Origin of the sequence: Streptomyces sp. NPDC051183 (assembly GCF_040682455.1) — a bacterium.
Taxonomy (GTDB): domain Bacteria; phylum Actinomycetota; class Actinomycetes; order Streptomycetales; family Streptomycetaceae; genus Streptomyces.
On record NZ_JBFBBA010000012.1, the window covers coordinates 1 to 115,343 of the forward strand.

The 115,343-nt window shown below is 71.6% G+C and carries 88 protein-coding genes, 5 pseudogenes and 1 riboswitch (1 of these 94 running past the window's edge); of the genes and pseudogenes, 27 read left to right on the forward strand and 66 right to left on the reverse strand.

Annotated elements, in window-relative coordinates:
• Positions 1–151: 151 nt before the first annotated feature.
• From AB0M99_RS12985 to AB0M99_RS13005, 5 genes and pseudogenes are all read left to right on the forward strand, one after another.
• Positions 152–481, forward strand: a pseudogene (locus AB0M99_RS12985) (putative immunity protein); the annotation flags it as partial.
• A 55-nt stretch (positions 482–536) separates the two neighbouring features.
• A pseudogene (locus AB0M99_RS12990) lies at positions 537–800 on the forward strand (FtsW/RodA/SpoVE family cell cycle protein); the annotation flags it as partial.
• Positions 799–1,325: pseudogene (locus AB0M99_RS12995) on the forward strand (IS3 family transposase); the annotation flags it as partial. The pseudogenes AB0M99_RS12990 and AB0M99_RS12995, both read left to right, overlap by 2 nt.
• A 171-nt stretch (positions 1,326–1,496) precedes the next feature.
• Positions 1,497–1,886: pseudogene (locus AB0M99_RS13000) on the forward strand (ATP nucleotide 3'-pyrophosphokinase); the annotation flags it as partial.
• A 270-nt stretch (positions 1,887–2,156) separates the two neighbouring features.
• Positions 2,157–2,336, forward strand: a complete 180-nt coding sequence (locus AB0M99_RS13005) for a hypothetical protein (RefSeq protein WP_365919552.1) — start codon at positions 2,157–2,159, stop codon at positions 2,334–2,336.
• A gap of 1,005 nt (positions 2,337–3,341) precedes the next feature.
• Here AB0M99_RS13005 and AB0M99_RS13010 read toward each other — a convergent pair.
• The 11 genes and pseudogenes from AB0M99_RS13010 to AB0M99_RS13060 all read right to left on the reverse strand — a co-directional run.
• Positions 3,342–4,103, reverse strand: a pseudogene (locus AB0M99_RS13010) (AMP-binding protein); the annotation flags it as partial.
• A gap of 151 nt (positions 4,104–4,254) precedes the next feature.
• Positions 4,255–4,815 (reverse strand): hypothetical protein, encoded by a 561-nt coding sequence (locus AB0M99_RS13015; protein ID WP_365919554.1) that lies wholly within the window; start codon positions 4,813–4,815, stop codon positions 4,255–4,257.
• 154 nt (positions 4,816–4,969) lie between these two features.
• Positions 4,970–7,780: a TIR domain-containing protein gene (locus AB0M99_RS13020; RefSeq protein WP_365919556.1), complete on the reverse strand. Its 2,811-nt coding sequence runs from the start codon at positions 7,778–7,780 to the stop codon at positions 4,970–4,972.
• A gap of 38 nt (positions 7,781–7,818) precedes the next feature.
• Entirely contained in the window at positions 7,819–8,601 is a 783-nt protein-coding gene (locus AB0M99_RS13025; protein WP_365919558.1) for a hypothetical protein, read from the reverse strand.
• Between the two features lie 57 nt (positions 8,602–8,658).
• Positions 8,659–11,409, reverse strand: coding sequence for a TIR domain-containing protein (locus AB0M99_RS13030; protein ID WP_365919560.1), 2,751 nt, complete (start codon positions 11,407–11,409; stop codon positions 8,659–8,661).
• A gap of 11 nt (positions 11,410–11,420) precedes the next feature.
• Positions 11,421–12,071 carry a hypothetical protein gene (locus tag AB0M99_RS13035; RefSeq protein WP_365919562.1) on the reverse strand — a complete coding sequence of 217 codons (651 nt, stop codon included), beginning with the start codon at positions 12,069–12,071 and terminating at the stop codon, positions 11,421–11,423.
• Positions 12,072–12,417: 346 nt separating this feature from the next.
• On the reverse strand, positions 12,418–13,050 hold the full coding sequence (locus AB0M99_RS13040; protein WP_365919805.1) for an IS3 family transposase: 633 nt from the start codon (positions 13,048–13,050) through the stop codon (positions 12,418–12,420).
• The gene (locus AB0M99_RS13045) at positions 12,993–13,286 is read right to left on the reverse strand and encodes a hypothetical protein (RefSeq protein WP_365919829.1); all 294 of its coding nucleotides are present in this window, start codon (positions 13,284–13,286) and stop codon (positions 12,993–12,995) included. Before AB0M99_RS13045 ends, AB0M99_RS13040 begins: the two co-directional genes overlap by 58 nt.
• Positions 13,274–13,561, reverse strand: a complete 288-nt coding sequence (locus AB0M99_RS13050) for a transposase (protein WP_365919564.1) — start codon at positions 13,559–13,561, stop codon at positions 13,274–13,276. Before AB0M99_RS13050 ends, AB0M99_RS13045 begins: the two co-directional genes overlap by 13 nt.
• A 401-nt stretch (positions 13,562–13,962) precedes the next feature.
• Entirely contained in the window at positions 13,963–15,294 is a 1,332-nt protein-coding gene (locus AB0M99_RS13055; RefSeq protein ID WP_365919566.1) for a class I SAM-dependent RNA methyltransferase, read from the reverse strand.
• 127 nt (positions 15,295–15,421) lie between these two features.
• Positions 15,422–17,470 carry an APC family permease gene (locus AB0M99_RS13060; RefSeq protein ID WP_365919568.1) on the reverse strand — a complete coding sequence of 683 codons (2,049 nt, stop codon included), beginning with the start codon at positions 17,468–17,470 and terminating at the stop codon, positions 15,422–15,424.
• 219 nt (positions 17,471–17,689) lie between these two features.
• On the opposite strand from AB0M99_RS13060, the gene AB0M99_RS13065 reads away from it, so the two are divergent.
• Positions 17,690–18,358: a TrkA family potassium uptake protein gene (locus AB0M99_RS13065; protein ID WP_365919570.1), complete on the forward strand. Its 669-nt coding sequence runs from the start codon at positions 17,690–17,692 to the stop codon at positions 18,356–18,358.
• Complete coding sequence (locus AB0M99_RS13070) at positions 18,355–19,017, forward strand: TrkA family potassium uptake protein (protein WP_266783666.1); 663 nt, start codon at positions 18,355–18,357, stop codon at positions 19,015–19,017. Before AB0M99_RS13065 ends, AB0M99_RS13070 begins: the two co-directional genes overlap by 4 nt.
• Positions 19,018–19,110: 93 nt before the next feature.
• On the opposite strand, the gene AB0M99_RS13075 is transcribed toward AB0M99_RS13070, so the two are convergent.
• From AB0M99_RS13075 to AB0M99_RS13105, 7 genes are all read right to left on the reverse strand, one after another.
• Positions 19,111–19,836 carry a DUF3159 domain-containing protein gene (locus AB0M99_RS13075; RefSeq protein WP_365919572.1) on the reverse strand — a complete coding sequence of 242 codons (726 nt, stop codon included), beginning with the start codon at positions 19,834–19,836 and terminating at the stop codon, positions 19,111–19,113.
• 4 nt (positions 19,837–19,840) lie between these two features.
• Positions 19,841–20,260: an OB-fold nucleic acid binding domain-containing protein gene (locus tag AB0M99_RS13080; protein ID WP_365919574.1), complete on the reverse strand. Its 420-nt coding sequence runs from the start codon at positions 20,258–20,260 to the stop codon at positions 19,841–19,843.
• Positions 20,261–20,284: 24 nt separating this feature from the next.
• Positions 20,285–20,971, reverse strand: coding sequence for a response regulator (locus tag AB0M99_RS13085; protein ID WP_365919576.1), 687 nt, complete (start codon positions 20,969–20,971; stop codon positions 20,285–20,287).
• Positions 20,968–23,580, reverse strand: coding sequence for a sensor histidine kinase KdpD (locus tag AB0M99_RS13090; RefSeq protein ID WP_365919578.1), 2,613 nt, complete (start codon positions 23,578–23,580; stop codon positions 20,968–20,970). Before AB0M99_RS13090 ends, AB0M99_RS13085 begins: the two co-directional genes overlap by 4 nt.
• Positions 23,581–23,754: 174 nt before the next feature.
• Entirely contained in the window at positions 23,755–24,534 is a 780-nt protein-coding gene (locus AB0M99_RS13095) for a DUF3710 domain-containing protein (RefSeq protein WP_365919580.1), read from the reverse strand.
• Position 24,535: 1 nt separating this feature from the next.
• Positions 24,536–25,069 carry a dUTP diphosphatase gene (gene dut / locus AB0M99_RS13100; RefSeq protein ID WP_365919582.1) on the reverse strand — a complete coding sequence of 178 codons (534 nt, stop codon included), beginning with the start codon at positions 25,067–25,069 and terminating at the stop codon, positions 24,536–24,538.
• Positions 25,069–25,653 carry a PaaI family thioesterase gene (locus AB0M99_RS13105; RefSeq protein ID WP_365919584.1) on the reverse strand — a complete coding sequence of 195 codons (585 nt, stop codon included), beginning with the start codon at positions 25,651–25,653 and terminating at the stop codon, positions 25,069–25,071. Before AB0M99_RS13105 ends, dut begins: the two co-directional genes overlap by 1 nt.
• 58 nt (positions 25,654–25,711) lie before the next feature.
• Here AB0M99_RS13105 and AB0M99_RS13110 point away from each other — a divergent pair, with 58 nt between their 5' ends.
• On the forward strand, positions 25,712–26,167 hold the full coding sequence (locus AB0M99_RS13110; RefSeq protein WP_365919586.1) for a DUF3093 domain-containing protein: 456 nt from the start codon (positions 25,712–25,714) through the stop codon (positions 26,165–26,167).
• Here the strand turns inward: AB0M99_RS13110 and AB0M99_RS13115 are convergent.
• The 4 genes from AB0M99_RS13115 to AB0M99_RS13130 form a co-directional block, all read right to left on the reverse strand.
• A complete protein-coding gene (locus AB0M99_RS13115) occupies positions 26,164–27,096 on the reverse strand; it encodes a hypothetical protein (RefSeq protein WP_365919588.1) in 933 nt (310 codons plus the stop codon). The genes AB0M99_RS13110 and AB0M99_RS13115 overlap by 4 nt on opposite strands.
• Before the next feature lie 12 nt (positions 27,097–27,108).
• Entirely contained in the window at positions 27,109–27,405 is a 297-nt protein-coding gene (locus AB0M99_RS13120) for a DUF4193 domain-containing protein (RefSeq protein WP_365919590.1), read from the reverse strand.
• 384 nt (positions 27,406–27,789) lie between these two features.
• Complete coding sequence (locus AB0M99_RS13125; protein WP_365919592.1) at positions 27,790–29,034, reverse strand: ATP-binding protein; 1,245 nt, start codon at positions 29,032–29,034, stop codon at positions 27,790–27,792.
• Positions 29,035–29,039: 5 nt separating this feature from the next.
• On the reverse strand, positions 29,040–29,693 hold the full coding sequence (locus AB0M99_RS13130) for a response regulator transcription factor (RefSeq protein ID WP_030008767.1): 654 nt from the start codon (positions 29,691–29,693) through the stop codon (positions 29,040–29,042).
• Between the two features lie 246 nt (positions 29,694–29,939).
• On the opposite strand from AB0M99_RS13130, the gene AB0M99_RS13135 reads away from it, so the two are divergent.
• Positions 29,940–30,107 (forward strand): hypothetical protein, encoded by a 168-nt coding sequence (locus AB0M99_RS13135; RefSeq protein WP_365919594.1) that lies wholly within the window; start codon positions 29,940–29,942, stop codon positions 30,105–30,107.
• A gap of 102 nt (positions 30,108–30,209) precedes the next feature.
• Here AB0M99_RS13135 and AB0M99_RS13140 read toward each other — a convergent pair whose 3' ends face one another.
• Positions 30,210–31,010 carry an inositol monophosphatase family protein gene (locus AB0M99_RS13140; protein WP_365919807.1) on the reverse strand — a complete coding sequence of 267 codons (801 nt, stop codon included), beginning with the start codon at positions 31,008–31,010 and terminating at the stop codon, positions 30,210–30,212.
• A 22-nt stretch (positions 31,011–31,032) separates the two neighbouring features.
• Positions 31,033–32,202, reverse strand: a complete 1,170-nt coding sequence (locus tag AB0M99_RS13145) for a ferrochelatase (RefSeq protein WP_365919596.1) — start codon at positions 32,200–32,202, stop codon at positions 31,033–31,035.
• Between the two features lie 182 nt (positions 32,203–32,384).
• Between AB0M99_RS13145 and AB0M99_RS13150 the strand changes: the two genes are divergently transcribed.
• Together AB0M99_RS13150 and AB0M99_RS13155 are read left to right on the forward strand one after the other, a co-directional pair.
• Positions 32,385–33,641 carry an MFS transporter gene (locus AB0M99_RS13150; RefSeq protein ID WP_365919598.1) on the forward strand — a complete coding sequence of 419 codons (1,257 nt, stop codon included), beginning with the start codon at positions 32,385–32,387 and terminating at the stop codon, positions 33,639–33,641.
• Complete coding sequence (locus tag AB0M99_RS13155) at positions 33,589–34,920, forward strand: D-arabinono-1,4-lactone oxidase (RefSeq protein WP_365919600.1); 1,332 nt, start codon at positions 33,589–33,591, stop codon at positions 34,918–34,920. Before AB0M99_RS13150 ends, AB0M99_RS13155 begins: the two co-directional genes overlap by 53 nt.
• Positions 34,921–34,945: 25 nt before the next feature.
• On the opposite strand, the gene AB0M99_RS13160 is transcribed toward AB0M99_RS13155, so the two are convergent.
• Positions 34,946–35,752: a hypothetical protein gene (locus AB0M99_RS13160; RefSeq protein WP_365919601.1), complete on the reverse strand. Its 807-nt coding sequence runs from the start codon at positions 35,750–35,752 to the stop codon at positions 34,946–34,948.
• Between the two features lie 540 nt (positions 35,753–36,292).
• On the opposite strand from AB0M99_RS13160, the gene sepH reads away from it, so the two are divergent.
• Positions 36,293–37,306: a septation protein SepH gene (gene sepH, locus AB0M99_RS13165; protein WP_365919603.1), complete on the forward strand. Its 1,014-nt coding sequence runs from the start codon at positions 36,293–36,295 to the stop codon at positions 37,304–37,306.
• Positions 37,307–37,458: 152 nt separating this feature from the next.
• Here the strand turns inward: sepH and AB0M99_RS13170 are convergent, their stop codons facing one another.
• Positions 37,459–38,331 carry a sulfurtransferase gene (locus tag AB0M99_RS13170; RefSeq protein ID WP_365919605.1) on the reverse strand — a complete coding sequence of 291 codons (873 nt, stop codon included), beginning with the start codon at positions 38,329–38,331 and terminating at the stop codon, positions 37,459–37,461.
• A gap of 176 nt (positions 38,332–38,507) precedes the next feature.
• Here AB0M99_RS13170 and AB0M99_RS13175 point away from each other — a divergent pair, with 176 nt between their 5' ends.
• The 4 genes from AB0M99_RS13175 (at position 38,508) to AB0M99_RS13190 (ending at position 45,035) form a co-directional block, all read left to right on the forward strand.
• Positions 38,508–39,293 (forward strand): VOC family protein, encoded by a 786-nt coding sequence (locus AB0M99_RS13175; RefSeq protein ID WP_365919607.1) that lies wholly within the window; start codon positions 38,508–38,510, stop codon positions 39,291–39,293.
• Positions 39,294–39,448: 155 nt separating this feature from the next.
• A complete protein-coding gene (locus tag AB0M99_RS13180; protein WP_365919609.1) occupies positions 39,449–40,729 on the forward strand; it encodes a DUF11 domain-containing protein in 1,281 nt (426 codons plus the stop codon).
• A gap of 45 nt (positions 40,730–40,774) precedes the next feature.
• The gene (locus tag AB0M99_RS13185; RefSeq protein ID WP_365919611.1) at positions 40,775–42,877 is read left to right on the forward strand and encodes a hypothetical protein; all 2,103 of its coding nucleotides are present in this window, start codon (positions 40,775–40,777) and stop codon (positions 42,875–42,877) included.
• Positions 42,878–42,947: 70 nt separating this feature from the next.
• Positions 42,948–45,035 carry a DUF11 domain-containing protein gene (locus AB0M99_RS13190; RefSeq protein ID WP_365919613.1) on the forward strand — a complete coding sequence of 696 codons (2,088 nt, stop codon included), beginning with the start codon at positions 42,948–42,950 and terminating at the stop codon, positions 45,033–45,035.
• Between the two features lie 101 nt (positions 45,036–45,136).
• Here the strand turns inward: AB0M99_RS13190 and AB0M99_RS13195 are convergent, their stop codons facing one another.
• The 4 genes from AB0M99_RS13195 to AB0M99_RS13210 are packed head-to-tail and all read right to left on the reverse strand — an operon-like array spanning position 45,137 to position 50,531.
• Positions 45,137–45,787, reverse strand: coding sequence for a thymidine kinase (locus AB0M99_RS13195; RefSeq protein ID WP_365919615.1), 651 nt, complete (start codon positions 45,785–45,787; stop codon positions 45,137–45,139).
• A gap of 51 nt (positions 45,788–45,838) precedes the next feature.
• Complete coding sequence (locus AB0M99_RS13200) at positions 45,839–47,044, reverse strand: nucleotide pyrophosphatase/phosphodiesterase family protein (protein WP_365919617.1); 1,206 nt, start codon at positions 47,042–47,044, stop codon at positions 45,839–45,841.
• Entirely contained in the window at positions 47,044–47,643 is a 600-nt protein-coding gene (locus tag AB0M99_RS13205) for a DUF5998 family protein (RefSeq protein ID WP_266940626.1), read from the reverse strand. Before AB0M99_RS13205 ends, AB0M99_RS13200 begins: the two co-directional genes overlap by 1 nt.
• A 47-nt stretch (positions 47,644–47,690) precedes the next feature.
• A complete protein-coding gene (locus AB0M99_RS13210; protein WP_365919619.1) occupies positions 47,691–50,531 on the reverse strand; it encodes a GNAT family N-acetyltransferase in 2,841 nt (946 codons plus the stop codon).
• A gap of 185 nt (positions 50,532–50,716) precedes the next feature.
• Between AB0M99_RS13210 and AB0M99_RS13215 the strand changes: the two genes are divergently transcribed.
• Positions 50,717–50,998, forward strand: a complete 282-nt coding sequence (locus AB0M99_RS13215) for an HPr family phosphocarrier protein (protein WP_266783732.1) — start codon at positions 50,717–50,719, stop codon at positions 50,996–50,998.
• 244 nt (positions 50,999–51,242) lie between these two features.
• On the opposite strand, the gene AB0M99_RS13220 is transcribed toward AB0M99_RS13215, so the two are convergent.
• The 4 genes from AB0M99_RS13220 to AB0M99_RS13235 all read right to left on the reverse strand — a co-directional run bounded on the left by AB0M99_RS13220 (position 51,243) and on the right by AB0M99_RS13235 (position 56,013).
• Entirely contained in the window at positions 51,243–51,908 is a 666-nt protein-coding gene (locus AB0M99_RS13220; RefSeq protein WP_365919621.1) for a GntR family transcriptional regulator, read from the reverse strand.
• Between the two features lie 193 nt (positions 51,909–52,101).
• Complete coding sequence (locus tag AB0M99_RS13225) at positions 52,102–52,893, reverse strand: M23 family metallopeptidase (RefSeq protein WP_365919623.1); 792 nt, start codon at positions 52,891–52,893, stop codon at positions 52,102–52,104.
• 12 nt (positions 52,894–52,905) lie between these two features.
• Positions 52,906–53,065: riboswitch (cyclic di-AMP (ydaO/yuaA leader) on the reverse strand.
• A 207-nt stretch (positions 53,066–53,272) separates the two neighbouring features.
• A complete protein-coding gene (locus AB0M99_RS13230; protein ID WP_365919809.1) occupies positions 53,273–54,640 on the reverse strand; it encodes a pitrilysin family protein in 1,368 nt (455 codons plus the stop codon).
• Between the two features lie 20 nt (positions 54,641–54,660).
• Entirely contained in the window at positions 54,661–56,013 is a 1,353-nt protein-coding gene (locus tag AB0M99_RS13235) for a pitrilysin family protein (RefSeq protein WP_365919625.1), read from the reverse strand.
• A gap of 279 nt (positions 56,014–56,292) precedes the next feature.
• On the opposite strand from AB0M99_RS13235, the gene AB0M99_RS13240 reads away from it, so the two are divergent.
• Complete coding sequence (locus tag AB0M99_RS13240; protein ID WP_365919627.1) at positions 56,293–58,749, forward strand: DNA topoisomerase IV subunit A; 2,457 nt, start codon at positions 56,293–56,295, stop codon at positions 58,747–58,749.
• Positions 58,750–58,867: 118 nt separating this feature from the next.
• The gene (locus AB0M99_RS13245) at positions 58,868–61,015 is read left to right on the forward strand and encodes a restriction endonuclease (RefSeq protein ID WP_365919629.1); all 2,148 of its coding nucleotides are present in this window, start codon (positions 58,868–58,870) and stop codon (positions 61,013–61,015) included.
• On the opposite strand, the gene AB0M99_RS13250 is transcribed toward AB0M99_RS13245, so the two are convergent.
• Complete coding sequence (locus tag AB0M99_RS13250; protein ID WP_365919631.1) at positions 61,012–62,160, reverse strand: GTP-binding protein; 1,149 nt, start codon at positions 62,158–62,160, stop codon at positions 61,012–61,014. The genes AB0M99_RS13245 and AB0M99_RS13250 overlap by 4 nt on opposite strands.
• Positions 62,161–62,195: 35 nt before the next feature.
• Positions 62,196–63,356, reverse strand: coding sequence for a citrate synthase/methylcitrate synthase (locus AB0M99_RS13255; RefSeq protein ID WP_365919633.1), 1,161 nt, complete (start codon positions 63,354–63,356; stop codon positions 62,196–62,198).
• Positions 63,357–63,426: 70 nt separating this feature from the next.
• On the opposite strand from AB0M99_RS13255, the gene AB0M99_RS13260 reads away from it, so the two are divergent.
• Entirely contained in the window at positions 63,427–64,650 is a 1,224-nt protein-coding gene (locus AB0M99_RS13260) for a citrate synthase (protein WP_365919635.1), read from the forward strand.
• 39 nt (positions 64,651–64,689) lie between these two features.
• Here AB0M99_RS13260 and AB0M99_RS13265 read toward each other — a convergent pair whose 3' ends face one another.
• The 6 genes from AB0M99_RS13265 to AB0M99_RS13290 form a co-directional block, all read right to left on the reverse strand.
• A complete protein-coding gene (locus AB0M99_RS13265; RefSeq protein ID WP_365919637.1) occupies positions 64,690–66,297 on the reverse strand; it encodes a glycoside hydrolase family 13 protein in 1,608 nt (535 codons plus the stop codon).
• Between the two features lie 89 nt (positions 66,298–66,386).
• A complete protein-coding gene (locus AB0M99_RS13270) occupies positions 66,387–67,262 on the reverse strand; it encodes a carbohydrate ABC transporter permease (RefSeq protein ID WP_365919639.1) in 876 nt (291 codons plus the stop codon).
• Between the two features lie 14 nt (positions 67,263–67,276).
• Positions 67,277–68,185, reverse strand: a complete 909-nt coding sequence (locus AB0M99_RS13275; RefSeq protein ID WP_365919641.1) for a sugar ABC transporter permease — start codon at positions 68,183–68,185, stop codon at positions 67,277–67,279.
• A 96-nt stretch (positions 68,186–68,281) separates the two neighbouring features.
• Positions 68,282–69,682: an extracellular solute-binding protein gene (locus AB0M99_RS13280; protein WP_365919643.1), complete on the reverse strand. Its 1,401-nt coding sequence runs from the start codon at positions 69,680–69,682 to the stop codon at positions 68,282–68,284.
• Positions 69,683–69,910: 228 nt separating this feature from the next.
• The gene (locus tag AB0M99_RS13285; protein WP_365919645.1) at positions 69,911–70,930 is read right to left on the reverse strand and encodes a LacI family DNA-binding transcriptional regulator; all 1,020 of its coding nucleotides are present in this window, start codon (positions 70,928–70,930) and stop codon (positions 69,911–69,913) included.
• A gap of 125 nt (positions 70,931–71,055) precedes the next feature.
• Positions 71,056–75,282 carry a discoidin domain-containing protein gene (locus tag AB0M99_RS13290; protein WP_365919647.1) on the reverse strand — a complete coding sequence of 1,409 codons (4,227 nt, stop codon included), beginning with the start codon at positions 75,280–75,282 and terminating at the stop codon, positions 71,056–71,058.
• A gap of 278 nt (positions 75,283–75,560) precedes the next feature.
• Here AB0M99_RS13290 and AB0M99_RS13295 point away from each other — a divergent pair, with 278 nt between their 5' ends.
• Positions 75,561–77,186, forward strand: coding sequence for a sensor histidine kinase (locus AB0M99_RS13295; protein ID WP_365919649.1), 1,626 nt, complete (start codon positions 75,561–75,563; stop codon positions 77,184–77,186).
• Positions 77,183–77,881: a response regulator gene (locus AB0M99_RS13300; RefSeq protein WP_365919651.1), complete on the forward strand. Its 699-nt coding sequence runs from the start codon at positions 77,183–77,185 to the stop codon at positions 77,879–77,881. Before AB0M99_RS13295 ends, AB0M99_RS13300 begins: the two co-directional genes overlap by 4 nt.
• A gap of 40 nt (positions 77,882–77,921) precedes the next feature.
• Here the strand turns inward: AB0M99_RS13300 and AB0M99_RS13305 are convergent, their stop codons facing one another.
• From AB0M99_RS13305 to AB0M99_RS13315, 3 genes are all read right to left on the reverse strand, one after another.
• Positions 77,922–79,514, reverse strand: coding sequence for a cation acetate symporter (locus tag AB0M99_RS13305; protein WP_365919653.1), 1,593 nt, complete (start codon positions 79,512–79,514; stop codon positions 77,922–77,924).
• Complete coding sequence (locus AB0M99_RS13310) at positions 79,511–80,017, reverse strand: DUF485 domain-containing protein (protein ID WP_365919655.1); 507 nt, start codon at positions 80,015–80,017, stop codon at positions 79,511–79,513. The genes AB0M99_RS13305 and AB0M99_RS13310 overlap by 4 nt, the downstream gene beginning before the upstream one ends.
• Positions 80,018–80,157: 140 nt before the next feature.
• The gene (locus tag AB0M99_RS13315; RefSeq protein ID WP_365919657.1) at positions 80,158–82,278 is read right to left on the reverse strand and encodes a DNA topoisomerase IV subunit B; all 2,121 of its coding nucleotides are present in this window, start codon (positions 82,276–82,278) and stop codon (positions 80,158–80,160) included.
• A 444-nt stretch (positions 82,279–82,722) separates the two neighbouring features.
• Here AB0M99_RS13315 and AB0M99_RS13320 point away from each other — a divergent pair, with 444 nt between their 5' ends.
• Positions 82,723–82,959, forward strand: a complete 237-nt coding sequence (locus AB0M99_RS13320; protein ID WP_365919659.1) for a hypothetical protein — start codon at positions 82,723–82,725, stop codon at positions 82,957–82,959.
• Between the two features lie 152 nt (positions 82,960–83,111).
• Here the strand turns inward: AB0M99_RS13320 and AB0M99_RS13325 are convergent, their stop codons facing one another.
• From AB0M99_RS13325 to AB0M99_RS13355, 7 genes are all read right to left on the reverse strand, one after another.
• A complete protein-coding gene (locus AB0M99_RS13325; protein ID WP_365919661.1) occupies positions 83,112–84,059 on the reverse strand; it encodes a serine protease in 948 nt (315 codons plus the stop codon).
• A 110-nt stretch (positions 84,060–84,169) separates the two neighbouring features.
• The gene (locus tag AB0M99_RS13330; RefSeq protein WP_365919663.1) at positions 84,170–85,765 is read right to left on the reverse strand and encodes an RNA polymerase sigma factor; all 1,596 of its coding nucleotides are present in this window, start codon (positions 85,763–85,765) and stop codon (positions 84,170–84,172) included.
• A 447-nt stretch (positions 85,766–86,212) separates the two neighbouring features.
• Positions 86,213–87,154, reverse strand: coding sequence for a FadR/GntR family transcriptional regulator (locus tag AB0M99_RS13335; RefSeq protein WP_365919665.1), 942 nt, complete (start codon positions 87,152–87,154; stop codon positions 86,213–86,215).
• A 137-nt stretch (positions 87,155–87,291) separates the two neighbouring features.
• On the reverse strand, positions 87,292–89,058 hold the full coding sequence (locus AB0M99_RS13340) for an ABC transporter ATP-binding protein (RefSeq protein WP_365919667.1): 1,767 nt from the start codon (positions 89,056–89,058) through the stop codon (positions 87,292–87,294).
• A gap of 107 nt (positions 89,059–89,165) precedes the next feature.
• Positions 89,166–89,912: an NUDIX domain-containing protein gene (locus AB0M99_RS13345; RefSeq protein ID WP_365919669.1), complete on the reverse strand. Its 747-nt coding sequence runs from the start codon at positions 89,910–89,912 to the stop codon at positions 89,166–89,168.
• 270 nt (positions 89,913–90,182) lie between these two features.
• On the reverse strand, positions 90,183–92,165 hold the full coding sequence (locus AB0M99_RS13350; protein ID WP_365919671.1) for a glycogen debranching N-terminal domain-containing protein: 1,983 nt from the start codon (positions 92,163–92,165) through the stop codon (positions 90,183–90,185).
• 200 nt (positions 92,166–92,365) lie between these two features.
• Positions 92,366–93,628 carry a DUF4192 domain-containing protein gene (locus AB0M99_RS13355; RefSeq protein ID WP_365919673.1) on the reverse strand — a complete coding sequence of 421 codons (1,263 nt, stop codon included), beginning with the start codon at positions 93,626–93,628 and terminating at the stop codon, positions 92,366–92,368.
• Positions 93,629–93,759: 131 nt separating this feature from the next.
• On the opposite strand from AB0M99_RS13355, the gene AB0M99_RS13360 reads away from it, so the two are divergent.
• Positions 93,760–95,919 (forward strand): RecQ family ATP-dependent DNA helicase, encoded by a 2,160-nt coding sequence (locus tag AB0M99_RS13360; protein ID WP_365919675.1) that lies wholly within the window; start codon positions 93,760–93,762, stop codon positions 95,917–95,919.
• 215 nt (positions 95,920–96,134) lie between these two features.
• Positions 96,135–96,764 carry a hypothetical protein gene (locus AB0M99_RS13365; protein WP_365919677.1) on the forward strand — a complete coding sequence of 210 codons (630 nt, stop codon included), beginning with the start codon at positions 96,135–96,137 and terminating at the stop codon, positions 96,762–96,764.
• Positions 96,765–96,969: 205 nt separating this feature from the next.
• On the opposite strand, the gene AB0M99_RS13370 is transcribed toward AB0M99_RS13365, so the two are convergent.
• The 3 genes from AB0M99_RS13370 to AB0M99_RS13380 all read right to left on the reverse strand — a co-directional run bounded on the left by AB0M99_RS13370 (position 96,970) and on the right by AB0M99_RS13380 (position 99,068).
• Complete coding sequence (locus AB0M99_RS13370) at positions 96,970–97,602, reverse strand: hypothetical protein (protein WP_365919679.1); 633 nt, start codon at positions 97,600–97,602, stop codon at positions 96,970–96,972.
• Positions 97,603–97,661: 59 nt separating this feature from the next.
• The gene (locus tag AB0M99_RS13375) at positions 97,662–98,372 is read right to left on the reverse strand and encodes a ribonuclease HII (RefSeq protein ID WP_365919681.1); all 711 of its coding nucleotides are present in this window, start codon (positions 98,370–98,372) and stop codon (positions 97,662–97,664) included.
• 93 nt (positions 98,373–98,465) lie between these two features.
• Positions 98,466–99,068, reverse strand: coding sequence for a TetR/AcrR family transcriptional regulator (locus tag AB0M99_RS13380; protein WP_365919811.1), 603 nt, complete (start codon positions 99,066–99,068; stop codon positions 98,466–98,468).
• Positions 99,069–99,208: 140 nt separating this feature from the next.
• On the opposite strand from AB0M99_RS13380, the gene AB0M99_RS13385 reads away from it, so the two are divergent.
• The gene (locus AB0M99_RS13385; RefSeq protein ID WP_365919683.1) at positions 99,209–100,762 is read left to right on the forward strand and encodes an MFS transporter; all 1,554 of its coding nucleotides are present in this window, start codon (positions 99,209–99,211) and stop codon (positions 100,760–100,762) included.
• A gap of 108 nt (positions 100,763–100,870) precedes the next feature.
• On the opposite strand, the gene AB0M99_RS13390 is transcribed toward AB0M99_RS13385, so the two are convergent.
• The 10 genes from AB0M99_RS13390 to nrdR all read right to left on the reverse strand — a co-directional run bounded on the left by AB0M99_RS13390 (position 100,871) and on the right by nrdR (position 112,137).
• Positions 100,871–102,652, reverse strand: coding sequence for a DUF4173 domain-containing protein (locus AB0M99_RS13390; RefSeq protein ID WP_365919685.1), 1,782 nt, complete (start codon positions 102,650–102,652; stop codon positions 100,871–100,873).
• A gap of 153 nt (positions 102,653–102,805) precedes the next feature.
• Positions 102,806–103,720 (reverse strand): ADP-ribosylglycohydrolase family protein, encoded by a 915-nt coding sequence (locus AB0M99_RS13395; RefSeq protein WP_365919687.1) that lies wholly within the window; start codon positions 103,718–103,720, stop codon positions 102,806–102,808.
• A gap of 11 nt (positions 103,721–103,731) precedes the next feature.
• Positions 103,732–104,391, reverse strand: coding sequence for a histidine phosphatase family protein (locus AB0M99_RS13400; protein WP_365919689.1), 660 nt, complete (start codon positions 104,389–104,391; stop codon positions 103,732–103,734).
• A 72-nt stretch (positions 104,392–104,463) separates the two neighbouring features.
• Positions 104,464–105,069, reverse strand: coding sequence for a YdbC family protein (locus tag AB0M99_RS13405; RefSeq protein WP_365919691.1), 606 nt, complete (start codon positions 105,067–105,069; stop codon positions 104,464–104,466).
• 32 nt (positions 105,070–105,101) lie between these two features.
• On the reverse strand, positions 105,102–105,926 hold the full coding sequence (locus AB0M99_RS13410; protein WP_365919693.1) for an arylamine N-acetyltransferase: 825 nt from the start codon (positions 105,924–105,926) through the stop codon (positions 105,102–105,104).
• 101 nt (positions 105,927–106,027) lie between these two features.
• Positions 106,028–106,774, reverse strand: a complete 747-nt coding sequence (locus AB0M99_RS13415) for a DUF2071 domain-containing protein (RefSeq protein WP_365919695.1) — start codon at positions 106,772–106,774, stop codon at positions 106,028–106,030.
• Positions 106,771–107,112, reverse strand: a complete 342-nt coding sequence (locus AB0M99_RS13420) for a metalloregulator ArsR/SmtB family transcription factor (RefSeq protein WP_365919697.1) — start codon at positions 107,110–107,112, stop codon at positions 106,771–106,773. Before AB0M99_RS13420 ends, AB0M99_RS13415 begins: the two co-directional genes overlap by 4 nt.
• A gap of 98 nt (positions 107,113–107,210) precedes the next feature.
• Positions 107,211–108,128, reverse strand: coding sequence for a hypothetical protein (locus AB0M99_RS13425; protein WP_365919699.1), 918 nt, complete (start codon positions 108,126–108,128; stop codon positions 107,211–107,213).
• Positions 108,129–108,587: 459 nt separating this feature from the next.
• Positions 108,588–111,485, reverse strand: coding sequence for a vitamin B12-dependent ribonucleotide reductase (locus tag AB0M99_RS13430; RefSeq protein WP_365919701.1), 2,898 nt, complete (start codon positions 111,483–111,485; stop codon positions 108,588–108,590).
• Between the two features lie 139 nt (positions 111,486–111,624).
• Positions 111,625–112,137, reverse strand: coding sequence for a transcriptional regulator NrdR (nrdR, locus tag AB0M99_RS13435; RefSeq protein WP_365919703.1), 513 nt, complete (start codon positions 112,135–112,137; stop codon positions 111,625–111,627).
• Positions 112,138–112,605: 468 nt separating this feature from the next.
• Between nrdR and lexA the strand changes: the two genes are divergently transcribed.
• The gene (gene lexA, locus AB0M99_RS13440; protein ID WP_356874260.1) at positions 112,606–113,397 is read left to right on the forward strand and encodes a transcriptional repressor LexA; all 792 of its coding nucleotides are present in this window, start codon (positions 112,606–112,608) and stop codon (positions 113,395–113,397) included.
• 101 nt (positions 113,398–113,498) lie between these two features.
• Here lexA and AB0M99_RS13445 read toward each other — a convergent pair whose 3' ends face one another.
• Positions 113,499–115,343, reverse strand: partial view of an ATP-dependent DNA helicase gene (locus AB0M99_RS13445; RefSeq protein ID WP_365919705.1) — the 3' portion only. 126 nt of this gene lie beyond the right edge of the window; the window shows 1,845 of its 1,971 coding nt (coding positions 127–1,971); its start codon lies off the right edge, out of view; its stop codon occupies positions 113,499–113,501.

The window sequence follows — 115,343 nt, forward strand, 5'->3', positions numbered from 1 at the left end:
CGGCCGGCCGCCATGGCACGAGATGCGGAGACGCCTTCAGCAGATCATCGGTCTTGACATAGAGTGCGGTCGCGAGGGTGTCCAACTCTGTCTTCACACACTGACGTTGGACGCCCTCGCCCTATGCGCGCAGTCGATCCCTGGGAATACCATGATCCTCCCCAAAGATCGTGACCCCCGCTTCATCACCATCCGCCGCGGGGGGACGCTTACGGACTCCGACCATCGGCTCCTGGCCTTGTGGGCTGCCGCGTGCGCGGAGCACGTTCTGCACCTCTTCGAGTCGGTGCAGCCGTCGGACCCGCGCCCCCGCGAGGCAATCGAGCAGGTTCGGGCATGGACATGCGGTGAGATCAGGATGTCCCAGTCCCGAGCGGCGGGTGGCCATGCCATGGCTGCGGCCAGGGAGTTGAGCGGAGCCGCTTGGCACGCCGCATTTGCTGCCGGCCAGGCGGCAGTGGTGGCGCATGTCGCCGCACACGAGCTTGGCGCTGCGGCTTACGCGATCAAGGCCGTGCGTGCGACGGCCCCCGGGCGGCAAGCTGCTCGCGGTCGGCCTGTCCGCGGCACTGGCGCTCCAGGTCTTCGTGGTGGCGGGCGGCGTGACGGGGCTGATCCCGCTGACGGGCAAGGCGCTGCCGTTCCTGGCGAGCGGAGGCTCGTCGCTCCTGGCCAACTGGATCATGATCGCCCTGCTGATCCGGATCTCCGACAGCGCGGAACGCCAGCGCGAGGCGGACGCCCGCGGCCCGGTGGAGACCACGATCACCCCCGTGGTGAGGGAGGCCACGCTCGGCTAGTAGGGCGGGTCCGCCGGTCCATGACGACCGCGTGCGGCGCAACTTCACCGCCCCGGCGCCCAACCGGCTGTGGCTGACCGACATTACCGAGCACGCCACCGGCGAGGGCAAGCTCTATCTGTATGCTCGAGGACGCGTACTCGGGCCGAATCGCGGGCTACTCCACCGGCACGAGCATGTAGTCCCCGCCTGGCGGTGACCGCGCTGGAATCCGCCGTCGCCCGCCCCTGCCAGGTCGCCGGATGCATCGTCCATTCCGACCGCGGATCTCAGCTTCGCGCGCGGAAGTACGCGGCCGTTCTCGCACGTCACAACATGATCGGTTCGATGGGAAGAGTCGGCGCGGCCGGCGACAACGCAGCCATGAAGAGCTTCTTCGCACTGCTGCAGAAGAACCTCCTCGACCGCCCACACTGGCGGACCCGGAACGAACTCCGGATCGCCATCGTGACCTGGATCGAGCGCACCTACCACCGCAGACGGCGCCAGGTCCGCCTGGGCCGATTAACGCCCGTCGAGTACGAAAATCATGGCCCTCACACAGCAGACCCGATTCCTGTGCGGGCACGTCGGGTGGTCCCTGTAGGGAGGAAGGGCGGTGGGTCCTGGTATGGCTTCGGTCATGATGACGTAACCGGATGGGCAGTGGCGGGCTATGCCTTGCGCGAGATCAACCCCATGTGTGAAGGCGAGCCCATGACCATCGGTACGACCACTACCCCCACGATCGGCCGGAACATTCTTACGGCGGCGTTCGCCCTCGGTGCCGGGCCCTCCGCGGCCGCGACGTCCGCCGATGACGGCTGGAAGGGAGAGGGCGGGCTCACCCTGAGCGCCGCCGACAACGCCAAGGTCGACGCCTACGCCGACCATTCGCAGCGGGCCGAGCGGGCGATCAGCGTCGATGTGCGCGTCGCCGCGCTGGCGTCGGGCGCGGAGCTTGTCGGCTTCGACCACCGACTCAAGACTCCGGATTCCCTCAAGCGGAAGGTTGCGACCTCCCTGAAGGAGCACCCCGAACAGAACGTGGACGCCGTCCTTCGGAGCCTGGGCGACGCCGTCCGCTACACCCTCCAGTGGCCGGACGGCCCAGCAGGATGCCGTGTTCGCCGCAGTACCCGTGCCGCCGGGTGCGGACCGGCTGACCAGGCCGGCCCCGCTCCCCGTCCCGGCGATGGGCTGAGCTCCGAGTCCGCGGCCCGAAGGTGGGAAGACCGTTTGCCCGCATCGAGCGTGGGGCTTCCAAGGCTGAGGGCGCCCCGGCCGGGACAGGGTGTGGAACATGCGCGGTCAGCCGAGGTCTCCGACAAGCAGCTCCCCAACGCCGAACCGAAACTGCGGTAGGTCTTCACCAGGGTGAAGACCAGGCTCGGCCTGACCCGCAGGTGCGTGGTGGAGCGCACGCTGAGCTGGCTGTCGCGCTCACGCCGCCTCAACCGCGACCACGAGCGACGCCTCGACCACCACGCCCAGATGGTGTGGTGGGCCGCCGTGATCAGGCTGTCCCGGCGCCTGGCCGGGGATGCTCCGCGCTGACCGGAGAAGCGTCGCGGCCGACTGCTCCGGGCAACGGGGGCTTCCTTTGCCACAACGCACTCAGCCGAGCCAACGGGGTATGTCGAACCGTGCCCGCCCCATGTGATGGACCTTCAGGACGAGCGTCACACGAGCGTCGAGAATTTGAGGGGCGTGCAGCCACGGCTCGCGCCACCGCTGACGCCCCTTAACGAATCCGCAGGTCAGGCGCGTGTAGCCGACCAATCGCGCGCTTCACCCGTTGGACGGGCAGAACAGGTGCAGCGGACAGCGACCCGCACAAAACCACAGGTCAGGCGCCTTCCCGCACCGGTTCAAGGATCGCGACGCACTCCACGTGGTGGGTCATCGAAATAAGATCTATCAAAAACACGTCAAAGAAACCCGCAGGTCAGAGGCATGTAAGGCGCAAATTGGACATGCTGCCCGTGTGCGTTACGTGCAGAGTGGGCGCTATGTGCGGCGCGCTGACGCTCTGCGCCGCCTCTTGTTGCCCGGCAAAGAGGGCCTCAAGCCGCCCAGGAACGGACTCGGGCGCGAATGGGGACACCGCGCGGAGAGCCACGCCGGCTTGACCAGGACTCTGGCCGAGACGCTCACTCCGCCTCACGCGTGTGGCTGCCGCGCCCATCCAGCAGGGGATGGGATCTTGATCGCCAGCGCTCGCGGGAGGCGAAACGCCCCGGGCCCAGCCAGGTCAGATGCTGGGAACGCGGAGGCGGGCGTGCCACGTGCCCTGCCTCGGCGGGCTCCTGGGGGCGCCGCCCTCGCGGGTATGCGTACCGCAGGGCCCCGGTTTCGGGCATGCCGGTGAGTATGAGCAGCAGGTACGCACAGCTTCGGCCGTACACCCTGCCTGGCCCGCTCGCGGAGCAGAGCGGGCCGGCGGACGGCCTCGTGGTCCTGCCCCGGCACCTGGACTGGGGCCCGCACTACGAATACGACCTGGCCGACGACGCCGATGTACTGCTGATGTACGAGCGGGTCATCCGCGAGGCGCAGACGCCCGAGCTTGACCCGCGCCCGAACGGCCGCCACCTCCACCATCCGCCCGAAGACGTGGGCGAGCGGCAGGAACAGCAGCGTGGAGGGCTGCTCCCCCGGCCCGGCCTGGAAGACGGACTCCCAGCGGGCCACCATCGTGTCGGCCTCGTACATGAAATTGCCGTGGGTGAGCACGCAGCCCTTGGGGCGCCCGGTGGTCCCCGAGGTGTATATCACGGTGGCGACGGCGTCGGGCGTGACAGCGGCGCGGTGCCGGTGCACCAGGTCCTCGGCGACCCCGTGGCCGTCCGCGACGAGCGCCTCGACGGCCCCGGCGTCGAGCTGCCACAGCCGCCGCAGGTGCGGGAGCCGCTCGATGACGGACCCGACGGTCATGGCCTGGTCCTCGTCCTCGACGACGCAGGCGGTGCAGTCGGAGTCCTGCAGGATCCAGTGCACCTGCTCGACGGAGGAGGTCGGGTAGACGGGGACCGGCTGGGCGCCGATCGCCCACAGGGCGAAGTCGAACAGGGTCCACTCGTACCGGGTCCGGGACATGACGGCGACCCGCTCCCCGAACCGGACCCCCTGGGCCAGCAACCCCTTCGCCAGCGCGAGCACCTCGGCGGCGAACTCCGCGGACGTCACGTCCCGCCAGACCCCGTCGGTCTTGCGCCCGAGCACCACCCGGCCGGGATCCTCGAGGGCATGCCGGAAGACGGCGTCGGCGAGCCCGCCGACGGGCGCCGCCATGACGACTGGTGGGACGGTGATCTCGCGCATGCCCCGCTCCTCTCCGCGCAGCGCGGCGACGCTACCCCACGCCTCCCCGCGGTTGATCACCGTGCGAAGACCTCCACAAGACCTCCCCAGGGAGGTGCGCCAGGACCCGGCGGAGGAGGGGCCCCGACCGGGGCCGCCTGCGGAGGCCCGATCAGACGACACGGGGTGCTCCCGGCGTCAGGCGGTCCCCTTCCCGTGTCCAGACGGTATCGGCGTTTCCGCTGGGACAGCAGTGGGCGTCGGTCTGGCGGTACCAACGCTCGTGCGCGGTGATACGGCCGGGCGCGAATTCCAGTCCGACGAGCGCGGTGATGTACAGGGCCGACTTCTGCTGCGGCGTGATCGCACCCAGCGCGGCGAGGCCGTTCCCCTGATGCGTGAACACGACGTATGCGGCGACGAGTTGTCCGTTCATCGTCGACCCGTTGTCATCACACCCCATGTAGACGGCCGCCTCGTCGCGCTGGTCACCGTCCGTGTCGCCGTACGCGACCCTGGTCCCCCGTCGGATGCGCACGGTGCCCCACGTTCGGGACGTCGCGGTGGCGTTGCCCTCGGCGTCGAGCGTGACGAGTCCCGGGACGCCGCAGAACTCGCCCGGAACAGGGGTCTTCGACCAATCCACATCATGGAGATCGGCCGGCGCCGGGCCGACGAGCACCGGGCCCTGAGCCGGCGAGGATGAAGGGGAGGGCGAGGGGGAGTCGGGCACCGGGGCGACGGACGAGGGAGTGAGGGGTGGGACGGGCGGAGCCGGGCGGGGTGAGCCGCACGCGCCGATGAGCAGGAGAAGCGTGAGCAGCGCGAGGGACGAGGTGGTTCCGCGCCGTAAGCCGCTTGTCATCGTGTCCTCCGTTCTCGTGCGCTCAGGCGCACGGCGGGTCGTACCGCTGGTCGGGGAGGTACTGGTTCCACTGGTCGCGGGTGATGCGGGAGGACTCCGAGCACAACCGCCGCAGGATCGCGGCCGGGTCCACGCTCCACAGCCGCGTGCCCCGGTCGCCGCTGGCCGCGAGGAGACTGCCGTCCGGGCTGAACGCGAGGGACGCCTGCGGGTACAGGCCGCCGGTGGCGAGCGAGGCGATCTCCACGAGGTGGTCCGGGTCGCTCGTGTCCCACAGCCGGATGCGCCCGTCCTCCGCGGCGCCGGCTGCGAGCGCGCCGTCAGGGTGATGGGCGAGTCCGCTGATCTGGCCGGCGTGCGGGGCGGCACTGCCCCTGCGTAACGGCCGCGCGGGACGTGAGACGTCCCAGGTGGTGATCGCCCCGCTGTCGTCGCCAACGAGCAGGGTGCGGTTGTCGGGGGCGAAGGCCAATGCGGTGGCCTGCGCCCCCGCCACGTCGATGATTCCCGCGGCCGTGGGTCGGGTGTTCTCGGCGATGTTCCACAGCCGTACGCCTCCTTCGTCGGTCGGCGCCGCCAGGAGTCCGCCGTCCGGACTGAACGAGATGCTCTGGCGGCCGACCGCGGCACCCCCGAGGGTGTCGACGAGCACGGGCCGTGTCCGGTCGCCTACGTCCCACAGCTGCACGGTTCCCAAGGGCACGGGTGAACGGGAATGCGGCCCTGTCCCCGTCGCCAGCAGCGGAAGCACGGGGTTCACGCCGATGCCCGTACCACCGTCCGCACGCGTGGCCTGTGGGGTCACCTTCCGCGGAGCCGCCGGGTCGGTCATGTCCCACGCGACCACGGGCAGACCGGAGAACAGGGTGCGGCCGTCCCGGCCGAACGCCGCAGCCTGACCGCCGGCATTGAAGGATTCGACGGTGGCGGCGAGGCGGGGTCCCGGCTTGTCGTCCATCCTCCACACGGTGGTCGGCTCTCCGCCCGCGGCCAGCAGCCGGCTGTCAGGACTGAAGGAGGGAAGGAACGTTCCCTCCGTCGGCAGGATCGTGAGGGTGGAGGTCCTGTCGTAGCCCGACACGGCCCACACCCTTGCCGACGTCCGCCGCTCCCGGTCGCTCGCGATGGATGCCAGGGTCTGCCCGTCAGGGCCGAAGGCGATGCCGGAAACGGACGCAAATCCGGGGTAGCCGGTCAGGCGCGCACCGGAGTGGGGGCGGAAGGGGTCGGCAACATCCCACAGGGTGATCACTCCGTCGCGGCCGCCCAGGGCCAGGACGGTCCCGTCCGAGGAGAACTCCAGGCTGCTGACGCCGTCGCGCCCCTGCGTGTGCAGATCCGAGCGGTGCGCCGGCCGGGTGGGGTCGGCGACGTCCCACAGTCGCACCCGGTTGTCCGCACCGCCGACCGCCAGAAGATGGCCGTTCGCGCTGAACGCGGCGCGGGCGTTGGTGACGAGCGCACGGTCGGACGGAGGGGCGAGGGTGGCGACCCGGCTCGCTCGGGCCGAGCCGGACAGGGTCCACAGTCCGAGCGAGAGGTCTTCATGCGACTCCGTGAGGACCAGCGAGCCCATGGGGCCGGCCGCGATCGTCTCGGGGGGCAGGGACCCCAGGGAACGGGGGCGGGCTGGGTCCTCGATGTCGAGTACGGACCCGCCCGTGGCGGTCAGGACGAGGAGCCTGCCGGCGGGGGTGAACACGAGTTCCTTCGTGCTGCCCTCCGCCGCAGCCACGACCGCCACAGTCCTGGGCTTGTCCGCTGACGTCACGTCAAGCAGTCGGACCCCGCCGTCGGCGTCGCCGATCGCCAGGAGTCGTCCGTCCGGGCTGAACGCGACGGCGGCGACGCTGCTGTCCAGCTCCTCCAGTGAGGCGCGGAGTGCGCCAGTGGCCAGATCGTAGAGCCGTACCCGGTCATCGGCCACGGCGAGGAGCCCCCCGCTGCTGCACGCGACCCCGCGAGGAGCGCCGATCCCGTCGATCACGCGGGGAAGGCTGCGGCTGCCGATGAGAGCCCCGACCGCCTCGACGGTCGGAGCGAGCCGGTAGGCTTGGACCAGCAGTTGGCGGGCCAGGTCGGGCTGGGTGTCGCTGATCGACGAAGCCTCCGCGACGAGCTGGCGGGACTGCGCGATCAAGGCCTGGGACCGAGCGGCGTTGCGCTGCTGGTACGCCGTGACGCCCCCGGCGATCGCGACCAGGAGCAGAGCGGTGAGCACGGCGACGGTCGACCACACCAGGCGCACCGTCCGGCGGTGCTGGCGTACGTGGTCGCCGATCACCTCGTCCTTGGACCTGCCCATGATCGGCGCCGCGAACTCCGCCAGACACTCGATCAACCGCGGATCGGCCGCACCGGTCTGCTCCGGACCGTGCAGCCAGCGCAGGTCGACCCAGCGGGGCTGCTGGCCGAAGACGCCGTCCATCTCCTCGCGCGGGAAGGCGTCGGTCCTCGACCAGTCGAACGACGTCCGTGAGTCGTCCCAGACGAGTGTTCCGTCGGTCCAGGCGATGAGTAGCGTGTCCGCCGACCGGTGGGTGAGCCACCAGCGGATCTCCTTGCGGACCCAGGGGGAAGCTGCGGCGGCCGGGCTGGCCATCAGTACGAGCCACCGGGACCCGGTGAGTCCCCGCTCGATCTCGCGCCACAGATGGGGGCTTGCCGCCAGGTTGGTCTCGTCGCGGAACAGCTTGAGGCTTCTCGACCTGTACCAGGGCCGGTTGAAGGTCTGTAATCGGCTCTGGAAGGCCTTGGTGAGCTTCCTGTCCCAACTGTGGCTGTAGGAGATGAAGGCGTCGTATCCGGTCGGCTCCCCGGCCTCACGCTCCACGCCCGTGGCGGTGCCGCCGCCCGTGGCCTCCGGGGCGTTCAGCGCGGGCGCCGGGTGCTGTCCGCCGAGGGACTGGCGCTCCTCTCGGACCGGTCGTCTGGGGCGCGAGGTGCGGGAACCTGGCCGATCATCGACTCGGCGTCCCGTACACCGGCCAGGCGGGCGAAGCCCACCGCGTAGGCGTGGATGTCACGCTGCACCCGCTGCAACTCCGCCCGGCAGGCGGCGTTGTCGGCCCAGCCGGACTCCGGGCCGTCAGGATGGGCCTGCTCGAACTCCCGTAGCCGGGGGTGCCATTGGGATAGAAACGGCCTCAACTCGCGGTTCAGCATGGTGATCGCCAGGTACTCGACCGTCTGCCCGCCGGGAACGGGGGCCGAGGGGCGGGCGGTCTTGAGGGTCTCGCGCGTCGTCGCGAACAGCCCGTACATGGAGGTGAGCGCTTCCCGGACGACTCCCTCGTCGCTTGCCAGGGGCTGCGTGGACACGCGGGTCACCGTTTCGACGAACATCTGCCAGGCGACCTGGCGGGAGTCGTTGTTGACGGCGAACGTGAGCTCGCTCAGCTGGGGGACGGAGACCTTGACCTCGGTGAGGCGTGCCGTGCGCTGATACCACTGCACGACCAGGACGGCCATCGCACCCGCGACGGCACCCGTGATGACGAAGAGGCTGCGGTTGGTCACCTGGGTGAGGCTGAAGAGGACGAGTCCCGTGAGCGCGCCGACGGCCGTGGCCGCGACGAGCCGGAGCAGGGTGCTGTCGAGGATGCGCCTCCCACCCGCGAACCGGGTCCTGGATTGCGCTAATTGGTCGCTCATCGTCTCGTCCGTTCCCCAGTCGTGCTCCGCTGTAGGAAGAACATAGCCCCCGAGGGGTCAACGCGGACAGAGCGGCCGGAAAGCGGGGCCCGCGGGTACATATTCGCGCCACCGGCCGGCATCGAAGGCGCCCCTCGCCCACCGGCACAGCGAGTCCACCGGGTCCACCGTCGGCTCGGCGTCCCACAGCCGTAGCGTGTCCTCCTTGCCCCAAGCGGCGATCGTCTTGCCGGCGGGACCGAATCCCACACCGGTGACGTCGGCGCTGTGCCCTTCGAGCGGGGCGCCGATCTGCTGCCTGGTGGTGACGTCCCAGAGCCTGACCGTGTGATCCATGCTGCCGGTGACCAGCGTCCTCCCGTTCGGACTGAAGGCGACGGACGTCACGCCGCCGCGGTGCCCGGTCAGCGACTCCCCGATCTGTTCGCGCGTGGCCACGTTCCAGAGCCGGACGGTACTGTCGCGGCTCGCGGTCGCCAGGATCGTGCCGTCAGGGCTGAAGGTGACCGCGTTGATCTGTGCCGTGTGGCTCGGGGGCGTCTCGCCGATCCGGCGCTGCGTGGCGACGTCCCAGAGGGCCACGGTGTCGTCATCGGTGTTGGTGGCGAGGGTGCGGCCGTCAGGGCTGAAGTCGAGTCTCCACGAGCTGACGGCGAGTTCCTTGCCGATCTGGCCGTGCGTCGCCAGATCCCAGAGGCGCACCGAGATCCCGCCGGACGTGGCGAAGCTCTTGCCGTCGGGACTGAAAGCCATCGCACGGATGTTGCCGTCGCCGCCGGGCAGTGGCTCGCCGATGCGGCGGTGCGTCGTGATGTCCCAGAGCGTCACGTCGTAGTTGCTTGCGAACGAGGTGGTCGCAAGCACGGTGCCATCGGGGCTGAGGGCGAAGGGAGAACCCGTGTCCACGTCGCGGGAGACCAGCGGCTCACCGATTTGGCGACGTGAGGCGATGTCCCAGAAGCGCACCGTGGAGGCGGATCCCCCCAGGGCGAGGACATGCCCACGAGGGCTGAACTCCGTCGCCCCCTGGGCCCCGGTACCGATCGATGTGCCGATCTGCCGTTGTGCGCGGACGTCCCACAGCCGGACCGTGGTGTCCTCGCTCGCACTGGCCAGGGTCGAACCGTCCGGGCTGAAGGCCACGGCCCGGGCGTTGCTGATGTGGCCGGTGAGCGGAGCTCCCACCTGGGTGTGCCCCGCGATGTCCCAGAGCCGCACGCTGCCGTCGGCGTACGAGGCGGCGAACACCGCATCGTCGGGGCTGAAGGCCACCGAGTCGACCCATCGGACATCGGCGGTGAACGGCTTCCCGATCGGGGCCCGGGTGGCGGTCTCCCAGAGCTGGACGTTGCCGTCGGTGTCGGAGGCGGCGATGGTACGGCCGTCACCGCTGAAGGAGACGGACGAGATCCCGTAGTCGCCCATCGTCAGTGCCTTGCCGGCGGGCGCACGGGAGTCGGTGTCCCAGAGCTGTACCTCATGGCCGATGCCGGTCGCGAAGGTCTTTCCGTCGGGGCTGAAAGCCACTGGGCCAGTGCCATAGGAGCGACCTCCCAGCGGACCGCCGATCCGGCGGTGCGTCGCCACGTCCCACACCTGTACGGCCCCGGAGGCGCCGTCGCCCACCAGGACGAGGGTCTTTCCGTCCGGGCTGAGGGCGGCCGAAGAGAGCATCCCGGCCCGGGCATCGAAAGCGTCACCGATCTGCTTGTGGTCGGCGATGCTCCAGAGCCGGGCCGTGCCGTCGGCGCCCGAGCTGATCAGGGTCTCGCCACCCGGTCCGAAGGCCACCGAGGTGACGGCCAGGTGGTGCCCGATGTAGGCGTCCCCGATCTTCCGCTGCGTGGCCGCGTCCCAGAGCCGTACGAGGCCGTCGTCGCTCCCGGTGGCGATGGTCTTGCCGTCCGGGCTGAAAGCCACCGATTCCACGGGCCAGGAATGGGCGAGCAGTCCGGATGCCGGGTTGGCGGCGGCGTTGAGCATGGCGAGGCGGGATTCCGGGGTGGGATCGATGCGCCATGCCGCCAACGCCTTCAGCCGGGCGCCGAACGGGTCACGGGTCGCGAGGAAGGAACTCTGGCCGATCAACTGCTGGGCCACGGCGTGGTCCCGCTGGCGGGCCGCCTCGGCCCGCGCGATCAGCGCGACGACGGACACCGTACTGGCGACCAGGAGGAGCAAGCCGAGTACGGCCGCGGTGATCCTGGCCGTCCGCAGGTTGCGCCGGGTGTCGCGGATGCCCTCCGACCTGAGGTCCTCCTCCGCGAGGCCGCGTACGACGGATGCAATACCGAGTGCGACGCCGTCCACGTCCGGCACGGGACCGGTGCCGTTCCCGTTCCCGGGTGGGCGCAGGGCCAGGGATTTCCAGACGGGTTGCTGCGTGAACCGTCCCAACAGGCGGGCGGGCAGCGCCGTCGAGAGTTCCGGATCCCAGTCGCCGCGCTGCTCGTCCCATACCAACAGCCCCGCGGTCACGAGGAGCAGGATGGTGTCAACCGACTTGTGCCTCAACCACCATTCGATTTCCCGGTCGACCCACTCGGAGGCCTTCGCCTCCGGTGACGCCATGACCACGAGCCAGTCCGAGCGGGCGAGGCCGGCCTCGATCTTTCCCCCGAGGTCGGGCCCGATCGAAATGCTGCTGTCATCGAGGAACACCCTGATCCGAGGCGGCTTGTACCAGGGGCGGGACTGCTTTTCGATCGCCCGCCGCAGATGCGGCAGCCATCCCCGGTCGCGCTCCCCGCTGTAGGAGAGAAAGGCGCCGTACCCGAGTTCGGTCCTGAGCCGCCGGCGGCGGGCCATGTGCCACGTCCTCATCCGGTCGGCAGGTATTCGTGGCCGTTCCAGTGCAGCGTGATGTCCGAGGTGGCGCCTTCGGCACAGCTGGGGTTGCACGAGTTCTGGGACTGGACGATCGTGTACCGGCCGTCTGCGCCGGGGCCGGCGAGCCGTGCGTGGTAGAAGGCGTGCCTGCCGCCGCGGTAGTGGATGTCCGGGTCGGTCCACCTGACGTCCTCGAACCCGTCCTTGGCGGGTACGAGCACCAGTACCCCGTCATAGCGTCCGGGGTTGTAGATCACGAAGGTGTTCTTGGTGGCGTCGGATTCCGGCGAGGCGAAATGCAGGTCGTTCTCGTAGATGTCCACGTCGATGGATGCCAGTGCGTTGCCCCTGCCGGTGACGGACGCGACGCATCCGGTGGGAGCGCCGGAACCGGTCCGCCGGATCAGGAATACGCGGACCGCCCCGAGGTCGGGATGGCTGATGTCCCGGTGATCGAGGACCGTACCCGGGCAGTGAGCGGCTTCCGGCGGAACGGAGGGGAACGAGGCGGGGGAGGGCGTTGCCGACCGGGTCGATCCGTTCGTGCCGCGTGTGCTCTTGCCGTCCGCGTCCGTGCCGTCCGTGCACCCGCTGACGAACACCAGCACCAGAGCCGGGACCAGCACCGCGATCCGCTGCACGGCCGAGCCGCGCGTGCACCGCGGTAACCGCCGACGTAAAGGCCGTTGCGTACTGGGAGGCATGGCATTCCCCCTGTGCCGGAACAAGACTGATCGACTGGGAAGCAGGGCCGAATGGTATCCAGGCGCATGCCTTGCACGGGACGGCTTCCGCGAAACCCGACCATCCGGAACCGGAACCACCGCGTCGTGATCCTGGGCCCTCGAACTGCAGGGGCCGGCATCCACGTGCCCTGCCCGCCTCGCAGCCCCGGAAACGCAGAAGAACCCCACCGAAGTGGGGTTCCTGCTGGTGTCCGAGGAGGGACTTGAACTCTGTCAATCCCCTCCAAACGTGGATGCCTTCCTATGCAGCCACTTCCTCGGTGAGGCCGGCTTTGTAGTCGTGTTCGTAGTCGATCGGGCTCTTCCAGCCGCACACGCTGTGTAGCCGTCTTGCGTTGTAGAAGTCGGTGATCCAGGTCGCGATCCTGATCCGGGCCTCGGTGCGGGTGGTGAAGGTGCGCCGGTGGACGCACTCGACCTTCAGGACGCTGTTGAAGGCCTCGCTGACGGCGTTGTCGAAGCATGATCCGACGCGGCCCATGGACTGGGTGACGCCCAGCTTGCGGTAGGCACGATGGAACTTCCGCGAGCTGTACTCGCTGCCGCGGTCGCTGTGGAAGAGCACGCCGCGAACGTCGCCTCCCCGGGTGGCCGCGGCCATGTTGAGGGCGGCGACGACCAGGTCGGCGTCGTGGCGGGCTCCCATCGCGTAGCCGAGCAGGCGGCGGGAGAACAGGTCGATGACCGTGGCCAGGTAGAGGTTTCCCTCACCGGTGACGATCTCAGTCATGTCCCCGCACCACACCAGGTCCGGCTCCTCGGCGGTGAAGTCGCGGTGCACGAAGTCCAGGCTCACCAGCCGTTTCCCGGGCCGGGTCAGCCCTCGCCGGCGGCGGACGTTCCGAGCGATGAGGCCGAGCTCGGCGTGATCCAGATCTTCGGAGAGCCGTAGGTGCCGCCGGACTTGGCGAACTCCTCCGTGACCGCCTCCGTCAGCTGCTGACGGCGTACCTCCCGCCGGGTGGGGGTGCGGTTGCGATGCTTGTAGAACCACGACTCGCTCATGCCCAGGGCATGGCAGGCGATGCGGTGCGGTATGCCGTGCTCGGTCCTGAAGTCGCTGATCACCCCGACGACGGCCGCCGGGCCCGCCACGGCTACTTCACCCACAGGACCATGCAGCGTTTGAGGACTTCACGCTCCATCGCCAGTTCCTTGTTGTCCCGCCTGAGCTGGACATTCTCCCGCCGCAGCCGTTCCAGTTCATCGCTCGCGCCCGTCGGCGCGGTCCCCGCCCGGCGGGCTCGGGACACCCAGCTGGCCAGCGTGGTCTCGTTGATCCCCAAGTCCTCCGCGACCTCAGGGATCGACTTGCCGGTCTCCGTCACGATCCGTACAGCCCCCTCACGGAACTCCGGCTCGAACTTTCGTCGCTTCTCCGCCATGACTCTCAACATCCCCTGCAGTCACGGTCTCCACGCTACGAGGGGAGAGACACCCGACACCTCCCCCTCCGTACCGACCTACCGCCAACACACAGCCAGCTAGATCTATTTCCGGCACGCAGGATGCCCTGGAGTCCGGTCACGGCCGTCACCGTACGTAGTCGGACCCAAGTCCGTGAACTCGGGCCGGGTTGGAGCCTCGCCGAGTACGACGAGCATGAAGAGGCCGCCTCCCGCACCAGGACTTCACCCTGGTGCGGAAGGCGGCTTCTTCGTGCTGACGCCTCATCAGGAAAAACGCTGGGCGTGCGTCAAACGTGCGTCACGAGCGTCAAATCAGCGTCAAGATATCGCCCGTAGCGCCCGCAGCGCGCATAACGCACACTGGCATAACCTGCAGGTCAGAGGCCCTTTCCAGTCGGCTCAAGGATCGCGACGCACTCGACATGATGGGTCATCGGGAAGAGGTCGAAGACGCGCAGCGTGCGGACCTTGTAGCCGTGGTCCTTGAAGTAGCCCAGGTCTCGGGCCAGGGCCGCCGGGTCGCAGGCCACGTAGGCGATGCGGCGGGCGGAGAGGCCGGCGATGTGGCGGACCGTCTGCTTGCCGGCGCCCGCGCGGGGCGGGTCGAGGACGACGAGGTCGCACTCGGTGATGCCGGTCTTCGGGAGGATCGCCTCGACCTTGCCCTGCTCCACGCGGACCCGCGGGAAGTCCGCCAGGTTGTGGCGGGCGTCCTCCACCGCGCGCTTCGTGGACTCGATGCCGAGCACCGCGCCCGTGTCGCCGAGGCGTTCCGCCAGGGCGCCCGCGAAGATGCCGACGCCGCAGTAGAGGTCGAGGGCCATCTCGCCCTTGCGCGGCATCAGGCCCTGCATGACGGCCTTGATCAGGGTGTCGGCGGCCTGCGGGTGGACCTGCCAGAAGCCGCCCATGCCGACGCGGTACGTACGGCCGTCCGCGCGCTCGCGCACGAAGGGGCGGCCGTGGACGCGGTGGACTCCGCCGTCCTTCTCCTCGACGCGCAGGACCGAGACCGGCTTGTCCAGCTCGACCAGCGGCAGGCGGCCGCCGGGACGGGGGGTGAGGACGACCTGGCGGTCGTTCGAGCCCGAGGCGGCGATGGCCTCGACGGTGGCCATCTGGGGCCAGTCCTGCTTCTCGATGCCCAGCTCGCTGACGCCGGGCGCCGCGATCATGCAGTGGTCGATCAGCTCGATGTCGTGCGAGCGGTGCTTGCGCAGGCCGGCGTTGCCGTCCTCATCGATGGCGAACTGCACGCGGGTGCGCCACTGCGGGACCTGCCCGGCGGGGAGCTTGTCGCCCTCGGCGGGCATGACCGTGCCGTCCCAGCCGGCCTCCTCCGGGGTGAGCCCGGCGAGCCGCTTGAGCTGCTCGGCGACGACCTCGCCCTTGAGCCGGCGCTGGGCGCCCGGCTTGGCGTGCTGCCAGTCGCAGCCGCCGCACTTGCCGGGGCCGGCGTACGGGCAGGGCGCCTCGACGCGGTCCTTGGAGGCCTCCAGCACGGTGATCGCGTCGGCGCGCAGGAAGCGGGAGTCGACGTCGCCCTCGGTGACCTTCGCGACGATCTTCTCGCCGGGCAGGGTGTGGCGGACGAACAGGACCCGTCCGTCGGAGGTCCGGGCGATGCAGTGCCCGCCGTGCGCGACGGGGCCGACCTCGACTTCGTACTCCTCCCCGACCAGTGACTGCTTCTCGTTCTGCTCGGTCATGGTGGGGAAGCTCCAAGGCTAAGGAAGGTGCGAAAGGAAGGCTGAGGGGGCTGAAGGGGCGGACGCGAAGAACGGCCGGACAGCCGACCCACCAGTTTACGTGGATCTCGTCCGGCCGTTCACCACGCTACTTCGCGGCGGGGTCCCTGGGCCGCGGGGTGTCGACGGGGCCGCGGCGGACGGCGCCCGGGGCGCTCCACTCGGCCCGCTTCTTCGCCCGCCGCTTCGCGAGCTCGGAGGACTCCAGCTGGTAGGGCACGGAGGTGACCATCACGCCGGGGGTGAACAGCAGCCGGCCCTTGAGCCGCAGCGCGCTCTGGTTGTGCAGGAGGTGCTCGTACCAGCGGCCGACGACGTACTCGGGGATGTACACGCTGACGGCGTCGCGCGGGTTCTCGCTGCGCAGGCCCTTCACGTACTCCACGACCGGCCGGGTGATCTCGCGGTACGGGGAGTCGAGGATCTTCAGCGGGACGTTGATGCCGCGCCGCTCCCACTCCGCGCGCAGCGCCTTGGTCTCGGCCGGGTCGACGCTGATGCTGAGCGCCTCCAGGGTGTCCGAGCGGGTCAGCTTGGCGAAGGCCAGGGCGCGCAGGGTGGGCTTGTGGACCTTGGAGACCAGGACGATCGAGTGGACCCGGGAGGGGCGCACGCTGTCGTCGCTCGGGCCCTCGGCCGCGGCGATCTCCTCGGAGACCCGGTCGTAGTGCTTCCGGATCGCGCTCATCGTGCCGTAGAAGATCAGCATGCCGAGCAGGGCGACCCAGGCGCCGTGCGTGAACTTGGTCGCGAGGACGACGACCAGCACCATGCCGGTGAAGAAGGCGCCGAAGGTGTTGATCGCCCGCGAGCGGTGCATCCGGCGGCGGGCGGCGGGGTCGCGCTCGGACGCCAGGTGGCGGTTCCAGTGCCGGACCATGCCGATCTGGCTCAGCGTGAAGGAGACGAAGACGCCGACGATGTAGAGCTGGATCAGCTTCGTCGAGTCGGCGTCGTAGATCCACACCAGCAGCATCGCCGCGCCCGCGAGGAGCACGATGCCGTTGGAGAAGGCGAGCCGGTCGCCGCGGGTGTGCAGCTGGCGCGGCAGGTAGCGGTCCTGGGCGAGGATCGAGCCGAGCAGCGGGAAGCCGTTGTACGCGGTGTTGGCGGCGAGGAACAGGACCAGCGCGGTGGCGGCGGCGAGCACGATGAAGAGGAAGCTGCCGTTGCCGAAGACGGCCTCGGCCACCTGGGAGATCACCGGGTGCTGGACGTATTCGGGGCCGACGGGAACGCCGTTCTCCAGCAGGTCGGTGGCGGGCTTCTCCGCCATCTTGACGTCGGTGGCCATGGCCAGGCCGATGATCCCGCAGAACATGGTGACGGCCAGGCCGCCCATGAGGGCGAGGGTGGTGGCCGCGTTCTTGCTCTTGGGCTTGCGGAATGCGGGGACGCCGTTGCTGATGGCCTCGACGCCGGTCAGGGCCGCGCAGCCGGAGGAGAAGGCCCGCAGGAGCAGGAAGACCAGCGCGAAGCCGGCCAGCCCTTGGTGCTCGGCCTTGATCTCCAGGTCGGCGGTGGGAGCCTTCATGGTGTCGCCCACGACGATGCCGCGCCAGGCGCCCCAGGCGATCATGACGAATACGGCGCCCACGAAAATGTAGGTGGGGATGGCGAAGAGGTTTCCGGATTCCTTCACGCCGCGCAGATTCATCAGCGTGAGCAGCAGAATCATGACGATCGCCGAGAGCACCTTGTGCTCGATGACGAAATCGACGGCGGAGCCCAGGTTCTCCACGCCGGAGGAGATCGACACCGCGACGGTCAGGACGTAGTCGACCAGCAGGGCGCTGGCGACCGTGAGACCGGCCTTGGGGCCGAGGTTGGTGTTGGCGACCTCGTAGTCACCGCCGCCGCTCGGGTACGCGTGGACGTTCTGGCGGTAGGAGGCGACCACGGTGAACATGAGCACCACGACCGCGACGGCGATCCAGGGGCTGAACTGGTAGGCCGACACACCCGCGATCGACAGGACCAGCAGGACTTCGCCGGGGGCATATGCCACCGAGGAGAGCGGGTCGGAGGCGAAGACGGGTAGGGCGATCCGCTTCGGGAGGAGCGTTTCCCCGAGGCGGTCGCTGCGTAGCGCCCGGCCGATCAGGATCCGTTTGGGCACGTCGGTCAGTTTGGACACGCAGAGGATCGTAAGCGTTCGAAATCGGCCTGACGAACCCCCCGCCGGTATACGGGGCAAAGTGGCACCGCATCCAGGGCAATGCGCCGCCCCCTCCAGCGCAAATGGTCACACTGGTGACCGCCCGTGTGTAGCTTGGGCCATGGTCTGAGACCCTGTTAAGCCAGAGCAGCAATGAGGCTGGAAACCAGCGAGCCGCTGACAGCCGGAAGGACGGCCGTGCACATCGTCATTATGGGCTGCGGAAGAGTGGGTTCCGCCCTCGCGCAGACCCTGGAACAGCAGGGGCATACGGTCGCCGTAGTGGACCAGGACCCCACCGCATTCCGTCGGCTGGGAGCGTCCTTCGGCGGTCGCCGCATCACCGGGGTCGGCTTCGACCAGGACACCCTGCGGGAGGCCGGCATCGAGGAAGCGGGCGCCTTCGCAGCCGTCAGCAGCGGTGACAATTCCAACATCATCGCCGCCCGCGTGGCCCGTGAGATGTTCGGCGTCGAGAACGTCGCCGCCCGCATCTACGACCCCAAGCGCGCCGAGGTCTACCAGCGCCTGGGCATCCCCACCGTCGCGACCGTGCGGTGGACCGCCGACCAGATGCTGCGCCGGCTGCTGCCCTCGGGCGCCGAGCCGCTGTGGCGCGACCCGAGCGGCGGTGTCCAGCTCGCGGAGGTGCACACCTCCACCGCCTGGATCGGCCACAGGGTCAGCAAGCTCCAGGAGGAGACCGGCGTACGCGTCGCCTTCCTCACCCGACTGGGCGAGGCCATGCTGCCGACGTCGGCGACGGTCCTCCAGGAGGGCGACCTCGTCCACGTGATGATGCGCACGGACGAGATCGACAAGGTCGAGGCGGCCTTCGCCGAGGGGCCTGAGGAGGCACACGCATGAGGGTCGCGATCGCCGGAGCCGGCGCGGTGGGCCGCTCCATCGCCGGTGAGCTGCTGGAGAACGGCCACGAGGTGCTCCTCGTCGACAAGGCGCCGACCGCCATCTCGGTGGAGCGGGTGCCGCAGGCCGAGTGGCTGCTGGCCGACGCGTGCGAGATCACCTCGCTGGACGAGGCGGCGCTCCAGCGCTGCAACGTCGTCATCGCCGCGACCGGCGACGACAAGGTCAACCTGGTCGTCTCGCTGCTCGCCAAGACCGAGTACGGGGTTCCGCGGGTGGTCGCCCGCGTGAACAACCCGAAGAACGAGTGGCTCTTCAACGAGTCCTGGGGCGTCGACGTCGCCGTCTCCACGCCGCGCCTGATGTCGGCCCTGGTCGAGGAGGCCGTCAGCGTCGGCGACCTGGTGCGGCTGCTCCGCTTCAGCCACGGCGACGCCAACCTCGTCGAGCTGACCCTGCCGGCCGACTCCTCGGTCGCGGGCACCCAGATCAGCGAGATCGCCTGGCCCGAGGACACCTCGCTGGTCACGATCATCCGCGGCAACCGGGTCCTCACCCCCCACGGGGAGGAGACCCTGGAGCCGGGCGACGAACTGCTCTTCGTGGCCGCCCAGGCCCGCGAGGAACAGCTGGAGGACCTCCTCCAGGCCCGCCACTAGCCTGCGGGCGCTGCGGGCGCGCCTCCGGAGCGCCGCACCGGCACACACGAAGGGGCGGGGTGACCATCCGGTCACCCCGCCCCTTCGTACGGGTCAGGCCCCCTGCTCCCGGGCGGCCGCGTCCTTGGCCTCCCACTCCGCGATCACGTCGATCGGCGGCGGGGCCTTCGCCAGGAAGACCCAGGTGAAGTACACCGCCAGCACCATCGGCGGGAGCTTCAGGGCGATCAGCACCCAGCCCAGCTGCGTCGCGTCGCCCCACCAGTACAGCGGGAAGAGGATCGCGTACTTCGCGAGGAAGATCAGGCCCCAGGCCAGGCTGGCCTTGGTGTACGCCTTCTTGCGCCCGGGGTTGCGCGTACGCCAGGACAGGTTCTCCTTGAAGACCGGTCCCAGGACCACCCCCAGCAGCGGGAAGCCCACCAGCGCGGAGAGCGTGAAGGCCACCCCGAGGCCGGCGCCGTAGATCATGCCGGGCAGGTAGAAGCCCTTGGCGCTGCCCGTGAACAGGGCGAACGCGACGCCGACGCCCACACCGAAGACCCCGCTGAAGGCGTGCTTCACGGTGTCCTTGCGCAGCAGCCTCACGATCACCAGCAGGACCGCGACCGCGCCCGCCGCGATGGCGGACAGCTTCACGTCCTTGTTGACCGTGTAGATCATGACGAAGAGCAGCCCGGGAAGCATCGTCTCCACGGTGCCCCGGATGCCCCCGAAGGCGTCGAACAAGGCCGCCTGGGTCACCGCCTTCTGGTCCTCGGAGGGAGCGTCGGCGGGTGCGGCGGGTTCTGGGGTGGTCGGTCTGTCGAGTGACGTCACCGGATTACTGCTCCTGTCCGAGCGGTCGGAGTTCGTACTTCGGGTTGAAGAGCACCCGACGGCCGTGGCTCATCGAGATCCGCCCCGAGGCGATCATGCGACGGCCGGGTTCGATTCCCACGATCGAGCGACGCCCGAGCCATACGACGTCCAGCGCGGCCGAGCCGTCGAAGAGCTCCGCCTCCAGGGCGGGGACCCCCGCCCTCGGCCGCAGCGTGACGGTCCGCAGGGTTCCGGTCACCTTGACTATCTGCCGGTCGTGGCAGTCGCAGATCCGCGTGCACCCCGCGGCTTCTGCGTCCTCCTGCAGCTCCGCCGAATGCAGCTCCTCCTGGGAGGTGGACAGCCGCTCTATCATCCGGCGGAACCGGCCCGCCGGCCTGGCCGGCTTGGCGAGCTTCTCGGGACGCGGTTCAGCACTCATACAGGAAGCGTACCGGCGTGCCCGCTACCTCTCGAAGCGGTATCCCATGCCCGGTTCCGTGATGAAGTGCCGCGGGTGCGAGGGGTCCGCCTCCAGCTTGCGGCGCAGCTGCGCCATGTACACCCGCAGGTAGTTCGTCTCGGTGCCGTACGAAGGCCCCCACACCTCCTGCAGGAGCTGCTTCTGGCTGACGAGCTTGCCGCGGTTGCGGACCAGGACCTCCAGCAGGTGCCACTCGGTGGGCGTGAGCCGTACGTCCCGCCCTTCGCGCACCGCCTTCTTCGCGGCGAGGTCGACGGTGAAGCCGTCCGTCTCCACGACCACCTCGTCCTCCACGGACCCGGCGGCGGGCTCGGCCCGGCGTACGGCGGCGCGCAGCCGCGCCAGCAGCTCGTCCATGCCGAACGGCTTGGTGACGTAGTCGTCGGCGCCCGCGTCGAGGGCCTCGACCTTCTCGTCGGAGCTGTGCCGCGCGGAGAGGACCAGGATCGGTACGCGGGTCCAGCCGCGCAGCCCCTTGATCACCTCGACCCCGTCCATGTCGGGCAGGCCGAGGTCGAGGACGACCACGTCGGGGTGGCGGGCCGCGGCGAGCTCCAGGGCGCTCGCCCCGTCGGCGGCCGCGTCGACCTCGTACTTGCGCGCCTTCAGGTTGATCACGAGGGCTCGCACGATCTGCGGCTCGTCTTCCACCACGAGCACCCGGGTCATTGAGGTCCTGCCTTCTGTCGTATCGGGTCGAGATCGAGATCAACGGGGTGGCCGTCGCCGGTGCTCCGGCCCTCCCCGTCCACGGTGACCGCCGTGGCCGCGCGCCCGCGGGTCACGGCCCGCAGGGTCAGCACCATGGTCAGTCCGCCGCCTGGGGTGTCCTCGGCGGCGAGGGTGCCGTCCATGGCCTCGGCGAAGCCGCGGGCCACCGCGAGCCCGAGGCCCACCCCGGCACCGCGCGGCGCGTCCCCGTGCCGCTGGAACGGGGCGAAGATGCGGTCCTTGGCCTCGTCGGGCACGCCCGGCCCGCGGTCGACGACGCGCACCTCGACCCGGTCCCCGAGGAAGCTGGCCGCCACCAGCACCGGCTCTCCCGGCGGGCTGTACTTGACGGCGTTCTCCACCACGTTGGCCACCGTACGTTCCAGCAGTCCCGGGTCCACCGCCACCATGGGCAGGATCTCGGGGACGTCGAGCAGCACGCTGTCCTCCGGTACGCCGCCCAGTGCCATCGGGACCACCTCGTCGAGGTCGATCTCCCGGATCAGCGGGGTGACGGTGCCGGTCTGCAGGCGGGACATGTCCAGGAGGTTGCCCACGAGGTGGTCCAGCCGGTCGGCGCCGGCCTCGATGCCCTCCAGGAGTTCGGCCCGGTCCTCCTCGGACCATTCCACGTCGTCGGAGCGCAGGGAGGTCACGGAGGCCTTGATGGAGGCCAGCGGTGTCCGCAGGTCATGGCTGACGGCGGCCAGCAGGGCGGTGCGGATCCGGTTGCCCTCGGCGAGCCGGCGGGCCTCCTCGGCCTCCCCGACGAGCCGCTGGCGGTCCAGGACCACGGCGGCCTGGGCGGCGAAGGCGCCGAGCACCCGGCGGTCCTCGGCGGGCAGCACCCGCCCGGACAGGGCCAGTGCCATGTGATCGCCGATGGGCATGTCCACATCGGCGTCCTCGGGCCGGTCGACCGGGTTGGGCCCGACGCTGCCGGCCCGCCGCCAGGGTTCGACGTCGGCGTCGCGCTCCAGCAGGGCCACCGATTCCATGGCGAAGGTCTCGCGGACCCGCTCCAGCAGCGCGTCCAGGGCGGTCTCCCCGCGCAGCACGCTGCCCGCCAGGAAGGAGAGGATCTCGGACTCGGCCCGCAGCCGGGCGGCCTGGTGGGTGCGCCGGGCCGCCAGGTCCACCACGGAGGCGACCGAGGCGGCCACCCAGAAGAAGACGGCGATGGCGACGATGTTCTTCGGGTCGGCGATGGTGAACCGGTGCAGCGGCGGGGCGAAGTAGTAGTTCAGCAGCAGCGAGCCGACGGCCGCCGAGGCGAGTGCCGGCCAGAGACCGCCCAGCAGGGCGGCGGCCACGGTCAGCGCCAGGAACAGCAGCATGTCGTTGGCGAGGCCGGGGTCGGCGTCGACGTGGGTCAGCAGTGCGGCGAGCAGCAGCGGCAGGGCCACCCCGACCACCCAGCCGGCCACGATGCGGGCCCGTCCGAGCCGGGCCGCCGAGCGGACCACGGGCAGTCCGCGGCCCTTGGCGGCCTCCTCGTGCGTGACGATGTGCACGTCGAGGTCGGGTCCGGACTCGCGGGCGACGGTGAGCCCGACGCCGGGGCCGAAGACGTAGCGCCAGGAGCGGCGGCGGCTGGAGCCGAGGACGATCTGGGTGGCGTTGATCCCGCGGGCGAATTCGAGCAGCGCCTCGGGGATGTTGTCGCCGATCACATGGTGAAACGTTCCGCCTAGGTCTTCGACCAGGGTCCGCTGGACCGCGAGCTCCTTCGGCGAGGCCGCGGTCAGCCCGTCGCTGCGGGCGATGTACACGGCCAGGATCTCGCTGCCCGAGCCCTTGGCGGCCATCCGCGAGGCCCGCCGGATCAGCGTGCGCCCCTCCGGGCCGCCGGTCAGGCCGACCACGATGCGCTCGCGCGCCTGCCAGGTGGATCGGATGTTGTGCTCGCCCCGGTACTGCTGGAGGTACTCGTCGGCCCGGTCGGCCACCCACAGCAGCGCGAGCTCGCGCAGCGCGGTCAGGTTCCCGGGGCGGAAGTAGTTCGACAGGGCCGCGTCGACCTTGTCGGGCTTGTAGATGTTGCCATGCGCCATGCGCCGGCGCAGGGCCTGGGGGGACATGTCGACGAGCTCGATCTGGTCGGCCCGCCGCACCACCTCGTCCGGCACGGTCTCGCGCTGCCGCACGCCCGTGATGGACTCCACCACGTCGCCGAGCGACTCCAGGTGCTGGATGTTCACGGTCGAGACCACGTCGATCCCGGCCCGCAGCAGCTCCTCCACGTCCTGCCAGCGCTTGGCGTTGCGCGAGCCCGGCACGTTGGTGTGCGCCAGCTCGTCCACCAGCGCGACGGCGGGCCTGCGGGCGAGCACCGCGTCGACGTCCATCTCGGTGAAGGTGGCACCCCGGTAGGAGAGCTCCTTGCGCTCCACCTGCTCCAGGCCGTGCAGCATGACCTCGGTGCGCGGCCGCCCGTGGTGCTCCACGAAGCCGACGGCAACGTCGGCGCCCCGCTCGACGCGGCGGTGGCCCTCGGAGAGCATCGCGTACGTCTTGCCGACACCGGGTGCCGCGCCGAGATAGATCCTTAGCCTGCCGCGTCCCATGTGCCCCATTCTCCGGGACGCCCTCGCCGTTCACGCACCGATGACCACCCGTGCGGCCATCCCTGACGCAACCCTGACGCCCGCGTACGCCCCCGGACGCGCCGGTGGGCCGTACCCCCTCGGGAGTACGGCCCACCGGCCGAAAAGCTGCGTGCGCGGTCACCGCGCCCGGGGTCAGCGGACCTCGGTGATCTCCGGACCGCGCTCCAGCTGGCCCATGCCGCCGGAGAACCGCGAGCCCTCCTGGTCCTCCGTCTGCACGCCGTCCGGCACCATCTGCGCGTCGTTCGGCAGCTTCAGGACGATCGGGTCGCGCGGGGCCATCGGGCCGTCGCCGCGGACCACGACGGTGTCGAGGAAGATCCGCTCCAGCACGCCGGCCGACTCGGGGCGCACCGCGCCCTGGCCGGAAATGACACCCCGCAGGAACCAGCGCGGGCCGTCGACGCCGACGAAGCGGACCAGCTGGGCGCCGGTCTGTCCGTCCGGCAGCGGTACGGGCACCTGTGCGCGCAGCTCCCAGCCCAGCGGACCCTCGACCTCGTCGATGATGCCGCCCTGCTTGGTGATGCCCTCGGCGATCTCCTCGCGGACCTCGCCCCAGATGCCTTCCTTCCTGGGCGCCGCGAAGGCCTGCAGCTGCACGGCGCTGTCGCCCAGGACCACGGTCGCGGCGACGATTGCGTCCCCGGCGACCTCGACGCGCAGTTCCATGCCCTCGACACCCGGTACGAGGATGCCGCCGAGGTCGACCCGGCCGTCCTCGGGCTTGCCGGGCACCTCCGCGACGTCCCACGGGCCGTCGGGCCGCGGGGCCGGCGGCAGGTTCACCCTGCGCGGCTCGCCGGAGCCGCGCTCCGTGGCGTCGTCCTGCTCATCAGCCACGCCGTCGACGACCTGCTCGGCCGCGCCGCCGTCCTTGACGGAGTCGTTCTTCTTGCGACGTCCGAACACGTCACTGTCCTTCCCGGTCGGATACGACCGAAGCGTAGCCATTCCCACCCTGCTGACCAGCGCCGGATCCGGCCACGGCCGCATGACCGCCGGTGGAGCCGAAACCCCCCTCGGCCCGCGCCGAGTCGGGAAGTTCCGCCACCTCGTGGAAGCGCACCTTCTCGACTCGCTGGACAACCAGCTGGGCAATGCGGTCGAAACGCTCGAACCGGACGCTTTCGCGCGGGTCGAGATTGACCACGATCACCTTGATCTCCCCACGGTACCCGGCATCCACCGTCCCCGGGGCATTCACGAGCGCGAGCCCGCAGCGTGCGGCCAGGCCCGAGCGCGGGTGCACGAACGCCGCGTACCCGTCGGGCAGCGCGATGGCGACGCCGGTGGGCAGTACCGCCCGCTCGCCCGGCTCCAGCTCTGCGGCCACGGTGGTGACCAGATCGCAGCCGGCGTCACCGGGGTGACCGTAGGCAGGGATCGGCACCTCCGGGTCGACGCGCCTGATGGCCACGTCGACACCGGTGTTGTTCTCGTACATCAGGGGTTCACCTCGAAGGCGCGTGCGCGCCTGACCTGGTCCGGGTCGGCCATCGCCGCCCGGATCTCCTCGGGCCGTCCGTTGTCGATGAAGTGGTCGACCTTCACCTCGATGAAGAGGGCGTCCGCGCGCAGGGCGACGGGCCCTTGCGGACCGCCTATTCGACCGACGGCGCTGGAGTAGATCTTCCGCCCGGCGACGGCGGTGACCTCGGCCTCCAGGTACAGGACGGTGTCCACCGGGACGGGGCGCACGAAGTCGGTCTCCAGCCGGCCGGTGACCGCGATGACGCGCAGCAGCCAGTTCAGGGAGCCCAGCGTCTCGTCGAGCGCGGTGGCGAGCACACCGCCGTGGGCGAGGCCCGGCGCGCCCTGATGGGCGGCCTTGACGGTGAACTCCGCGGTGACGCGTACGCCTTCGCCCGCGCGGGCCGCCAGGTGGAGCCCGTGCGGCTGGCCGTCGCCGCAGCCGAAGCAGTGCTCGTAGTGCGCACCGAGGAGCTCACCGGGTGCCGGGGCGTCCGGGTGCCGGACCGGTGCGGTGGCATCGGCCGGAGGCGTCAACGCTGTGTTTCGTCCACTCACAGCCGCAGACCTTACCCGCGCGGCTACCCGGCGGTCGCCTCGTGGCAGGCTTGGCGGCATGCAGCTCTCCTCCGCGCACCACGACGAACGCCTGACCGCCCCCCGCTCCTGGTGGGGCATCGCCGTACTCGCCGGCCTCGCCTGCGCGCTGATGCTGCTGCCGCTGGGGACGCTGCCGCTGCTGGTCGGGCTGGTCGGGGGCAGCGCGCTGACGGGGCTCCTGGTGAGCTCGTACGGGTCCGCGCGCGTGCGCGTGGTGAACGGCGCCCTGGCCGCCGGCGAGGCCCGCATCCCGGTGGCGGCGCTGGGCGAGCCGGAGGTCCTCGATGCCGAGGAGGCCCGCGCCTGGCGTACGTACAAGGCCGACACCCGCGCCTTCATGCTGATGCGCAGCTACGTCCCGACGGCCGTCCGCGTCGAGGTGACCGATCCGGCCGACCCGACCCCGTACGTGTACGTCTCCACGCGCGAGCCGCAGGCGCTGGCCTCCGCGATCCGGGCCGCCAAGGCCTAGGAGGACCCCCCGGGGCTCTCCCCCCGTCCGGCCGGACCCTCCAGGGCGGCCCTGGTGGCCTCGGGAAGGGGCTGGGAGGGCTGCTCCAGGGGCGGGAGCTGCGGCAGGGCGTCCCAGGGCACGGCGCGCGCCCGCAGGTCCGTACGTACCTTCTCGGCGAGTTTGCGGGTGTCCCGGCGGTTCATGACCGCCCCGACGGCCGCACCGACCATGAACGGCATCAGGTTCGGCAGGTTGCGGAACATCCGCTTCATGATCTGCTGGCGCAGTTCGCGCTTCATCTGACCGCCGAGCGCCGCGTTCAGCGTCGTCGGCTTGGTCAGGTCCACCCCGCGTTCCTCGGTCCACGCGGTGAGGCAGGCGAAGCTGCGTTCCTTGAGCGAGCCGGGCGGCCGCAGCCCGTAGACCTCGTGGAGCTCGGCGACGAGCTTCAGCTCGATCGCCGCGACCGCGGTGATCTCGGCGGCCAGCTCGGCCGGCATCGCGGGCGGTACGGGCAGCATGGCCGCCGCGCCGATGCCCGCGCCGACGGTCGACGTGGCATTGGCGGCGCCCGCGATCAGCTTGTCGGCAAGCTGATCCGGACCGAGGCCCGGGAACTGAGCGCGCAGGGTCGCGAGGTCCCGAACCGGAACGCGCGGTGCGTTCTCGATGATGCGGTCGGTGATGTAAAGGGCGGCGGCCCTGGCACCTTCGCCGCCCTTGCGTACACCGTTCTTGACGGCTTGCAGCCGACGAGCCCCGTACCGGTGCCGGGACTCCTCGTCGGCCTCCGTGGCCGACGGCACCGCCGGGGCGGTGTCGGAGGGCACGGCGGGGTCGCCGGGGGCTCCAGGGCCCGTTTCCGGGCCCGTGGCTCCCACCTGCGTCTCCGCCGGATCACCAGGTTTCCGAAAGCGGCGCTTTCGAAATGGTGTCGAGCCAGTCACGGCCGACGCCTCTCAGTCGCAGTCGCGACAGATCGGCTGACCGTTCTTCTCACGTGCCAGCTGGCTGCGGTGGTGCACCAGGAAGCAGGTCATGCAGGTGAACTCGTCAGCCTGCTTGGGAAGCACGCGGACGGCCAGTTCCTCGTTGGAGAGGTCCGCGCCGGGAAGCTCCATGCCTTCCGCCGCGTCGTAGTCGTCCACGTCGACGACCGAGGACGACTTCTCGTTGCGCCGGGCCTTCAGCTCTTCAATGCTGTCGTTGTCGACGTCGTCGTCGGTCTTGCGTGGGGTGTCGTAGTCCGTTGCCATAGTTCGCTCTCCCCCTCTGGGATTTAGCGGGTGTCTCAGCGCACGTAACGCGCGAGAGGCCGGACTTGTGCCCGACCTGAGGCGGAGATTTTGCCTCACATCAAGGTCTGTTACTCAATCGACACCCAGCCGCCCGCCCAGAGGTGCATTTGGCTGCGATGTCGAGCGGGACCGTACACGGTCTTGGGGCCGACGTGCACAAACGCCACCCCGTGTATTTCCCGCCATCAGGGGGGCCGGAAACCCGGACTTCCCGGGCTTTCCGGCCTCCCCAGGGGTCACTGACCGCACATGACCCGACACTCGCCCATGTGATCGATCACACAGGAGCCGCCACTTTCACGCCTTCGGCGTTCAGCTGACAGCGAACAAGCCCGTGCCTGGTCACAGGGGAAGAGTGACGCGCATCACGAGGCCACCGCCCTCGCGGGGGATCGCCTGGATCCGTCCGCCGTGTGCGCGGGCCACGGAGCGCGCGATCGACAGACCGAGCCCGACACCCTTGTCGCTGCCCGTACGCTCCGTACGCAGCCGCCTGAAGGGCTCGAAAAGGTTGTCCACCTCGTACGCGGGAACAACGGGACCCGTGTTCGATACCAGGAGCACCGCCTGGCCGTGCTGGGACTCGGTCGTGACCTCCACCCAGCCGCCCTCCGGGACGTTGTACCGGACGGCGTTCTGCACCAGGTTCAGGGCGATCCGCTCCAGCAGTACGCCGTTGCCCTGGACCACGGCCAGCGCGCGCTCGCCGCGGATCTCCACGCCCTTCGCCTCGGCCTCCCCGCGCGCCTGGTCCAGCGCGCGCGAGGCGACCTCCGCCAGGTCCACGGGCTTGCGCTCGACGATCTGGTTGTCGCTGCGGGCGAGCAGCAGCAGGCCCTCGACGAGCTGCTCGCTGCGCTCGTTGGTGGCGAGCAGGGTCTTGCCGAGCTGCTGGAGCTCCACCGGGGCCCCGGGATCGGAGAGGTGCACCTCCAGCAGCGTGCGGTTGATCGCCAAGGGCGTCCGCAGCTCGTGCGAGGCGTTCGCGACGAACCTCTGCTGCGCCGTGAAGGCCCGCTCCAGCCGGTCGAGCATCTCGTCGAAGGTGTCGGCGAGCTCCTTGAGCTCGTCGTCCGGGCCGTCGAGCTCGATGCGCCGGGTCAGGTCGGAGCCGACCACCCGGCGGGCGGTACGGGTGATCTTGCCGAGCGGCGAGAGCACCCGGCCGGCCATCGCGTAGCCGAAGGCGAAGGCGATGATGCTCAGGCCCAGCAGGGCCATCAGCGACCGGCTCAGCAGGTCGTCCAGCGCGTGCTTGCGCTGGTCGAGGATGCACTGCCCGATCGCGGCGTTGAACTGGTCGATGGACTGGTCGATGCCCACCCCGGAGCAGGTGGCGCTGGTGACCTCGACCTTCTGGCCGCCGACGATCTTGAACGGGAGCGCGTTGCCCTCCCGCAGGGCCGTCGCCGCCAGCAGGTAGATGATCGACAGCAGCAGGATGCCCGCGATCAGGAACATCCCGCCGTACAGCAGCGTGAGCCGTATGCGGATGGTCGGCCGCAGCCAAGGGAAAGGACCCTCGGGCTGGCCGGGGTCCCAGGTCGGTTTCGGTGGCGCCGGTGGTGGCGCCGGGGTCGCTGCCACCGCCGTCAGATCCGGTACCCGGAGCCGGGCACCGTCACGATGACCGGCGGCTCGCCGAGCTTGCGGCGCAGGGTCATGACCGTCACGCGCACCACGTTGGTGAACGGGTCGGTGTTCTCGTCCCATGCCTTCTCCAGGAGCTGCTCGGCGGACACCACGGTCCCCTCGCTGCGCATGAGGACCTCAAGCACCGCGAACTCCTTCGGCGCCAGCTGCACCTCCTTGCCCTCGCGGAACACCTCGCGCCGGTTCGGGTCCAGCTTGATCCCGGCGCGCTCCAGTACGGGCGGCAGGGCGACGGTGGTGCGCCGGCCGAGCGCCCGCACACGGGCGGTCAGCTCGGTGAAGGCGAAGGGCTTGGGGAGGTAGTCGTCCGCGCCCAGCTCCAGGCCCTCGACCCGGTCGCTCACGTCGCCCGAGGCGGTCAGCATCAGCACGCGGGTGGGCATGCCGAGCTCGACGATCTTCCGGCAGACGTCGTCACCGTGCACGAGCGGGAGGTCGCGGTCGAGCACGACCACGTCGTAGTCGTTCACCCCGACCCGCTCCAGCGCCGCGGCGCCGTCGTACACGACGTCCACGGCCATGGCCTCCCGGCGCAGTCCGGTGGCCACCGCATCGGCGAGCAGCTGCTCGTCCTCGACGACGAGTACGCGCACGTCGTTTCCTTCCTTTGAGCCCTGGAGGGCACACGTGTATGGCGTCCTCCATCCTGCCCGTTTCAGCCGTAAACCGGCTGTAAGGCGCCCCTGCGGCAGCCCCGAGCGGGGCGGAAGTGAGGATTCCCTCGCCTTGCGAGGTTTCTGGGCCCAGGGTGCAGGGGAGGACGACTCCACACCCCAAACATCCCTGACGGCGGACTGCCACGTGCCGCCGCCGACCCACGAAGAGGGGGCGCACCCACCATGGACGCATTCACCGCGGGTCTCCTGCAGCGCATCAGGACCACGCAGTCGGACCTCAGGCAGGCCCGTGAGACGGGCGACGAATTCCTCGTGGACGTGGAACAGGCGGAACTGGAAGACCTCCAGCGCCTCGCCGCGGAACACGGCGTACCGGTATCCGTCTGCTGACGGCACCCCCGACCCCGACCCCTCGATCCCTCACCACCCCGAACCCCGGCCGCCCGACCTCGGCAGCCGGGGTTCCCCCATGCGCGGCGGCGAGCCCGCCGGTCAGTCGTGCCAGGCCCCGGCCTCCTCCAGCAGCGGCTGGAGGGCGGCGAACACGGCGGGTCCGGCCGCCAGGGCCAGCTCCCCCGAGGCCGGCTCCCCCGCCCGCCCGCCGGTCAGGGCGCCTGCCTCGCGCGCGATCAGCTCGCCCGCGGCCAGGTCCCACGGGTTCAGCCCGCGCTCCCAGTAGCCGTCCAGCCGCCCGGCGGCCACGTCGCACAGGTCCAGCGCCGCCGACCCGCCGCGCCGGATGTCGCGTACCAGCGGGATGATCTTCCGCGCGACCTCGGCCTGGTGGGCCCGCCGGGTCTGGACGTACGCGAAACCGGTGCCGATCAGCGCCTGGTCCAGCGGCGCGGCCGGCCGGCAGGCGAGCCGCGCTCCGCCCATCCAGGCCCCGCCGCCGAGGACCGCGTGGGAGGTCTCCCCGCGCATCGGCGCCGCCACGACGCCCACCACGGTCCGCCCGAGGTACTCGGCCGCGATGGACACGCCCCAGTTCGGCAGGCCGTAGAGGTAGTTCACGGTGCCGTCCAGCGGGTCGACGACCCAGCGCACCCCGCTCGTGCCGGGGACGTCCGAGCCCTCCTCGCCCAGCAGCCCGTCCTCGGGGCGCCGTTCGCCGAGGATCCCGGTGATCAGCTTCTCCGCGGCGATGTCCATCTCGGTCACCACGTCGATCGGGCTCGACTTGGTCGCGGCGACCGCCAGATCGGCGGGCCGCCCGTCCCGCAGCAGTTCCCCGGCCCGCCGCGCGGCCTCCAGGCCCACGTCCAGCAGTTCGGCCTTCAGCTCTTCGGAGATCACGGTCCCTCGTCCCTCTTCCCTACGCGTACGGACTGTCCACACCCGCGGCCGCCGGCCGGGGCCCCCGCGCCGGGCAGCAGCCCACGGCGCACAGATCATGACTCGCCCCGAGCAGTCCGAGGGCGCACCGCTCCACGCTCTCGCCGCGTTCCGCGGCGGCCCGCTCCAGCACTAGGTCCCGTACCGCGGCGGCGAACCGCGGGTCGGCCCCGACCGTCGCCGAGCGGGCGATCGGCAGCCCCAGTTCGGCGGCCCTGGCCGTGGCTTCGGTGTCGAGGTCGTACAGGACCTCCATGTGGTCCGAGACGAAGCCGATCGGCACCATCACCACCGCCGGGGCACCGGCCCCGTGCAGCGCCTCCAGGTGGTCGCAGATGTCCGGCTCCAGCCAGGGGATGTGCGGGGCGCCGCTGCGCGACTGGTAGACGAGCTCCCAGGGGCGTTCGGTGCCCGTCTCGGCCCGCACCGCGTCCGCGATCACCTTGGCGACGTCCAGGTGCTGCCTGACGTAGGCCCCGCCCTCGCCGCCCTCGGTGTGGTCCTCGACCGGACCGGAGGCGTCAGCCGCCGCGGTCGGGATCGAGTGCGTGGTGAAGACCAGCCGTGCCCCGCCGCGGACCTCCGCGGGCAGCGACTCCAGGGCGGCCAGCACCCCGTCGATCATGGGCTGCACGAAGCCGGGGTGGTTGAAGTAGTGCCGCAGCTTGTCCACCTCGGGCAGTTCGGCCACCCCCTCCCCGGCGAGCGCGGCCAGTGCGTCGGCGAGGTTCTCGCGGTACTGCCGGCAGCCCGAGTACGAGGCGTAGGCGCTGGTCGCCAGGACCGCGATGCGGCGGCGGCCGTCGGCGGCCATCTCCCGCATCACGTCCGTCAGGTACGGGGCCCAGTTGCGGTTGCCCCAGTAGACGGGCAGGTCCAGCCCGTGCTCCGCGAAGTCCTTGCGCAGCGCGTCCAGCAGCTCCCGGTTCTGCCCGTTGATCGGGCTGACCCCGCCGAAGCCGAAGTAGTGCTGCCCGACCTCCTTGAGCCTCTCGCGCGGGATGCCGCGCCCGCGCGTGACGTTCTCCAGGAACGGCACGACGTCGTCGGGTCCCTCGGGGCCGCCGAAGGACAGCAGCAGGAGGGCGTCGTAGGGGGCCGCGAGGCCTTCGGCCACGGGCGCCTCGGGGGCACGGAGCTGGTCAGACATGTCTCGAATCCTGCCACCCGGCACCGGCCGGCGGGAACCGGCCTGGTCCCGACCCCGCACCGGGTCACAGGTAAGGTCACCCTTACTTCCTGTCTGCTTCTCGACGTCCTTTCACCATGCGGGTGCCTTGTCGGCAGTCGTAACCTGTATGGGCCAACGACGTCCCTTACGGAGGGCGCACCTTGCCCAGTCCCTACCGCGCGATCTTCGCCGCCCCCGGAAGCAAGGGGTTCAGCGCCGCCGGCCTGATCGGCCGCATGCCGCTTTCCATGGTCGGCATCGGCGTTCTCACCATGATCACCGAGCTCGGCGGGAGCTACGCCCTGGCGGGCGGGATCACCGCGACCATCGCGCTCTCCGCGGCCGCCGTGGGCCCCCAGGTCTCGCGCCTGGTCGACCAGTACGGACAGCGGCGGGTGCTGCGCCCGGCGACCCTGGTCGCCTCGGCGGCGGTGACCGGCCTGCTGGTCGCCGCGGGCTACGACTGGCCGAGCTGGACCCTCTTCGTCTTCGCGGTCATAGCCGGCTGCGTGCCCAGCGTGGGCTCGATGGTCCGCGCGCGCTGGACGGCCCTGTTCCGCGACACCCCCCAGCTGCACACGGCCTACTCGTTCGAGTCCATAGTCGACGAGCTCTGCTTCATCGTCGGCCCGCCGCTCGCCGCGACCCTGTCCGCCGGCTGGTTCCCCGAGGCCGGTCCCCTGGTCGCGCTCGTCTGCCTGCTGGCGGGCGTCTGGTGGCTGACGGCGCTGACCGGCACCGAGCCCAAGCCCCATCCCCGCCACGAGCACACGGACCACTCCTCGGCCCTGGGCTCCCCCGGCCTCCAGGTCCTGGTGGCGACCTTCGTGGCGACCGGCGCCATCTTCGGATCCGTGGACGTCTCGACGCTGGCCTACGCCGCGGAGCACGGCAACAAGTCCCTCGGCGGCATATTCCTGGCGATCTGGGCCTTCGGTTCCTGCCTCGCCGGCATCGTCTTCGGCCTGCTGCACTTCAAGGGCAAGGCCGAACCCAGGTGGGTACTGGGCATCAGTGCGATGGCCGTGAGTATGATCCCCCTCCTACTGGCCGGGAACCTTCCGTTTCTGGCCGTGGCGCTCTTCGTCTCGGGCCTCGCCATCGCTCCCACGATGATCACCACGATGGCCCTGATCGAGGCGCACGTGCCACACGCGAAGCTGACCGAGGGCATGACCTGGATCAGCACCGGCCTCGCGGTCGGTATCGCGCTCGGGTCCTCCGTGACCGGCTGGGTCGTCGACTCCGCCGGCGCGCAGACCGGGTACGTCGTCTCCCTCTCGGCGGGAGCGGCCGCGGCGGCGGTTGCGTTCGCGGGATACCGCCGGCTGACGAGGCCGGCGCAAGGGGAGGAGCCAGCTACTCATGGGGACGGCGACAGCAGGGAAGAGCGGCGCGGCACCGACCGCGTGGCGTAACTGGGCGGGGAACGTCACCGCCGCGCCGGCACGTGTGGTCACCCCGGCCTCGGTCGGGGAGCTTCAGGAGGCGGTCCGCCGGGCCGCCGAGGACGGGCTGCGGGTGAAGGCGGTCGGCACCGGCCACTCCTTCACCGCGGCCGCCGCGACCGACGGGGTGCTGCTGCGCCCGCAGGCGCTGGCCGGGATCCGGTCCCTCGACCGGGACGCGGGCACCGTGACGGTGGCCGCGGGCACCGTGCTCAAGGACCTCAACCAGGCCCTGGCCCGGCAGGGCCTGTCGCTCACGAACATGGGCGACATCATGGAGCAGACGGTCTCCGGCGCCACGAGCACCGGCACCCACGGCACCGGCCGCGACTCGGCCTCCATCGCCGCCCAGATCCGCGGCCTGGAGCTGGTCACGGCGGACGGCAGGCTGCTGACGTGCTCCGAGAAGGAGAACCCCGAGGTCTTCGCGGCGGCCCGGCTGGGCATCGGGGCGCTCGGCATCGTCACCTCGATCACCTTCGCCGTGGAGCCGATCTTCTTCCTGACGGCGCGTGAGGAGCCCATGGGCTTCGACCGCGTGACGGCCGAGTTCGACCAGCACCACGCGGAGAACGAGCACTTCGAGTTCTACTGGTTCCCGCACACCGGCAACTGCAACACCAAGCGCAACAACCGCAGCCAGGGCCCGGCCGCCCCGCCCGGAGCGGTCAGCGCCTGGATCGAGGACGAACTGCTGTCCAACGGCGTCTTCCAGGCCGCCAACTCCCTGGGCCGCGCGGTCCCGGCGGCCATCCCCGCCATCGCCCGGATCGCCAGCCGCGCACTGTCGGCGCGGACGTACACGGACATCCCGTACAAGGTGTTCACCAGTCCGCGGCGGGTGCGGTTCGTGGAGATGGAGTACGCCCTTCCGCGCGAGCGCGTGGTCGGGGCGCTGCGGGAGCTCAAGGCCATGGTGGACCGCTCCGGCCTGCGGATCAGCTTCCCGGTGGAGGTGCGGACGGCTCCGGCGGACGACATCACCCTGTCGACGGCCTCGGGGCGCGAGACCGCGTACATCGCGGTGCACATGTACAGGGGCACCCCGTACCAGGCCTACTTCACGGCCGCGGAGCGGATCTTCACCGAGCACGGCGGGCGGCCGCACTGGGGGAAGGTGCACACGCGGGACGCGGAGTACTTCGCCGAGGTCTACCCGCGCTTCGGGGAGTTCACCGCGCTGCGCGACCGGCTCGACCCGGAGCGGGTGTTCGGCAACGACTACCTGCGGCGGGTCCTGGGCGAGTGAGCCCGGGCGCCCTCCCGAGCCCGGCTCAGGAGGGCGTCCGCTGCCCCTGCCGGCCGCTCTCGGAGCCCGTGTCCGGGGTCGCGCCCTGGGCCGGGGTCGTGTCCGGGCTCGGGGTCGGGGTGGGCTTCGGCGGGGTCGGGCTCGGCGTCGGGCCCCCGGAACGGGAGGGGCTCGGGTCGGGGCTCGGGCTCAGGCCGCCGTGCGACTGCGAAGGGCTCGGGGAGGTCCCGGACTCGGGGGTCTTCCCGTCCTTCGCGTCCTTCCCGTCCTTTCCGCCGGTGCCGGTCTCCTTCCCGGGAGCCGCGGGCTTGTCGTTGCCCGCCTTGCGCGTGCCGCCGGACAGGATGGTTCCGCCGTCGGAACTGATGGAGGTCCCCGCCACCGCCTCGTAGGTCCCGAGGCCGCCGAGCGCGATGGCGAAGGCCGCACCGGAGGCGACCGCCGTGCGCTTCCAGCCCCGTACGCGGGTGCCGTGCACGGTGGCCTCGCCGAACTCCTCCGAGGGCAGGGCGGCGCCTTCCCCTCCTTCGGACGGCGCCTCGGCGTGCAGCGGCACCTGACGGGCCCCGGGGCGGGCGGTCTCGCGCAACTGGTCGCCGGTGCGCTTGAAGAAGTGCTGGATGACGGGCCCGCCCGCGGTCGCGACCACGCTCACCACACCGGCGCCGAGGATCGTTCCGTAGACGCCCATCTGCGAGGCGAGCAGGGCCGCCGCGACGGTGGCGAGGGAGGAGCCGGCGATCTGGGTCACGCTCAGATCCAGCTTTTTCTTCCCGTCCGCCCCCTTGGCGTCCTCGGTCCGTTCGGTGCCCCGCGTCGTCTTCTGACCCATCCCCAACCTCTGTGCGCCCTGCCTCGTCCATGTCACCGTTTCTCAGCAATGACTGACGAACCAACCGAAGCGCAGAGTTCCATTTCTGGTGATTCTGTGAAGCAAGACACCCGAAAACGGGCGCGCTTCCAGGTCCGGCCGGACACCCGCCGGACGGAGGGCAGCCCAACTCCCGCCGTCCGGGACAAGTTCGGCGGCGCGGCGGTCCACCCAGGTGGCCCGAATGGAGTACTGTGGCGAGCCCTGGGGCCGTCCTTCCTTACGGATGTCCGGACTCGGGAGAGGGGGCCGACTGATGGAGAACGGCACTCAAAGACCGGTGATGCCGCGGTATTGCACGGGTTCCTGCTGCGCACAGTAATCGTTCGGTCACTGTGCGTGCCCAACAGGTAACCGTGCCATAACGGCGATCAAGGGCGCATGCCCGACACGCCGGTTTAACTCGGCAAGGTTGTGGCAGGCTGCACCCGGGCAGGCCACACTCGACTAGCGGAAGCAGCGACGCACGTGACGTCGGCAGGCACCACCCGGGAGGTCCCCATGCCCGAACTGCGTGTCGTGGCCGTCTCAAATGACGGCACACGACTGGTGCTCAAGGCTGCGGACAGCACGGAGTACACGCTTCCGATCGACGAGCGTCTACGGGCTGCCGTACGCAACGACCGTGCGCGCCTGAACCAGATCGAGATCGAGGTGGAGAGCCACCTCCGCCCCCGCGACATCCAGGCCCGCATACGGGCCGGTGCCTCCGCGGAGGAGGTCGCCCAGCTCGCCGGCATCCCCGTCGACCGCGTACGCCGCTTCGAGGGCCCCGTGCTCGCCGAGCGCGCGTTCATGGCGGAGCGGGCCCGGAAGACTCCCGTGCGCCGCCCCGGCGAGAACACCGGACCCCAGCTCGGCGAAGCCGTGCAGGAGCGCCTGACGCTGCGCGGCGCCGAGAAGGAGTCCGTGCAGTGGGACTCCTGGCGCCGCGACGACGGCACCTGGGAGGTCCTGCTGGTCTACCGGGTGGCGGGCGAGCCGCACTCGGCGAGCTGGACCTACGACCCGCCGCGCCGGCTGGTCGTGGCCGTGGACGACGAGGCCCGTTCCCTGATCGGCGAGTCCGACGACCTTCCGGCGACGCCGGAGCCGAGCTTCCCGTTCGTGCCGAGGATCGCCCGGCTGCCGCGGGACCGGCCGCTGGACCGCGCGCTCGACCGGCAGTTGGAGCGCCCCGCCCCGCCGCCTCCCCCGGACCCGGAGGAGGAGCGGGACACGCTGACGAGCCTGCTGGAGGCGGTACCCAGCTTCCGCGGCGACATGGTGGTCCCGGAGCGCCCCGAGCCGCAGGCGGAGGAGCCCGAGGCGGAGGAGCCCCCGGCGGCCTCGGCCGGCGCCGGTGCGGCGTACGCGGACGTCCTGATGCCCCGCACGGTCGCCGGGCACCGCGACCGTCTGACCGGCACCACGGACCGGCAGGCGGAGGCCGACGGAGTCCGGCCCGGCCGCCGTGCGGCGGTGCCGAGCTGGGACGAGATCGTCTTCGGGACCCGGCGCAAGAAGCAGGAGTAGCGCGAGCGTCGGCAACCGCGCCAGGGCCCCGGAGCCGGGCCGGCACACCGGTAGCGGCGCGGTGTGCCGCCGCCCCGGCTCCCCGGCTCGCCCCTGCTTCGGGTGCCCGCGCCGCTACCGGTGTGCCGGCCCGGCTCCGGGTGCCCGCGCCGCTACTGGGGCAGCGGGCCCGTGGCCACCGGGCGCGCCGGGTCCGAGGACCACTCCGACCAGCTGCCCGCGTACAGGGCCGCCGGAACGCCCGCCACCGTCAGGGCCAGCACCTCGTGCGCTCCGGAGACACCGGAGCCGCAGTACACCCCCACCGGAGTTCCGGCCGAGGCGCCCAACTCCGCGAAGCGGGCCCGCAGCGCCGGTGCCGGGAGGAAGAGGCCGTCCGGGCCGACGTTCTCCACCGTCGGCGCCGACACCGCGCCGGGGATGTGACCGCCGACCCGGTCGATCGGCTCGACCTCCCCGCGGTACCGCTCACCCGCCCGCGCGTCCAGCAGGGTGCCCGCCCGCGCCAGAGCCGCGGCGGAGTCCGCGTCCAGCAGCCCCAGAGCTCCCGGACTTGGCTTGAAATCGCCCTCGGCCGGAGACACCGGGTCGGCCGTCACCGCACCCCCCGCCGCCTTCCACGCGGCCAGGCCCCCGTCCAGTACCCGTACGTCCGCGTGACCCGTCCAGCGCAGCAGCCACCAGGCCCTGGCGGCCGCCCACCCCTGGCCGCCGTCGTACACGACCACCGGTGCTCCCGAGAGGACCCCGGCCCTGCGCATGGCCGCCCCGAAGGCCTCCGGGTCGGGCAGCGGGTGCCGGCCGCCGGACCCCGCCGGACCTGCCAGTTCGCGGTCGAGGTCGATGTACACGGCGCCCGGCAGGTGCCCGGCCTCGTACTCGGCCCGCAGGTCGGGGCCGCCGAGCTGCCAGCGGACGTCGAGCAGTACCGGCGGCCGGCCGCCGGCCAGCGCGCCGATCAGTTCGGACGCCGAGAGGATCGCGGAGCGCGCGGGGGTCTGCGGGGTCACGGGAGTGGCTGTCATGCGGCCCATCTTCCTCCCCGCCGCGCACCCCGTGTAACAAGACGGACATCGACGGGCCGCACTGATTCGGTCATCTCTGCCCGGCTCAAGTGAAACGCGGCCGGGTCGGGGCGCGCCCGGCGCCCGGGAGTGGAAGCATCACCCCGGGACGCGACTCGACGGAGGAGACGGCTGACATGACCGAGGCAGTGGAAGCAACGCGGCGCACGCCCGGCACGCCGTGCTGGGCGAGCCTGATGGTGCACAGCCTCGGGAACACCGAGGAGTTCTACACCGACCTGTTCGGCTGGGAGTACGAGCCCGGCCCCGAGCAACTCGGCAAGTACGTACGGGCCATGCTCTACGGGCAGGAGGTCGCCGGCATCGGCGAGATGCCGCCGGACCGGCACCTCCCGGTGGCCTGGACGACGTACATCGCCACGGACGACGCCGACGCGACGGCCGAATCGATCCGCTCCTGCGGCGGCACCGTGGCGGTGGGCCCGCTGGACGCCGGCATCGCGGGGCGGGTGGCGATCTGCTCCGACCCGCTGGGCGCCGTCTTCGGGCTCTGGCAGGCGGACACCCACCTGGGCACCGGAATGCAGGGCGCCCCGGGCACGCCGGTCTGGCACGAGCTGGTCACGCAGGACACCTCGACGGTCGGCAAGTTCTACGAGCACGTCTTCGGCCACGAGGCCCTGGCGCACCCCACCGCCTCCGCCGACTTCGACTACCTGACGCTGCTCCTGCAGGGCCGGCCGGTCGCCGCCGTGCACGGCGTCGGCCGCTCGCTGCCGCACGACCGGGGGCCGCACTGGATGACGTACTTCGAGGTCGAGGACACCGACGCGGCCGCCGCCAAGGTCGTCCGGCTCGGCGGGCGCGTCGTCCAGCCGCCGCGCGAGGGGCTCAGCGGGCGGCTGGCCACGGTCGCGGACCCGGAGGGCGCGGTCTTCACCCTGGTCCGCAGTCGGCGCTGACGCGCCGGCGTACGACCGAGAGACTGAACCTGGTCACCCATGAGGCAGAAGTGATCAAGTAGATCGCCTTTCTGTGCCCATTTGTGTGAATAGCTGACCGCCCTGTTCTTCCGTGACGGGTCAGCTTCTCCGAAGGGCGATCGATGAGACGTGCCTTGACCGCGTTCAGCGCGGTGGCGGCGGCCTGCTGGTGCCTGCCCCTGGCTCCCGCGGTGGCGTCGGCGCCGGGGGACTCCGGTGCGACCCCGTCGGCGATCCCGTCGGCGACCGCGACCGCGTCGGCGTCGGCGTCGGCGTCGGCCTCCGTGGCCGCGGCACCGGAGCCGGAGGGCGATCCGGAGAGCGCGGATCTGGCGGTGTCGGGCGTGCTCGCCCGGGAGGTCCGGGAGGCCCGGGAGAGCACGGCCGCGGCGGCGCGGGAGACCTTCGACTACGTCGTGACGGTGACCAACCGCGGGCCTTCCACCGCCCGGCAGGTCCGGGTGACCGACCGGCTGCCCGCCTCCCTGGAGTTCGTCGCCTCCCCCGACGGCTGCACCGCGAGCGGCCGGACGGCGGTGTGCGGGCCGCTGGACACGCTGGCGGCGGGCGCGTCCCACGCGTGGGTGATCACGGTGCGGCTCTCTGCCGACTACCGCGGGGACGGCGCGGACATCGTCAACGAGGCGGTCGTCGACGCTGCGACGAAGGACCCGGATTCCCGGAACAACAAGGCGTCGACGACGGGCCTGAAGATTCCGCCCAGCGCGCGGACGGCCGACCTGTCGCTCCGCAAGAGGGCCCTGCTCGCGAGGGGCCGCGAGCACGTCTGGCCGGGCGAGAAGTTCACGTACCTGATCACGGTGCGCAATCAGGGCCCGGCGACGGCGCGGCAGGTCCAGGTCACCGACCGGCTGCCGGCCTCGCTGGCCCTGCTGTCCTCGCCCGACGACTGCGAGGTCCCCGAGGGCGGCGGCCGGCTGGTGGTGTGTCCGCCCCGGGAGCGGCTGGCATCCGGTGCGACGGCTCAGTTCCGGATCACGGTGCGCGTCGTCGCGGGCGAGCGGGCCCGGCCCCCGGCGCAGCCGTGCACGCCCATCGAGAACGTCGCCCGCGTCACCTCAGCGAGTTTCGATCCGGACCTCTCGGACAACGCCAACGCGCCGGACACGACGGGGCCGGACGGCGGCCGGCTGTGTCTGGCGCCCGACGGGGGCGAGGACCACCACGGCGGACCGGCAGACCACGGCCGTGAGGACCACCACGGCAAGGACGGACAGGGCGGTCGCGAGGACCACCACGGCGACCCGCAGCAGCACCACGGCGACCCGCACCACGACGGCCGGGGCGACCTGGCCGACTCCGGCACCACGGTCCCGGGGTGGCTGGTGTGGGCCTCGGCCGCGCTGGTGGCCGGTGGGGCGCTGCTGCGGAGGGTCTTCCGCGCACGGGCGTGACCGGCAGATGCAACCGCAGAGCGAGCAGACGAGGAACGTTCCCGCATGACCATGCCCTGGAGTGCCCGGTGGCGCAGGGCCGCCGCCCCCTTGCTGTGCGCGGCCGCGCTGGTACTGCCGTCGCCGCCCTCAACGGCCGCGACGACGGCCGACGGACCCGGGCCGCGGGCACTGGCCTTCCCCGTCGACGAGCCGTTCGACAGCTCCACCAACCTGGGCACCGCCAGCGGCAGCGCGAGCTACCCGGCCGGATCCGGCTGGCTGCGACTGACATCGGCGAGCACCACCCAGGCCGGCAACTGGAAGATGAAGGATTCCTTCCCCTCCAGCCTCGGCATCGCCGCCGAATTCAGCTACGCCACCTACGGAGGAACCGCCTACGACGGCAAGAGGGGTGACGGGCTGTCGTTCTACCTGACCGACGGCGCGGCGGCCGACGGGGTCGGCCCGTCCGGAGGCAGCCTCGGCTACACCTGCTCGGGCCCGATTCCGTCCCGGTGCACGACCCCGGGCGTACCGGGGGCCTATCTCGGCATCGGGCTGGACGAGTTCGGCAACTTCTCCTCGGCCACGGTCGGCAACGGCGGGCCGGGCGTCCAGCCCAACAAGATCGTGGTGCGCGGCGGGGGCAGCGGCTCGACGGGGTACCGCTACGCCACGTCCGCGGACGGCCCGGGCGGGACGGTGGAGACCGGCAGCCGCGCGAAGCTGCGCACGGTGCGCGTCTCGCTCCTGCCCAGCGGCGCGAAGATGCTGCTGTCGGTGTGGTCCGACAGCGGACCCGACACCGCCATGACCAACCTCGTCACCGACTACGACGTCACGGCCATCACCGGCCAGCCGGCGCTGCCCGCCAGCCTCAAGGTGGGCTTCTCCGCGAGCACCGGCGCCGCGACGAACGTGCACGAGATCGACGACCTCCAGATCAACGTGCCGGCGGACCTGACCATCGCGAAGAGCGGATCCCCCGCGAGCGTGCCCGCCGGCGGCGGGCCGGTGACGTACACCGTCACCGTCTCCAACAGCCAGGCCAACGAGGTGACCGGCGCTGCGGTACGGGACACCGTGCCCGGCCTGACCGACGTGACCTGGACCTGCCGGGCCGGCACCGGCGGCACCTGCGGCCGGGCCTCCGGCCGCGGGAACGTCCTGGACACCACGGCCGACTTCAAGCGGGGCGGCTCCGTCACCTACACGATCACCGGCACGGCCCCGGCCCAGCCAACCACCCTGGCCAACACGGCCACCGTGACCGCACCCGCGGACCGCAAGGACACCAATCCGGCCGACAACAGCGCCACGGCCTCCGACACCGTAGTGACGGCCCGCGCCGACGTGGCCGCGGAGAAGGAGGGGCTCGGGTCCGGGCCGGTGGCCCCGGGCCAGGAGTTCGACTACCGGATCACGGCCCGCAATCTGGGGCCCTCCCACACGGCCTCGGTCCGGCTCTCCGACACCCTGCCCGAGCCGCTGCGGTTCGTCTCCTCCCCCGACGGGTGCACCGCCTCGGGGCAGCGGCTGTCATGCCCGGTCCGCGACTCCCTGAACGCCGGAACGAGCACCTCCTGGACGGTGCGCGTCCGGCTGGACGCCGCCTACGAGGGTGACGGGTCCGACCTCGGGAACGTCGCGTCGGTCCGGCACGCCGTCACCGACCCGCAGAGCGCGAACGACACCAGCGCGGCCGCCGCACCGCCCGGTGGTGTGGCCGCCGCGCGGGCCGACCTCTCGCTGACCAAGGCGGCCGAGAACCGGCCCCGCGTCGCGCCCGGGGAGGCCTTCACGTACACGGTGACCGTACGCAACGACGGCCCGTCCGTGGCCCGGCAGGTCACGGTCACCGACCCGCTGCCCACGGCGCTCGCCTTCGTCTCCTCGGCCGGCGGCTGCTCCGCCGTCGGCCGGGACGTCACCTGCGGCCCGGTGGCGGTGCTCGCACCGGGCGGGATCCGGTCGTGGACCTTCACCGTCCGCCTCGATGCGGCGTACACCGGCGACGGCACGGCCCTGCGGAACACCGCGACCGCCGTGTCGGACACCGCCGATCCGAACCCGCTCGACAACAGCGGCTCGGCGGGCACTCCCGGAGGGCGCGTCCGTCCGCCGAGTGCCGACATCGAACTGGCCAAGCACGCCACCGCGGGCTGACGCCGTCCCTCCCGATCCTCCGTACAGCGCTCTGTACGGTCCTCGCACACACGAAACGGAACGATGCGCGATGACGACGACACCAGGCCGGCGGCCGGCGGTGCGGGCCCTGGCTCCGCTGCTCTGCGCCGCGGCACTGTGGGCAGGTCCGGTCCCCGCGGCGGCCCTGCCGGGAGGGGGGCACACGGTCGAGGTGACGGCACGGCGTGCCGAGGCCCCCGGTGACCTCATCACCTACACCCTCACCGCGAAGAACAAGGGCCCGTCGGTGGCCCGGAACGTCACCGCGACGGACAGGCTCCCCGACGGGATCTCCTTCGTGGACTCCTCGGACGGCTGCACCGCCACCGACCAGACCGTCACCTGCGGGCCCGAACCCCAGCTGGGCGCCGGTCAGAGCAAGAGCTGGAGCTTCCATGCCCGGCTGAGCCCCTCGTACCAGGGCGACGGTTCCGACCTGGGCAACAGCGCCTCCGGCAGCTCGGACGCCACCGATCCCGATCCCGCCAACAACAAGCCCGATCCGGTGCTGCCCCCGGGGCCGTTCGACCCGGTCTCGGACCTGGCCACCGTCAAGACCCCGCTGGGCGCGGGGCCGACGGTTCCCGGCCAGGAGTACGAGTACGAGATCCGTACGACCAACAAGGGGCCCTCCGACGCGCGCAACGTCGTGGTGACCGACACCCTGCCCGACGGGCTGACCTTCGTGTCCTCGGCAGACCCGTGCACGGCCTCCGGGCGGACCGTCAGCTGCGGTCCGCTGGCCAGGCTCGTCCCGGGCGCCGAGGTGGTGTGGACCTTCAAGGTGAAGCTGGACGCCGGCTACTCCGGTGACGGCAGCGACCTGCGCAACACCGCGACCTCCTCCTCCGCGTCCAAGGAACCGGAGCCCGCCGACAACACCTCGCACGCCGTGCTGCCGCCGGGCGGGGTCACCGCCCCGCAGGCCGACGTGTGGACGACGAAGAGGCCGGCCAACGGCACCCCGATCGCCCCCGGGGAGACCTTCGAGTACGTGGTGGCCGCGCACAACGACGGCCCCTCCCGGGCGGTCGACACCACGATCACCGACAAGCTGCCCGCGCAGCTCGCCTTCGTCTCCTCCCCCGACGGCTGCTCGGCCGCCGACGGTACGGTCAGCTGCGGCCCGTTGGCCGTACTGGAGCCGGGGGTGTCGCGGAGCTGGCGGTTCACCGTCCGCCTCGACAGCAACTACACCGGCAACGGATCCGACGTCCGCAACACGGCGACCGCCACCTCGAAGACCAAGGACCCCCACACCGAGAACAACACGAGCAGCCCCGCGGGCCTGCCCGGCAGCACCGTCAACAAGCCGACCGCGGACCTGGCGGTGACCAAGGAGGCCGTGGGCTCCAGGCCGCCCGTACCTGGCGAGACCTTCGACTACCGGATCCGGGTCACCAACAACGGCCCTTCGGCGGACGCGTTCAACGTCAAGCTCACCGACAGCCTCCCCGAGGGCCTCTCGTACGTGGCGTCCTCCCCGGCCGGATGCTCCGTCGCCGGGCACCTGGTGTCGTGCAAGCGCACCAGCCCGCTCAAGGTCGGCGAGACGGTCGAGTACCTGCTCACCGTCAAGGTCGACCCCGCCTACAGCGGCGACGGCAGCGACCTGAAGAACACCGCCCAGGTGACGGCCGACAACATCGACCCCGCGAGCGAGAACGACAGCAGCACCGCGACCGTGCCCGGCGGCCACGTCACGGATCCCGCCGCGGACCTCGCCATCACCAAGAGGCCCGTCCAGACCGCCCCCGTGGCCCCGGGCGAGACCTTCGACTACGCCCTGACCGTCACCAACAACGGCCCCTCGCAGGCCGAGCAGATCACCGTCACCGACACGCTGCCCACCGCGCTGAGCTTCGTCTCGGGCGACGCCGCGTGCACCTCCGGACGGACCGTCACCTGCGGCCCGCTGCCGCGCCTGGCCCCCGGGGCCTCGGTCACCTGGGTGATCAAGGTGAAGCTGGACCCGGGGTACACCGGCAACGGCTCCGACATCCGCAACACCGCCGCCGTCGACTCCCTGACGGCCGACCCGAGGCCGGCGAACAACACGAGCGCCGCCGCCGGCCCGCCCGGCGGCACGGTCAAGGACCCCACCGCGGACCTGGAGGTCGGCAAGTCCACCCCGTAACACCGCGGACCGCGTGACGAACCCGGACGGCCGGCAGGGCACCCCGCCCCGCCGGCCGTCCGTGCGTGCGTCAGTGCGCGCGTCGCGGTTCGCGGAGGCGGTCAGGCGTGGTTGACCGGGAGGACGTCCGGGGAGAGGGCGCCGGCCTGGGCCGCGGCGCTGGTCATGCGGCGGCGGTGGTGGCGGCGGCAGAGGACCTCGTAGCCGATCTCCTCCGCCGGGCCGTTGACGTCGCCGACGACGACCTGGGCGCCCTCGACCACCATCTGCCCGCCCACCGTACGGGCGTTGTGGGTGGCTCGGGCCCCGCACCAGCACAGGGCCTCGACCTGGAGCTGCTCCAGGCGGTCCGCGAGCTCGATCAGCCGCTGCGAGCCGGGGAAGAGCTTCGTGCGGAAGTCCGTGGTGATGCCGAAGGCGAACACGTCCATGTCGAGGTCGTCGACGATGCGCGCCAACTGGTCGATCTGCTCGGGGGCCAGGAACTGGGCCTCGTCGACGATCACGTAGTCGGCCTTGCCGCCCTGGGAGAGCTGTGCGACCAGGTACGCGTACAGGTCCATGCCCTCCGGCGCCTCGATCGCCTCCGTCACGAGGCCGAGCCGCGAGGACAGTTTGCCCTCCCCCGCCCGGTCGTCCCGCGTGAAGATCACGCCTTGCAGGCCCCGGGCGTCGCGGTTGTGGGCGATCTGGAGCGCCAGCGTGCTCTTTCCGCAGTCCATCGTTCCGGAGAAGAACACCAGCTCGGGCATGGGGAGTACAAGACCTTTCGGGTCGCGGACAGGGGAGGTCGGTCGGAGGGATCAGGTGCGGACTTCGAGCAGCGGGACCAGCTGCTCGGCCGGGGTCATGGAGCCGTGCATGCCGGCGAGGGCCGACTCGTTGGGCTCGGCCCGCGAAGCGGTGATCGCCACATCGGCCTGGGCGGCCGCGACGACGTCGCCGATGCGGCCGAGGACGCGCTCGTCGCACTCCCCCGGTGTGCCGAACCAGCCCAGCTCCAGAGCCTCTTCGCGGCTGGCGACCCAGAACCGGTCGCCGAGCACCTCGCGCCACACGGTGAGGACGTCGGCCTCGGCGCCGGGGACGGCGTACACGTGCCGGGCCCGGCCCTCGCCGCCGAGCAGGGCCACGCCCGCGCCCAGCTCCCAGTCGTCGTCGAAGTCGATCCGGGAGTCCTCGTCGAAGGGGATGTCCACCATGCCGTGGTCCGCGGTGACGTAGAGCGCGGTGCGCGCCGGAAGCTGCTCCGCGAGCCGCTGCACCAGCCGGTCGACGTACATCAGCTGGCCGCGCCAGGCGTCGGAGTCCACGCCGTGGCGGTGTCCGGCCCCGTCGAGCTCGCTGTAGTACGTGTACACGAGCGAGCGGTCGCCGGACGCGAGGCGCTCGGCCGCGAGGTCCATGCGCTCCTCGCCGGTCATGCGCCCGAGGAAGGTGCCGCCGCTCAGAGCGACCTTGGTCAGCGGGGTGGTCTGGAACGCGGGCGAGGACACCTGTGCGGTGGCCACGCCGGCCGCGTCGGCCTGCTGGAAGACGGTCGGGTACGGCTGCCAGGGCTTCGGCGGGGTCCACGGGTGCCAGCGGAGCTGGTTCATCAGCTCGCCGGTGGCGGGGTTGCGCGCGGTGTAGCCGGGCAGGCCGTGCCGAGAGGGCGGCAGGCCGGTGCCGACGGAGGCCAGCGAGGTGGCGGTGGTCGCCGGGAAGCCCGCGGTGATCGGGCGGCCGGTGCCGCCGCGCGAGCTGCCGAGCAGGGACGTGAGGTACGGGGCCTCGGCGGGGTGGGCCTTTATCTGCTCCCAGCCCATGCCGTCGACGAGGAACACGCAGTTGCGGTCGGCCGGGGTGAGCTCGGTGATGGAGGCGGTGAAACCGGGCACGCCCTGGCCGGCCACGAGCGTCGGCAGCAGGTCGGCGAGCGAGCCCGTGCCGTACTGCGGCACGGGGGCGCCGGCGAGGTCCAGGAGCTCGGGCTCGTCCGCCCAGTTCTGCGCCGCGGAGTACGCCATCAGCGGGCGGCGGGGGACGACGTGGCCGCGGTCGCCTCGCTGAGCGCCTGCGCGAAGACCAGCGTCTGGCGCACGGCCTCCGGGCCGTCGCCCGCCTCGCTGACGCGCAGGCTCAGGTCGTCGGCGGTGGAGTTGCCGGTGTAGCCGTGGTCGGAGTCGCAGTTCGGGTCGCCGCAGGCGGCCGGCTCCAGGTCGATCCGGGAGACCGCGCCCCAGCCGATGGTCAGGACGACCTCGCGGGGCAGGGTGCCGGGAGTGTAGGACTCCGGGTTGGCGACGACCCGGCTGAGCACCACGGAGGAGATGCTGGAGAGCTTGACCGACTCGGTGGAGGTGGTCGCGTACGGGGACGGGGACCCGGCGTCGGCGGCCTGCTCGTCGGTGTGGCTCACGATGAAGCGGTTGCCGGTCAGGACCAGCACCGTGACGTGGCGGCGCACTTCGTTCGAGTCGAAGGTCGTCTCCTGGTGGACCAGGTACGACGAGATCGGCTCGCCGCCCACCGCGGCCTCCACGGCCTCGGCCACGAGGGCCGGGTAGTAGCCGCTGCGCTCGATCGCCGTGCGCAGCCCCTGGGTCGTCGTACCGGATTTCGCCATGAGGTCCATCCTAAGGCCCGTACGGGGCACCCCGGCCGCGCCGGACGTCAGTAGCTGGGCAGGGTGCGCGGCCCGAGGTCGCTGCGGGCGGGGGCGTGGGCGAGGCGGACGGTGGCGCTGAGCACGGAGAGGCCTTCGGTGGCGACGACCACGGGCTCCAGTGAGACCCCGACCACCTCGGGGTGGTCGTCCACGAGGCGGGAGAGCCGCAGGAGCAGTTCCTCCAGGGCGGGGGTGTCGACGGGGTCGCTGCCGCGCCAGCCGAAGAGGAGCGGGGCGGTGCGGATGGAGCGGATGAGGCCGGCGGCGTCCCGGTCGGTGGCCGGGACCAGCCGGTGTGCGGTGTCGCCGAGCAGCTCGGAGGGGGCACCGGCGAGGCCGAAGGAGAGGACGGCTCCGGCAGCGGGGTCGATGACGGAGCGCACGACGGTGTCGACGCCGCGGGGCACCATGGCCTGGACGACGGGGAGCAGCTCGGCGGGCTTGCCGAGGGCTTCGGTCAGCTCGTCGTAGGACCGCCGCAGCTCCGCCTCTGTGGTGAGGTCGAGGCGTACGCCGCCCAGGTCCGCGCGGTGGCGCAGGTGCGGGGCGGTGGTCTTGAGCGCCACGGGATAGCCGAGCACCTGGGCGGCGCGGGCCGCGGCGTCGGCGCTGGGCGCGGGGAGGGTGGCGAACACGCGGATCCCGTAGCGTCCGAGCAGTTCGCGGGCGTCGGGGTCGTCCAGGGTCAGGACCTCGTCGTCCGCCACGTCCGCCAGCAGGCGGGAGAGCTGCCCGGCGGCTCCGGTCTCGTCGATGTCCTCGTACTCGGGAACCTGGCCGGGCTCGGCGATGGCGCGCCGCCACTGGCCGTAGCGCACGGCCTCGGCGATGGCCTTGACGGCGCGCTCGGCGGCGGGGTAGCTGGGGATGCGGTCGCGGTCCTCGGGCGGGCGGGAGTCGGCGGGCGGGGCTGCGGGCGCGGCAGCCGGCGCGGATGCGGATGCGACTGCTGGTTGCGCCGCCACCGGGGCCGTCTCGGCCTGCGGGCCGGGGGCCGGTGCCGTGGCGCGCGCCGCGGACAGGGCCTCGACCAGCTCGCCGAGCTCCACGTGCACCACCGCGACGGGCTTGCCCGGCACCTCGGCCACGGCCTCGCGCAGGGCGTCGGCGAGATCGTCGGCCAGTGCGCGCTCGCTGACCCACGGGATCGCCGTGACGACGACCGCGTCGCAGTCATCGGAGGCCAGGGCGGCGGCCAGGGCCGCGCGGAAGTCCGCCGGCGAGGCCGCCGTCGTCAGGTCCAGCGGCGGCAGCGGCCGCAGCCCCTGCGTCAGGCAGGCGTCGTAGGTGAGGACGCCGAGGGACTCGGAATTGCCGAGGATCGCGATCCGCGGTCCGGCGGGCAGCGGCTGCGCGGCCAGCAGCAGGCCGACGTCCACCAGCTCGGTGACGGTGTCGACGCGGATCACGCCCGCCTGCCGCAGCAGCGCCGAGACCGTCGCGTCCGGGAGCCGGGTGTCGGGGACCACGTGCCCGGCGGGGGTGTGGCGGCCGCCCTTGGCGACGACGACCGGCTTCACGGCCGCCGTCCGGCGGGCGAGCCGGGTGAACTTGCGCGGGTTGCCCAGGGTCTCCAGGTAGAGCAGCGCGACGTCGGTCGCCTCGTCGTCGTACCAGTACTGAAGGATGTCGTTGCCGGAGACGTCGGCGCGGTTGCCCGCCGACACGAAGGAGGACAGGCCCTCGCCGCGGCGCAGGAGCCCCGAGAGCAGCGCGATCCCGATCGCCCCGGACTGCGTGAAGAGGCCGATCCGGCCGCGCTTGGGCAGCGGAGCGGGGGCCAGGGAGGCGTTCAGCTCCACCTCGGGGGCCGCGTTGATCACCCCGAAGGCGTTCGGTCCGATCAGCCGCATCCCGTACGAGCGCACCTGGCGCAGCAGTTCGCGCTGGCGGGCCGTCCCCTCCGCGCCGCTCTCGCCGTATCCGGCGGAGAGTACGACGAGCCCCTGCACGCCGTGTTCGCCGCAGTCGGCCACCGCCCGGGGCACCCGGTCCGCCGGGACCGCGACCACCGCGAGGTCGACGGGTGCGCCGATGTCGCCGAGTGCGCGGTAGGCCCGTACGCCGTCCAGCAGGTCTCCCTCGATGCCGGGGGCGCGGGCCTCGTTGACGGCGTAGAGGTGGCCGTGGAAGCCGCTGTCCCGCAGGTTGCGCAGGGTCGCCGCGCCCACTCCGCTGCCGGAGCGGCTGACTCCGATCACGGCCACGGAGCCCGGGGTCAGCAGCCGCTGCACCGAGCGGGCCTCGGCGCGCTGTTCGCGGGCGCGCTGCACGGCGAGGGACTCGGCGGTGGGTTCGAGGTCGAGGGTGAGGTGGACGGAGCCGTCCTCGAAGCTGCGCTTCTGCTGGTATCCGGCGTCCGTGAACACCTTGATCATCTTGTTGTTGGCGGGCAGCACTTCGGCGGCGAAGCGCCGGATCCCCCGCTCGCGGGCGACCGCCCCGATGTGTTCGAGCAGGGTGGAGGCCACGCCGCGGCCCTGGTGGGCGTCCTGTACGAGAAAGGCCACCTCGGCCTCGTCGGCGGGCCCGGTCGCCGGGCGGCCGTCGGAGCCGATCCGGTCGTAGCGGACGGTGCCGATGAACTCCCCGCCGATGGTCGCCGCGAGGCCGACCCGGTCCACGAAGTCGTGGTGGGTGAAGCGGTGCACGTCGCGGTCGGAGAGCCGCGGGTAGGGGGCGAAGAAGCGGTAGTACTTCGACTCGTCCGAGACCTGCTCGTAGAAGCTGACCAGGCGGCCCGCGTCCTCGGTGGTGATCGGCCTGATGCGGGCGGTGCCGCCGTCCCTGAGGACGACGTCCGCTTCCCAGTGTGCCGGGTACGAGGGGTCCGACTCGGTGGTCATGGGGCCACCTTAAGGGTCCTCCCGCTCAGGTGGCCCTGGCGCGGCGCATCGGGCAAGCTGACGCGAATCAGTGCAAGCTGGGGAAGGTCGAACGGCAGGGAGATTCGGGCCGAAGGTCGGTCGGAGCATTCCGGACGTCGTGAGAGACTGGTCTAGACAACCGTAAGAACCTGAAGGGCATCACCATGGCAGAGCGCCGCGTCAACGTCGGCTGGGCCGAGGGCCTGCACGCTCGTCCCGCCTCGATCTTCGTCCGCGCGACGACCGCTTCCGGCGTCCCGGTGACCATCGCGAAGGCCGGCGGCGACCCCGTCAACGCCGCCTCCATGCTGGCGGTTCTGGGCCTGGGCGCCCAGGGCGGCGAGGAGATCGTCCTCGCGTCCGACGCCGAGGGCGCCGAGGCGGCGCTGGACCGCCTCGCGAAGCTGGTCGCCGAGGGCCTCGAAGAGCTCCCCGAGACCGTCTGACCCCTTCGGGTTCGACCCGTACGGCGAAGCCGTGGCCACCGGAATACCGGCGGCCACGGCTTCACTGTTTTGCGGACGGCGGGCACGGGCCGGCCACGGTCCCCGACAATGCGCCACGAATAGCGGAATTCCGGCCGCCGACCCGGGTCGGAATTACGCGGAACGGCACGGCGCGGCACGGTATGACACGGACCCGCGAATTACCCGGGCCGCACGAATATCCGTCCTTTGTATACGGCGTTTGTTAATGCGGGCCGCTCGCCATGTTTACGGCAGGTTGCGAAGTCCTCACCCGCAACCGGTGCGCCCCCACCGCCCGCTCCGCGTGGACCGTGGTGAGCGCCCGGGCCCGCTCGGCGTCACCGCGCGCCACCGCGTCCACGATCGCCCCGTGCTCCGCCCAGGACTCCACCGGCCGCGCCGGGGCCTCCACCGAGTACATCCAGGCGATCTTGTGCCGCATCTGGGTGAGCAGCGCGATCAGCCCCGGGCTGCCGGACGCCTGGGCGAGGGTCTCGTGGAACCAGCCGCCCAGCGAGCGCAGATCCTCCCCCTGACCCCGCCTCGCCCGCTCCTGGCCCAGCCTGACCAGCCCGCGGAGCACCTTGAGGTGGGCCTCGCTGCGCCGCCGGGCGGCCCGGGCGGCGGCCAGCGGCTCCAGCAGCATCCGCACCTCCAGCAGGTCCGCGGCCTCCTGCTCGGTCGGCTCGGCCACACAGGCGCCCGCGTGCCGCCGGGTGGTGACGAACCCCTCGGACTCGAGCGTGCGCAGTGCCTCGCGCACCGGGACGCGCGAGACTCCGTAGCGGCGGGCCAGTACCTCCTCGGTGAGCCGGCTGCCCGGCCCGAAGACACCGGAGACGATGTCGTCACGGATTGCTGTGCATACCGCCTGCGCGGGAATACGCAAGACCGGACCTCCGCCTATTTCCGACTGCCGCCGTCATTGATGTGTATGTACGCGCGAGTGCGTACATCCGCGCACTGCAACTCTATTGCAACACACGATAATTTCCGAGGACGGCCGGAAATACGAAACATTCACACAACGCGAAGGCCCCGGCTCTGGGAGCCGGGGCCTTCGCGGAAGCGTGCGGTGCGGGTCAGACGGTGACGCCGTGCTGACGCAGGTACGCGATCGGGTCGATGTCCGAGCCGTAGTCGGCGCCGGTACGGGCCTCGAAGTGCAGGTGCGGGCCGCTGGAGTTGCCGGTGGAGCCCGACAGGCCGATCCTCTGGCCCGGGGTGACCTGCTGGCCGACGGAGACGCTCAGCGAGGACATGTGGCCGTACTGGGTGTAGGTGCCGTCGGCGTGCTTGATGACGACGTTGTTGCCGTACGCGCCGCCCCAGCCCGCCTCGACCACGGTGCCCAGGCCGACCGAGTGCACCTCGGTGCCCGAGGAGGCGTGGAAGTCGATGCCCGTGTGGCTGCCGGAGGACCACATGCCGCCGCCCGCGTGGTACTGCGTGCTGACGTAGGTGTCCTCGAGCGGCGAGACGAAGGTGTTGAGGCGCTTGCGCTCCTCCTCGCGGGCCGCGCGCTCGGCGGCCTCGCGCTCGGCCTTGGCCCGGGCTTCGGCCTTCGCCTTGGCTTCGGCGGCCCGCTGCTTCGCGTCGGCCTCGGCCTGCGCCTTGGCGGCCGCGGCTTCCGCGGCCCGCTGCTGGGAGTCGGCCTGGGCCTGGATCTCGTCCGCGAGATCGTCGGCCACGACGATGGTGTTCAGGCCGGTGTCCTCCATGGAGGGGGCCTTGTCCGCGGCGAACGCGGGACCGGCCAGGGAGCCGACGACGCCGGTGGCGGCGAGGGCGGCTACGCCGGCGTAGCCGGCGGTCTTGCGGCTCATACGACTGGAACCACGGTGCTTGCCGGCGGCACGACTGCCAAACGCCATGAAGGGGCTGATCCTTTCCTTCCCTCTCGCCTACCGGGTTAGCTGACGGGTTCGGAGCAGGAAGGTCTCCTACGGGCCTCCTCTTGCGAGGCGGTCCGATTCACCCCAGGGACTGATGTGGGTCCCCGGCTCCCCAGGCTCGCGCCTGACGGGGACTCGGCGATCGCTGTCCGGTGCCGCGGGCGCGGCGGGTACAACTGACGGACAGCACGGCCGACGCTAGGCGGATCATCAGTCAATCGCCAAACAGACACGCCTTTTTGTTGCGTACGCCACAGCACATTCGAGCAACCTCATCCCTAAACGGACAAAAGGGGCTCCGACGGATGAACCGTCGGAGCCCCTCCCGTGCCGCCCGACTGGACGGCACTTCGGGCCGTCAGTTGGAGACGACGCTCACGTCACCGATCCCCAAGGCCCGTACCGGCTCCTCGATCTGGGCCGCGTCGCCCACCAGAACCGTGACCAGCCGGTCCACCGGGAAGGCGCTGACGACCGCCGAAGTCGCCTCCACCGTGCCGGTTTCGGCGAGCCGCGCGTACAACTGCGCCTGGTAGTCGTCCGGCAGCTCCTGCTCGACCTGGTCGGCGAGGGTGCCCGCGACCGAGGCCGCCGTCTCGAACTTCAGCGGGGCCACGCCCACCAAGTTCTGCACCGCCACGTCACGTTCGGCATCGGTCAGGCCGCCCTCAGCCAGGGTCCGGAGCACCTTCCAGAGGTCCTCCAGCGCCGGGCCGGTGTTCGGGGTGTCCACCGAGCCGCTGATGGCGAGCATCGAGGCGCCCTTGCCGTCGGCGGTGGAGCGCAGCACCTGGCCGAAGGCGCGCACGCCGTACGTGTACCCCTTCTCCTCGCGCAGCACCTTGTCCAGGCGCGAGGTGAGAGTGCCGCCCAGGCAGTACGTGCCGAGCACCTGGGGCGCCCAGACGCGGTCGTGCCGGTCCGGTCCGATGCGGCCGATCAGCAGCTGCGTCTGGACCGCTCCGGGCCGGTCGACGATGACGACGCGGCCGGTGTCGTCGGCAGTGATCGGCGGGACGGGGCGCGGCGCGGTGGTGTCGCCGGTCCAGCTGCCCAGGGTGTCGGCCAGGACCGCGTCCAGGTCGATCCCCGTCAGGTCGCCGACGACCACCGCGGTGGCGGTGGCGGGGCGCACGTGGGCCTCGTAGAAGGCGCGTACGGCCGCCGAGTCGATACGGGCGACCGTGTCCTCGGTGCCCTGACGCGGGCGGGACATCCGCAGCGAGGCCGGGAAGAGCTCCTTGGAGAGCTGCTTGGCGGCGCGGCGCTGCGGGTTGGCCAGCTCGTGCGGGATCTCGTCGAGCCGGTTGCGCACCAGCCGGTCCACCTCGGAGTCGGCGAAGGCGGGCGCGCGCAGCGCCTCGGCGAGCAGCCCCAGCGCCTTGGGCAGCCGGGAGGCCGGGACCTCCAGGGAGACCCGGATGCCCGGGTGGTCGGCGTGCGCGTCGAGGGTGGCGCCGCAGCGCTCCAGCTCGGCCGCGAACTCCTCGGCGGAGTGCTTGTCGGTGCCCTCGGACAGCGCGCGGGCCATGATGGTGGCCACGCCGTCGAGGCCCTCGGGCTCCGCGTCGAGCGGGGCGGCGAGGTTGATCTCGACCGCGATCACCTGCTGGCCCGGCCGGTGGCAGCGCAGCAGGGTCAGGCCGTTGGGCAGCTCCCCGCGGTCGGGGGCCGGGAAGGCCCACGGCTGCGGCTCGCCGGCCTGCGGGCGCGGGTGGAAGGTCATCGTGACGGCTGCGGTGTCGCTCACTGCTCCGCCCCCTCGTTCTCGTCGGACTCGTCGTGCTGGTCGGACTCGTCGGCCGCGATGGGCTCGTAGACGAGCACCGCGCGGTTGTCCGGGCGCAGTCGGGCCGCGGCCACGGCCTGCACCTCCTCGGCGGTGATGTCCAGGACGCGCTGGACCGCGGTCAGCGCCAGCTGCGGGTCGCCGAACAGCACCGCGAAGCGGCACAGTTCGTCGGCGCGGCCGGCCACCGTGCTCAGCCGGTCCAGCCACTCGCGCTCCAGCTGCGCCTGCGCGCGCTCCATCTCCTCGGCCGTCGGGCCCTCGGCGGCGAACCGCGCGAGCTCCTCGTCCACGGCCGCCTCGATGGCGGGGATCTCGACCCCGCTGGAGGTCTTGACGTCCAGCCAGCCCAGCGAGGGCGCCCCGGCCAGGCGCAGCATGCCGAAGCCGGCCGCGACGGCCGTCTGGTCGCGGCGTACCAGCCGGTTGTGCAGCAGCGAGGACTCGCCGCCGCCCAGGATGGTCAGCGCCACGTCGGCGGCGTCGCACTCGCGGGTGCCGTCGTGCGGCAGCCGGTAGGCCGCCATCAGCGCACGCGCGGGCACCTCCTCGACGATCTCCTCGCGCAGCTGCTCCCCGATGACGTCGGGCAGCGAGCCGTCGCGGGGCGGCTGCTTGCCGTCGTGCGAGGGGATGGTGCCGAAGTACTTCTCGACCCAGGCGAGCGTCCGCTCGGGATCGATGTCGCCGACGACCGACAGCACCGCGTTGTTGGGCGCGTAGTACGTACGGAAGAAGTTGCGCGCGTCCTCCAGGGACGCGGCGTCCAGGTCGGCCATGGAACCGATCGGGGTGTGGTGGTACGGGTGGCCCTCGGGGTACGCCAGGGCGGTCAGCTTCTCGAAGGCCGTGCCGTACGGGACGTTGTCGTACCGCTGGCGGCGCTCGTTCTTCACGACGTCGCGCTGGTTCTCCATGGACTCGTCGTCCAGGGCGGCGAGCAGCGATCCCATCCGGTCCGCTTCCAGCCAGAGCGCGAGCTCCAGCTGGTGCGTCGGCATCGTCTCGAAGTAGTTGGTGCGCTCGAAGCTGGTGGTGCCGTTGAGGGAGCCGCCGGCGCCCTGGACCAGTTCGAAGTGTCCGTTGCCCGGTACGCTCGCCGAGCCCTGGAACATCAGGTGCTCGAAGAGGTGAGCCAGGCCGGTGCGTCCCTTGACTTCGTGGCGCGAGCCGACGTCGTACCAGAGGCAGACCGCGGCGACCGGGGTCAGGTGGTCCTCGGAAAGCACCACGCGCAGGCCGTTGGCCAGCCGGTGCTCGGTCGCTGTCAGGCCGCCGGAGCCGGCCTGAGCTGTGGCCGTGTGACCCATGGGCATGTGGTCCCTTCGATCGCGATGCAGAGATTTCTGTCAGACCTGCCACTGTATGCAAGCGTGTCGGCGACCGGAGAAGTTCCCGGCCCACTCCTGGGTCGGAGTCGGCGTTGTCGGTGGCTCGGGCCACAATGGTCCGCGTCGTACCGTCGAAAGACACCCCAGCAGGACCCAGCAGGACCCAGCCAGCAAGATCCAGCCAGTACTTCCAGCCAGACCCCGCCCCACCCGTGAGACCCAGCTCATCCCGATTCTTGGTTAAGGAGCCGCGCAGCGATGGCCCGCCGCAGCACGAAGACCCCGCCGCCGGAGGATTTCGAGGAGAAGATCCTCGACATCGACGTCGTCGACGAAATGCAGGGCTCCTTCCTCGAGTACGCGTACTCGGTGATCTACTCCCGCGCCCTGCCCGACGCCCGGGACGGCATGAAGCCGGTCCACCGCCGCATCGTCTACCAGATGAACGAGATGGGCCTGCGCCCCGACCGCGGGTACGTGAAGTGCGCCCGTGTCGTCGGCGAGGTCATGGGCAAGCTGCACCCGCACGGTGACGCCTCCATCTACGACGCCCTCGTCCGCATGGCGCAGCCCTTCTCCATGCGGCTGCCGCTCGTCGACGGCCACGGCAACTTCGGCTCGCTCGGCAACGACGACCCGCCGGCCGCGATGCGCTACACCGAGTGCAAGATGGCCGACGCCACGTCGCTGATGACGGAGTCGATCGACGAGGACACCGTCGACTTCACCGCGAACTACGACGGCCAGGAGCAGGAACCGGTCGCGCTGCCCGCGGCGTACCCGAACCTGCTGGTCAACGGCGCCTCCGGGATCGCGGTCGGCATGGCCACCAACATGGCCCCGCACAACCTGGGCGAGGTCATCGCCGCCGCCCGGCACCTGATCCGCTACCCGCAGGCGGACCTGGAGGCGCTGATGCGCTTCGTGCCGGGTCCCGACCTGCCCACGGGCGGCCGGATCGTCGGGCTCTCGGGCATCAAGGACGCGTACGAGAGCGGTCGCGGCACCTTCAAGATCCGCGCGACGGTGGCCGTGGAGAACGTGACGGCGCGCCGCAAGGGCCTGGTCGTCACGGAACTGCCCTTCACGGTTGGTCCCGAGAAGGTCATCGCGAAGATCAAGGACCTGGTCGGCTCGAAGAAGCTCCAGGGCATCGCCGACGTCAAGGACCTCACCGACCGCTCGCACGGCCTGCGCCTGGTCATCGAGATCAAGAACGGCTTCCACCCGGAGGCCGTGCTGGAGCAGCTCTACAAGCTGACGCCGATGGAGGAGTCCTTCGGCATCAACAACGTCGCGCTGGTCGACGGACAGCCGCTGACCCTGGGCCTCAAGGAGCTGCTGGAGGTCTACCTCGACCACCGCTTCGAGGTCGTGCGCCGGCGCAGCGAGTTCCGCCGGGGCAAGCGGCGCGACCGGCTGCACCTGGTCGAGGGCCTGCTGGTGGCCCTGCTCGACATCGACGAGGTCATCCGCCTCATCCGCGACAGCGACAACTCCGCGCAGGCCAAGCAGCGCCTGATGGAGCGCTTCTCGCTGAGCGAGATCCAGACCCAGTACATCCTGGACACCCCGCTGCGCCGGCTCACCCGCTTCGACCGGATCGAGCTGGAGTCCGAGCGCGACCGGCTCACCGGCGAGATCGACGAGCTGACCGGGATCCTCGACTCCGACACCGAGCTGCGCAAGCTGGTCTCCACGGAACTGGCCGCGGTCGCCAAGAAGTTCGGCACCGAGCGCCGTACGGTGCTCCTGGAGTCGGCCGGCACCCCGGTCGCGGCGGTTCCGCTGGAGGTCGCCGACACCCCGTGCCGGGTGCTGCTCTCCTCCACCGGCCTGCTGGCCCGTACGGCGAACGCCGACCCGCTGCCCGAGGACGAGGGCGGGAGCCGGGCGAAGCACGACCTGATCGTCTCGCAGGTCGCCGCCACCGCCCGGGCGGACGTCGGCGCGGTCACCTCGTACGGGCGGCTGCTGCGGCTGTCGGTGATCGACCTGCCGCAGCTGCCGGACACGCACGCCGCGCCGAACCTCGCGGGCGGCGCCCCGGTCTCGGAGTTCCTGTCCGGTCTGGAGGCGGACGAGAAGGTCGTCTGCCTGACCTCGCTGGACGAGTCCGGCCAGGGTCTGGCGCTGGGCACCGAGCAGGGCGTGGTCAAGCGGGTCGTGCCGGACTACCCGGCCAACAAGGACGAGCTGGAGGTCATCACCCTGAAGGAGGGCGACCGGATCGTCGGCGCGGTCGAGCTGCGCACGGGCGAGGAGGACCTGGTCTTCATCACCGACGATGCCCAGCTGCTCCGCTACCCGGCGGGCCAGGTGCGCCCGCAGGGCCGCCCGGCGGGCGGTATGGCGGGCATCAAGCTCGCCGACAACGCGAAGGTGATCCACTTCTCGGCCATCGACCCGGCCCGGGACGCCGTGGTGTTCACCGTGGCCGGCTCGCACGGGACGCTGGACGACTCGATGCTGTCCGGGAAGCTGACCCCGTTCGACCAGTACCCGCGCAAGGGCCGGGCCACGGGCGGCGTGCGCTGCCAGCGGTTCCTGAAGGGCGAGGACCTGCTGGTGCTGGCCTGGGCGGGCGCGTCCCCGGTCCGGGCGGCGACCGCGAACGGCACGCCGGCCGAGCTGCCGGCCGTGGACCCGCGGCGGGACGGTTCGGGCGCCGCGCTGCCCGCTTCCGTGGCGGCGCTGGCGGGGGCCGCGCTGTAGGACGTAGACCGGCGGGCGGGGTGTCGGGGGCCGCGGTCCTCGACACCCCGCCCCGTGCCGGATGCACCGACTACTGTTTTCCCGTTGGTGCTTGCGGGCGGGCGGGGGAAGAAAGCTGATGAGTCGTCGGTCGGGCGGATCGATCGGGGACTGGGCCGAGGCCCAGCGCCGGCAGCAGCGTACGCAGCTGATCCAGCAGCGTGAGGCCGAGCGCCGCCAACGGGCGTACGAGCGGGACGTGGCCCGGGGCCAGCGCGAGCAGCAGGCGGCGTACCGGCAGCACCGCGAGGCGGAGGCCCGGCGGCGTTCGGAGCGGATCGAGGCGGAAGTGGCCGCCCTGCAGGGCCTGCTGGCCGCGGGCTGCCGGGCGCCCGCGTTCCGGATGGCCGGGCTGGTACGGCAGCCCGAGGTGCTCGCGCCGTTCAACCCCGGGAACCTGGCGCACCCCGTGCCGATGCCCCGCATCGAGCAGTTCCAGCAGCCGGGCGGCTGGCTGCCCGGCGCCGGCCGGCGCGCCCAGGCGGAGCGCGAGGCGCACGCACGGTACACCCAGGCCTGGCAGGCGGCGCACGCGGCCGAGACCGAGCGGCGCCGGCAACTGGCGGCCTACCGCGAGCAGTACGACCGGTGGGCGGCCGAGCAGCAGGCCGGGGTACGCCGGCACAACGAAGGGCTGACCGAGCTGGCCGCGGCGCTGCGGGCGGGCGATGCCGAGGCGGCCGTCGAGTACTTCTCGGCGGCCCTGTACGCCTCCACCGCCTGGCCCGAGGCCCTGCCGCGCCAGGTCTCGGCGGCGTACGACCCGGCGGCCCGGCAGTTGGTGCTGGACTGGGAGCTGCCGCGGTACGAGGTGGTGCCGGAGGCCAAGTCGGTCCGTTACGTGCCGAGTACCGACCAGGACAAGGAGACGGCCCGCCCGGCCACCCAGCGGCGGGGCCTGTACCGGGACCTGCTGGCCCAGTGCGTCCTGCTGGTGGTGCGCGAGCTGTACGCCGCGGACGAGTTCGGCGCGCTGGACTCGGTGGTGGTCAACGGCTTCGTGGACGACCACGATCCGGTGACGGGCCGGGAGACCCAGCTCGTCCTGACCACCGTGTCGGCCGCGCGCTCCGCCTTCACCGGGCTGCGGCTGGAGCAGGTGAGCGCGGTGGACTGCCTGGTCGAGGGGTTGCGCGGGCAGCTGTCGGCGCGCCCCGATCAGCTGACCGCGGTACGGCCCGGGCGCAGGCCCGCCGAGGTCGGCGGCGCGGGCGGCGTCGTCAGCCACGGTGGGCACGCGGCCGACGGCGAGGACGAGCCCGACCTCTTCGCGATGGACCCGATCGCCTTCGAGAACCTGGTCGCGGAGCTGTTCCGGGCGATGGGCATGGAGGCGGTGACCACGCAGCGCTCGGGCGACGGCGGTGTCGACGTCGAGGCGCTGGACCCGGCACCGATCCGGGGCGGGCGGATCGTGGTCCAGGTCAAGCGCTACCGCAACACGGTGCCGCCGACGGCGGTACGTGACCTGTACGGCACGGTCCAGGACGCGGGTGCCAACAAGGGCGTGCTGGTCACCACTTCTTCCTTCGGGCCCGGGTCGTACACCTTTGCCAACGGCAAGCCGCTGGAGTTGGTTCCCGGGGCCGAGCTCGTGGAGCTCCTGCACCAGTACGGGCTGCGCGGGCGCCTCGGCGGCGGGAGCGGCGGAGCCTCCGTCCCGGCCCAGCGGACGCCGGAGCCGCGGCCGCAGGCGCAGACGCAGCCAGGGCCGCAGCCGCAGCCGCAGCCCGCCGCGCCCCCGGAGCACAACGTGCTGGGCATGTCCTGGTCGGGCCAGGTCGCGCTCGACGTGTGCGCGCTGGTCTGCGAGGGCAGCCGGGTGCTGAGCGAGGACCACTTCGTGTTCTTCAACAACCCGTGCACGCCGGACGGTTCGGTGCGCACCCGGGCGCACTGCGCGCCCGACAAGGCCGCGCTGGAGGTCTCCTTCGAGGCGCTGCCGCAGCGCGCCGACCGCCTGGTCCTCGTCGCGGCGATCGACCCCGAGGCCGACCCGAACGCCGACCTCGCCGGCTTCACCGACGCACACGTCCGCCTGCTCGGCGCCGACGGCGAGGAGCTCGGCCGCCTGGAGGTCTCCGACGGCCGCGCCGGGGAAACCGCCCTGGTCCTCGGCTCGTTCCGGCGCCGGGCGAACGGCGACTGGGACTTCGTGATCGGCGGCAAGGGCTACCGCGCCGGGCTGGAGGACCTCCTGCGCGAGCACGGCATCGAGGTCGCCTAGCCGGGATCGGCTCCGGGCTCCGGCTGCGGCTCCGGCTCCGATTCGGGCTCCGATTCAGGCTCGCGCCGGGCCACGTACCGCAGGACGCCCCACATGCTCTCCGGGCCGAGTTCCCGCGGGGAGGGTTCGCGGCAGTCCGCGAGTTCGCCGAGGAGTGCGGGCCCGTCGGTGCCGGAACCGATCAGGACGAGCTGCGTCAGTCGGGGCTCGCCCCGGCCCCAGGGCTGCGGGACGAAACGCAGGAAGCGGCCGACCGCGTGGACCTCGTAGCGCTCCTCGTGGCCGGGGACGCCGAAGTAGACGAAGCCCTTGATCCGGTAGAGCCCGGCCGGCCGGCGGTCCAGGAAGTCGATGAACCGCCTCGGGGAGAGGGCCTGCTCGGAAACGAACTCGACGCTCTCGTACGACGCGTGCGCATGGGCGCAGTGGTCGCCCTCGTGGTCATGGCCGTGGTCGTGGTCGTGGTCGTGGTCGTGGTCGTGGTCGTCCGCCTCGGCAAGCAGGTCCTCGAAGGAGAGCTGTCCGCGGGTCTCCGTCCACGGGCGGCGGTCGAAGAGCAGCTCGGGGTCGATCCGCCCGTGGTCGGCGCCGATGACCGGGGTTCCCGGTGCGCAGAGGGTGCCCAGTACGCCCTCGATGCACGCCCGTTCGGCGCCGTCCACCCGGTCGGTCTTGTTGAGGACGACGAGGTCGGCGACGGCGAGGTGGCGGTCGGTCCCGGGGTGCTTGTCCCGGGTCGCGTCGAACTCCGCCGCGTCCACGACCTGCACCATGCCGCCGTAGCGGATGTCCGGATTCTCGCTGGCCATCAGCATCCGGATCATCTCCTGGGGCTCGGCCAGCCCGCTCGCCTCGATGACGATCACGTCGATGCGGTGGACCGGCGCGGCGAGCTTCTCCAGGTACGCGTCCAGTTCGCTGCCATCCACCGCGCAGCACAGGCAGCCGCTGCCGAGGGAGACCATCGAGTCCCCGACCTGGCCCGCCACCGACATCGCGTCGATCTCGATCGACCCGAAGTCGTTGACGACCACCCCGATGCGCGTGCCGCCCCGGTTGCCGAGGAGGTGGTTGAGCACGGTGGTCTTGCCGGATCCGAGGAATCCGGTGAGGACGACGACGGGGATGGCCTGCCTGCTGTTCACCCGCCCGATCGTAGCCAGTGCCGCCTCGGGCGCCGTCAGCCGAGCGGCGGCACCGGCTGGGGCGGGGTCGGTCCGGTGTAGCGGGCGGCCGGTCGGATGATCTTCGAGTCGACCGCCTGCTCCAGGATGTTCGCGCTCCAGCCGACCACCCGGGCCGCGCAGAAGGTCGGGGTGAACATCTCGCGGGGCAGCCCGCACAGCTCCATGACCACGCCCGCGTAGAACTCGACGTTGGTGTGGAGCTCGCGGCCCGGCTTGAGCTCGGCGAGGATCCTCTCGACCTGCCGCTCGACCTCGACGGCGAAGTCGACGCGCGGGCCGCCGAACCGGCCGGCGATGTCCCGCAGCATGCGCGAGCGGGGGTCCTCGGTGCGGTACACGGGGTGCCCGAAGCCCATGATCCGGTCCCCGGCCAGCACCCGCTCGCGGATCCACGGGTCGATCCGGTCGGCCGTTCCGATGGCGTCCAGCGTGTCCAGGGCCCGGCTGGGCGCCCCGCCGTGCAGCGGCCCGGAGAGCGCGCCGATCGCCCCGGTGAGGCAGGCCGCGATGTCGGCGCCGGTGGAGGCGATCACGCGGGCGGTGAAGGTGGAGGCGTTGAAACCGTGGTCGATGGTGGAGATCAGGTACTGCTCGACCGCGCGGGCCTTCGCGGGGTCGGGTTCCTCGCCGGTCAGCATGTACAGGTAGTTGGCGGCGTACGGGAGGTCCTCGCGCGGCTCCACCGGCTCCAGCCCCTGCCCGAGCCGGTGCAGGGCCGTGAGCAGGGTCGGTACGGCGGCGCAGGCGGCCAGCGCGTCGGCGGCCCGGCGCTCGGGGTCGAGGTCGTACACCGGGCGGAAGCCGGCGCAGGCGCCGAGCAGCGAGAGTGCCGTGCGCAGCCCCGCGAGCGGGCCGGCGAGGGCCGTGGCCCCGGCCAGTACGGGCAGGGCGTCCCGCACCTCGGCGGGCAGCCGGCGCAGCGGTGCGATCTCGGCGGCGAAGGCGGCCCGCTCGGCGGCGTCGGCCGGGAGCGTGCCGCGGAACATCAGCTGCCACACGTCCTCGAAGGTGCGGCTCGCGGCGAGCTCGACGGCCGAGTACTGGCGGTAGTGGTAGAAGCCCTCACGGCCTCGGACGTCACCGAGCTGGGTGTCGGTGACCACTACTCCCGCGAGACCGCGCGGGCCTTTGAAGGTATTGACGGTGGTGTTCATGGATCGACCATCGATGATTGATGGAATCCTTGTCAATATTGATTGAATCAACGTGTATAGGCTGTCGTGCATGAACGAAGAGCGACGGCTCACCACCCGGCAGGCCGCCGAACTGCTCGGGGTGAAGCCCGCCACCGTGTACGCCTACGTCAGCCGGGGCCAGCTCACCAGCCGACGCGACCCGGTCGGCCGGGGCAGCAGTTTCGACGCGCGGGAGGTGGCGGAGCTGGCCCGGCGCAACCGCCGCGAGGCAGCGGCCCCCGCCGGGGAGCTCTCCGTACGCACGGCCCTCACGCTCATCGAGCCGGACCGGTACTACTTCCGGGGTGTGGACGCCGTGGCACTGGCCTCGCGCCACAGCTACGAGGAGGTGGCGGAGTGGCTCTGGACGGGCGCGCTCCCGCGCGGGGCGCGCTTCACGGCCCCCGCGGAACCCCTCGCCGCGGCCCGGCGGGCGGTCGCCGCCCTCCCCGAGCACAGCGGTCCGGTCGACCGGCTGCGCGTGGCGCTGGCCGCGGCGGCGGTCGCGGACCCGCTGCGCTTCGACCTGTCCGAGGAGGCCGTACTGGGCTCCGCGCGCTGCCTGATCCCCACGCTGGTCGGAGCCCTGCCCGAGGCCGGGCCGTCCGGGTGGCCGGGGGACGGCCGCATCGCCCGGCAGCTGTGGGCGCGGCTGACGGCGCGCGATCCGGACCCGGACGCGCTGGCCGTGCTGGACCTGGCGCTCGGGCTGCTGGCCGACCACGACCTGGCCGCCTCCACCCTGGCGGTACGGGTGGCCGCGTCCGCCCGCGCCCATCCGTACGCGGCGGTGTCGGCCGGCCTCGGCGCGCTCGAAGGGCCGCTGCACGGCGCGGCCGGCCGCCTGGCGCACCGGATGCTGGTGGAGGTCCTGGAGCGGGGCGGGGCCGCTCCGGTGGTGGCCGAGTACCTGCGCGCGGGCCGGCGGGTGCCGGGGCTCGGGCACCGGTTGTACAAGGGCGAGGACCCGCGCGCGCAGGCACTGTTCGCCCGGCTGGAGGGGCTGCCGCAGGCCGCGCCCGCGCTGGGCGCCGCGCGGGAGGTGGCCGCGACGATGACCCGGCAGGGCGGGCTGCACGCCAATGTGGACCTGGCGCTGGCGGTGCTGACCGTCTCGTGCGGGATGGCGGCGGAGGCCGGGGAGACGGTCTTCGCGGTGGCCCGCACCGCGGGCTGGATCGCGCACGCACTGGAGGAGTACCAGGAACGGCCGCTGCGGATGCGCCCGAGCGGCGAGTACCACGGGCCCCGCCCGCCACAGCCGATGCCGTGACGGGCGGATCCCCCACGGGGTGACGGTCCGGCTGCGGCGTCAGGTCCGCAGCCAGACCGCCGTGTCCTGCGCGAGCAGCCCCCTGTCGTCCAGGGCCGAACTGCTCAGCAGGAGTCTCGTACCGGCCGGCAGCGCCACCGGCTCCGGCGAGAGGTTGACCATGCAGACCAGCCCGTCGGGGCGGTCGAAGGCGAGCACTCCGGGCTGCGCGCTGCGCCACTCCAGCGAGCCGCCGCCGAACCCCGCCGCGGCCCGGCGCAGCGCGAGGGCCGTGCGGTAGAGGGTGAGCATGGAGCCGGGGTCGCCGGCCTGGCGGTCCGCCGCGTACGCCGCCCAGTCCGCGGGCTGGGGCAGCCACGGGTCGTTCCACGGATCGGCGGTCCACGGCAGCGGCACCCGGCACCCGTCGCGCCCGGGGTCGACGCCGCCGGAGCGGAAGTGCATGGGGTCCTGGATCCGGCCGAGCGGTATCTCGGCTTCCGGCAGCCCCAGTTCCTCGCCCTGGTAGACGTACACGGCGCCGGGCAGGGCGAGCGTCAGCAGGGCCGCGGCGCGCGCCCGCCGGGTGCCGAGCGCCAGGTCGGTCGGGGTCCCGAAGGCCTTGGCCGCGAAGTCGAAGCCGGTGTCGGCCCGCCCGTAGCGGGTGACCGTGCGGGTCACGTCGTGGTTGCACAGCACCCAGGTGGCCGGGGCTCCGACCGGGGCGTGTTCGGCGAGGGTCTCCTCGATGGAGGTGCGCAGCCGCCCGGCGTCCCAGGGGCAGCTGAGGAAGGAGAAGTTGAAGGCGGTGTGCAGCTCGTCGGGGCGCAGGTAGCGGGCGAAGCGTTCGGAGTCCGGCAGCCAGACCTCGCCGACGAACACGGCTCCGTACTCATCCGCGATGGCGCGCCATGATCGGTAGATGCCGTGCAGTTCGTCCCGGTCGATGTACGGGTGGGTCTCGCCGGGCCAGGGTCCGGGCGAGCGGCCGGCCAGGTCGGGCAGCGCGGGGTCCTTGGCGAGCAGGGCCGCGGAGTCGATCCGTACGCCGGCCACGCCCCGCTCGAACCAGAAGCGCAGCACTTCCTCGTGCTCCCGGCGGACGGCCGGGTGGTCCCAGTTGAGGTCGGGCTGCTGCGGGGTGAACAGGTGCAGGTACCACTCCCCGTCCGGTACCCGCGTCCAGGTGGCGGCGCCGTTGAACTGCGAGGGCCAGTCCCCGGGCGGCAGCTCCCCGTGTTCCCCGCGGCCGGGGCGGAAGTGGAAGAGCTCCCGCTCGGGGCTGCCGGGGCCGGCGGCCAGGGCTGCCCGGAACCAGGCGTGCTGGTCGGACACGTGGTTCGGGACGATGTCGACGATGGTGCGGATGTCCAGCTCGCGGGCCTCGGCGATGAGCTTCTCGGCTTCGGCGAGGGTGCCGAAGGCGGGGTCGATGGTGCGGTAGTCGGCGACGTCGTAGCCACCGTCGGCCAGCGGGGACAGGTACCAGGGGGTGAACCAGAGGGCGTCCACCCCCAGTTCGGCGAGATGGGGCAGGCGGGCCCGGACGCCCGCGAGGTCGCCGGTGCCGTCCCCGTCGCCGTCGGCGAAGCTGCGCACGTACACCTGGTAGATGGCGGCCGAGCGCCACCAGTCGGCGGCGCTTTCGGGCAGGGGAAAGTCGGCCACGGAGGGGTCCTTTCACGGTGTCCTGGTACGGAAGCGGCCGGGGACGGCGATGGAGGCCGGGTTCCGGATGTTCCGGATGGTCGGGGTGGTCAGCCCTTGAGGGAACCTGCCGTCAGACCGCTCATGATGTTGCGCTGGAAGATCAGGAAGAGGATCAGTGTGGGTGCGGAGGCCATCGCGAGCGCGGCGACGAGATGGTTCTCGGGAACTCCTCTGGCCAGCGAGTGGATGCCGACGTTGAGCGTCTGCAGGGCCGGGTCGGGAAGGGTGAGCATGGGCCAGAGGAAGTCCTTCCAGACCCCGACGACCGCGAAGATCGACACGACGCCGAGGACGGGCCGGGACATCGGCAGGACCACGGAGCGCAGCGTGCGCAGGGCGCTCGCCCCGTCGATGGCTGCGGCGTCGAGGATCTCACCCGGGATGGAGTCGAAGAACCGCTTCAGCAGGAAGATGTTGAAGGCGTTGGTGACGGAGGGCAGCCAGATCACCCAGGGCGAGTTGAGCAGGTTCCGCTGGATGAGCGGCATGTCCAGGACCGTGAGGTACTGCGGTACGACGAGCACGGTGGCCGGGATCATCAGCGTGGCCAGCATCATCCCCAGGACGGCCTTGCCGAACACCGGCCGCAGCTTGGACAGCGAGTAGGCGGCGGCCACGTCGAGCACGAGCTGGAAGGCCAGGGCGCCGAAGGCGTAGTAGAGCGTGTTGAAGAGCAGCTTGGCGAGGTCCATGACCTTCCAGGCCGACGTGTAGTTGTCGGCGTGCAGCGAGTCCGGCACCAGGGTGGGCGGGACCTGCGTGAACTCCTGGGTGCTCTTGAGGCCGTTGGCGACCATCCAGTAGAGGGGCCCGAGGAAGACGAGGGTGAAGCCGGTGACGACCAGGACGAGGAGCGTCCAGTAGGCGATCTTGCCTCGGGTGCGGCCGAGTTGGGCCGGCGATATCAGCGTGCGCTCTGCCATGTAAGTGCTCCCGGTCAGTTCTCGTTGTCGCGGCTCAGCCGGACGTAGACGGCGGAGAAGCCCGCGAGCAGGACGAGCAGGCACAGGCCCAGGGCCGCGGCGCCGCCGTACTGGTTGAAGCTGAAGGCGTACTGGTAGATGAGGACGACCACGGTGGTGGTCGAGCCCTCGGGTCCGGCGCCGCCGGTCAGCATGAACGGTTCGACGAACACCTGCATCGTCGCGATGACCTGCATCAGCAGCATGAGCGAGAGGATGAGCTTGGTCTGCGGGATGGTGACGTGCCAGATCTTGCGCAGCAGTCCGGCTCCGTCGAGCTCGGCGGCCTCGTAGAGCTCGCCGGGGATCCCCTGGAGGGCGGCCAGGTAGATCAGCGTGGCCCCGCCCATGTTCATCCACGTGGAAGCGATGACGACGGACAGCATTGCGGTATCGGTGGATTGCAGCCAGTCTTGCGGCGGAAGGTGCAGGAATTCCAGGGCCCTGTTGAAAATTCCGTAACCGGGGTCGTAGAAGTACTTGAAGAGCAGGATCGAGGCCACCGGCGGCAGCATCACCGGCAGGTAGACGAGGAGCCTCAAGTACCCCTGGGCGTGCCGGAACTCGTTGAGCACGAGGGAGACGACGAAGGGGACGGCGAAGCCGAGGACCAGCGCGAGTCCCGTGAAGAGCAGGGTGTTGCGCCAGGCCTGCCAGAAGTTCGGGTCGCCGAAGACGTAGCGGAAGTTCTCCCAGCCGACCCAGCGGGTGGCGCCGCCCTCGGTCTTCTGGAAGGCCAGCAGGAACTCCCGGACCATCGGATACCAGGAGAAGAAGGAGAAGCACAGGACGGCGCCGATCAGAAAGCCGTGGGCCGTGAGGTTCCGCTTGACCGCCCGGAGGAGTTCCTCGCGGGAGGTGCCGGACAGGGTGGGGGCCGACATCGCCGCTCCTTGGTGGTCGCCGTCTGTACGCGGGCGGGTGCCCGGGGGTGGGTCCGGGCCGGGGAGGGCCGCCCGGACCCCGCCCGGCCAGGGCCGCTACTGGTTGGCCAGCACCTGGTTGACCGCCTTCTCCGCTTCGGCGAGGAGCTGGGCCGGGTCGGCGTCCTTGTTGGTCAGGACACCCGACATCACCTTGTCGAGGACCTTGTAGACCTCCTGCGCCTTGGCCGGCTCCGCCTTGCCCGCGACCGGGTTGTCCAGGAAGGACTTGAAGTTGGCCACCGGCATCGTGGCGCTCGCCGCCTTCAGCTCGTCGTCCTTGGCCTTGCTCGCGCCGGTGAAGAAGGCGGGCTGGGGGAGGCCGACCGGCAGGCCGTCGGCCTTGCTGCGGTCGTACTGGAACTGGCCCTTGCCGACCGCGAGGGTCTTGAAGTTCAGCCAGGCGACGGCCGCCTTGATCTTGTCGGGCGAGCTGCCCTTCTTGATCACGTAGCCGTTGCCGCCGGCCAGGGTGGCCGCGCCGCCGGGCATGGGGCCCATGCCGAAGTTCTCGTACTTGGCGCCGAGCTGCTGGACCATGTACGTGATGTCGTCGGGGGCCGCGAGGAACATGCCGAGCTTGTCGGAGGCCATCTGCTTCTGCAGGTCACCCCACTTGAGCAGTTGGGTCTTGCCCATGCTGTCGTCCTCCCAGCGCATGGCGTGGAGGTTGTCGACGATCTGCCTGCCCGTGGCGTTGTTGAAGGCGGCCTTGCCGTCGGCGCCGACGACGTCGCCGCCCAGGCCGTACATGGCCGCCGTGTAGTGCCATCCGCCGGTGTTCTCGACGCTGTACTCGCCGTAGCCCGCGGTGCCGTTGCCCAGGGCCGCGATCTTCTTGGCGGCCGCCCGGACCTCGTCCCAGGTGCGCGGCGGGGTGTCCGGGTTCAGGCCGGCCTGCTGGAAGAGCTTGCGGTTGATCAGCAGGCCCATCGTGTAGTTGCTGGTGGGCAGGCCGTAGAGCTTGCCGTCCCGCTTGAGGACGTTCAGGACGTTCTTGTCGATGTCGTCGAACGCCGGGACCGACTTGGCGGTGGCGTACGCCGAGATGTCCTCGGCCCCGTCGTTGTCCAGCACCTGCTGCAGGTCGGTGAAGTAGGCGTAGAAGACGTCCGGCTGGGACTTGGCCTTGAGCATCGCGGTGAAGCGCGGGGGCTCCAGACACTGGCCGGGGGTGGAGCGGCCGTCGATCGTCACGTTCGGGTAGGTCTTGTTGAACTCCGCGACGTCCTCCTTCCACTGCCCCAGCTCGGCCGCCTTCGCCGCCGGCGGCATGCAGTCGATGGAGAGCGTGACCTTGGTCTTCGGGTCGAGCGGGGCGGAGGCGTCGGTGGAACCGCCGGCCGGCTGCTCCTTCTTGTCGGCGCCGCTGCTGCTCGTACCGCAGGCCGCGAGGGCCGTGACGGCGAGCGCGGAGACGAGGGCGGCCGCGGTGGCACGGCGGATGTCGGTTCTCATCGGTGGTCCCCTTCGAGCATCGAGCAGGAGGCGTGGAGTCAGGTGCAGGGGCGAGCGCGGCACACTCAACCACCACCCACAGATGAACGCAATATCTCGCGCAGATTTCGTAAGACTTTGACAGAGAGATGCCGGACAGGTCGAGCGGAGAACGCAAAACAGGGCTCCGGAAACGTCCGTCGGACGTTTCCGGAGCCCTGTTGTACGGGGTGCGCGACCCCGGTGCCGCTACGCGGCCGGGTTGCGGGGGGCCTGCGCGGTGGAGCCGCGGACCACCAGCTCGGGCTCGAAGAGCAGCTCGCCGGGCTGCACGGCGGCGCCCTGGATCTGCGCGGTGAGCAGTTCCACGGCGGCCCGGCCCATGGCCTCGATGGGCTGCCTGACGGTGGTCAGCGGGGGCTCGGTGCAGTTCATGAAGGCCGAGTCGTCGTAGCCCACGACGGAGACGTCCCGGGGTACGCCCAGCCCCCGGCGGCGGGCCGCCCGTACGGCACCCAGGGCCAGCGGATCGCTGGCGCAGATGATGCCGGTCACCCCGCGGTCGAGCAGCCTGGAGGCGGCCGCGTGCCCGCCCTCCAGGGAGAACAGGGCGCGCTCCACGTGCTCGGCGGGCAGCTCTGCGCCGGCCGCGGCGGCGACGGCCTGTGCGGCGACCAGCTTGCGCAGGGAGGGGATGTGGTCGGGCGGACCGAGCACCAGGCCGATGCGCTCGTGGCCGAGGGAGGCGAGGTGGCGCCAGGCCTGTTCGACGGCCACGGCATCGTCGCAGGACACGCACGGGAAGCCGAGGTCCTCTATGGAGGCGTTGATCAGCACCACCGGGACCTTGCGGTCGGACAGCAGCCGGTAGTGCTCGTGCGGGGCGTCAGCCTGGGCGAAGAGCCCGCCGGCGAAGACGACGCCGGACACCTGCTGCTGGAGCAGGAGTTCGACGTAGTCGGCCTCGGAGACGCCGCCGGTGGTCTGCGTGCAGAGGACCGGGGTCAGCCCCTGCTGGGCCAGCGCACCGCCGATGACCTCGGCGAAGGCCGGGAAGATGGGGTTCTGGAGCTCCGGGAGGACCAGGCCGACCAGCCGTGCCCGCTCGCCCCGCAGCTGGGTGGGGCGCTCGTAGCCGAGGACGTCCAGGGCGGTGAGCACGGACTGGCGGGTCGCTTCCGAGACGCCCGGCTTGCCGTTGAGCACCCGGCTGACCGTTGCCTCGCTGACCCCCACCTTCTTCGCTACCTGAGCAAGTCGTCGCGTCATGGGCGCAAGAGTAGCGCAAGGAATGCAAGTTCCTTGCGGATCGATTACAGCCAGTTTGAGCCGAAGTCTCGGTCATGCGGGTGCCGCCCGGGAAGACCCCGGGCGGCACCCGCGACGCCCGCCCGCTAGGGCAGTTGGTTGATCTTGAAGGTGGTGGTCGTGTTCCGCACGTCCACCGCGTTGTCGCTCAACTTGAGGTTGTGGATGGTGACCTCACCGACCGCCGGACCCTGCCCCGCCTCGGGCATCTCGTTGGCCCAGAGGCCGAATCCGGACTTGGCGTCGTAGGCGTCACCGCTCTTCTTCGCCCCGGTGATGGTGATGTCCTTCAGGACGGTGTCCTTGATGGGATTGACCGGTTGACCGCCCACGTATTGCGTCTGGAACATGATTCCGCTGTACGTCGGGTCGATGATGTCGACGTTGTTGATCCGGATTCCCTGGAACACCTTCGACGCCGAGAAGATCCAGATTCCGGGGAACGTCTGCGCTCCCCAGAAGTGGCCGCCGGAGCGGACGATCGAGATGTTCTCGAAAGTCGTCGGATCGGTCCCGAAGCCGTTCATCGGATACCCGAAGTCCAGCGAGCTGATGGTGATGCCCGAATAGACGAGGGTGTCGGCGATGTAGACGTTGCGGAAGATGTTGTCGAAGCCGCCGTACACGGCGACACCGGCCGCGCGCCAGGTCAGGATCGCGGTCAGGTTCTCGTAGACGTTGTTCTTCATGTCCGCGCCGCCCGCGTCGATCGCGGAGAAGAGCGCGAAGCTGTCGTCGCCCGTGGACCGCGCCTCGTTGTTGGTCACGAGGTTGTCCGTGCTGCCGTTGGTCATGTTGATGCCGTCGGCGAACGTGTCGCGGATCCGGGAGTTCTTGATGGTGATCCGGTCGGTGTTGGCGCCCCAGTAGAGGCACACCGTGTGCTCGTTCCAGATGTTGTCGATGGTCATGTCGGTGACGTTGGAGAAGTCGAAGACCTTGCCCGGTCCGTCGATCCTCGACGTGTAGTTGCCGAAGTAGGCGAAGCCCGCGAAGGACGAGCCCTTGGCAGTGCCCTCCGCGCGCCAGCCGATGTCGGTGTTGTCCTGCGAGGCCGGGGCGTGGAAGCGGGTGAACCACGGTCCGGCGCCGACGACCTGCACGGCCTTGCCGTACACCTGGAACTTGGAGGCCGTCTGGTAATCGCCCGGCGGCAGGTAGACGCCGACGAGCTTGCCGGTGGTGTCCATCCGGACCTTGTCCAGGGCGTTCTGCACGTCCTGGTGGGTGAATCCGGTCGGCACGGTGTAGGTCGCCGGGTCGGGGTTGGGCGCCGCCGAGGCCTGCTCCAGGCTCACGAAGTCGATGGCGTAGGTCGAGGTGTTGGTCGCGTCCTTCTGGAGGCGGATCCTGCTGCCCTGCGGGACGGTCTCGCCCAGCAGGATATTGGCCTCGTCGTAGATGTGGCGCGGGGCGCCCGCGCTCGGCGCATTGCCGGGCGAGGCCTCGGCCCCGTACAGCCAGGCGTACTTGGAGGTCAGCGGCAGGGTCTTCCTGAGGGTGCCGTTGACGTAGACGTTGATGGTGGAGTCGATGCCGCCGCCGCCCGGGGCGTCCGGGATGGAGAACCGGGTGACCAGGGTGTTGGTGGCGGCCCTGGTGGTGAACTCGACGTACTCGCCGGTCGCGTCCAGGTTCACGGCCTTGCGGCCGGAGGCCTCGCCCGCGATGTCGCCGATGGTGCGGTTGGGCCCGACCACACTGGCCCCGCCGCCGACGACCCCGTCCTCCGCCTCGTACGTGTCGAAGGGCATGTTCGCCCCGCGGCTCACGAAGAAGGGCTTGGTGGAGGTGTTGTTGCCGCGCTTGACCGGCAGTTCGTTGGAGTCGTCGGAGAGGACCACCTTGACGCTGTACTTGCCGTTGGCGGCCGTCCAGTTGCCGAGGGCGATCGGGGCCGTGGAGGCACCGGCCGCGAGGGCTCCGCCGAAGGATCCGGTCAGGGTGCGGACGGTGGCGCCACCGGCGTCCTGCAGGGTGAGGGTGACGTTGTGCGCACCGGAGGCGGCCGCCACGGTGCCCTGGTTCCTGACGGTGACGCCGAAGTCCACCGACTGGCCCGCGGAGGGGGCGCCCGGCGACCAGGTGACGGTCGAGGCGACCAGGTCCGAGCTGTCGACCGGCCTGACCACCAGCGGGGAGCCCGTGAAGGTGTTGTTGCTGTCGTTCTGCTCGATGACCGCGTTCGCCTCGTCGACGACCGCGTCGAGCGGGTACGAACCCGCGTCGCGCGGGCCGATGCCCGCGGTGACGGTGGCCGTGGCCCCCGCGGCCAGGGCCGGGACGGCGGCCAAGACGGCCTTCGTGCCCCCGAGCCGGAAGGCGACCGCGGTGGCGGCGGCCGGGGCCGGCCCGCTGTTCTTGACGGTGGCGGACAGGGTGACGGAGTCCGACTCGACCGGGGCGGCCGGGCTCGCGCTCAGTGCGGTGATCTCCAGGTCGGGGTTGGGCGCCGGGACGCCGATGACCTGGAACTCCGCGATCTGGCCGTTGGAGGAGCCGGTGTTGGAGGTGAAGCGCAGCTGGACGTCCGCGACGCGGGCGGTCAGCGGGATGGTGACGGTGTTGCCGGACGCCGGGTTGAAGGCGTAGTCCTTCGCGGCGACGAGGCCGGTGACCCCCGGGGCGCTCTGCTCCCGGCCGAGGACCTCGATGTTCTGGGTGCGCGCGCCCCAGCTGCTGTCCGGGTTGAGCTTCAGTACGAGGCGGTCGACGTCCGCGTTGGCGCCGAGCCGGACCGTCAGGGTGCTCGGGTAGGTGCCGGCCGCACCCTCCCAGTAGGTGGCGGTGCTGTTGTCGTTGGCGTTCTCCGCGACGAAGGTGTGGATCACGGAGGAGCCGGTGACGGGCTTGCCGACGGCCAGGTTGGAGCCCCCGCCCCCGCTGCCGTTGCGGGTCGCGGAGTTGCTGTCGCCGGAGCGGTTGCCGGCCGCGTCCTTGGCCCGCACGAAGTAGGTCACGGTCGCGCTCGCGGGCTGGCTGTCCGTGTACGTGGTGGCGCTGCCCGCGACCGTGGTGCGCAGCAGGTTGTTGGCGTACACCTCGTAGCCGGTGACGCCGACGTTGTCGGTGGAGGCCTGCCAGGCGAGCTCGATCTGGCCGGCCGCCGGCTCGGTGAGGGTCAGGGAGCCCGGGGTCGTCGGGGCCTGGGTGTCACCGGTGCCGCCGGCGCGGGTCACGCTGTTGCTGTTCGGCGACTGGTTGCCGGCGGCGTCCTTGGCTCGGACGTAGTAGGTCACGCTCGCATCGGCGGGCTGGGTGTCGGTGTAGGTGGTGGCGTTGCCGGCGACGCTCGTGCGCAGTTGGTTGTTGGCGTATACGTCGTAGCCCGTGACCCCGGTGTCGTCGGTGGAGGCCTGCCAGGTGAGCTTGATCCGGCCGGTTGCCGGCTCGGTGTACGCGAGCTGGGCCGGGGCCGTCGGCGCCCGGGTGTCCCCCGTCTGCGGGCCGTAGATCTCCAGCTCGGAGAGCTGGCCTCCGGGCTGCACGGAGTTCGCGGATATCCAGACGCGGAGGTGGCGGGTGGTCGCGGCGTCGAAGGCGATGGTCACCGCGTTCGCCCCGGCGGCGTTGAATTCGTACGTCCTGGACGCGGTCAGGTCGGTGTAGTCCGAGCCGTTGGCACTGCCCTGGATCTTCAGGGTCTGGGTGCGGGCGCCCCAGTTCTCGGGCAGCCGCAGGACCACCCGGTCCACGCGGACGGAGGAGCCGAGGTCCGCCTGGATCCACTGGGGCATGGCGTTGTTCACACTCTCCCAGTAGCTGGCCGTGCTGCCGTCGTTGGCGTTGGCCGGGAGGTAGACCTGGGTGCTGCTGCTCGCGGTCAGGGTCTTGCCGAGCGCCAGGTTCGTCGAGGACTCGCCGGCGGCGTGGACCTCCAGCTCGGAGAGCTGGGCGGCCTGCCAGCCGGTGTTGGCGGTGATGTCGATCCGGACGTACCGGGTCTGTGAGGCCGGGAAGGCGATGGAGACGACGTTCCCGCCGCCCTGGCCGAAGGTGTACGTCGCCGAGTTCACCAGGGTGCTGTAGCTGGTGCCGTCGGCGCTGCCCTGGACGGACAGGGTCTGGTTCCGGCTCTCCCAGGCGGCGGGCAGCTTGAGCACCACCTGGTCGACGCGGGTGGTGGCGCCGAGGTCGGTCTGCACCCACTGCGGGAAGGTGCTGCCTGCGCTCTCCCAGTACGTGGACTGGTCGCCGTCGGTGGCGTTGGCGGCCGAGTAGGCGCCGTTGGTGCTGCTGGCGGCGGCGGGCCTGCCCGCCGCCGCGCTCGGTCCGCCGGCGGCCGCGGCGTGCAGAACGGGCCAGCCCAGCATCAACAAGGCTGCACTGATCAGGACGGCCAGGGCTCGCCGTCTCCGGTTGTTGTGCCTTCTCATATGTCCTCGTCCCTCGACATGAACTTTCTGAGCCGGGTGAGATAGGAATTTGCGTTGTGCGGTGCGAGAGTTGCAGAGCTTTGGCGAGTCGTCTACCTCACTGACCGCACTTTTACGCCCTCATTGCTTGCGCAAGCTGGGCGCAAATAACGCAAGCGATTTGCGTGCATGCTGGAAATTCCCATTACGCCCGAACCGCCCTACCGTTCGTACACATGCGGTCCCTGCGGTTCCTCCACACGAGCGCTCGGCGCCTCGGGCTGCCCAGACGGGCCGTCTCCCAGATCCTGCTCACCCAGCTCGCCATCGCCGCCGGGGTGCTGCTGCTGGCCACCGCGCTCTTCCTGGCCCCCCTGAGTGCGCAGCTCGACGATCAGGCCATGCGGCGTGCGCTGGCCATCGCCCAGAGCGCCGCGGCCGACCCGGAGCTGGCGTCCGGCCTCCTGCGCTCCGGACCCGCGGCGGACGGCCCGGTGCAGGCGGGCGCCGAGCGGATCCGGCGGGCGACCGGAGCCGAGTACGTGGTCGTCCTCGACCTGGACGGCATCCGCCGCTCCCACCCCAGCTCCGACCGGATCGGACTGCCCGTCTCCACCGACCCGAGCGACGCTCTGGCGGGCCGCGAGGTGATGGAGATCGACGAGGGCACCCTGGGCCGCTCCGCGCGCGGCAAGGTCCCGCTGCTATCCGCCGACGGCGAGATCATCGGCGCGGTCTCGGTCGGCATCGCCTACGACAGCGTCCGCGACCGGCTGCTGGGCGCCATCCCCGGCCTGCTCGCGTACGCGGGCGGCGCCCTGGCGGCAGGCGCGCTGGCCGCCGTCCTGCTGGCCCGGCGGATCCAGCGACAGACCCGCGACCTGGCCTTCTCGGACATCGCCGGGCTGCTGGCCGAGCGCGAGGCGATGCTCCACTCCATCCGCGAGGGCGTGATCGCCCTCGACCCGGACGGCCGGATCCGCCTGGTCAACGACGAGGCCGCCCGCTTGCTCGGCCTCTCGCCCGACCTCGCCGAGGCCGTCGCGGGACGTGCGCTGGACGACGTACTCGGCGCCGGCCGCACCACCGACGTACTGGCCGGCCGGGTCAGCGGCCGCGACCTGCTCACCGTGCAGGGCCCGCGGGTCCTGGTCGCCAACCGGATGCCGACCGAGGACGGCGGCGCCGTGGCCACCCTGCGCGACCGCACGGAACTGGAGCACCTGAGCCGCGAGCTCGACTCCACCAAGGGCCTGATCGACGCCCTGCGCGCACAGGACCACGAGCACGCCAACCGCCTCCACACCCTCCTCGGCCTCCTGGAGCTCGGCCTGCACGAGGAAGCCGTCGAGTTCGTGACCGAGGTCGTCGGAGTGCACCGCAGCACCGCCGAACAGGTCACCGAGAAGATCCACGACCCGCTGCTGGCCGCCCTGCTGGTCGGCAAGGCGACCGTCGCGGCGGAGCGCGGGGTCCCGCTACGGCTGGCCCGCGCCGCACACCTCCCCGACCGCCTGGTCGATCCCGGCGGCCTGGTCACCATCGTCGGCAACCTGGTCGACAACGCCCTGGACGCTGCCGTGGGCTCGGCGACGCCCCTGGTGGAGGTGGACCTGCGCACCGAGGGCCGGGCGGCGGTCCTGCGGGTCCGGGACAGCGGGCCGGGCATCCCGCCGGCCCGGCGCGAGGAGATCTTCACCGAGGGCTGGTCGACCAAGCAGCCCCGGGCCCTGCGCGAGCGCGGGCTGGGTCTCGCGCTCGTACGCCGCCTCGCCGAGCGGCAGGGCGGCACGGCCGTGGCCGGTGAAGCAGCGGACGGAGGGGCGGAGTTCTCCGTCGTACTCCCGGAGGCTCTGCGATGAACGAGGCCCCGAGCAGGGTTTTCACCGTATTGGTCGTCGACGACGACATGCGGGTTGCCCGGATCAACGCGGCCTACGTGGAGAAGGTTCCCGGTTTCCGCGTGTCGGGCCAGGCCCATTCGGCGGCCGAGGCCCTGGAGTTCCTGTCGGCCCTCCCGGTGGACCTGATCCTCCTGGACCACTACCTGCCGGACGAGAACGGCCTCGACCTCGTACGCCGGCTGCGCCAGCTGGGCCACCGGACCGACGTGATGATGGTGACGGCAGCCCGCGACCTGGCCACCGTCCAGGCCGCCATGCGCCTCGGAGCCCTGCAGTACCTGGTCAAGCCCTTCACCTTCGCCGGCCTGCGGACCAGGCTGGAGGCCTACGGGGCGCTGCGCCGGACCCTGGAGACGGGCGGCGAGGCCGAACAGGCCGAGGTGGACCGCATCTTCGGCGCCCTCGCCGCGGCCGGCACCCCGAACGAGCTCCCCAAGGGCCACTCCCCCACCACCGCGGAACTGGTCCGCCAGGTCCTGCGCTCCGCCGAGGGCCCGCTGTCCACCCAGCAGGTCGCCACGCGCGCGGGCATCAGCCGCCAGACCGCCCAGCGCTACCTGAAGCTGCTGGAACGCAGCGGCCGCGTCACCCTGGCCCTTCGCTACGGCGAGACGGGCCGCCCGGAACACCGCTACTCCTGGTGCCCCTCCTAGGACCCTGCCCGGAGCCGCCCCGGAGCCCCGGCCGCCGGGCTCAGACGGCCCCGGCGCCGGTCAGGGAGCGGACCTCCGTCTCGGCGTACTTCCCCTCGTCGGCGGGCTCCGCGGAGGTGACCGTACCCAGCCAGCCCGCCAGGAAGCCCAGCGGGATCGAGACCAGGCCCGGGTTCTGGAGCGGGAAGTACGCGAAGTCCACGCCCGGGAAGAGGGATTCGGGACTGCCGGACACCACCGGCGAGAGGACCACCAGCAGCACCGCCGGCACCAGCCCCCCGTACACCGACCAGACGGCGCCCCGCGTCGTGAAGCCGCGCCAGAACAGCGAGTACACCAGCACCGGCAGATTCGCCGAGGCCGCCACCGCGAAGGCCAGCCCCACCAGGAACGCCACGTTCAGGTCCTGGGCGAGCAGTCCGAGGGCGATGGCCACGGCCCCGATGCCGACGGCCGCCATCCTGGCCACCGCCACCTCGCTGCGCTGCTTGGCGTGTCGGCGCTTGAGCGAGGCGTACAGGTCGTGCGCGACCGAGGCCGAGGAGGCGAGCGTGATCCCGGCGACCACCGCGAGGATGGTGGCGAAGGCGATGGCGGCCACGAAGGCGAACAGCACAGCGCCCCCGGTGGATTCGGCGCCCCCGCCGAGATACGCCGCCAGCAGCGGAACCGCCGTGTTCCCCGAGGCGTTGGAATTGCGGACCTGGTCCGGCCCGAGCAGTGCGGCGGCCCCGAAGCCGAGCACGATGGTCATCAGGTAGAAGCCGCCGATCAGCGCGATCGCCCACACCACCGACCGGCGGGCGGCCCGTGCGGTCGGCACCGTGTAGAAGCGGGACAGGATGTGCGGCAGCCCGGCCGTCCCGAGCACCAGCGCGAGCCCGAGGCTCATGAAATCGAACCGGGCCGTCCAGTCCCCGCCGTACTTGAGCCCGGGGCCCAGGAACCGCTGCCCGTGCCCGCTGCGCTCGGCGGCGCTGGTGAGCAACTGGTCGAAGTTCCCGTGGAAGCGGAGCAGTACGAGCACCGTCAGCGTGATCGCCCCGCCCATGAGCAGGACGGCCTTGACGATCTGGATCCACGTGGTGGCCCGCATCCCGCCGAAGGACACGTACACCACCATCAGCGCACCGACCCCGACCACGGTCAGCGTCCGGGCACCGGTGCTCGAATTCCCGAGCAGCAGGCCCACCAGGCTGCCCGCGCCGACCATCTGGGCGACGAGGTACAGCACGGACACGACGACCGACGAGGTTCCGGCGGCGATCCGGACCGGCCGCTCGCTCATCCGGGCGGCGACCACGTCGGCGAGCGTGAAGCGCCCGCAGTTGCGGACCAGTTCGGCCACCAGGAGCAGCACCACCAGCCACGCGACGAGGAAGCCCACCGAGTACAGCATGCCGTCGTAGCCGAACAGCGCGATCAGTCCGGAGATGCCGAGGAAGGAGGCGGCGGACATGTAGTCGCCGGCGATGGCGAAACCGTTCTCCAGCGGGGAGAACAACCGCCCGCCCGCGTAGAACTCCTCGGCCGATCCGTGCCTGTTGCGGCTGACCCAGGTGGTGATGCCCAGGGTGACGGCGACGAAGAGGCTGAACAGGATCAGCGCCATGGTCTGGTGCTCGGTGGTCACCGGCCGTCCCCCCGGGTCCGGGCCCGCGTCCCGGCATCCGCCCGGCGGACCTGCTCCTGCTCGAAGACCGTCCAGCGCAGGTCGAGGGCGGCCCGGTCGCGGCGCAGCCGCGCGTGCCGGGCGTACGCCCAGGTCAGCAGGAAGGTGCTGAGGAACTGGCCGAGGCCCGCCAGCAGCGCCACGTTGACCGAGCCCGCCACGGGCCGGGCCATGATCCCGGGCGCCATGGTGGCGGCGCCCACGTAGGCGACGTACCAGAGGAAGAAGCCGGCGGTGGCGGGGACGACGAACCGTCGGTAGCGGCTGCGGACCTCCTGGAAGGCGGCGCTGCGCTGCACTTCGAGGTAGATGTCGGACGCCCCGGGCGCGGGCCGGGCACCGGGGTCCGGGCGCGGCGGGGACGTTTCCTCGCCCTCGACCTCACCCCAGCCGACGGCCAGCGCGTCGTACCAGGGGTCGTCGAGCCGGATCGTTCCGGCATCACGACCTTCGTGCTTGTCCACCGAACTCTCCTTGTCCGCTGCCGCATTGGCCGCGTGCCCACAAGGATGGGCTCAATGGTCGTTTTCCGGACTGGTGTACCGGCGCTCTTCACTCCTTCAGGTGATGGAGCGAAGAGCGCCGGTATGCCGGGGCGTCCGGCTCAGGCGTCGATGCGCGAGCGGTCCAGGGTCGCCGCCGAGCTGGTGATGAACTCCTTGCGCGGGGCCACCTCATTGCCCATGAGCAGGTCGAAGACCGACTCCGCGGAGTCCAGGTCGCCGATGTTGATGCGCCGCAGGGTCCGGAAACGGGGGTCCATGGTGGTCTCCGCCAGCTGGTCCGCGTCCATTTCGCCGAGGCCCTTGTAGCGCTGGATCGAGTCCTTGTACCGGATGTTCTTGCGCTGGTACTCCAGCAGGGTCTGGCGCAGCTCGTTGTCCGAGTACGTGTAGACGTACTTGTCCTGGCCCTTCTTCGGCTGGACCAGCTCGATCCGGTGCAGCGGGGGCACCGCCGCGAAGACCCGGCCCGCCTCGACCATCGGCCGCATGTACCGCTGGAAGAGCGTGAGCAGCAGGCAGCGGATGTGCGCGCCGTCCACATCGGCGTCGACGAGCAGGACGATCTTCCCGTACCGGGCGGCGTCGATGTCGAAGGTCCGGCCCGAGCCGGCTCCTATGACCTGGATGATCGCCCCGCACTCGGCGTTCTTGAGCATGTCCGAGACCGACGACTTCTGGACATTGAGGATCTTGCCGCGGATCGGCAGGAGCGCCTGGAATTCGGAATTGCGCGCCAGCTTGGCGGTACCGAGGGCCGAGTCGCCCTCGACGATGAAGAGCTCGCTGCGCTCCACGTCGTCACTGCGGCAGTCGGCCAGCTTGGCGGGCAGCGAGGAGGACTCCAGCGCGGTCTTGCGGCGCTGCGCCTCCTTGTGCTGACGGGCCGCGATCCGGGTCCGGGCGGCCGCGACGATCTTCTCCATCACGGCGCGGGCCTGCTGCTTGTCGTCCCGCTTGGTGGAGGTCAGGAAGGCCTTGAGCTCCTTGGCGACGACGGCCGCGACGATGCGGGTGGCCGCCGAGGTGCCGAGCACCTCCTTGGTCTGGCCCTCGAACTGGGGCTCGGCGAGGCGGACGGTGACGACCGCCGTCATGCCCTCCATCGCGTCGTCCTTGACCACGTCGTCCTCGGCCACGCGCAGCAGCTTGGCCGAGCGCAGCACCTCGTTCACGGTCTTGGCGACCGAGCGCTCGAAGCCGGAGACGTGGGTGCCTCCCTTGGGGGTGGCGATGATGTTCACGAAGGATTTGACGTTGGTCTCGTACCCCGTGCCCCAGCGCAGGGCGATGTCCACGCCGAGCTCGCGGGTGACCTCGGTGGGGGTCATGTGACCGCGGTCGTCCAGGACCGGGACGGTCTCCTTGAAGGTGCCGGTGCCGGTCAGGCGCAGCACGTCGCAGACGGCCTTGTCCTGGGCGAGGTAGTCGCAGAACTCGCCGATGCCCCCGTCGTAGTGGAAGGTCTCCTCGGTCTTGCCGGCGCCTTCGAGGGCGCGCTCGTCGCGCACGACCAGGGTCAGGCCGGGGACCAGGAAGGCGGTCTGGCGGGCGCGCTGGTAGAGCGTCTCCAGGTTGAGCCGGGCGTCCTTCAGGAAGATCTGCCGGTCGGCCCAGTAGCGGATCCGGGTGCCGGTCTTGCCCTTGGCGATCCGCTTGACCTTGCGCAGGCCGTTGGCGGGGTCGAAGGGGCTCTCGGCGCCCTGCTCGGTGAACATGCCCGGGACGCCGCGGCGGAAGCTGATGGCGTGGACCGAGCTGTTGCGGTCGACCTCGACGTCCAGGCGGGCGGAGAGGGCGTTGACCACGGAGGCGCCGACGCCGTGCAGGCCGCCGGAGGCCGCGTACGAGCCGCCGCCGAACTTTCCGCCGGCGTGCAGCTTGGTCATGACGACCTCGACGCCGGAGAGGCCGGTCTTGGGCTCGACGTCGACGGGGATGCCGCGGCCGTTGTCCCGGACCTCGACGGAGGAGTCCTCGTGGAGGATCACCTCGATGTGGTCGCAGTACCCGCCCAGGGCCTCGTCGACGGAATTGTCGATGATCTCCCAGAGGCAGTGCATGAGGCCACGGCTGTCGGTGGACCCGATATACATGCCGGGGCGCTTGCGGACGGCCTCGAGGCCTTCGAGGACGAGCAGGTGCCGCGCGGTGTAGTTGGAGCCGTCCCGGTCTGCTCCGGTCAGCAGTGCGCTGGAAGGCACGGACGTGTCGGCGGTCACGCAGTTCGCTCCTCGCTGAATTTCTTTTCTGGCCCGGTCGGGCGCAGGGGTGGCTCGGTTGCCGGTCAGAGGGTACCGAGGCCTGGTAGAGCCGATGCAACGCCACCCTCGTGCTTCATCAGCCTAGTGCAGGCCCGCACGGGTGTTCGATCCCCCGTGGGAGTGAAGCAAACATCACGTTCCCTTCCGCGCATGAACCATTTAGGGTTCGGGCACGTCCTCATGAACAACCGGCACTCAGCCGGGGAGGACGGAACTGCTACAAGCGAACGACTGACAACGCGAAACCGTAAAGCAACGCAATACGGCTCCTTCGCCGCCAACCGGCAGCAGCCGGCCAGCTTCGGAAGGAAGTTTCGAGGAAAAGCCGCGAGCGGGAACGTTTTCGGCCTGGTTGGATGTTGACCCTGGTACGACAGCTCGTCGAGCTAGAGAAGAGGCGACGTGACTACTGTTCTGACACCCGCGACCCCGCTGACGGCCGCTGACCGATGCGACCGTTGCGGCGCCCAGGCATATCTGCGCGTCGTCCTGCTGAGCGGCGGTGAACTGCTCTTCTGCGCCCACCACGGGCGTAAGTTCGAGCCGGAACTCAAGAAGATCGCCGCGGAAATACAGGATGAGACCGAGCGGCTCATGTCCGCTCCGACCGCGAATGCGGCCGACACCGAGGACCGCTGACACAAGGCCTACACCTCGCATCCGACGAGCCAGGACCGGCCAGGCCGGTCGACGGGCGGCACCCCTGAGACCCAGGGGCGCCGCCCGTCCTCATGTCCGGAGCGCGACCGGGTACGACCGGACGCGCACGGCGGGCACTGAAGCGGCCCGCCTCACCGCCCGGGCGCCGGGCGGTTTCCTGCGAATGGGGCCTTGACGGGCTTCTGTCCGGGCTGTAGGGCGCCCCCGGGGGCCGCGTGGGCACCGGGGCCACCGCGCCCCTGCGGGGCCGCCTCCGGGCCCGTCACGAAGCCGGCCAGCGGAGCGATCCTCGTGTACACCCCCGGGCTGTCCGCGCGCCCGCACCCCCGCCCCCAGGACACGAGCCCGATGAGCCGCCCCTGGGCCACCAGCGGCCCGCCGCTGTCACCCTGGCAGGCGTCCTTGCCGCCGTCGCGGTCCCCGGCGCACACCATGGACTCCGCCCGGTACTGCCCGTCGGCGTCCCCCGGGTAGGCCCGGCCGCAGACCTCGTCGGCCAGTACGGTCACCCGCGCCGCCCGCAGTGCGTACGCGTAGTCACCGAAGCCGCTCGTGTCCCCCCAGCCGTATACGGCGGCCTCCGTACCCGCCGCGTACGCCGGATGCCCCGCCGCGGCCATGGGCAGCACGAAGTGCGCCGGTACGGGTTCGTCCAGCTCCAGTACGGCCAGGTCCCCCGCATTGCTCACGGCGTCGTAGGCCGGGTTCACCCGGGCCGAGCGCACCGCGATCTCCCGGCCGTCGTCCGCCCTGAGCTCCGTACGGCCGGTGATCACCCGGAAGTCGGAGACGGACTCGACGGGTCCGCCCAGCACCTGCCGCCCCAGGCAGTGGGCCGCGGTCAGCACCTTGGTCGGGGCCACGACGACGCCCCCGCAGAACTGCCCGCCGCGCGTACCCCCGAACCGGTCACGGCTCGCGAGGGCCACGACCCAGGGACTGTCCGCCGCCTTCACCGGCTTCCCGCCGATCACCACGCTGTCCGCTGCCACGTGCGGCGCGCCGGCCAGCGGCGCCGCCGCCGCTCCCGCCACCAGGGTCAGCGTGCCCGCCAGGACATGGGCAAAGGGACGACGCATGGGGCCTCCTGACTCCGAGTGTGCATGACTCCACCCAGAGTGGGATGCCCGGTGGCCGCGCGCACCCGCGCGCGGCCACGGCACGTGACTGCCGGCCCGACCCGGCGCCGTCAGTCCAGGTAGTCGCGCAGCACCTGGGACCGGGACGGGTGGCGCAGCTTCGACATGGTCTTCGACTCGATCTGGCGGATCCGCTCGCGCGTGACGCCGTAGACCTTGCCGATCTCGTCGAGGGTCTTGGGCTGGCCGTCCGTGAGGCCGAAGCGCATCGAGACCACGCCCGCCTCGCGCTCGCTGAGGGTGTCGAGCACCGAGTGCAGCTGCTCCTGCAGGAGCGTGAAGCTCACGGCGTCGGCCGGGACGACCGCCTCGGAGTCCTCGATCAGGTCGCCGAACTCGCTGTCGCCGTCCTCGCCGAGCGGGGTGTGCAGGGAGATCGGCTCGCGTCCGTACTTCTGGACCTCGATGACCTTCTCGGGGGTCATGTCGAGTTCCTTGGCCAGCTCCTCCGGGGTGGGCTCGCGGCCCAGGTCCTGGAGCATCTGGCGCTGGACCCGGGCCAGCTTGTTGATGACCTCGACCATGTGCACCGGGATGCGGATGGTGCGCGCCTGGTCGGCCATGGCGCGGGTGATCGCCTGGCGGATCCACCAGGTGGCGTACGTGGAGAACTTGTAGCCCTTGGTGTAGTCGAACTTCTCGACCGCGCGGATCAGGCCGAGGTTGCCCTCCTGGATCAGGTCCAGGAAGAGCATGCCGCGGCCGGTGTAGCGCTTGGCCAGGGAGACCACGAGGCGGAGGTTGGCCTCCAGCAGGTGGTTCTTGGCGCGGCGGCCGTCCTCGGCGATGATCTCCAGCTCACGCTTGAGCTTGGGCGCGAGCTTGTCGGAGTTGGCCAGCTTGTCCTCGGCGAACAGGCCCGCCTCGATCCGCTTGGCGAGTTCGACCTCCTGCTCGGCGTTGAGGAGGGGGACCTTGCCGATCTGCTTGAGGTAGTCCTTGACGGGGTCGGCGGTGGCGCCGGCCACGACGACCTGCTGGGCGGGGGCGTCGTCCTCGTCGTCGGAGATGACGAAGCCCTTGTTCTCCCCGCCCTCCTCTTCCTCGTCGGCCTCGGCCTTCGCCGCGTCGGGCCCCTCGTCCGTGGTCTCCTCGTCGCCCTCGTCCGCGTCCTTCTTGGCGGCGGTCTTCTTGGCCGCCGTCTTCTTGGCCGCGGCCTTCTTCGCGGGTGCTGCCTTCTTGGCCGCCGTCTTCTTCGCTGCCGTCTTCTTGGCGGCGGGCTCGGTTCCGGGGTCCTGCGCGAGGGCGTCCGCAGTCTCCGGGGCCGTCGTCTCGGCCGCCGGGGCCGTGGTGTCGGCGGTGGCCTCGATGTCGACGGACGGCGCGGCCGCCGTCTTCGCCGCCACGGTCTTGGTGGCCGTCCGCTTGGCGGGGCTCTTCGCTGCGACGCTCTTGCGGGTGGTGCGCTTGGGCGACTCCGCGGCACTGACCATCAGCGTCACACCCTCTTCCTCGAGGATCTGGTTGAGGCTGCGCAGAACATTCTTCCACTGGGTCGCAGGAATCTGGTCAGCCTCGAAGGCCCGACGCACGTCATCGCCGGCGATCTGCCCCTCGGCCTTGCCCCGCTCGATGAGCGCCATCACAGACTCGGATTCGGCGATCTCCGGCGGGAGCGTACGGGATGTGCTGGCCGACACGAACAACCTCTCGGAACGATGGGAACGGGTTCCGACCCCGGGCCTGGTGGTGCTGGACCGGAGCCGACGACCACCGACTGGGGATGGGCCGGGGGCGCGGGCAGGGGCCGGGGAGCTGTACAGCACCCCCAAGGGCTGCTGTCTTCCCTCCGTCGGCCATCACCTCTTAGGTCATCGCGTGACCTCGCGGAGCGTTACGCCCAATCTTCGTGGCCCGAGTCACACCCCGTTCGCGGCCATGCCCGTCATACGGTCACACCAGCGGGTCCGGGGTGGGTCCGGAGGCCGCTGCGGGGTGGCTCCGACACGGGTCCCACGCGGCCGAACAGGCCCGGCCACGAGGGCCGGACGGCGCCGCCGACCAGGGACGACACCCGTCGGACGCCGGTGTCGCCGGACCCGACCGGGCCCGGCGACTGGTGGTGCACCTCCGCGCCCCCGCGCGTGCGCCCGTCAGTGCTCGCGCGGGGCGGGAACCACGCGCTCGACCTCCGGATGAACCGTCAGAAGCTGACGCATGGCGCCCTCGGCGCCCGTCGCGTCGCCGGCGGCGAGGGCCTCGACCATGCGCGCGTGGTGCGCGACGCAGGTCTCGCTGGGGCGGTCGCAGGCGGTGATGGGGCTGCCGGAGACCTGGAGGGCGGAGGAGACGATGCCGGAGAGGTGCTCCAGCATGCGGTTGCCCGCGACCTGGATGAGCAGCGCATGGAATTCGTTGTCGGCGCGGGCGAAGGTGATGGAGTCGCCCTGGCCGAGGGCGTGGCCCATGATCTCGACCATGTCGGCGAGGCGCTGCTGGATGTCCGGGCGGCCGTGGCCTGCGGCCAGGCGGGCGGCCAGCGGCTCGATGGTCCAGCGGAGCTCGTTGAGCTCGCGGCGCTGGTCGTCGCGCTGGGGGCCGAAGGCCCTCCACTCGATGATGTCGGGGTCGAGCAGGTTCCAGTCCGCGACCGGGCGGACCCGGGTGCCGACGTTGGGCCGGGCGCTGACCAGGCCCTTGGCCTCCAGGACCCGGAGCGATTCGCGGACGACCGTGCGGGAGACCTCGAAGCGCTGGCCGATCTCCTCGGGTACCAGGGGGCGGTCCGCACCGAGGTCGCCGGAGACGATCATCTGGCCGAGCTGCTGGACGAGTTGGCCGTGCAGTCCGCGGCCGCGGCTACCGGCGGCGCGGCGGCCGACCCGGCTCAACTCGACGTCGCCTCCCTCCCAGTGGGGCACCGCGACACGGTCGGCCCCGGAGGCCTCCGCGTAGGGGTAGCGGTCGAGTTCGCCCGGGCCGGCGATGCCGGATTCGGCGTGGCGGGCGGCGGTCATCATGGTGTGCGCAAGGGTACTCACGAATCCTTTGTCGGTCGTGCCTCCATGACCCTTGAGGTCTTTGGTGAAAAGCACACGAAAGGGTGATCGGTACCACCTACGCAATTGACGACTTATCGTAAATAACCGGGCCTTTTACGGGGAGTTGCGGTCCGGTTCACCCGACACGAACCCCAACGGCCTCATTACGGACATCTCCGACGGTGGAACGATCACCAACGGACGCGGCTGCGCAGTCCTGTGAACCCATAGGCGCACAACAGGACCATCAGTGACAACACCAGGGCGGTGCCCACGGGTTGGGCCATCACCCGGAGGGCGCCGAGCACCAGCCGGTCGGCCTCCGGCGGCCACTGCGCCCAGGCCACGCCGCGCAGCCGGGCCGCGAGCCCGGTCATCGGGTACGCGGACGGCCCCTCGATCACCTTGCGCACCAACGGTACGACCGCCACCGGTACGGCCAGCACCGCGGCCAGGCCTGCGGCCGCGGAGCGGAACACTCCGGAGGCCAGCACGCCGGACCAGGCGCAGCCGATGAGCAGCCCCGCCCAACTCGCGGCCGGGGACACCCACTCCGCAGGGGAGCGCAGCGGGCCGCTGTCGAAGACGAGCTTCAGGGCGGCGGCGTCGGCGGCCACCGCCAGTGCGCCGAGCAGCAGGGCGAGTGCGGCGGTGACCCCCAGCTTGGCGGTGAGCAGCCCCATCCGGCGCGGGACGGTGCCGCGGTCGGCGGCGAGCGCGGGGTAGCGGTACTCCTCACCGAAGGCGAGCGCGCCGAGCAGTCCGGCACCGAGGGCGGCGGGCGGCAGCGGGAGCAGCTCGGGCCAGGCGGCGAGGAGCCGGTTCTGCGGGGTCTGCCCGGCCCGGGCGAGCACGAGCGCGACGACAACGGAGACCGCGACCACGAAGGCGGCGGTGAGGGCGGGCGTGGCGGTGCCGAAGACGCGGTGCAGTTCGTAGCGGAGCGGCCGGAGCGGGCCTCCGACCCGGCGCACGGCCGACGCGGGCCGCCGGGAGCGGTGGCGGCCGCCGTCGCTGTCGCCCGCGGGGCGGGACGCCTCCCGGGCGTCGCCCTCGGCCCGGGCCCGCGGGAGCGTCGGCGGGGCTCCCGCGTCGCCGGTCTCGTCGGCGAGCTGGTGGACCAGCACGCCGTGCCGGAAGGCCGCCTCGCCGACCTCTGCGCAGTTGCTGCCGTACACCGACAGGCGGCTGCCGCTCTCCTCGACGATCTCCACCGCGCGCTGCGCTGCGCGCGCCTCGCGCCCCAGTACGTCGGCCAGCCGGGCGGCGTGCGGGGTGCGCACGGCCACCCGCGGCCGCAGCCGGGTGCGGGCGAACTCCGCGGCGTCCTGGTCGGCGACGAGCCGGCCCGCCTCGATGCTGACGACCCGGTCGGCGCTGCCCGCGGCCTCCTTCGCGTCGTCGGTGGTGAAGAGCACCGCGCCGCCGAGTGCGGCGTGCCCGCGCAGCAGTGCGTGCAGCCAGCCGCGCTCGCGGGGGGAGAGCCCGGCCGCGGGCTCGTCCAGGAGCAGCGTGCAGGGGTCGGCGAGCAGCGCCGCGGCCAGCCCGACCCTGCGTTCCATTCCGAGCGACAGCGATCCGAGCCGCTGGTCGCACAGGCCCGTCAGGCCGACGACCTCCAGCATGGCGTCGGCCCGCGAGGCCGGCACCCCCGCGGCGGCGCACAGCATCCGCAGCTGATTGCGGACGGTCCGCGCCGGGTTGCCGGGGAGGTCGCCGAGCAGCACACCGACCTCACGGCCGGGATGCGGGACCCGGTGCAGCGGTCGGCCGCGGAAGTAGGTGACGCCACGGCCCGGTTCGAGTTCGAGCATGAGCCGCAGTGCGGTGGTCTTGCCCGCGCCCGGTTCACCGAGCAGGGCGGTCACGCTCCCCGGGCGGGCCTCGAAGGTGAGGTCGTCCACGAGGGGCGGGAGGTCTCGACGGGGTGTGCTGGTGAGTCCGATGGCCTGGAGCATCGCTTCTCTCGCGGGGTGTGAGACCGCTCTGCGGCAGTGTGAGTACCGCAAACAAGATAACGCGATATGTCCGATTTTCCGGGTAGCCGACAGGAGGTGTCGGAGGGTCAGACCTCCGGACGCAGCATCGGCGGGTTGAGCAGGGTCGCACCGCCGGCCCGGAACAGCTGGGCGGGCCGGCCGCCCTGACGGGTCGTCGTCCCCCCGGCCGGCACCAGGAACCCCGGGGTGCCGGTGACCTTGCGGTGGAAGTTGCGGGGGTCGAGCGCGACGCCCCAGACGGCCTCGTAGACCCGTCGCAGCTCCCCGACCGTGAACTCCGGCGGGCAGAAGGCGGTGGCCAGGGAGGAGTACTCGATCTTCGAGCGGGCCCGCTCCACACCGTCGGCGAGGATCCGCTCGTGGTCGAAGGCGAGTCCCGCGGTCGCCGGGTCGGCGGTGGCCAGGAGTTCGTCGACGGGGGCCCAGCGCGCGCTGTTGGCGTCACCGCCGGCCCGGGGCGCGGGCAGGTCGGGCGCCAGAACCAGGTGCGCCACGCTGACCACGCGCATGCGCGGATCCCGCTTCGGGTCGCCGTAGGTCGCGAGCTGTTCGAGATGGGCGCCGTTGCCCGCGCCGGGTTCGGCGGGGTCGTGCGCGCACAGTCCGGTCTCCTCGGAGAGCTCCCGCGCCGCGGCCGCCGCCAGGTCCTCGTCTCCGCGCACGAAGCCTCCGGGCAGCGCCCAGCGGCCCTGGAACGGCTGCTCACCCCGGCGGACGACCAGCGCGCAGAGCGCGTGGCGCCGCACGGTGAGCACGACCAGGTCGACGGTGACGGCGAAGGGCGGAAAGGCCGACGGGTCGTAGGGCGACATGCCGCGATCATAGTCGTCTGCCTGACGATAAACAGAGCTTTGGTGATCCTGAACGCCGCGGTGCACAAGCCGGGGCCCGCCCGGACGGTCAGCGCGCCGAGCCGGCCTCGCGCCGGCCCGGACCAGCGGATGCCCAGCCGGGCCCGGCCGATCGCTCCGGATGCCCGGGCGGGCTCGCCGGCCCCCGCGAGCCCGGCCTGACCGGCCTGACCTGCCCGAGCGGCCTGACCTGCCCGAGCGGCCCGAGCGGCCCGAGCGGCCCGGCAGAACCTAGACACCCAGTTGCAGCGCATCGGCCGCCTCCTCCACCATGCCGAGGCCGAGCCGGCTGATCCGGACCGCGAAGGGCTCCCCCGAGACGCGCAGACCCGACAGTCGCAGTGCGCCCAGCGGAGCCCCCGGCATCGGGGCGAGGGCGACCGTTCCGGCCGGGGCGTCGGGGCGGATTCCGGCGAGGGCGCTCAGCACATGGACGCCCGCGGCTGCGGCGACCGCCGCGGGGCGGCAGGCCGCCGGGTGCGGCAGCGGGGCACTGCCGACGGTGCGCTGTTCGGCCGCGTACATCTCCGGCAGCCGGTACCCGAAGGTCTCCGCCGCGTCGAGCAGGCCGCGCAGCAGCCCGGCGGCCTCCTTCTCGAAGCCCGCCTGGGCCAGGCCGGCCACCGCCACGGCGCTCTCGTACGCCCGTACCGCGCCCGAGCGGTGGCCGAACGGGTTGTGCCCGGGCTCCCGGGCCGCCATGCTCCGCAGCCCCCATCCGCAATCCATGGCGGGGCCCCCGAGCAACCTCGCCAGTTGCTCGGTACGGACCCGGTCCAGCAGCCCCGGAGCGAGTCGGCCGCCGCCCAGCAGCCCGGTGTCCAGCAGGTGCGCGGCCGCCCCCGTCAGCCGGGGCAGCGGACGCCCGTCGGGGTGCAGGGCCGCCGCGGGCCGGCCGCCGTCCAGGCCGTCGACCCAGAACTCGGCCCGGAACCGCTCCCGCAGCGCGGACGCCCACTCCCGCCACTCCTCGGCTCCGGGCCGGCCGCACCCGGCGAGCAGGTCGGCGCCGAGCAGCGCGGCCCGGTGGGCGTGGGCCTGGGTCTCGCAGCGACGCGGCCCCGGATCGGGGTCGGCCAGGAACCCGTCCGCGCCCAGGGCTCCCCGCAGCCAGCCCAGGCACCGCTCGGCGGCCGGCAGCAGCCGGGCCACCTCCGCCTCGGGCATCCCCCAGCGGCGGGCCTCGGCGAGCACCGCGGGGAAGGCGAGGGTCGCCTCGGTCCCGGTGCAGCCCGGTGGCAGCTGCGGGCCGGCCCCGCGCAGCGGCCCGGGGATCTTCCCCGCGTCGGGCCCCTTGCCGCCGCTCTGGGTCCGGGCCAGGGTGCGCAGGGTGGCCGCGGCGAGCCCGGTGCCGAGCGGGAGCGCCATCCGGGCGGCCCACAGCGACTCCGCCGGGGCCAGTCCGAGGCGCCACGGCACGCCGGCCGCCGCGTAGGCGTCGGCGGGGTCCTGAGGATCCCTCAGCAGCAGCGCGCCTAGGTCCTCGACACTGGTCCGGAACCACGCCTCGGCCCTCGGGTCGTCGCCCTCGGCACGGGCGTCGGCCAACGGGTTCGCCACCTGCCCGGCAGGGGCCCGGGCGCTGCGGTCCCGCGTGGTCCGCAGCTCGATGGTGCGGGACTCGCCGGGCCCCAGGTCGAGCTGCCAGCGCAGCAGCCCGGCCGAAGCGAGCGCATCGTCCGGCGGCGGCTCGGCCGCGGTGACGGCCTGCGCCTCTCCGGTGCTCCAGCGCAGCCCGGCGGCGTGCACCCCGGCCGGCAGTTCAGGCCCCGCCCGCCCGGCCGCCACCTCGGCCAGCTCCGCGAGGTCGGTGCCGAGCGAGACCTCCACGGGCAGCCGCAGCGGGCGGGCCGTGAAGCTGCGCAGGGTGATCCGCTCGGTGCCGTCCGCGTGCCGGACCCGCTCCACGCCGACGTCGGGGTCGGGACCGGCCTCCGCTCCGGTCCGCACCGTGGCGGTGAAGGCGGCCCGGTCGGCGCCGAGGCTGCGCCCCTGGACGGCGACCGGGTCCCGGCCGCCGACGCGCAGCACGCAGCGGGAGAGCAGCCGACGGCCGGAGCGGTAGATCCCCTCGATCCCCCGTCCGGTGAGCTGGCCGTGCTCCGGGGAGACGACCAGGCAGGGCGCGGCGAGGCAGATCACCGCGTCGTGCACGGGTGGCAGATCGGGCCTGCGGGAGGGAGGTACGCGGGCGGGGGGTGCGGGGTGAGACATGTGTCGCCTTGTCTGCGCTCCGGTCGGTTCGGCTGGGCGGCGGCGCGGCCGGGCCCTCACCGCCCCCCAGCGCAACGCCCCCACCCCCGCCCGGGTCACGGGCCCCGGCGGCCCCTGCGCCCGCCAGGGTGGGAGTCCGCGGCGCAGTAGCTCGCCCAGCGCACGACGCGGCCGCCGGTCGGGGCTGCGCCGCTGCGGGCTCACTGGTCGCTCCCGGCGGTGCGGCGGGGCTCGCGGCGGGCCGTGCGGGTGCGGCGGCCGGGCGGGCGGGTGCCGGCGCCCGGGCGCTTGCGCCGCGGCTCCCGGCGTCGGCGCTCCTCGCGCAGGCAGTGCCGCAGCCCCTCCGGGTCGATGCCCTCGTTGCAGGCGTGGTGGAGGAGTTGGGCGAACCGGTACTCGGAGTCCGCCCGCAGCGCCAGGGCGAGCGCGATCCGGGCGGTCGGCTCGTCCCCCGTGGACCAGGAGACCCAGCCCGCGAGGGTGAGCGGGGCCGCCGCGTGCTCCCCGTAGGCCCCGACGCAGCGCCGGGCCAGGGCCCGCCACAGGCGCAGGGCGGGCACGGCCTCCTCGCCCTCCATCCACTCGGCGGCGATGTCCCGGATCTCGCGGTCCTGGAGCCCGAGGATCAGCGAGGCGGCTTCGTCGTGGCCGAGCAGTGCGTCGTCCCAGTCGTCGGCGCCGGGTCCGCCCTCGACGGGCGGGGCGAGGGTCATCCGCTGCATCAGGGCCCGGGCCAGCGTGACGGTCTCGGCGCCCACCTCCGCCCGGGTGGCGCCGTCGAGGATCTTCGGCACCAGGGCGGCGGCCGCCCGGTCCAGGGCCTGCTCCATCTCCCCGGCCACCGGCCCGCCGAGCGGTGTCAGGCGCCCTTCGATCTGCCGCAGTGAGCCCCTGACCTGCAGTCCGGCGTAGGTGGCCGCGGCGGCCATGACCGAGGTTCCGGGAGCGGCCAGCGCGCTGCCCTCGGCCGGGCAGCAGCGCTCGTCGGGACAGCAGTAGGACCAGTACCGCCCGCCGGAGAGGCACAGGGCCTCCAGCACGGGCACGTCCAGCGCTCCGCAGGCCAGCCGGATCCGCTGGGCGAGCGGGCGCAGCCGGGTCATGACCCGCTGCCCGCTCTCGTCGCCGTACGGGTCCTGGCAGAGGTAGACGACGATGCCGTCGGGCTTGCCCCCTCGCCGTTCGCTGCCGCGGATCAGGCAGTCGGCGGCCTGCCGGGCGGTGTCCTCCCACTCCGCGGGGGCGGTCGGGATGCCCACGCGGAGCCGGCCGCCGAAGCGTCCGCCCTCGCCGTGCACGGCGACCATCACGAGGGAGTCGGTCGGGTGGAAGCCGAGCATGTAGGGCAGCGCGTCGGCCAGTTCGGCCGGGCTGCGCAGAGTGATCCTGGGGTCGTCGGTGGATCCGGAGGGGCTGACGGCAGGCCGTCCGGACGGGGTGCGTGACTCGTGGTTGTTCGTCATGCCCCGACGGTCCCGCGCAAGATCCGATCCGGAAACCCCTGTGGATAACTCTCAAATCAGTCCAAAATTCAACATCCACAGGCCCAGAGGCCCATTGGCGCGATGTCGGAGGCATCGGGTTGCATGGGGGCATGAACGCAGACCTGAGGTCCTCGGCCGACTCCGTACTGGCCCGTCTCGTGGGCGATCCCACGGGCACCGCCCGGCTGCGCGAGGACCAATGGCGTGCGATCGAGGCCCTCGTCGCGGACAAGCGGCGCGCCCTGGTGGTGCAGCGCACCGGCTGGGGCAAGTCAGCGGTGTACTTCGTCGCGACCTCGCTGCTGCGCGCGAGCGGCGCCGGTCCCACCGTGATCGTCTCCCCGCTCCTCGCGCTGATGCGCAATCAGGTCGAGGCCGCGGCCCGTGCAGGGATCCACGCCCGCACCATCAATTCGGCCAATCCCGAGGAATGGGAGGGAATTCAGGCCGAAATCGCGGCGGGCGACGTCGACGTCCTGCTGGTGAGTCCGGAACGGCTCAACAACCCCGATTTCCGCGACCAGGTGCTCCCCAAGCTCTCCGCCGCCACCGGCTTGCTCGTGGTGGACGAGGCCCACTGCATCTCCGACTGGGGGCACGACTTCCGCCCGGACTACCGGCGCCTGCGCACCATGCTGGCCGATCTCCCGCCGGGCGTCCCGGTGCTGGCCACGACCGCCACGGCGAACGCCCGGGTGACCGCGGACGTCGCCGAGCAGCTGGGTACCGGGGCCGGTACGGACGCCCTGGTGCTGCGGGGCCCCCTGGACCGGGAGAGCCTGAGCCTGGCGGTGCTGACACTGCCCGACGCGGCGCACCGGCTGGCCTGGCTCGCCGACCACCTCGCCGAGCTGCCCGGTTCCGGGATCATCTACACGCTGACGGTCGCCGCCGCCGAGGAGGTCACCGCGTACCTGCGACACCGCGGGCACACGGTCTCCTCGTACACCGGCAAGACGGAGAACGCCGACCGCGAGCAGGCGGAGAACGACCTCCAGGCCAACCGGGTCAAGGCCCTGGTGGCCACGTCCGCGCTGGGGATGGGCTTCGACAAGCCCGACCTCGGCTTCGTGGTCCACCTGGGTTCGCCCTCCTCCCCCATCGCCTACTACCAGCAGGTCGGCCGGGCCGGCCGCGGCGTGGAGCACGCCGAGGTGCTGCTGCTGCCCGGCCGCGAGGACGAGGCGATCTGGCAGTACTTCGCCTCGGTGGCGTTCCCTCCGGAGCAGCAGGTACGCCGCACCCTGGAGGTCCTCGCCCAGGCGGGCCGGCCGCTGTCGCTGCCCGCGCTGGAGCCGCTGGTCGACCTGCGCCGCACGCGGCTGGAGACCATGCTCAAGGTCCTCGACGTGGACGGCGCGGTGCACCGCGTGAAGGGCGGCTGGACCTCCACGGGTGAGCCGTGGATGTACGACACCGACCGCTACGCCTGGGTCGCCCGGCAGCGTTCCGCCGAACAGCAGGCGATGCGGGACTACGCGGCAGCCACCGGGTGCCGCATGGAGTTCCTGCGCCGGCAGTTGGACGACGAGGAGGCCGCGCCGTGCGGCCGCTGCGACAACTGCGTCGGCGCCCGGTTCACGGCGGAGGTCTCCTCCACCGCGCTGGACACGGCCCGCGGAGAGCTGGGCCGACCCGGGGTGGAGCTGGAGCCGCGCAAGATGTGGCCGACGGGGCTGGCCGCCGTCGGCGTCGACCTCAAGGGCAGGATCCCGGTCGGCGAACAGGCCCTCGCGGGACGGGCCCTGGGCCGGCTCTCCGACATCGGCTGGGGCAACCGGTTGCGGCCGATGCTCGCGCCGCAGGCTCCCGACCAGCCGATTCCGGACGATGTCGCGCAGGCCGTCGTGGCGGTGCTGGCGGACTGGGCCCGGGGCCCGGGTGGCTGGGCTTCCGGGGCGGCGGACGCACCCGCCCGGCCGGTCGGCGTGGTCGCGCTTCCCTCGCGCAGCCGTCCCCGACTGGTGGGCTCGCTGGCCGCGCGGATCGCCGAGGTCGGGCGGATGCCGTTGCTCGGGACGCTCGCGTACACGGACCAGGCGCCGGAGTTCGGGCTGCCCTCGTCCAACAGCGCCCAGCGGGTGCGCGGACTCCACCAGGCATTGACCGTTCCCCCGGAGCTCGCTGCGACACTGGCAGAGGCAGCGGGTCCGGTTCTCCTCGTGGACGACCGGGCGGAGAGCGGATGGACGCTCGCCGTGGCCGCCCGGCTCCTGCGCCGGGCGGGTGCGAAGGGGGTGTTTCCGCTGGTGCTGGCGCTCCAGCCGTAGCCCGATGCGTCATCCACGGCGTGGCGGGGCAAGGATATGAACGGCATACCGGCGAATTCCGGTCGGCGGCGCCAATTGCTCGTTGCCGCATGCTCAACGGCCACGCGAGAATCGGAGTGCTCCCGCTCGGCTCGTCGGCACCCTCCTGGGCCGCGCCGCGGCGTGCCCTCAGCCCAGCCGTGCCCGTCCGCGGGCGTGTACCCGAAGGGAGGACCGTGACCTTCGGATTCGCCCCGCCCTCGACGGCGTCCCTGGCCATGGCCACCGGTGGCGCCAGCCGGCACGGCAGACTGCTGGAACCCGCCGAGTGGACGGCGGCCGGGGTTCCCCTGCTGCGCAACCCGCGCGAGATCGTCAGCGGTCTCCACTCCCGGCACAGCCCGGTGCCGTCGACCGTCGTGATCGCGGTCCTCGGACCCGAGGAGCAGCTCGTCGCGAGCGCCTCTTTCACACAGCGCACGGCATCGGCGGACGGCTGGGACTACCGCAACGCCCTGCTGTCGCGGCTGCGCAGGGTCCTCCCGCACGACCTGCGGCGGCGGACCCCGGTGCGGACCGCGGTCCTGATGTACTGCCGCGAGGGCGACGAGGGCTGGACCGAGGACGACGGGGCCTGGATGTGGGGCTTGCGGGACGCCTGCACCCTGCACGGGCTGCGCTGCGGCGCCTACATCACCCTCACCCGCGACGGCTGGCAGGTGCTGGGCGAGGGCCGCGGCGGGCGGCGGCCCAGTTCGGACTCGCGGCCGGAGCGCCTCGGCGATGTGGCGACGGAGTTCGCTCCGCTCGCCCTGCACACCGGCGGCGGCGCGACCGAGGCGCTGCGCCGCACTGCCGCGCGCTGACGCCCCTGCCGCACGCTGACGCTCTGCCCCGCACTGGGCCGTGGGATGGCGCCCTCGCGCCCGGTGCTCCTTGCACCCGGCGCCCGGGCACGTCCAAGGGCCGTACACCCGGAACCGGGCGTACGGCTGGTCAGGCCTCGGACTTCAGCGGGACCGACCGGCTGCTCGCCCGCCCCGCCCCTCGCCCGCACCGGGTCACGGGACGTCAGACGCCCGCACCCAGCACGGAGTTGATCCGCTGCGGGTCGCCGCACACGATCAGCAGCGCACCGGCCCGCGCGAGCGCGACCGGCAGTGCGCCGGCAGCGGCGTCGTCCGAACCGCCGTTGGCCGCGAAGACCACGACGGGACGGCCGGCGGCGCGCTGGACCTGCGCCGCGTCCGCGTAGAACACGTCGTCCCCGGCGTCGTGCAGGGCCCAGTACGCGGCCTCGCCGAAGGACAGCTCGTGAGCGGCCCACGGGTGGGGGTCGCCGGTGGTGAGGACCAGGATGTCGCCGGGCGCGCGCCCGGTGTCGAGCAGCAGGTCCACGGCCTCTTCGGCCGCGTCCAGCGCGCCCTCGGCGGAGGCCGGGATCAGCTGGACCTGCGGCACCGCCGCGGAGACGGACGGTGCGGTGGGGGCTGTGGGAACGGGTCCGGGGGCGGCCTGCGGCGCACGCTGCGCGGGCGGTGCGGGCCGGGCGGGACCGGGACGCCCGGGCCGCGGGACGGCGGCGGGACGCGGACCAGGTACGGGGCGGGGGGTCTGCGCGGTGCGGCTCGCGGCCGGCGTGACGCGGGGACCCTGGGCACTCTCGTGAATCTGAGGCTCCTCGATGGCGGGGGTGAGAGGCATGAGTTGATATCTATCAAACACCGGTACGAAACGTACCGGTGGGTGGCGCGTGGGTGCGATCAGAAATCGAAGCCGAGTTGGCCTCCGTTTTCCAGTTCCATCGACTCCTCGCTGCGCCGCACCTTTTTGAGGTGGCGCCAGCGCGGCAGTGCGTCGAGGTAGGACCACGAGAGCCGGTGGTAGGGGGTCGGACCCCGCTCCTCCAACGCCGCCCGGTGCACGGGCGAGGGATATCCGGCGTTGGCGGCGAAAGCGAAATCCTCAATTCCCCCGCCCTGCCCGCCGATTTCGGCCATCATCCGGTCGCGCCGAACCTTGGCGATCACAGATGCGGCGGCGACGGAAATGCAGGACTGGTCGCCCTTGATCACCGTACGGACCTGCCAGGGCAGGCCGAGATAGTCGTGCTTGCCGTCGAGGATCACCGCATCCGGCCGGACCGGCAGCGCTTCCAGTGCGCGCTCCGCGGCCAGCCGCAGGGCGGCGGTCATCCCCAGCTCGTCGATCTCCTCCGGCGAGGCGTGCCCCAGCGCGTACGCGGTGACCCAGCTCTCCAGGACGTCGAGGAGCGCGTCACGTCGCTTGGGGGTGAGCAGCTTGGAGTCGGTCAGTCCTTCGGGCGGCCGGCGCAGGCCGGTGATCGCCGCGCACACGGTGACGGGACCGGCCCAGGCCCCTCGTCCGACTTCGTCGACCCCGGCGATGACCTTGGCGCCAGTGGTTGCACGGAGGGAGCGTTCGACGGTGTGGGTGGGTGCTTCGTACGGCATGGCGCCAGCAAGGTTACGCCGCCCCGCGCCGCCTGCACACCCCGCCCCGGTCACGGATGCGCGTACGCCGGTGACAGGAGCGCGCGCACCGGCTCACGCACGGAGCAGGGGCACCATGACCTCGTCGATCATCTCGGCGATCTCCGCCTCCCGCCATTCGCTTCCGCACATCTTCGTGCGGTACATCATCATCGCCGGAATGACGTCCACGACGAACGGCCCGGTCGCTTCCGGCCGCACGTCACCCCGCTCGATTCCCCGCTGCACCAGGGCTCGGATCAGCCTGTGAGCCGGTTCGTGCAGCCCGGCCCGTACGACCTCCCGGAACCGGTCCGCCTGCGCATGATCGCACTCGTGAAGTACCGCACGCAGGGCTTGTCCGGCCCTGGAGTGCATGACGTCCCGCATCCGCACGCACAGCTCGTACAGGTCCTCGCGGATCGAGCCGAGGTCCCCGATCCCACCCAGCGGCGGCAGCCCGGTGCGCAGCGCGTCGGCCACCAGGTCGGCCTTGGAGGGCCAGCGCCGGTACAGCGCCGCCTTGCCGGTGTGCGCACCAGCCGCCACACCCTCCATCGTGAGCGCATTCCAGCCAACCGTGCTCAGCTGTTCCAACGCGGCGTCGAGAATGGCGCGTTCGAGTTCCGGCCCCCGCCTGCGCCCCGGCGACGTCGTCGACCAGCGCGAACCCACCATCATTGCGACCTCCGACCGGCTCGCGCGTCCCGCGCACGTATTTTCAGCCTTAGTGAACGCTTGCGTTCACTAAGGCTGACTCCTACGGTGGATCGGCAGTGAACGAAGACGTTCACTATTTCACTTCGGGGGGATCCTCAGTGACTACTCCTCAACTCTCCAAACCTCGAACACCCGGTGCGGCCCGTCGCGAGGGCCGCACCGGCGTCGCGCTCGCCGTCATCGCCGCCTGCCAGCTCATGGTCGTCCTCGACGCGACGATCGTGAACATCGCGCTCCCGCACATGCAGACCGCCCTCTCCTTCTCCACGACCGAGCTGTCCTGGGTGATCAGCGCCTACACCCTGGCCTTCGGCGGCCTCCTGCTGCTCGGCGGCCGGGCCGGCGACATCCTGGGCAGGCGCCGCGTCTTCCTGACCGGCATCCTGCTCTTCACCGCGGCCTCCCTCCTCGGCGGCTTCGCCCAGGAGCCCTGGCAGCTGCTCGCGGCCCGCGCCCTCCAGGGGATCGGCGGCGCGATAGCCTCGCCGACCTCGCTCGCCCTCATCACCACGACCTTCGCGGAGGGCCCCGCGCGCAACCGCGCCTTCGGGGTCTTCGCCGCCGTCTCGGCGGGCGGCGGCGCGCTCGGCCTGCTGGCGGGCGGCATGCTCACCGAGTGGCTCGACTGGCGCTGGGTCCTCTTCGTCAACGTGCCGATCGGCCTGCTGATCGTGCTCCTCACCCCGCTCTACATCAGCGAGTCCGAGCGCCATCCGGGCCGCTTCGACATCGCCGGAGCGCTGACCTCCACGGGCGGAATGGCCTCGCTCGTCTACGGGTTCATCCGCGCCTCCGAGGACGGCTGGCGCGACGGCCTCACCTTCGGCTCGTTCGGCGCCGCGGTCGTCCTGCTCACTGCCTTCGTCGTCATCGAGTCCCGGGCCCGCGAACCGATCACCCCGCTGCGGATGTTCGCCGACCGCAACCGCGCCGGCACCTACCTGATCATGCTCGCCCTCGCCGCCGCCATGTTCGGCATGTTCTTCTTCATCGTCCAGTTCGTGCAGAACGTGCTCGGATTCTCACCGATCCGCTCCGGACTCGGCTTCCTGCCCACGACGGTGGCGATCGTGGCCGCCGCCGCCATCTCGCAGCGCTTCCTGCCGCGGTTCGGCCCCAAGCCGTTCATGGTCACCGGATCCGCCTTCACCGCTGCCGGGCTGGGCTGGCTCGCCTTCATCGAAACCGGCAGCTCGTACCTCGCCGGAGTGATGGGCCCGATGCTGCTGTTCGGCTTCGGCATGGGGCTCAACTTCGTCACCCTCACCCTCACGGCCGTCTCCGGTGTGGCGCCGCAGGAAGCGGGTGCGGCGTCCGGGCTGCTCAACGCCAGCCAGCAGGTCGGCGGCTCGCTGGGCCTGTCGATCCTGGTCACCGTCTTCGGCACGGCTTCGCGCACCGAGGCCGACCAGCAGTTGTCGGCCTTCAGGGAGCAGGCCGACCCCGGCCAGTCGGCCGCCTTCGCGGAGACCGGCCGGCTGCCCGACCCCTGGGGGGACATCGTCCTCACCCATGGCATCTCCAACGCGTTCGTCGCGGGGGTGGTCATGGCGGGGGTCGCCCTGGTCACCGCGCTGCTGGTGATACGGGTGCGCAAGAGCGACCTGGAAGCCCTCAACGGAGTCGCCGCGAAGGCCGGTCCGGCGGCCTGAGCCGGTGTCGGCGAGCACGGGTGCACACCAACGGCGAGGGCCCGGGCACGGGATCGTCCCCCCGCGCGCGGGCCCCTTAGGAGATGCCGGTGCTGCTGAACTCCCGTACTAGTACCCGACGCGGGTAGTGGAGACGCCGAGCTTGCGGCACTCCGCGAACACGGCCTTCACCGGCCGCTCGCGCAGGATCTGCCGGGCGCGGTACTCGCCGAGGCTGATGGCGTACCAGGACTCGTCACGGTCGCGCGCCAGGTCGTTGCTGATCCCCATCAGGGCGCAGGAGCGCTGGGGCTCCGGCAGCCGGTCCAGGGCGGGCACCGCGTCTGCCGACAGGGTCCGCAGGTAGGCCAGGTCGAGCTTGTCGTCCTGCTCGTAGCGCGTGACGTTGTTCTCCGCGATCATCCCGTCCGGGGACAGCAGCCCGAAGGCCAGTACGCCGGCCATGGCGCTGCCCGCGATCGCGCGCGGCAGCCACCGCGCGCCGAACACCCCTGCGGCCATGATCAGTACGATGACCAGCCCGAGCCAGAGCTCCATCGCGGCCACCGACACCCGCAGCCGCGTCAGCCCGTAGGCGTCCACGTAGAGGTCCATGCGGCGCAGCGCCGAGGCGACCACCACCAGGGTGAGCGCGCACAGGGTCCCCAGGACCGCGCGGACGAGCCGCCGGTCGCCGGCTCCGGCGCGCGGGGCCCAGCGCAGGGCGAGCGCGATGACGACGAGCACGAGCAGCGTGGCCCAGAGCAACTGCCAGAAGCCCTGGCGGGCGTACTCGGAGTAGCTGAGGTCGGTGCTGGCCAGGATCTTCTCGTAGCCGCCGAACAGCACGGCGAGCTGGACGGCGTTGAAGCCGGCGAAGAGCAGGTTCAGCAGGATGAGCGGCAGGGCCCATTCGACGCGCGAGCGCGCCTTGCCGGGGGCCACCGAGATGCGGTCCCAGCGCGAGGGCGCCGCCGCGGTGCGGGCGACGGCGAGCGCGATGAAGGACCCGAGGAAGAAGAGCAGGACGCGCACCGGCCCGTCCTCGGCGCTGATCTCGGGCGTCAGCCCGCTGACCAGGTCCGCGAAAGCGGCGTCGGCCGACGCGAACAGCGTGCCGAAGAGCACCAGCAGGACCGCGGCCACGACCACGGCCTTGACCACGGGCACCCAGCGGTCGCGGGAGACCCCGCCGCCGCGCGAGCGCAGACCGGTCCAGGCCCAGCGCACCCCCAGCACGGTGGAGTCGATGAAGCCGATCGGGCTGAGCAGGATGCCGGGCCAACTGCGGCCGCCGTGCAGGGCCAGGGCGCCGGTCAGGACGGCTGCGAGCACCGCCATCGCGGCGGGCCAGCCCGAGTCGCGCAGGGCGGGCACGGCCAGCAGTGCCACGCAGCCGAGCGCCCACACCACGGTCCACGGGCGGGCGGTACGCCGGGCCGCGCGGGCGGCGGCGTACGCACCCGCCATCGCGGGCACCGCCGCGATCAGCAGGCCGGGACCCAGCCCGTCGGCGAGCAGCAGGGCGGCGGCGATGCCGGAGGCGGCGGTGGCGAACAGGACGGCGCTGCCGACGGGTCCCGCGTCGCCGGGGCGGGCCGCATCGGCCCACGCCACCGGCGCGAGGGACCAGGCTCCGGACCGGGCCCGCTGCTGGCGCGTCTGGTAGATCTTCCACGCCTTGGGATCCCAGCCGGGCGGCGCGGGCGGAATCTGCGGCGTCGGCGTCGGCGTCGGCGAAGCGGATCCCGCGTCGGCCTGCGCGGCCGGACGAGTCTCCCCGGCCGACCGGGCCGACGGATCCGTGGCTCCGCCCTTGGCGGCCTCCGCGGCCGGAGCCTGCTCCGCCGCTTCCCCGGCGGCCGCGCCCCCGTCCGCGGCCTGCGCCGCGCCGTCGGTGTTCTCTGACATCGGTTCCCCTCCCCTGCGGGCCGCCCCCGGTGATCCGGTGGAGGCGGCGAAGCGGACAGAGTAGGCCGGTGACATGCAGTTTTGAACAGGCTCAAAAGAGCCCTGTGGCAGGACCGTGACAAACGGAGGGGTACGGACCCGTGCGCAGCGCCGTTACCGCGCCGCCTCCGGCAGCCAGGCCGGCAGGGCCTCGGTCCGCGCCAGCCAGGCGGCCGGCAGCACCGCGTCGCCGCGCGCGCCCAGCACCCCGCCGACGATCGCGCAGGTCGTGTCCACGTCCCCGCCCACCTTGGCCGTGGTCCAGAACGCCTGCTCGTAGTCGTCCAGCGACCGCGCCGCCGACCACAGGGCGAACGGCACGGTGTCGTGTGCGCTGGTGCGCCGGCCGCAGCCCAGAACCGCGGCGACCGTGGTCGCGTCGCCGTAGTCCAGCATGTCCCGCGCCCGCCGCAGCCCGGCGCCGACGGCGCTGCGCGGCACCAGCGCGATCACGCCGTCCAGCAGATCGGCGGCCTTCGGCGGTCCCGCCGGGGCCGCCGCGAGCGCGGCCGCCGCGGCGACGGCCATGGCGCCGCAGACCGCCTCGCGGTGCTGATGGGTGGTGTAGGCGGAGATCTCCGCCTGGTGGGTGGCCTGCTCGGGGTCGTCGGCGTACCAGGCGCCCAGCGGTGCGACCCGCATGGCCGCGCCATTGCCCCACGAGCCCTGCCCGTTGAACAGTTCGGCCGCCAGCGTCCGCCAGTCCGCGCCCTCGCGGATCAGGCGCAGCATCCGGTTCACGGCGGGGCCGTAGCCGCGGTCGAAGTCGTGGTGGTGGGCGAAGGAGGCGGCCAGGGCGTCCTGGTCGATCCGGCCGTGTTCTGCGAGCACGGCCACCAGCGAGCAGGCCATCTCGGTGTCGTCGGTCCACTGCCACGGGTCGGTGCCGGCGGGCAGCTCGCGCTGCTTGAGCAGCGGGTAGTTCACGGGGACGAAGTACTGGGAGCCCAGGGCGTCACCCAGGGCCAGCCCGCGCAGGCTGGCCATGGCGCGTGCGTAGCGCCTTTCGGGAGAGGAGTCAGAGGTCATCCCGCGTCACTTTAGCCGTCCAGGTCATAAGGCTCGGGTGTGGTCCACCGCTCAAACGGGCGGTCCATCCGGTACCGGCCGTCCGGGCCCAGCAGAAGCACCCGGAATTCGCCGTTCCCCGGGTTGGAGAGGGCCTCGAACTCGGCCACCGACCAGTGGAACCAGCGCATGCAGAACAGCCGCATCGTCAGGCCGTGCGTCACGAGCAGCACGTTCTCCGGATGGTCGGACGCCTCGAAGCTGCGGTAGAGGCTCTCCAGGAAGGAGCCGACCCGGTCGTACACGTCGGCCCCCGACTCGCCCTGCGCGAAGCGGTAGAAGAAGTGGCCGTACGCGTCCCGGTACGCCTTCTGGAGCCGTACGTCCTCGCGGTCCTGCCAGTTCCCCCAGTCCTGCTCGCGCAGCCGGGGCTCCTCGCGCATCCGGACCCGCGCCGGGTCGAGCCGTAGTTCCCGGAAGGTCTGCAGGGTCCGGCGGTACGGGGAGACGTACGCGCTGATGTGCTCGTCGCCGAAGAGCTCGCGCAGGCGTACGCCGACCGACGCGGCCTGCTCGCGCCCGCTCCGGGTCAGCCGCAGGGCGTGGTCGGGCTCGCGCTCGTACACCGAGTCATCGACGTTCCCCTCCGATTCCCCGTGCCGGACAAGGACGATGCGCCGTGGTCGTACCATCCCACGACCCTATTCGGCGGCGCGCGGACAGACCGACCGGGCACGCCGGTCAGCCTGCCGATCGTCCTACGGTCATACGGTCCAGGAGGGTTCGAGGTCGACGACGTCTCCGGTGAGGGCCTCGACGTCGGCCTGGATCTGGGCGCGCAGGGAGAGCCGCTCGACCCTCTCCTGGCGGTACTTGCCGTGCTCGGCCGCCGCCTGCCACATCGACAGCACGAGGAACTCCCGGCCCGGCGCCTCCCCGAAGAGGCCCCGGACCATGCCCGGCGAACCCGCCATGGCCGGGTTCCACACCTTCTCCTGCATGAGGGCGAAGTGGTCCACGCGGCCCTCCCGGACCCGGGTGTGGGCCACCCTGACGACATCGGCGTCGCTGAAGCGCGGCTCGAAGCCGGTCTTCACGTCGAAGCGGTGGTCGAAGAGCGTGACGCGCGCGTCGGTGTAGGTGCCGTTCTGGGAGGCGGCCAGCCGGTCGTGCGAGCGGGCCATGAAGGAGTCGTAGAAGGAGCGGCTCTCCCAGAACGCGAAGACGTGCGCCACCCCCTGCCGGCCTCGGCTCCAGCCGCCACCCTGTCCCCGGAAACCCGGCTCCCCCGGCAGCCCCGCCCATTTGCGCTGCCCGCGCTCGAACCCGCGTCGGTCCGTCACCGTGCAGCGAATCCACTTGACCAGCACTGCGCCATCGTACGGGCCCGGCGGGGCCCGGGTCAGTCCCCGGCGCGGTAGATCCGCAGCAGTTCGGCCGCGTCCCGCCCGGACAGCCGAAGCCCGAACTCCCGGTCGAGCAGGTCGAGGAGACTCTCGGAGCCGACCGCAAGCCGCTCGACGCGCCCGTCGGGATCGAGCCGTATCAGCTCCCGCCCCACGAGGGACAGCTGGACGGCGTCGCCCGGGTACTGGACGATGACCTGCCCCACGAAGGCGGAGCGGGGATGGGAGGAGCTGTAGTGGTTCAGCACGACGTAGTCGACGGGGTGGTAGGGCTGCGGGGAGAAGGCGTACAGGTCCCGCCAGGCCCCCTCGCGCAGCGCGGACAGCGCGAGGATCCCGCCCTCCTCCTCGCCGACGCGGAAGGTCCACTCCCCCTGCCGCACCTCGGCTCCGGGGCGCGCCAGCGGCACCGGCTCGCGCGGTCCCTGGTAGCCGAACCCGGCGTCGCAGAGCCATGGTTCACCCTCGACGGTGACGACGAGGACGGCATGCGTCACCGCGAGCAGCGAGTCCCCCCGGGTGCGGTTGCGGGCCCCGCGCCCGGAAACCTCGAAGCCGATCCGCTCCAGGGCAGCGGCCAGCAGCAGGTTCTGCTCGTAGCAGTAGCCGCCGCGGCGGGCGTGCACGAGCTTGTCCTCGATGGCCTTGACGTCCAGCTCGACGGGGCGGCCGAACAGCACGTCCAGGCTCTCGAAGGTGATCGCACCGGTGTGGGCCCGGTGCACTTCGTACAACGTCCGCAGGTCCGGGAGGAGTTCCCGGCCTCCGTACCCGATCCTCGCAAGATAGGCGTCCAGATCCAGCTCGTCACCGCTCCACATGGCTGCGCCCCGCACTCCGCCGTCACGTCACGTCCGGGGCGCCCGGTCATCACACCCCGGACAATGAATAGCTCGCCGGCGCCCTGGACGCCAACCCGCTTTCACGCTGCCGGAGCAGCGCACCCCGCGCTCGCGGCGGAGTCCAGCGGGTGCCACTCCACGGGCACGTCCCGCATCAGCAGGGCGCAGTCGAAGTGCGCCGTGCCGGGCGGGAAGCGCTCGGGGTCCTCGAAGAAGGAGGATTCGGCGCGGGTGACTTCGGTGGCCTCCACCCGCCACGCGTCCGTGTGCAGTTCCATGCCGTCGAGCCGGCCCGCGGCACGCGCGGGCGAGAAGCCGCGGGCGCCCCGCCGGAAGAACTCGGAGGCCTCGGCCAGGTCGCCGAACAGCCGGCTGCCGCGCAGTTCGTCCGCGACCCGGGCGACGACCCGTACGCGGGTGGAGCCGTCCTTGGTCTCGTAGGCGACCCCGACCTCCTGCGGGGTCTCCCGCACGTCGAAGACGGCGGACCCGTGCGCTCCGGGGAACATCCGGCCGCCCGCCAGGACGTTGATCCGGGAGCCGCTGTCGCGGCGCGGAATCCAGACTCCGCTCTCGATCCCGTCCGGGCCGTCCCACTCGACGGAGATCCGGTGCGCGGCGTTCTCGCTGCGCACGCCGATGCCGGCGGGCGCCCAGCGCGGCCGGGTGTCCCCCAGCCTCAGCAGGCAGATCCCTGCGACGGCCCAGTCGCCCACGAGCTGCGGCCGCATCCCCGCCGGCAGCAGCCTCGCCGCCGCCTCGGGCTCGACCCGGTAGTTCACGAGCAGTCGCCGCTCGATGACACTCGCGATCTTCGGACTGATCATTGCATGCTCTCCCCCGACTCGGTCTTGCGCCGCTGATGCCGGAGCACGATCTGCTCCGGGCACACCATGCTGAGGAACCGCCCGACGGAGGCGGCCAGCCGCTCCTCGACGAGCGTGTAGAGGATCCGGTTGCCCTCGCGCCGCTCCCGCACCAGCCCGGCGGACTTCAGCACCCCGAGGTGCCGGGACACGGACGGAGCACTGATGGGGAACCGGCCGGCGATCTCCCCGGCCGCCAGCTCCCCGTCGCGCAGGTCCTCCAGGATCTGGCGCCGCGTGGGATCGGCGAGCGCCCGGAAGACACCGGCCTCGTCTTCGGTCTCGCTGTTCTCAGCCATACGACCTTTTTAGCACATGAGCTAATTAGCTAAATACGGCACCACCCATCCCCGGGCACGCCGGAGGGGACCGGCCGATGGCCGATCCCCTCCGTGAGCTAAAGATCGGGCAGGTCGGCGAACGCCCGCAGCCGACGGCCCGATGCCGTCTCCACGAGCCGGACGACCCCGGGATCCCCGGCAGCGAGGGCATCCCTTGCCGCCTCGCACCAGTCGTCACGCCGAAGAAGGGCCAGGTAGTCGTCCCTGTAGGGCTGCCATCGCCGAACAGGCCCCACCGAACCCCGATCGCTGCCCTCCCCCAGGCTGCTCGCCAGCCACGCGGCGATGCAGTAGCGGCTGCCCGACGGCCCCGAACGCCGGAGGTGACGCAGATGTGCGGCCAGCACCGCCTCGGCGTGGGGATAGCTCGCGAGCGTCGTCCCCATGCCTTGGCTGTAGGTCATCACCAGCAGCAGCCTGCCGGTGTGGTCGGTGATCTCGTCGTCCACGTCGAGCCCGGCGACGACTTCGTGAAGACCAGCGGCCCGGGCCACACTGCCGACGAAGTACGCGTTGAGGAAGTCGCCATCGCATGCGCTGCGCAGGAGCCAGGGCCGGGCAATCGGATCACCGAGTCGGCAGAGGGCTTCCACGACGTAGACCCGTCCCCAGCCGGCGACTCGGTCCGCGAGCCAGAGCAGCGCCCCGGTGCCTCCGGGCAGGCCCTCCAAGGCGTGCGCTGCGAGAGGTCCGAAATGGTCGGACAGCAGGCCGATCGTTTGGATCAGGGGGATGTCGTCGACCGTTCCCACGGCGGCGACCAGGGAGAGCCCCACGGTGACCGACCAGCGATCGGTTCCGTGTCGGACCAGCCACCGGCCCGTATCGCGAACGCGTTGCGTGTCCGCCCGCCCGGCAGCGGCTGCGATGTGTTCGTCGGGGTGGATCGGCACGTGGACGTCGTTGAAGGCTCCGGCCAATTCGCTCGGCAGGGAAGCGCTACGGGCGAAGTGCCCGTCCAGGATGAGCGCCACGTCCCTGCCGGCCGCGCGCCGGTCCGGCGCCTTCGGCCGAGGCCGAGGCCGACCACGGTCGAACTCATGGTCGGGATACGGCTCCCCGTCTCGCGGAAGCGGCCGCCCCGGAGCCAGCCGATGGAGCCGGAGCGCGTGGCCGAACAGTGTGGTCGGCGATCCGGGCAGTCCCGTCGATCCGGGCAGTCCCGTCCCGCTCGTGCCGCTCATCGGCGGACGGAGGACTCGATTCTCTTGATCATGACTCGGACCATGCCACGGAAGGCGTCACCACCTCAAGCCCCTTATTGAACGCGGTTTCCGCCGTGGGGCAGGAGCTCGGTAGCTCCACGCACGGCGACGGCAGGTCACGGGCACGACGAAGGGGACCGGCCTGAGGCCGATCCCCTTCGTGAGCTGCTGGTCAGCTACCCGCGCGGACTACGTCGAACGCTGCATCCGACGCGGTCGCGCCCGGTATCAGCTGCAACCGCTGGTGGAGCCGCAGCCCTCGCAGATGTAGCAGGAGCCGGCGCGCTGCATCTTCGTACCGCAGGAGAAGCAGAGCGGGGCGTCGGCGGAGACGCCGAGCTGCATCTCGACCAGTTCGGCGTTGGAGTGCGCCGTCTTGGGGGCCGGGACCTGGACGGCCGCGATCGGCTTCGGGGCCACCGGCACCGCGGGGACAGCCGCCAGCGGGGCGGACTGCGTCAGCGACTCCGTGTCGAGCTCCTCCTCGAGCGGCTCGTACGAGCCGGTCTCCAGGTGGCGCTGACGCTCCTCGGCGGAGTGGATGCCGAGGGCCGAGCGGGTCTCGAAGGGCAGGAAGTCGAGCGCCACGCGCCGGAAGATGTAGTCGACGATCGACTGCGCCATCCGCACGTCCGGGTCGTCCGTCATACCGGCCGGCTCGAAGCGCATGTTCGTGAACTTCGCGACGTACGTCTCCAGCGGGACGCCGTACTGCAGACCGACCGAGACGGCGATCGAGAAGGCGTCCATCATGCCCGCGAGGGTCGAACCCTGCTTGGACATCTTCAGGAAGACCTCGCCCAGACCGTCGTCCGGGTAGGAGTTCGCCGTCATGTAGCCCTCGGCGCCACCGACCGTGAAGGAGGTGGTGATCCCCGGGCGGCCCTTCGGGAGGCGCTTGCGGACCGGACGGTACTCGATGACCTTCTCGACCGCCGCGCGGATGGTCTCCTCGGCCTTCTCGGTGACCTCGGCCTTCTCCTCTTCCTTCTTCTTCGCGGAGAGGGGCTGGCCGACCTTGCAGTTGTCGCGGTAGATCGCGAGCGCCTTGACGCCCATCTTCCACGCCTCGAAGTAGATCTCCTCGATCTCCTCGACGGTCGCCGTCTCCGGCATGTTGACCGTCTTCGAGATCGCGCCGGAGATCCAGGGCTGGATCGCGGCCATCATGCGCACGTGGCCCATCGCGGAGATGGAACGCTCGCCCATGGCGCAGTCGAACACCGAGTAGTGCTCGGTCTTCAGGCCCGGGGCGTCGACGACCACGCCGTGCTCGGCGATGTGGGAGACGATCGCCTCGATCTGCTCCTCCTGGTAACCCAGGCGGCGCAGGGCCTGCGGGACGGTGCCGTTGACGATCTGCATCGAGCCGCCGCCGACGAGCTTCTTGAACTTGACCAGGGCCAGGTCCGGCTCGACACCGGTGGTGTCGCAGGACATCGCGAGACCGATGGTGCCGGTCGGCGCGAGGACGGAGGCCTGGGAGTTGCGGAAGCCGTTCTTCTCGCCGAGGCGCAGGACGTCCTGCCAGGCCTCGGTGGCCGCGGCCCAGATGACGTTGTCCAGGTCGTCGGTGCGCGGCGCGACGGCGTTGGCGTCGGCGTGCTGCTTCATGACGCGCTTGTGCGACTCGGCGTTGCGGGCGTAGCCGTCGTACGGACCGACGATCGCGGCCAGCTCGGCAGAACGCTTGTACGCCGTACCGGTCATCAGCGAGGTGATCGACGCGGCGAGGGTGCGGCCGCCGTCCGAGTCGTACGCGTGGCCGGTCGCCATCAGCAGGGCGCCGAGGTTGGCGTAGCCGATGCCCAGCTGGCGGAAGGCGCGGGTGTTCTCACCGATCTTCTGCGTCGGGAAGTCCGCGAAGCAGATGGAGATGTCCATCGCCGTGATGACGAGCTCGACGACCTTGGCGAAGCGCTCGGCGTCGAAGGACTGGTTGCCCTTGCCGTCGTCGTTCAGGAACTTCATCAGGTTCAGCGAGGCGAGGTTGCAGGACGTGTTGTCCAGGTGCATGTACTCGCTGCAGGGGTTGGACGCGGTGATGCGGCCGGACTCGGGGCAGGTGTGCCAGTTGTTGATCACACCGTCGTACTGGATGCCCGGGTCGGCACAGGCCCACGCGGCCTCGGCGAGCTTGCGGAAGAGCGCCTTGGCGTCGACCTTCTCGATGACCTCGCCGGTCATGCGGGCCCGCAGGCCGAACTCGGTGCCGTTCTCGACGGCCGTCATGAACTCGTCGTTCACACGGACGGAGTTGTTGGCGTTCTGGTACTGGACCGACGTGATGTCGTCGCCGCCCAGGTCCATGTCGAAGCCCGCGTCGCGCAGCGCGCGGATCTTCTCCTCCTCCTTCACCTTGGTCTCGATGAAGGCCTCGACGTCCGGGTGGTCCACGTCCAGGACGACCATCTTGGCCGCACGGCGGGTGGCGCCGCCCGACTTGATCGTTCCTGCGGACGCGTCGGCGCCGCGCATGAAGGAGACCGGGCCGGAGGCGTTGCCGCCGGAGGACAGGAGCTCCTTGGAGGAGCGGATGCGGGAGAGGTTCAGGCCGGCGCCGGAGCCGCCCTTGAAGATCATGCCCTCTTCCTTGTACCAGTCGAGGATCGACTCCATGGAGTCGTCGACGGCCAGGATGAAGCAGGCGGAGACCTGCTGCGGCTGGGGCGTGCCGACGTTGAACCACACCGGGGAGTTGAAGCTGAAGATCTGGTGCAGGAGGGCGTACGTCAGCTCGTGCTCGAAGATCTCCACGTCGGCGGGCGACGCGAAGTAGTCGAAGTCCTCGCCGGCCTTCGTGTACGTCTTCACGATGCGGTCGATGAGCTGCTTCAGACCGGTCTCGCGCTGCGGGGTGCCGACCGCGCCGCGGAAGTACTTGCTGGTGACGATGTTGACCGCGTTCACCGACCAGAAGTCGGGGAACTCGACGCCACGCTGCTCGAAGTTGACCGAGCCGTCGCGCCAGTTGGTCATGACGACGTCACGGCGCTCCCAGCTCACCTCGTCGTACGGGTGGACGCCGGGGGTGGTGTGGATGCGCTCGATACGCAGGCCGCTCTTGGCAGCCTTGGTCCCCTTGGCGCGGGAACCACGTGCCGAGCTGCTCGCCGTCTCTGTCATGCCGCCTCCCAATGCGGGCAAAACGCCCTAAAGTGCCAGCGCTATTCCGCGGCACGGTGCTGTGTCTTGTATCTACGTCTCTTCGCCGGACCCACCGGCCGCTCCGCGCTGCGAACCCAGCGCGGTACGGGCCGTCCGGTCAGTCGGCGGCGGAGGCGGGCACGGGGACCGAACCGGTCCCGGCGGGCTCGCACTCTTCGGGGTGAGACCGTGGCACGCGGAGTTCCGCGATGGCGGTCTCGAAGTCTTCAAGCGTGTCGAAAGCCTTGTAAACGGACGCGAACCGGAGGTACGCGACCAGGTCGAGCTCCTGCAACGGGCCGAGTATGGCCAGACCCACGTCGTGCGTGGTCAGCTCGGCGCTCCCGGTGGCGCGCACCGCCTCCTCGACCCGCTGGCCGAGCTTGGCGAGGGCGTCCTCGGTGACCGGCCGCCCCTGGCACGCCTTGCGAACGCCGGAGATGACCTTGGTACGGCTGAAGGGTTCGGTCACCCCGCTGCGCTTGATCACCATCAGCGAGGCCGTCTCCACCGTCGTGAAGCGACGGGAGCAGTCGGGGCACTGGCGGCGCCGGCGGATCGACGTGCCGTCGTCCGTCGTCCGACTGTCGACTACGCGGCTGTCGGGGTGCCTGCAGAAGGGGCAGTGCATGGTTCCCTCACCCTCCCTCTTGGCACGACTGAATCACCCCACGAGGCCCCTGAACGGCCGAGACGGGCTCTGCCGGGGGCTCGTGAAGCAGCCACAAGCATATGCGATGTCGAGGACCACGGCGGACCGGGGACCACAACTTCTGGGTGGCAGCGCTCATCCAACCACTAGATCTTGCGTTGCGGTGGATTTACGTCGATCCGCGTGTCGCGGTGTCCGATGACCGGAGACGCGGCCTCGCGGTGCCAGACTGGGCCCCGGCCCGGAGGGCGGCGACCCGACCCGGAAGGGTACCGTAAGCGGTGGATGCCGGGCCGAACCCGCGTTCGGTCGACCGTTCGTCTATACACCTCGCGATGTACCCACGACGGACGATCTGCGATTTTTCACTCGAACGTGTGTTTGGCGCAACCTTTCGAAAGCTACTACCGTTGTCCAGCTAGGGAGAACATTTCGAGAGGGGCCGACGTGACCACCACCGCAGACAGTGCCACCATCACTGCCCAGAACCGCTCCCAGAGCCGACTCGAGCCGGTGCATGCCATGAACGACGCAAGCCTGAACCCGGAGGCGGAGCCCGCGCGGCCCGCACGCTCCCTGCCAGGACGACCTCCAGGCATCCGCGCCGACAGCTCCGGGCTCACGGACCGGCAGCGCAGGGTCATCGAGGTCATCCGCGACTCGGTGCAGCGGCGCGGCTACCCGCCGTCGATGCGGGAGATCGGCCAGGCGGTCGGCCTGTCCAGCACGTCGTCGGTCGCCCACCAGCTCATGGCCCTGGAGCGCAAGGGCTTCCTGCGCCGCGACCCGCACCGCCCCCGGGCGTACGAGGTGCGCGGCTCCGACCAGCCCAGCTCGCAGCCCACGGACACCACCGGCAAGCCCGCCGCCTCGTATGTTCCCCTGGTCGGCCGGATCGCGGCCGGCGGTCCGATCCTCGCCGAGGAGTCGGTGGAGGACGTGTTCCCCCTCCCCCGCCAGCTCGTCGGCGACGGCGAGCTCTTCGTCCTCAAGGTCGTCGGCGACTCGATGATCGAAGCCGCGATCTGTGACGGCGACTGGGTCACCGTCCGCCGCCAGCCCGTCGCCGAGAACGGCGACATCGTCGCCGCCATGCTCGACGGCGAGGCCACGGTCAAGCGCTTCAAGCGCGAGGACGGCCATGTCTGGCTGCTCCCGCACAACGCCGCCTACCAGCCGATCCCCGGCGACGAGGCCACCATCCTCGGCAAGGTCGTCGCCGTACTGCGCCGGGTCTGACCGGCCGCCCAATAGCCAGCCCTGGGACCCACTGCGCCGGTCCCAGGGCTGTTCTGTTCGATGGCTGCCGCTCGCGCTCCCGAGACCTGCTGCCCCGGGACCTACTGCCCGTCGGCCTTCGCCTTGGCGTCGATCGCGGCCAGCGAGCGGCGGGCCTGGTTGCGGTCCGTGGTGTACCAGAAGTCCGGCAGCGTGGCCCGCAGGAAGCTCCCGTACCGGGCCGTGGCCAGGCGGGGGTCGAGAACCGCGACCACTCCGCGGTCGCCCGTGGCCCGTACGAGACGACCGGCGCCCTGAGCCATGAGCAGGGCCGCGTGCGTGGCGGCCACGGCCATGAAGCCATTGCCCCCGTGCTCCTCGACCGACTTCTGCCGGGCGCTCATCAGCGGATCGTCGGGGCGCGGGAACGGGATCCGGTCCATGACCACGAGCTGGCAGCTGGGGCCGGGCACGTCCACTCCCTGCCACAGGGACAGGGTGCCGAACAGGCAGGTCTCCGGATCGGCGGCGAATGCCTTGATCAGCTCGCCCAGCGTCTCCTCGCCCTGCAGCAGGATGGGGTTGTCGAGCCTGCCGCGCATCTCCTCGGCGGCCGCCTTCGCGCCGCGCATGGAGGAGAAGAGCCCGAGGGTACGGCCGCCTGCCGCCTCGATCAGTTCGGCGAGCTCGTCCATCATGTCGCCGCGGGTGCCCTCGCGGCCGGGGGTGGCCAGGTGCTTCGCGACGTAGAGGATGCCCTGCTTCGGGTAGTCGAACGGGGAGCCGACGTCCAGACCCCGCCAGACGGGTACGTCCTCGCCCTCGACCCCTTCCGGGGACAGGCCGAGCGAGGCCGCGACCCCGTTGAAGTCGCCGCCGAGCTTGAGGGTCGCCGAGGTCAGGACCACCGAGCGGTCCTCGAACAGCTTCTCGCGCAGCAGCCCCGACACCGACAGCGGGGCGACCCGGAGGGTGGCGCCGAAGCGGTCGTGGCGCTCGTACCAGACGACGTCGTACTCGGAGCCGTTCACGATCCGCTCGGCCACCGCGTGCACGCTCTCCACCGCGGCCAGGGCCTGCTTGCGGACGGCGTCCTCGTCGTGGACGGACTTGTCGCGCGTCGCGCCGATCGCGGAGATCACGTTGCGCGCGGCGTCCCGCAGGGACATCAGCGCGTAGCCGAGGTCCTCGGGGAGTTCCTCCAGCCGACCCGGGAGGGCCAGCTCCATCACGCGCTCGAAGGACTCGGAAGCGGTCTGCAGGGAGTCCGCCGTCTTCTCGTCGACCAGCTTGGCCGCCCGCTTCACGGCGCGGTTGACCTGCCCCGGGGTGAGCTCACCGGTGGCCACGCCGGTGACCCGCGAGACCAGTTCGTGGGCCTCGTCGACGATCAGCACCTCGTGCTGCGGCAGCACCGGGGCGCCCTCGATGGCGTCGATCGCCAGGAGCGCGTGGTTGGTGACGACCACGTCCGCGAGCTTGGCCCGCTCGCGGGCGGCCTCCGCGAAGCACTCGGCTCCGTACGCGCACTTCGTCGCGCCGAGGCACTCCCGCGAGGAGACCGAGATCTGGCCCCACGCCTTGTCGGAGACGCCGGGGGTCAGGTCGTCCCGATCGCCGGTCTCCGTCTCGTCAGCCCAGTCCCGCAGGCGCAGCAGGTCCTGGCCGAGCTTGCTGGTGGGCGCCGCCGCCTCGAACTGGTCGAAGAGGCCCTCCTCCTCGTCCTGCGGAGCACCCTCGTGCAGGCGGTGCAGGCAGAGGTAGTTGGAGCGGCCCTTGAGCATGGCGAACTGCGGGCGGCGGCGGAGCTGCGGGTGCAGCGCCTCCACCGTCCGTGGCAGGTCGCGCTCGACGAGCTGCCGCTGGAGGGCCAGGGTCGCGGTGGCCACGACCACGCGCTCGCCGTGCGCGAGGGCCGGCACCAGGTAGCCGAGGGACTTGCCGGTGCCGGTGCCGGCCTGGATGAG

What these genes read in the sequence shown, in the direction of transcription:
- AB0M99_RS13025 (WP_365919558.1), bottom strand. Translation starts at nt 8,601, where the DNA reads ATGAGCGACCAATTAGCGCAATCCAGGACCCGGTTCGCGGGTGGGAGG.
- AB0M99_RS13030 (WP_365919560.1), bottom strand. Translation starts at nt 11,409, where the DNA reads ATGGCCCGCCGCCGGCGGCTCAGGACCGAACTCGGGTACGGCGCCTTT.
- AB0M99_RS13050 (WP_365919564.1), bottom strand. Translation starts at nt 13,561, where the DNA reads ATGGCGGAGAAGCGACGAAAGTTCGAGCCGGAGTTCCGTGAGGGGGCT.
- AB0M99_RS13055 (WP_365919566.1), bottom strand. Translation starts at nt 15,294, where the DNA reads ATGACCGAGCAGAACGAGAAGCAGTCACTGGTCGGGGAGGAGTACGAA.
- AB0M99_RS13070 (WP_266783666.1), top strand. Translation starts at nt 18,355, where the DNA reads ATGAGGGTCGCGATCGCCGGAGCCGGCGCGGTGGGCCGCTCCATCGCC.
- AB0M99_RS13080 (WP_365919574.1), bottom strand. Translation starts at nt 20,260, where the DNA reads ATGAGTGCTGAACCGCGTCCCGAGAAGCTCGCCAAGCCGGCCAGGCCG.
- AB0M99_RS13085 (WP_365919576.1), bottom strand. Translation starts at nt 20,971, where the DNA reads ATGACCCGGGTGCTCGTGGTGGAAGACGAGCCGCAGATCGTGCGAGCC.
- AB0M99_RS13090 (WP_365919578.1), bottom strand. Translation starts at nt 23,580, where the DNA reads ATGGGACGCGGCAGGCTAAGGATCTATCTCGGCGCGGCACCCGGTGTC.
- dut (WP_365919582.1), bottom strand. Translation starts at nt 25,069, where the DNA reads ATGTACGAGAACAACACCGGTGTCGACGTGGCCATCAGGCGCGTCGAC.
- AB0M99_RS13110 (WP_365919586.1), top strand. Translation starts at nt 25,712, where the DNA reads ATGCAGCTCTCCTCCGCGCACCACGACGAACGCCTGACCGCCCCCCGC.
- AB0M99_RS13120 (WP_365919590.1), bottom strand. Translation starts at nt 27,405, where the DNA reads ATGGCAACGGACTACGACACCCCACGCAAGACCGACGACGACGTCGAC.
- AB0M99_RS13135 (WP_365919594.1), top strand. Translation starts at nt 29,940, where the DNA reads ATGGACGCATTCACCGCGGGTCTCCTGCAGCGCATCAGGACCACGCAG.
- AB0M99_RS13145 (WP_365919596.1), bottom strand. Translation starts at nt 32,202, where the DNA reads ATGTCTGACCAGCTCCGTGCCCCCGAGGCGCCCGTGGCCGAAGGCCTC.
- AB0M99_RS13155 (WP_365919600.1), top strand. Translation starts at nt 33,589, where the DNA reads ATGGGGACGGCGACAGCAGGGAAGAGCGGCGCGGCACCGACCGCGTGG.
- AB0M99_RS13160 (WP_365919601.1), bottom strand. Translation starts at nt 35,752, where the DNA reads ATGGGTCAGAAGACGACGCGGGGCACCGAACGGACCGAGGACGCCAAG.
- sepH (WP_365919603.1), top strand. Translation starts at nt 36,293, where the DNA reads ATGCCCGAACTGCGTGTCGTGGCCGTCTCAAATGACGGCACACGACTG.
- AB0M99_RS13170 (WP_365919605.1), bottom strand. Translation starts at nt 38,331, where the DNA reads ATGACAGCCACTCCCGTGACCCCGCAGACCCCCGCGCGCTCCGCGATC.
- AB0M99_RS13175 (WP_365919607.1), top strand. Translation starts at nt 38,508, where the DNA reads ATGACCGAGGCAGTGGAAGCAACGCGGCGCACGCCCGGCACGCCGTGC.
- AB0M99_RS13185 (WP_365919611.1), top strand. Translation starts at nt 40,775, where the DNA reads ATGACCATGCCCTGGAGTGCCCGGTGGCGCAGGGCCGCCGCCCCCTTG.
- AB0M99_RS13190 (WP_365919613.1), top strand. Translation starts at nt 42,948, where the DNA reads ATGACGACGACACCAGGCCGGCGGCCGGCGGTGCGGGCCCTGGCTCCG.
- AB0M99_RS13195 (WP_365919615.1), bottom strand. Translation starts at nt 45,787, where the DNA reads ATGCCCGAGCTGGTGTTCTTCTCCGGAACGATGGACTGCGGAAAGAGC.
- AB0M99_RS13200 (WP_365919617.1), bottom strand. Translation starts at nt 47,044, where the DNA reads ATGGCGTACTCCGCGGCGCAGAACTGGGCGGACGAGCCCGAGCTCCTG.
- AB0M99_RS13205 (WP_266940626.1), bottom strand. Translation starts at nt 47,643, where the DNA reads ATGGCGAAATCCGGTACGACGACCCAGGGGCTGCGCACGGCGATCGAG.
- AB0M99_RS13210 (WP_365919619.1), bottom strand. Translation starts at nt 50,531, where the DNA reads ATGACCACCGAGTCGGACCCCTCGTACCCGGCACACTGGGAAGCGGAC.
- AB0M99_RS13215 (WP_266783732.1), top strand. Translation starts at nt 50,717, where the DNA reads ATGGCAGAGCGCCGCGTCAACGTCGGCTGGGCCGAGGGCCTGCACGCT.
- AB0M99_RS13225 (WP_365919623.1), bottom strand. Translation starts at nt 52,893, where the DNA reads ATGGCGTTTGGCAGTCGTGCCGCCGGCAAGCACCGTGGTTCCAGTCGT.
- AB0M99_RS13230 (WP_365919809.1), bottom strand. Translation starts at nt 54,640, where the DNA reads ATGACCTTCCACCCGCGCCCGCAGGCCGGCGAGCCGCAGCCGTGGGCC.
- AB0M99_RS13235 (WP_365919625.1), bottom strand. Translation starts at nt 56,013, where the DNA reads ATGGGTCACACGGCCACAGCTCAGGCCGGCTCCGGCGGCCTGACAGCG.
- AB0M99_RS13240 (WP_365919627.1), top strand. Translation starts at nt 56,293, where the DNA reads ATGGCCCGCCGCAGCACGAAGACCCCGCCGCCGGAGGATTTCGAGGAG.
- AB0M99_RS13245 (WP_365919629.1), top strand. Translation starts at nt 58,868, where the DNA reads ATGAGTCGTCGGTCGGGCGGATCGATCGGGGACTGGGCCGAGGCCCAG.
- AB0M99_RS13255 (WP_365919633.1), bottom strand. Translation starts at nt 63,356, where the DNA reads ATGAACACCACCGTCAATACCTTCAAAGGCCCGCGCGGTCTCGCGGGA.
- AB0M99_RS13260 (WP_365919635.1), top strand. Translation starts at nt 63,427, where the DNA reads ATGAACGAAGAGCGACGGCTCACCACCCGGCAGGCCGCCGAACTGCTC.
- AB0M99_RS13270 (WP_365919639.1), bottom strand. Translation starts at nt 67,262, where the DNA reads ATGGCAGAGCGCACGCTGATATCGCCGGCCCAACTCGGCCGCACCCGA.
- AB0M99_RS13275 (WP_365919641.1), bottom strand. Translation starts at nt 68,185, where the DNA reads ATGTCGGCCCCCACCCTGTCCGGCACCTCCCGCGAGGAACTCCTCCGG.
- AB0M99_RS13280 (WP_365919643.1), bottom strand. Translation starts at nt 69,682, where the DNA reads ATGAGAACCGACATCCGCCGTGCCACCGCGGCCGCCCTCGTCTCCGCG.
- AB0M99_RS13285 (WP_365919645.1), bottom strand. Translation starts at nt 70,930, where the DNA reads ATGACGCGACGACTTGCTCAGGTAGCGAAGAAGGTGGGGGTCAGCGAG.
- AB0M99_RS13290 (WP_365919647.1), bottom strand. Translation starts at nt 75,282, where the DNA reads ATGCTGGGCTGGCCCGTTCTGCACGCCGCGGCCGCCGGCGGACCGAGC.
- AB0M99_RS13295 (WP_365919649.1), top strand. Translation starts at nt 75,561, where the DNA reads ATGCGGTCCCTGCGGTTCCTCCACACGAGCGCTCGGCGCCTCGGGCTG.
- AB0M99_RS13300 (WP_365919651.1), top strand. Translation starts at nt 77,183, where the DNA reads ATGAACGAGGCCCCGAGCAGGGTTTTCACCGTATTGGTCGTCGACGAC.
- AB0M99_RS13325 (WP_365919661.1), bottom strand. Translation starts at nt 84,059, where the DNA reads ATGCGTCGTCCCTTTGCCCATGTCCTGGCGGGCACGCTGACCCTGGTG.
- AB0M99_RS13340 (WP_365919667.1), bottom strand. Translation starts at nt 89,058, where the DNA reads ATGCTCCAGGCCATCGGACTCACCAGCACACCCCGTCGAGACCTCCCG.
- AB0M99_RS13345 (WP_365919669.1), bottom strand. Translation starts at nt 89,912, where the DNA reads ATGTCGCCCTACGACCCGTCGGCCTTTCCGCCCTTCGCCGTCACCGTC.
- AB0M99_RS13350 (WP_365919671.1), bottom strand. Translation starts at nt 92,165, where the DNA reads ATGTCTCACCCCGCACCCCCCGCCCGCGTACCTCCCTCCCGCAGGCCC.
- AB0M99_RS13355 (WP_365919673.1), bottom strand. Translation starts at nt 93,628, where the DNA reads ATGACGAACAACCACGAGTCACGCACCCCGTCCGGACGGCCTGCCGTC.
- AB0M99_RS13360 (WP_365919675.1), top strand. Translation starts at nt 93,760, where the DNA reads ATGAACGCAGACCTGAGGTCCTCGGCCGACTCCGTACTGGCCCGTCTC.
- AB0M99_RS13370 (WP_365919679.1), bottom strand. Translation starts at nt 97,602, where the DNA reads ATGCCTCTCACCCCCGCCATCGAGGAGCCTCAGATTCACGAGAGTGCC.
- AB0M99_RS13375 (WP_365919681.1), bottom strand. Translation starts at nt 98,372, where the DNA reads ATGCCGTACGAAGCACCCACCCACACCGTCGAACGCTCCCTCCGTGCA.
- AB0M99_RS13380 (WP_365919811.1), bottom strand. Translation starts at nt 99,068, where the DNA reads ATGGTGGGTTCGCGCTGGTCGACGACGTCGCCGGGGCGCAGGCGGGGG.
- AB0M99_RS13390 (WP_365919685.1), bottom strand. Translation starts at nt 102,652, where the DNA reads ATGTCAGAGAACACCGACGGCGCGGCGCAGGCCGCGGACGGGGGCGCG.
- AB0M99_RS13395 (WP_365919687.1), bottom strand. Translation starts at nt 103,720, where the DNA reads ATGACCTCTGACTCCTCTCCCGAAAGGCGCTACGCACGCGCCATGGCC.
- AB0M99_RS13400 (WP_365919689.1), bottom strand. Translation starts at nt 104,391, where the DNA reads ATGGTACGACCACGGCGCATCGTCCTTGTCCGGCACGGGGAATCGGAG.
- AB0M99_RS13410 (WP_365919693.1), bottom strand. Translation starts at nt 105,926, where the DNA reads ATGTGGAGCGGTGACGAGCTGGATCTGGACGCCTATCTTGCGAGGATC.
- AB0M99_RS13415 (WP_365919695.1), bottom strand. Translation starts at nt 106,774, where the DNA reads ATGATCAGTCCGAAGATCGCGAGTGTCATCGAGCGGCGACTGCTCGTG.
- AB0M99_RS13420 (WP_365919697.1), bottom strand. Translation starts at nt 107,112, where the DNA reads ATGGCTGAGAACAGCGAGACCGAAGACGAGGCCGGTGTCTTCCGGGCG.
- AB0M99_RS13430 (WP_365919701.1), bottom strand. Translation starts at nt 111,485, where the DNA reads ATGACAGAGACGGCGAGCAGCTCGGCACGTGGTTCCCGCGCCAAGGGG.
- nrdR (WP_365919703.1), bottom strand. Translation starts at nt 112,137, where the DNA reads ATGCACTGCCCCTTCTGCAGGCACCCCGACAGCCGCGTAGTCGACAGT.